Source organism: Pseudomonas sp. LH21, assembly GCF_036549575.1.
Taxonomy (GTDB): Bacteria; Pseudomonadota; Gammaproteobacteria; order Pseudomonadales; family Pseudomonadaceae; genus Aquipseudomonas; species Aquipseudomonas peradeniyensis.
In genome coordinates, this window is record NZ_CP144367.1 from 1,442,397 (window position 1) to 1,555,209 (window position 112,813).

104 protein-coding genes (1 of these 104 running past the window's edge) are annotated in these 112,813 nt (G+C 64.5%); 64 read left to right on the plus strand and 40 right to left on the minus strand.

Annotation, left to right across the window (positions count from 1 at the left end; all coding sequences use genetic code 11):
* On the minus strand, window positions 1-860 hold the 5' portion of the coding sequence (locus tag VUG52_RS06810) for an APC family permease (protein ID WP_050704301.1). It extends 757 nt beyond the left edge of the window; the window shows 860 of its 1,617 coding nt (coding positions 1-860); it begins with the start codon at window positions 858-860; its stop codon lies beyond the left edge, outside the window.
* Between the two features lie 323 nt (window positions 861-1,183).
* Between VUG52_RS06810 and VUG52_RS06815 the strand changes: the two genes are divergently transcribed.
* Complete coding sequence (locus VUG52_RS06815; protein ID WP_050704302.1) at window positions 1,184-1,954, plus strand: AraC family transcriptional regulator; 771 nt, start codon at window positions 1,184-1,186, stop codon at window positions 1,952-1,954.
* Between the two features lie 104 nt (window positions 1,955-2,058).
* Window positions 2,059-2,907, plus strand: a complete 849-nt coding sequence (locus tag VUG52_RS27220; protein WP_050704303.1) for a tail fiber protein — start codon at window positions 2,059-2,061, stop codon at window positions 2,905-2,907.
* On the opposite strand, the gene VUG52_RS06825 is transcribed toward VUG52_RS27220, so the two are convergent.
* On the minus strand, window positions 2,908-3,795 hold the full coding sequence (locus VUG52_RS06825) for a LysR family transcriptional regulator (protein ID WP_050704304.1): 888 nt from the start codon (window positions 3,793-3,795) through the stop codon (window positions 2,908-2,910). It abuts the gene before it with no gap.
* Window positions 3,796-3,996: 201 nt separating this feature from the next.
* On the opposite strand from VUG52_RS06825, the gene moaB reads away from it, so the two are divergent.
* Complete coding sequence (gene moaB / locus VUG52_RS06830; RefSeq protein ID WP_050704305.1) at window positions 3,997-4,536, plus strand: molybdenum cofactor biosynthesis protein B; 540 nt, start codon at window positions 3,997-3,999, stop codon at window positions 4,534-4,536.
* Between the two features lie 97 nt (window positions 4,537-4,633).
* On the opposite strand, the gene VUG52_RS06835 is transcribed toward moaB, so the two are convergent.
* Together VUG52_RS06835 and moaA are read right to left on the minus strand one after the other, a co-directional pair.
* Window positions 4,634-5,533, minus strand: coding sequence for a bestrophin family protein (locus VUG52_RS06835; RefSeq protein WP_050704306.1), 900 nt, complete (start codon window positions 5,531-5,533; stop codon window positions 4,634-4,636).
* A 21-nt stretch (window positions 5,534-5,554) separates the two neighbouring features.
* The gene (gene moaA, locus VUG52_RS06840; protein ID WP_050704307.1) at window positions 5,555-6,559 is read right to left on the minus strand and encodes a GTP 3',8-cyclase MoaA; all 1,005 of its coding nucleotides are present in this window, start codon (window positions 6,557-6,559) and stop codon (window positions 5,555-5,557) included.
* 255 nt (window positions 6,560-6,814) lie between these two features.
* On the opposite strand from moaA, the gene VUG52_RS06845 reads away from it, so the two are divergent.
* On the plus strand, window positions 6,815-9,145 hold the full coding sequence (locus VUG52_RS06845) for an FdhF/YdeP family oxidoreductase (RefSeq protein ID WP_050704308.1): 2,331 nt from the start codon (window positions 6,815-6,817) through the stop codon (window positions 9,143-9,145).
* 120 nt (window positions 9,146-9,265) lie between these two features.
* On the opposite strand, the gene VUG52_RS06850 is transcribed toward VUG52_RS06845, so the two are convergent.
* Window positions 9,266-9,724: an Lrp/AsnC family transcriptional regulator gene (locus VUG52_RS06850; RefSeq protein WP_050704309.1), complete on the minus strand. Its 459-nt coding sequence runs from the start codon at window positions 9,722-9,724 to the stop codon at window positions 9,266-9,268.
* Between the two features lie 151 nt (window positions 9,725-9,875).
* Here VUG52_RS06850 and VUG52_RS06855 point away from each other — a divergent pair, with 151 nt between their 5' ends.
* Complete coding sequence (locus VUG52_RS06855) at window positions 9,876-11,051, plus strand: trans-sulfuration enzyme family protein (RefSeq protein ID WP_050704310.1); 1,176 nt, start codon at window positions 9,876-9,878, stop codon at window positions 11,049-11,051.
* Between the two features lie 52 nt (window positions 11,052-11,103).
* Here the strand turns inward: VUG52_RS06855 and VUG52_RS06860 are convergent, their stop codons facing one another.
* The gene (locus VUG52_RS06860) at window positions 11,104-11,340 is read right to left on the minus strand and encodes a DUF465 domain-containing protein (RefSeq protein WP_050704311.1); all 237 of its coding nucleotides are present in this window, start codon (window positions 11,338-11,340) and stop codon (window positions 11,104-11,106) included.
* 116 nt (window positions 11,341-11,456) lie between these two features.
* Here VUG52_RS06860 and VUG52_RS06865 point away from each other — a divergent pair, with 116 nt between their 5' ends.
* From VUG52_RS06865 to VUG52_RS06885, 5 genes are all read left to right on the plus strand, one after another.
* Window positions 11,457-11,822, plus strand: a complete 366-nt coding sequence (locus tag VUG52_RS06865; RefSeq protein ID WP_050704312.1) for a 5-carboxymethyl-2-hydroxymuconate Delta-isomerase — start codon at window positions 11,457-11,459, stop codon at window positions 11,820-11,822.
* 164 nt (window positions 11,823-11,986) lie between these two features.
* A complete protein-coding gene (locus VUG52_RS06870) occupies window positions 11,987-13,624 on the plus strand; it encodes a phosphoethanolamine transferase (protein ID WP_050704313.1) in 1,638 nt (545 codons plus the stop codon).
* A 93-nt stretch (window positions 13,625-13,717) separates the two neighbouring features.
* Entirely contained in the window at window positions 13,718-14,851 is a 1,134-nt protein-coding gene (gene rnd / locus VUG52_RS06875; RefSeq protein WP_050704314.1) for a ribonuclease D, read from the plus strand.
* Window positions 14,848-15,141 carry a YcgL domain-containing protein gene (locus tag VUG52_RS06880; protein ID WP_028693022.1) on the plus strand — a complete coding sequence of 98 codons (294 nt, stop codon included), beginning with the start codon at window positions 14,848-14,850 and terminating at the stop codon, window positions 15,139-15,141. Before rnd ends, VUG52_RS06880 begins: the two co-directional genes overlap by 4 nt.
* Before the next feature lie 75 nt (window positions 15,142-15,216).
* Window positions 15,217-16,149, plus strand: a complete 933-nt coding sequence (locus tag VUG52_RS06885; protein WP_050704315.1) for a D-2-hydroxyacid dehydrogenase — start codon at window positions 15,217-15,219, stop codon at window positions 16,147-16,149.
* Between the two features lie 125 nt (window positions 16,150-16,274).
* Here the strand turns inward: VUG52_RS06885 and VUG52_RS06890 are convergent, their stop codons facing one another.
* Window positions 16,275-16,868: a nitroreductase family protein gene (locus VUG52_RS06890; RefSeq protein WP_050704316.1), complete on the minus strand. Its 594-nt coding sequence runs from the start codon at window positions 16,866-16,868 to the stop codon at window positions 16,275-16,277.
* A gap of 145 nt (window positions 16,869-17,013) precedes the next feature.
* Here VUG52_RS06890 and VUG52_RS06895 point away from each other — a divergent pair, with 145 nt between their 5' ends.
* Window positions 17,014-17,463 carry a YcgN family cysteine cluster protein gene (locus tag VUG52_RS06895; RefSeq protein ID WP_050704317.1) on the plus strand — a complete coding sequence of 150 codons (450 nt, stop codon included), beginning with the start codon at window positions 17,014-17,016 and terminating at the stop codon, window positions 17,461-17,463.
* Window positions 17,464-17,488: 25 nt separating this feature from the next.
* Window positions 17,489-18,697 carry a hypothetical protein gene (locus VUG52_RS06900; RefSeq protein ID WP_050704318.1) on the plus strand — a complete coding sequence of 403 codons (1,209 nt, stop codon included), beginning with the start codon at window positions 17,489-17,491 and terminating at the stop codon, window positions 18,695-18,697.
* A gap of 94 nt (window positions 18,698-18,791) precedes the next feature.
* Here the strand turns inward: VUG52_RS06900 and VUG52_RS06905 are convergent, their stop codons facing one another.
* From VUG52_RS06905 to VUG52_RS06920, 4 genes are all read right to left on the minus strand, one after another.
* Window positions 18,792-19,115 (minus strand): YgaP-like transmembrane domain, encoded by a 324-nt coding sequence (locus VUG52_RS06905; protein ID WP_050704319.1) that lies wholly within the window; start codon window positions 19,113-19,115, stop codon window positions 18,792-18,794.
* Between the two features lie 190 nt (window positions 19,116-19,305).
* Window positions 19,306-19,536, minus strand: coding sequence for a hypothetical protein (locus VUG52_RS06910; protein WP_331832610.1), 231 nt, complete (start codon window positions 19,534-19,536; stop codon window positions 19,306-19,308).
* 681 nt (window positions 19,537-20,217) lie between these two features.
* On the minus strand, window positions 20,218-20,688 hold the full coding sequence (locus tag VUG52_RS06915; protein WP_016711941.1) for an RNA methyltransferase: 471 nt from the start codon (window positions 20,686-20,688) through the stop codon (window positions 20,218-20,220).
* 73 nt (window positions 20,689-20,761) lie between these two features.
* Window positions 20,762-21,127 carry a YajD family HNH nuclease gene (locus tag VUG52_RS06920; protein ID WP_050704320.1) on the minus strand — a complete coding sequence of 122 codons (366 nt, stop codon included), beginning with the start codon at window positions 21,125-21,127 and terminating at the stop codon, window positions 20,762-20,764.
* Window positions 21,128-21,259: 132 nt separating this feature from the next.
* Between VUG52_RS06920 and VUG52_RS06925 the strand changes: the two genes are divergently transcribed.
* On the plus strand, window positions 21,260-21,535 hold the full coding sequence (locus VUG52_RS06925; protein WP_050704321.1) for a hypothetical protein: 276 nt from the start codon (window positions 21,260-21,262) through the stop codon (window positions 21,533-21,535).
* Here VUG52_RS06925 and VUG52_RS06930 read toward each other — a convergent pair.
* On the minus strand, window positions 21,532-22,005 hold the full coding sequence (locus VUG52_RS06930) for a cyclic nucleotide-binding domain-containing protein (protein ID WP_050704322.1): 474 nt from the start codon (window positions 22,003-22,005) through the stop codon (window positions 21,532-21,534). The genes VUG52_RS06925 and VUG52_RS06930 overlap by 4 nt on opposite strands.
* A 183-nt stretch (window positions 22,006-22,188) precedes the next feature.
* Window positions 22,189-24,231, minus strand: coding sequence for a S9 family peptidase (locus tag VUG52_RS06935; protein ID WP_331832614.1), 2,043 nt, complete (start codon window positions 24,229-24,231; stop codon window positions 22,189-22,191).
* A 185-nt stretch (window positions 24,232-24,416) separates the two neighbouring features.
* Here VUG52_RS06935 and VUG52_RS06940 point away from each other — a divergent pair, with 185 nt between their 5' ends.
* The 3 genes from VUG52_RS06940 to VUG52_RS06950 are packed head-to-tail and all read left to right on the plus strand — an operon-like array spanning window position 24,417 to window position 26,246.
* The gene (locus VUG52_RS06940; protein WP_050706839.1) at window positions 24,417-24,926 is read left to right on the plus strand and encodes a hypothetical protein; all 510 of its coding nucleotides are present in this window, start codon (window positions 24,417-24,419) and stop codon (window positions 24,924-24,926) included.
* A gap of 15 nt (window positions 24,927-24,941) precedes the next feature.
* On the plus strand, window positions 24,942-25,715 hold the full coding sequence (locus VUG52_RS06945) for a class II glutamine amidotransferase (protein WP_262953013.1): 774 nt from the start codon (window positions 24,942-24,944) through the stop codon (window positions 25,713-25,715).
* Between the two features lie 9 nt (window positions 25,716-25,724).
* Complete coding sequence (locus tag VUG52_RS06950) at window positions 25,725-26,246, plus strand: DUF2937 family protein (RefSeq protein ID WP_050706837.1); 522 nt, start codon at window positions 25,725-25,727, stop codon at window positions 26,244-26,246.
* A gap of 26 nt (window positions 26,247-26,272) precedes the next feature.
* On the opposite strand, the gene VUG52_RS06955 is transcribed toward VUG52_RS06950, so the two are convergent.
* Window positions 26,273-27,184 (minus strand): LysR family transcriptional regulator, encoded by a 912-nt coding sequence (locus VUG52_RS06955; RefSeq protein WP_050706836.1) that lies wholly within the window; start codon window positions 27,182-27,184, stop codon window positions 26,273-26,275.
* Window positions 27,185-27,313: 129 nt separating this feature from the next.
* On the opposite strand from VUG52_RS06955, the gene VUG52_RS06960 reads away from it, so the two are divergent.
* Genes VUG52_RS06960 through VUG52_RS06975 form a run of 4 tightly spaced genes read left to right on the plus strand, consistent with a single transcriptional unit; the run spans window position 27,314 to window position 31,002 of the window.
* Entirely contained in the window at window positions 27,314-28,600 is a 1,287-nt protein-coding gene (locus VUG52_RS06960) for an MFS transporter (protein ID WP_331832618.1), read from the plus strand.
* Between the two features lie 10 nt (window positions 28,601-28,610).
* The gene (locus VUG52_RS06965; protein ID WP_198745408.1) at window positions 28,611-29,390 is read left to right on the plus strand and encodes a 5-oxoprolinase subunit PxpA; all 780 of its coding nucleotides are present in this window, start codon (window positions 28,611-28,613) and stop codon (window positions 29,388-29,390) included.
* Window positions 29,387-30,082, plus strand: a complete 696-nt coding sequence (gene pxpB, locus VUG52_RS06970; RefSeq protein WP_331832619.1) for a 5-oxoprolinase subunit PxpB — start codon at window positions 29,387-29,389, stop codon at window positions 30,080-30,082. The genes VUG52_RS06965 and pxpB overlap by 4 nt, the downstream gene beginning before the upstream one ends.
* Window positions 30,079-31,002: a biotin-dependent carboxyltransferase family protein gene (locus VUG52_RS06975; protein ID WP_331832620.1), complete on the plus strand. Its 924-nt coding sequence runs from the start codon at window positions 30,079-30,081 to the stop codon at window positions 31,000-31,002. The genes pxpB and VUG52_RS06975 overlap by 4 nt, the downstream gene beginning before the upstream one ends.
* 100 nt (window positions 31,003-31,102) lie before the next feature.
* On the opposite strand, the gene VUG52_RS06980 is transcribed toward VUG52_RS06975, so the two are convergent.
* From VUG52_RS06980 to VUG52_RS06990, 3 genes are all read right to left on the minus strand, one after another.
* Window positions 31,103-32,281: a vWA domain-containing protein gene (locus tag VUG52_RS06980; protein WP_050706827.1), complete on the minus strand. Its 1,179-nt coding sequence runs from the start codon at window positions 32,279-32,281 to the stop codon at window positions 31,103-31,105.
* Window positions 32,282-32,294: 13 nt separating this feature from the next.
* Complete coding sequence (locus tag VUG52_RS06985; RefSeq protein ID WP_011535085.1) at window positions 32,295-33,140, minus strand: AAA family ATPase; 846 nt, start codon at window positions 33,138-33,140, stop codon at window positions 32,295-32,297.
* Window positions 33,141-33,352: 212 nt separating this feature from the next.
* The gene (locus VUG52_RS06990) at window positions 33,353-34,426 is read right to left on the minus strand and encodes a DUF748 domain-containing protein (RefSeq protein WP_050706826.1); all 1,074 of its coding nucleotides are present in this window, start codon (window positions 34,424-34,426) and stop codon (window positions 33,353-33,355) included.
* A 131-nt stretch (window positions 34,427-34,557) separates the two neighbouring features.
* Here VUG52_RS06990 and cysK point away from each other — a divergent pair, with 131 nt between their 5' ends.
* The 3 genes from cysK to VUG52_RS07005 all read left to right on the plus strand — a co-directional run bounded on the left by cysK (window position 34,558) and on the right by VUG52_RS07005 (window position 37,993).
* Window positions 34,558-35,532: a cysteine synthase A gene (gene cysK / locus VUG52_RS06995; RefSeq protein ID WP_050706825.1), complete on the plus strand. Its 975-nt coding sequence runs from the start codon at window positions 34,558-34,560 to the stop codon at window positions 35,530-35,532.
* Between the two features lie 261 nt (window positions 35,533-35,793).
* Complete coding sequence (locus VUG52_RS07000; protein ID WP_028693043.1) at window positions 35,794-36,729, plus strand: aspartyl/asparaginyl beta-hydroxylase domain-containing protein; 936 nt, start codon at window positions 35,794-35,796, stop codon at window positions 36,727-36,729.
* 382 nt (window positions 36,730-37,111) lie between these two features.
* Entirely contained in the window at window positions 37,112-37,993 is an 882-nt protein-coding gene (locus tag VUG52_RS07005; RefSeq protein ID WP_050706824.1) for a DMT family transporter, read from the plus strand.
* A 95-nt stretch (window positions 37,994-38,088) separates the two neighbouring features.
* Here VUG52_RS07005 and VUG52_RS07010 read toward each other — a convergent pair whose 3' ends face one another.
* A complete protein-coding gene (locus VUG52_RS07010) occupies window positions 38,089-38,964 on the minus strand; it encodes a DMT family transporter (RefSeq protein ID WP_050706823.1) in 876 nt (291 codons plus the stop codon).
* Window positions 38,965-39,187: 223 nt separating this feature from the next.
* Here VUG52_RS07010 and aceK point away from each other — a divergent pair, with 223 nt between their 5' ends.
* Window positions 39,188-40,903 (plus strand): bifunctional isocitrate dehydrogenase kinase/phosphatase, encoded by a 1,716-nt coding sequence (aceK, locus tag VUG52_RS07015; RefSeq protein WP_050706822.1) that lies wholly within the window; start codon window positions 39,188-39,190, stop codon window positions 40,901-40,903.
* 201 nt (window positions 40,904-41,104) lie between these two features.
* Here the strand turns inward: aceK and VUG52_RS07020 are convergent, their stop codons facing one another.
* Window positions 41,105-41,965, minus strand: coding sequence for a DUF6279 family lipoprotein (locus VUG52_RS07020; RefSeq protein ID WP_331832621.1), 861 nt, complete (start codon window positions 41,963-41,965; stop codon window positions 41,105-41,107).
* Between the two features lie 130 nt (window positions 41,966-42,095).
* Between VUG52_RS07020 and VUG52_RS07025 the strand changes: the two genes are divergently transcribed.
* On the plus strand, window positions 42,096-42,932 hold the full coding sequence (locus VUG52_RS07025) for a CvfB family protein (protein WP_028693048.1): 837 nt from the start codon (window positions 42,096-42,098) through the stop codon (window positions 42,930-42,932).
* Here VUG52_RS07025 and VUG52_RS07030 read toward each other — a convergent pair whose 3' ends face one another.
* Window positions 42,933-43,313, minus strand: coding sequence for a hypothetical protein (locus VUG52_RS07030; protein ID WP_050706820.1), 381 nt, complete (start codon window positions 43,311-43,313; stop codon window positions 42,933-42,935). It abuts the gene before it with no gap.
* Between the two features lie 212 nt (window positions 43,314-43,525).
* Between VUG52_RS07030 and VUG52_RS07035 the strand changes: the two genes are divergently transcribed.
* From VUG52_RS07035 to def, 3 genes are all read left to right on the plus strand, one after another.
* A complete protein-coding gene (locus VUG52_RS07035) occupies window positions 43,526-43,705 on the plus strand; it encodes a CsbD family protein (protein ID WP_050706819.1) in 180 nt (59 codons plus the stop codon).
* A 165-nt stretch (window positions 43,706-43,870) separates the two neighbouring features.
* Window positions 43,871-44,827 carry a YihY/virulence factor BrkB family protein gene (locus VUG52_RS07040; protein ID WP_050706818.1) on the plus strand — a complete coding sequence of 319 codons (957 nt, stop codon included), beginning with the start codon at window positions 43,871-43,873 and terminating at the stop codon, window positions 44,825-44,827.
* Complete coding sequence (def, locus tag VUG52_RS07045) at window positions 44,827-45,363, plus strand: peptide deformylase (RefSeq protein ID WP_331832623.1); 537 nt, start codon at window positions 44,827-44,829, stop codon at window positions 45,361-45,363. Before VUG52_RS07040 ends, def begins: the two co-directional genes overlap by 1 nt.
* Here def and VUG52_RS07050 read toward each other — a convergent pair.
* On the minus strand, window positions 45,318-45,767 hold the full coding sequence (locus VUG52_RS07050; protein ID WP_082337819.1) for a GNAT family N-acetyltransferase: 450 nt from the start codon (window positions 45,765-45,767) through the stop codon (window positions 45,318-45,320). The genes def and VUG52_RS07050 overlap by 46 nt on opposite strands.
* Before the next feature lie 332 nt (window positions 45,768-46,099).
* On the opposite strand from VUG52_RS07050, the gene VUG52_RS07055 reads away from it, so the two are divergent.
* A complete protein-coding gene (locus VUG52_RS07055) occupies window positions 46,100-46,357 on the plus strand; it encodes a DUF2790 domain-containing protein (protein WP_028693053.1) in 258 nt (85 codons plus the stop codon).
* Window positions 46,358-46,479: 122 nt separating this feature from the next.
* On the opposite strand, the gene VUG52_RS07060 is transcribed toward VUG52_RS07055, so the two are convergent.
* Window positions 46,480-47,841 (minus strand): aminotransferase-like domain-containing protein, encoded by a 1,362-nt coding sequence (locus VUG52_RS07060; RefSeq protein ID WP_156329666.1) that lies wholly within the window; start codon window positions 47,839-47,841, stop codon window positions 46,480-46,482.
* Between the two features lie 75 nt (window positions 47,842-47,916).
* Here VUG52_RS07060 and VUG52_RS07065 point away from each other — a divergent pair, with 75 nt between their 5' ends.
* The 8 genes from VUG52_RS07065 (at window position 47,917) to VUG52_RS07100 (ending at window position 52,900) form a co-directional block, all read left to right on the plus strand.
* Complete coding sequence (locus tag VUG52_RS07065; RefSeq protein ID WP_050706816.1) at window positions 47,917-48,882, plus strand: threonine dehydratase; 966 nt, start codon at window positions 47,917-47,919, stop codon at window positions 48,880-48,882.
* A gap of 48 nt (window positions 48,883-48,930) precedes the next feature.
* Complete coding sequence (locus VUG52_RS07070) at window positions 48,931-49,185, plus strand: type II toxin-antitoxin system HicA family toxin (RefSeq protein WP_082337818.1); 255 nt, start codon at window positions 48,931-48,933, stop codon at window positions 49,183-49,185.
* Window positions 49,182-49,514: a type II toxin-antitoxin system HicB family antitoxin gene (locus tag VUG52_RS07075; protein WP_050706815.1), complete on the plus strand. Its 333-nt coding sequence runs from the start codon at window positions 49,182-49,184 to the stop codon at window positions 49,512-49,514. The genes VUG52_RS07070 and VUG52_RS07075 overlap by 4 nt, the downstream gene beginning before the upstream one ends.
* A 79-nt stretch (window positions 49,515-49,593) precedes the next feature.
* Window positions 49,594-50,235: a LysE family translocator gene (locus VUG52_RS07080; RefSeq protein ID WP_050706814.1), complete on the plus strand. Its 642-nt coding sequence runs from the start codon at window positions 49,594-49,596 to the stop codon at window positions 50,233-50,235.
* Window positions 50,236-50,260: 25 nt separating this feature from the next.
* On the plus strand, window positions 50,261-50,713 hold the full coding sequence (gene aac(6') / locus VUG52_RS07085; protein WP_050706829.1) for an aminoglycoside 6'-N-acetyltransferase: 453 nt from the start codon (window positions 50,261-50,263) through the stop codon (window positions 50,711-50,713).
* A 94-nt stretch (window positions 50,714-50,807) separates the two neighbouring features.
* Window positions 50,808-51,233 (plus strand): YybH family protein, encoded by a 426-nt coding sequence (locus VUG52_RS07090; protein ID WP_331832624.1) that lies wholly within the window; start codon window positions 50,808-50,810, stop codon window positions 51,231-51,233.
* 42 nt (window positions 51,234-51,275) lie between these two features.
* Complete coding sequence (locus VUG52_RS07095; RefSeq protein ID WP_028693059.1) at window positions 51,276-51,620, plus strand: YciI family protein; 345 nt, start codon at window positions 51,276-51,278, stop codon at window positions 51,618-51,620.
* Window positions 51,621-51,661: 41 nt separating this feature from the next.
* Entirely contained in the window at window positions 51,662-52,900 is a 1,239-nt protein-coding gene (locus VUG52_RS07100; RefSeq protein WP_050706828.1) for an RNA polymerase sigma factor, read from the plus strand.
* Window positions 52,901-53,032: 132 nt separating this feature from the next.
* Here the strand turns inward: VUG52_RS07100 and VUG52_RS07105 are convergent, their stop codons facing one another.
* Both VUG52_RS07105 and VUG52_RS07110 read right to left on the minus strand, forming a co-directional pair.
* Complete coding sequence (locus VUG52_RS07105) at window positions 53,033-53,503, minus strand: MaoC family dehydratase (RefSeq protein WP_028693061.1); 471 nt, start codon at window positions 53,501-53,503, stop codon at window positions 53,033-53,035.
* A gap of 35 nt (window positions 53,504-53,538) precedes the next feature.
* On the minus strand, window positions 53,539-54,483 hold the full coding sequence (locus VUG52_RS07110; RefSeq protein WP_050706812.1) for an alpha/beta hydrolase: 945 nt from the start codon (window positions 54,481-54,483) through the stop codon (window positions 53,539-53,541).
* Between the two features lie 201 nt (window positions 54,484-54,684).
* Here VUG52_RS07110 and fadD2 point away from each other — a divergent pair, with 201 nt between their 5' ends.
* Together fadD2 and fadD1 are read left to right on the plus strand one after the other, a co-directional pair.
* Window positions 54,685-56,373, plus strand: a complete 1,689-nt coding sequence (fadD2, locus tag VUG52_RS07115) for a long-chain-fatty-acid--CoA ligase FadD2 (RefSeq protein ID WP_050706811.1) — start codon at window positions 54,685-54,687, stop codon at window positions 56,371-56,373.
* Window positions 56,374-56,671: 298 nt separating this feature from the next.
* On the plus strand, window positions 56,672-58,369 hold the full coding sequence (gene fadD1, locus VUG52_RS07120; RefSeq protein WP_028693064.1) for a long-chain-fatty-acid--CoA ligase FadD1: 1,698 nt from the start codon (window positions 56,672-56,674) through the stop codon (window positions 58,367-58,369).
* A 162-nt stretch (window positions 58,370-58,531) separates the two neighbouring features.
* On the opposite strand, the gene VUG52_RS07125 is transcribed toward fadD1, so the two are convergent.
* Together VUG52_RS07125 and VUG52_RS07130 are read right to left on the minus strand one after the other, a co-directional pair.
* Window positions 58,532-59,839: an NAD(P)/FAD-dependent oxidoreductase gene (locus VUG52_RS07125; RefSeq protein ID WP_050706810.1), complete on the minus strand. Its 1,308-nt coding sequence runs from the start codon at window positions 59,837-59,839 to the stop codon at window positions 58,532-58,534.
* Window positions 59,840-59,868: 29 nt separating this feature from the next.
* Complete coding sequence (locus VUG52_RS07130; RefSeq protein ID WP_050706809.1) at window positions 59,869-61,233, minus strand: glutamine synthetase family protein; 1,365 nt, start codon at window positions 61,231-61,233, stop codon at window positions 59,869-59,871.
* A gap of 456 nt (window positions 61,234-61,689) precedes the next feature.
* Here VUG52_RS07130 and VUG52_RS07135 point away from each other — a divergent pair, with 456 nt between their 5' ends.
* From VUG52_RS07135 to VUG52_RS07155, 5 genes are all read left to right on the plus strand, one after another.
* Window positions 61,690-62,187 (plus strand): hypothetical protein, encoded by a 498-nt coding sequence (locus tag VUG52_RS07135; protein WP_050706808.1) that lies wholly within the window; start codon window positions 61,690-61,692, stop codon window positions 62,185-62,187.
* A gap of 13 nt (window positions 62,188-62,200) precedes the next feature.
* On the plus strand, window positions 62,201-62,452 hold the full coding sequence (locus VUG52_RS07140) for a hypothetical protein (RefSeq protein ID WP_050706807.1): 252 nt from the start codon (window positions 62,201-62,203) through the stop codon (window positions 62,450-62,452).
* 81 nt (window positions 62,453-62,533) lie between these two features.
* Window positions 62,534-62,782, plus strand: a complete 249-nt coding sequence (locus tag VUG52_RS07145; protein WP_050706806.1) for a hypothetical protein — start codon at window positions 62,534-62,536, stop codon at window positions 62,780-62,782.
* 105 nt (window positions 62,783-62,887) lie between these two features.
* Window positions 62,888-66,793, plus strand: a complete 3,906-nt coding sequence (gene hrpA / locus VUG52_RS07150; protein WP_050706805.1) for an ATP-dependent RNA helicase HrpA — start codon at window positions 62,888-62,890, stop codon at window positions 66,791-66,793.
* A 233-nt stretch (window positions 66,794-67,026) separates the two neighbouring features.
* On the plus strand, window positions 67,027-68,148 hold the full coding sequence (locus VUG52_RS07155) for a beta-ketoacyl-ACP synthase III (protein ID WP_050706804.1): 1,122 nt from the start codon (window positions 67,027-67,029) through the stop codon (window positions 68,146-68,148).
* A 192-nt stretch (window positions 68,149-68,340) separates the two neighbouring features.
* On the opposite strand, the gene VUG52_RS07160 is transcribed toward VUG52_RS07155, so the two are convergent.
* Entirely contained in the window at window positions 68,341-69,585 is a 1,245-nt protein-coding gene (locus tag VUG52_RS07160) for a putative porin (protein ID WP_050706803.1), read from the minus strand.
* Between the two features lie 238 nt (window positions 69,586-69,823).
* On the opposite strand from VUG52_RS07160, the gene VUG52_RS07165 reads away from it, so the two are divergent.
* Entirely contained in the window at window positions 69,824-70,951 is a 1,128-nt protein-coding gene (locus VUG52_RS07165) for a GNAT family N-acetyltransferase (RefSeq protein ID WP_050706802.1), read from the plus strand.
* 199 nt (window positions 70,952-71,150) lie between these two features.
* Here VUG52_RS07165 and VUG52_RS07170 read toward each other — a convergent pair whose 3' ends face one another.
* Genes VUG52_RS07170 through VUG52_RS07185 form a run of 4 tightly spaced genes read right to left on the minus strand, consistent with a single transcriptional unit; the run spans window position 71,151 to window position 75,335 of the window.
* Window positions 71,151-72,983, minus strand: coding sequence for an ABC transporter ATP-binding protein (locus VUG52_RS07170; RefSeq protein WP_050706801.1), 1,833 nt, complete (start codon window positions 72,981-72,983; stop codon window positions 71,151-71,153).
* 51 nt (window positions 72,984-73,034) lie between these two features.
* Window positions 73,035-73,592, minus strand: coding sequence for a peptidylprolyl isomerase (locus VUG52_RS07175; protein WP_050706800.1), 558 nt, complete (start codon window positions 73,590-73,592; stop codon window positions 73,035-73,037).
* Window positions 73,586-74,398, minus strand: a complete 813-nt coding sequence (locus VUG52_RS07180) for an alpha/beta fold hydrolase (RefSeq protein ID WP_050706799.1) — start codon at window positions 74,396-74,398, stop codon at window positions 73,586-73,588. The genes VUG52_RS07175 and VUG52_RS07180 overlap by 7 nt, the downstream gene beginning before the upstream one ends.
* Window positions 74,399-74,411: 13 nt before the next feature.
* A complete protein-coding gene (locus tag VUG52_RS07185; RefSeq protein WP_028693074.1) occupies window positions 74,412-75,335 on the minus strand; it encodes a LysR family transcriptional regulator in 924 nt (307 codons plus the stop codon).
* A gap of 50 nt (window positions 75,336-75,385) precedes the next feature.
* Here VUG52_RS07185 and VUG52_RS07190 point away from each other — a divergent pair, with 50 nt between their 5' ends.
* The 4 genes from VUG52_RS07190 to VUG52_RS07205 all read left to right on the plus strand — a co-directional run bounded on the left by VUG52_RS07190 (window position 75,386) and on the right by VUG52_RS07205 (window position 78,666).
* Window positions 75,386-75,700 (plus strand): hypothetical protein, encoded by a 315-nt coding sequence (locus VUG52_RS07190; protein ID WP_050706798.1) that lies wholly within the window; start codon window positions 75,386-75,388, stop codon window positions 75,698-75,700.
* A 111-nt stretch (window positions 75,701-75,811) separates the two neighbouring features.
* Window positions 75,812-76,411, plus strand: coding sequence for an FMN-dependent NADH-azoreductase (locus VUG52_RS07195; RefSeq protein ID WP_050706797.1), 600 nt, complete (start codon window positions 75,812-75,814; stop codon window positions 76,409-76,411).
* Window positions 76,412-76,733: 322 nt separating this feature from the next.
* A complete protein-coding gene (locus tag VUG52_RS07200) occupies window positions 76,734-77,615 on the plus strand; it encodes a carboxylate/amino acid/amine transporter (protein ID WP_331832627.1) in 882 nt (293 codons plus the stop codon).
* A gap of 166 nt (window positions 77,616-77,781) precedes the next feature.
* A complete protein-coding gene (locus tag VUG52_RS07205; RefSeq protein WP_050706795.1) occupies window positions 77,782-78,666 on the plus strand; it encodes a LysR family transcriptional regulator in 885 nt (294 codons plus the stop codon).
* A 43-nt stretch (window positions 78,667-78,709) separates the two neighbouring features.
* Here VUG52_RS07205 and aepX read toward each other — a convergent pair whose 3' ends face one another.
* From aepX to VUG52_RS07230, 5 genes are all read right to left on the minus strand, one after another.
* On the minus strand, window positions 78,710-79,600 hold the full coding sequence (aepX, locus tag VUG52_RS07210) for a phosphoenolpyruvate mutase (RefSeq protein ID WP_155952737.1): 891 nt from the start codon (window positions 79,598-79,600) through the stop codon (window positions 78,710-78,712).
* 28 nt (window positions 79,601-79,628) lie between these two features.
* On the minus strand, window positions 79,629-80,456 hold the full coding sequence (locus VUG52_RS07215) for a hypothetical protein (RefSeq protein ID WP_050706793.1): 828 nt from the start codon (window positions 80,454-80,456) through the stop codon (window positions 79,629-79,631).
* A gap of 33 nt (window positions 80,457-80,489) precedes the next feature.
* On the minus strand, window positions 80,490-81,692 hold the full coding sequence (locus tag VUG52_RS07220) for a pyridoxal phosphate-dependent aminotransferase (protein ID WP_050706792.1): 1,203 nt from the start codon (window positions 81,690-81,692) through the stop codon (window positions 80,490-80,492).
* 43 nt (window positions 81,693-81,735) lie between these two features.
* Window positions 81,736-82,956: an MFS transporter gene (locus VUG52_RS07225; RefSeq protein ID WP_050706791.1), complete on the minus strand. Its 1,221-nt coding sequence runs from the start codon at window positions 82,954-82,956 to the stop codon at window positions 81,736-81,738.
* Window positions 82,957-83,250: 294 nt separating this feature from the next.
* On the minus strand, window positions 83,251-84,543 hold the full coding sequence (locus VUG52_RS07230; protein WP_050706790.1) for a mechanosensitive ion channel family protein: 1,293 nt from the start codon (window positions 84,541-84,543) through the stop codon (window positions 83,251-83,253).
* A gap of 142 nt (window positions 84,544-84,685) precedes the next feature.
* Between VUG52_RS07230 and VUG52_RS07235 the strand changes: the two genes are divergently transcribed.
* From VUG52_RS07235 to VUG52_RS07245, 3 genes are all read left to right on the plus strand, one after another.
* Complete coding sequence (locus tag VUG52_RS07235) at window positions 84,686-86,011, plus strand: DEAD/DEAH box helicase (RefSeq protein ID WP_050706789.1); 1,326 nt, start codon at window positions 84,686-84,688, stop codon at window positions 86,009-86,011.
* A gap of 158 nt (window positions 86,012-86,169) precedes the next feature.
* On the plus strand, window positions 86,170-86,478 hold the full coding sequence (locus VUG52_RS07240) for a BrnT family toxin (RefSeq protein ID WP_050706788.1): 309 nt from the start codon (window positions 86,170-86,172) through the stop codon (window positions 86,476-86,478).
* A complete protein-coding gene (locus tag VUG52_RS07245; protein ID WP_023631177.1) occupies window positions 86,453-86,689 on the plus strand; it encodes a BrnA antitoxin family protein in 237 nt (78 codons plus the stop codon). The genes VUG52_RS07240 and VUG52_RS07245 overlap by 26 nt, the downstream gene beginning before the upstream one ends.
* 11 nt (window positions 86,690-86,700) lie before the next feature.
* On the opposite strand, the gene VUG52_RS07250 is transcribed toward VUG52_RS07245, so the two are convergent.
* Window positions 86,701-86,970 carry a hypothetical protein gene (locus VUG52_RS07250; RefSeq protein WP_050706787.1) on the minus strand — a complete coding sequence of 90 codons (270 nt, stop codon included), beginning with the start codon at window positions 86,968-86,970 and terminating at the stop codon, window positions 86,701-86,703.
* A 250-nt stretch (window positions 86,971-87,220) separates the two neighbouring features.
* Here VUG52_RS07250 and VUG52_RS07255 point away from each other — a divergent pair, with 250 nt between their 5' ends.
* The 9 genes from VUG52_RS07255 to VUG52_RS07295 all read left to right on the plus strand — a co-directional run bounded on the left by VUG52_RS07255 (window position 87,221) and on the right by VUG52_RS07295 (window position 106,453).
* Entirely contained in the window at window positions 87,221-88,867 is a 1,647-nt protein-coding gene (locus tag VUG52_RS07255; RefSeq protein WP_259470169.1) for a ShlB/FhaC/HecB family hemolysin secretion/activation protein, read from the plus strand.
* A gap of 23 nt (window positions 88,868-88,890) precedes the next feature.
* On the plus strand, window positions 88,891-102,429 hold the full coding sequence (locus tag VUG52_RS07260) for a hemagglutinin repeat-containing protein (RefSeq protein WP_331832630.1): 13,539 nt from the start codon (window positions 88,891-88,893) through the stop codon (window positions 102,427-102,429).
* Entirely contained in the window at window positions 102,429-102,884 is a 456-nt protein-coding gene (locus VUG52_RS07265) for a hypothetical protein (protein WP_050706783.1), read from the plus strand. The genes VUG52_RS07260 and VUG52_RS07265 overlap by 1 nt, the downstream gene beginning before the upstream one ends.
* 126 nt (window positions 102,885-103,010) lie before the next feature.
* Window positions 103,011-103,445, plus strand: a complete 435-nt coding sequence (locus VUG52_RS07270) for a hypothetical protein (RefSeq protein WP_050706782.1) — start codon at window positions 103,011-103,013, stop codon at window positions 103,443-103,445.
* Between the two features lie 405 nt (window positions 103,446-103,850).
* A complete protein-coding gene (locus tag VUG52_RS07275) occupies window positions 103,851-104,048 on the plus strand; it encodes a hypothetical protein (RefSeq protein ID WP_050706781.1) in 198 nt (65 codons plus the stop codon).
* A 90-nt stretch (window positions 104,049-104,138) separates the two neighbouring features.
* A complete protein-coding gene (locus tag VUG52_RS07280) occupies window positions 104,139-104,444 on the plus strand; it encodes a hypothetical protein (protein WP_218188899.1) in 306 nt (101 codons plus the stop codon).
* An 81-nt stretch (window positions 104,445-104,525) separates the two neighbouring features.
* Window positions 104,526-104,924, plus strand: coding sequence for an SMI1/KNR4 family protein (locus VUG52_RS07285; protein WP_050706780.1), 399 nt, complete (start codon window positions 104,526-104,528; stop codon window positions 104,922-104,924).
* Window positions 104,925-105,030: 106 nt separating this feature from the next.
* Window positions 105,031-105,435 (plus strand): hypothetical protein, encoded by a 405-nt coding sequence (locus VUG52_RS07290; protein ID WP_050706779.1) that lies wholly within the window; start codon window positions 105,031-105,033, stop codon window positions 105,433-105,435.
* A 91-nt stretch (window positions 105,436-105,526) separates the two neighbouring features.
* On the plus strand, window positions 105,527-106,453 hold the full coding sequence (locus VUG52_RS07295) for a DMT family transporter (protein ID WP_050706778.1): 927 nt from the start codon (window positions 105,527-105,529) through the stop codon (window positions 106,451-106,453).
* A gap of 87 nt (window positions 106,454-106,540) precedes the next feature.
* Here VUG52_RS07295 and VUG52_RS07300 read toward each other — a convergent pair whose 3' ends face one another.
* Entirely contained in the window at window positions 106,541-107,704 is a 1,164-nt protein-coding gene (locus VUG52_RS07300) for an MFS transporter (RefSeq protein WP_050706777.1), read from the minus strand.
* Window positions 107,705-107,810: 106 nt separating this feature from the next.
* Between VUG52_RS07300 and ptrR the strand changes: the two genes are divergently transcribed.
* Window positions 107,811-108,704, plus strand: a complete 894-nt coding sequence (gene ptrR, locus VUG52_RS07305; protein ID WP_050706776.1) for a putrescine utilization regulator PtrR — start codon at window positions 107,811-107,813, stop codon at window positions 108,702-108,704.
* 124 nt (window positions 108,705-108,828) lie between these two features.
* Complete coding sequence (locus VUG52_RS07310; RefSeq protein ID WP_256206021.1) at window positions 108,829-108,957, plus strand: PA1414 family protein; 129 nt, start codon at window positions 108,829-108,831, stop codon at window positions 108,955-108,957.
* 70 nt (window positions 108,958-109,027) lie between these two features.
* Here the strand turns inward: VUG52_RS07310 and VUG52_RS07315 are convergent, their stop codons facing one another.
* On the minus strand, window positions 109,028-110,407 hold the full coding sequence (locus tag VUG52_RS07315; protein ID WP_331832631.1) for a sodium:solute symporter: 1,380 nt from the start codon (window positions 110,405-110,407) through the stop codon (window positions 109,028-109,030).
* A gap of 285 nt (window positions 110,408-110,692) precedes the next feature.
* Window positions 110,693-111,643, minus strand: coding sequence for an agmatinase (gene speB / locus VUG52_RS07320; RefSeq protein ID WP_050706774.1), 951 nt, complete (start codon window positions 111,641-111,643; stop codon window positions 110,693-110,695).
* A gap of 226 nt (window positions 111,644-111,869) precedes the next feature.
* Here speB and VUG52_RS07325 point away from each other — a divergent pair, with 226 nt between their 5' ends.
* Window positions 111,870-112,763: a LysR family transcriptional regulator gene (locus VUG52_RS07325; RefSeq protein ID WP_028691117.1), complete on the plus strand. Its 894-nt coding sequence runs from the start codon at window positions 111,870-111,872 to the stop codon at window positions 112,761-112,763.
* Window positions 112,764-112,813 lie beyond the last annotated feature (50 nt).

Genomic DNA, 112,813 nt, shown 5'->3' on the forward strand with positions numbered 1-112,813 from the left:
CAGCCGACGCCCAGGGCCAGGGCGATGTCACGGTAGGGCAGGGCCAGTTCCTTGGTCACCCCGGCCCAGCCGTTGGCAATCATTTCGTTCGGCACACTGCCGAGAAACGCCAGTTGCAGCAGGGCATAGATCGCGGTGGACAGCAGCACCGAGAGAATCAGCGCGATGGGGATGGTGCGCTGCGGGTTCTTCACCTCGCTGGCCACCGAGATGATCGGCGTGAGCCCCAGGTAGGCGAAGATGATGCCGCCGGCCGACACTGCCATTTCCACGCCGGACAGGCCGAACGGCGCGAAGCCCTGGACCTCGAAGTTCTCCGGCTTGAAGAAGGTGAACAGCACGCCGATCACCAGCAGCGGCACGATGAACTTGAACACGCTGACCAGGTTGTTGGCCTTGGCGAAGGTCTTCACGCTGCGGTAGTTGAGCAGGAAGAACAGCCCGAGCAGCGCGAACTGCACCAGCCAGCCAAGCACCGTCGGGTCGCTGGAGCCGGTCTTGGTCAAGGCCGGGAACCAGGCCGCGGCGTACTGGCGCGAGGCGACCACTTCGATGGCGATCAGGCTGGAGAAGGCGATCAGGGTAATGAAGCCCATCAGGTAGCCCAGCAGCGGGCCGTGGGAGTACACCGGGTAGCGCACCACGCCCCCGGCCCGCGGCAGGGCGGCGCCGAGCTCGCAGTAGACGATGCCCAGCAGCAGCACGGCGAAGCCTCCGAGGAACCAGGAGAGGATGCCGGCCGGGCCGGCGATGGCCGAGACGTGGCTGGCGGCGAACAGCCAGCCGGAGCCGAAGATCGCGCCGAGGCCGATGAAGGTGAGGTCGAGCAATGACAGCTGTTTCTTGAATTTGCCTGACATGGGTGCGCCTTTTTGTAGGTTTTGGATAGGCAGGTCTGATGTCACGATGCGGCTTGGTCGGCCGCGCTCTTGTAGGTCGTGGGGCGGCTTGCGTGGGGCATAGAGTGGACCGATCGAGGCGTCGGTTCTTGATGGTTTTCTGCAAGGTGAGTGACGAAATCGGCACAGTCAGGCAGAAAGGCTGGTGCGGCGGGCTTGGGGTGATTTAGGTTGGCGTTGCCGGCCTATCGCGGGGCAAGCCCGCTCCCACGCGTGCCGTGCAGCTGGCGTGGGAGCGGGCTTGCCCCGCGATAGGGCTGGTAAATCCCAAAGAGAAATCCCGCATGTTCAAGACCCCACTGACAGCGCTGTACCAGCACCTCGACCAGCACCGCCCCGAATCCCTCGAGGCCCTGCTCACCGGTGTGGTCTGGCTGCTGCCCATGCTCGACGTGATCGCCAATGCGGCGATCTTCATCAAGGATGACCAGGCCCGCTACGTGCTGGCCAATCGCACGCTGGTCCAGCGCTGCGGCCTCAAGCGCCTGCAGCCGCTGCTGGGCAAGACCAGCGCCGAAGTGTTCCCGGCGCGCCTGGGCCCCGGCTACACCGAGCAGGACCGCCGGGTGCTGGAGCAGGGCCTGGTGCTGGAAGACCAGCTGGAGCTGCACCTGTACGGCAGCCGCGAACCGGGCTGGTGCCTGACCCACAAGCGTCCGCTGTACGATCCGGCGGGGAGGATCATCGGCCTGGTGGGCATTTCCGTCGACCTGCAGTCAGCCGCCGACACCCACCCCGCCTATCAGCGGCTGGCGGCGGTGGATGCGCATATCCGCGCGCATTTCCACCAGCCGATCAGCATGGGCGAGCTGACCCGCATCGCCGGGATCTCGGTGGCGCAGTTGGAGCGCTACTGCAAGCGGATATTCCACCTCACGCCCCGGCAGATGATCCACAAGGCCCGCCTGGAGCATGCGCACCAGTTGCTGCACAGCGACCTGCCGATCATCGAGGTGGCCCTGCGCTGTGGCTACACCGATCACAGCGCCTTCAGCCGGCAGTTCAGGCAACTGACCGGTTTCACGCCGCGGCAGTACCGGATGGCAACGAATTAAGGAATGATGCATAAATGCATTGATTTGTTATGCTTTAATGCATAGAATGAGTTTCAGCGCTACTCAGTAGCATGCATAAACTCAATCGATACAGGATGTTCACGATGACAACTGCTTACACCGCCAAGAATTCCCTGCCTTTTGCAGCGCTACCTACTACCGATGGTGTCGTTCAGTACTTTCGTGCGACCAGCACCAACGTAGCGGATGCGTCCTATGCTCCCGATGGTCTGGCAGCTGCGCCGATCTACGGCCTCGGTGGCCAGCTGTTGCAAGGCAACGAGATTGTCGCTGGCGGCAACGTGACGCTGGTTTCCTATCTCGGTCCACTGCTCAACCAGGGGGCCCTGTGCTGGATCCTGCTGAACTGCGAGGGTGGTGCCCAGCAGGTGGCCAATGCCACGCATAGCCAGCATGCCGTGACGCTTGGCCAGATCATCGGTTTCTCCGGAGCCGCGCCTGGTGACATCAAGTTCTCCGCAGCCAACGAGGCGCCGGTGGGCTGGCTGAAGGCCGATGGGGCATTGGTGTCTCGCGCCGAGCATGGCGCATTGTTCGCCGCCATCGGCACCACCTATGGCGCTGGCGATGGTGTCACGACCTTTGGTCTGCCTGACCTGCGCGGTGAGTTCATCCGTGGTTTCGATGACGGCCGTGGAGTAGACCAAGGCCGGGCGTTCGGCTCCTGGCAGAAAGGCAGCCTCTACCCTTACGACACCACCGAGAACATAGCCAACGGCGTCTGGAGTGCATCCACCACGCAGAACACAGGTCCCGCTTCGCAAGTCGCGATGGGCGTGGATGCCTACTCCACCGACGAGTATTCGACCATTTCGCTGGGTGGGGTCGATGCGCGGGTCAACTATGCATTGCCAGGTCTGTTCGGTGACCGTGGTTACTCCGGGATCACCCGCCCACGCAATATGGCCATGCTCGCATTGATCAAATGCTGATCACTCGCTGCTGAACAGGGCGCGGGCCTCGTCGAAGCACTGCTCGGCGATGGCCGAGCGCGGCTCGCTGCGGCGCAGCAGCAGGCCGACCGGGCTGTGGATGCTGGCTTCCTGTACCGGGATGATGCGCATGTGCTGGTTGAGGTCTTCCAGGCCGCAATCGAGCGGCATGACCGCGCAGCATACGCCGGTGTTGATCGCCTGGATCAGCTGGAAAGTCGAGTCGCTCTCGAGCACGGCATTGGGCGCAAGGCCACGGCTGCGCAAGCTCAGGTCGAGGGACTGTCGGTAGTGCATGCCTTTGCTCAGCAGGCCCAGCGGCAGCTCGCCGAGGTCTTCCCAGCGCAGGCTGTCGGCCTCGAACTGGAAGTGCCGGGTGTCGTGCAGCAGGCCCATGGTGGTGGTGCTCAGCTCGATCACTTCGAAGAAGCTGGTGTTGACCTGGTCGAGGTAGCAGATGCCCAGATCGAGCTGGTTGCGGCTCAGGCCGTCGATCACCTGCTCGGAGCTCAGCGACGACAGCTGGAAGTGCAGCTCGGGGTACTTCTCGCGCAGGGGCATCAGCAGTTGCATGGGGTTGAAGCTGGCCAGCGGCACGGTGCCCAGGCGCAGGCTGCCAACCACTTGGCCCCGGCAGCTGGCGGCCTCGGCCTGCAGGCCGTCATGGGCGGCGAGCAGCGTGCGGGCCCAGGCCAGGATGCGCTCGCCGGCTTCGGTGAAGCCTTCGAAGCGCTGGCCGCGCTTGACCAGCACCAGGTCCAGTTCGTCCTCGAGGTTGCGCAGGCGCATGGACAGGGTCGGCTGGGTGATGTGGCACAGCGCCGCGGCCTGGCCGAAGTGGCGGGTCTGGTCGAGGGCGATGAGGAACTTGAGCTGTTTGATGTCCATGGTGCGGCCTGGGGTTGCGGGGTGGGTAGACCTTAACCAAGAGTGAAGCACCTGGCTAATCCTTGATGAACATTTCACCGACCCGGTCGCGGGGCCGATAGCGGCGATAGAAATCGTCGATCACCCGGTACGCCCTATCGATTGGACGCTGCCGGGGCTTGTCTCTAACGTGGCCGCGAAGCCAATCCTGGAGCAAAGGCCATGAGCGTGAAACCGGACGCGGTGTTCGTACCGCTGAACATTGCGGTGCTGACCGTCAGCGACACCCGCACCTACGACACCGACACCTCTGGCGAGCTGCTGGCCAGCCGCGCCGTCGGCGTGGGCCACCGCCTGGTGGCGCGGGAGCTGCTCAAGGACGACCTGTACAAGATCCGCGCCCAGGTCGCCACCTGGATCGCCGACGAGCAGGTGCAGGTGGTGCTGATCACCGGCGGCACCGGTTTCACCGGGCGCGACAGCACGCCGGAGGCGGTGGACTGCCTGCTGGACAAGCGCGTCGACGGGTTTGGCGAGCTGTTCCGCGCCCTGTCGATCCTCGATATTGGCACCTCGACCGTGCAGAGCCGGGCCCTGGCCGGCATGGCCAACGGCACCCTGGTGTGCTGCCTGCCGGGCTCGACCGGCGCCTGCCGCACGGCCTGGGAAGGCATCCTGGCCGAGCAGCTGGATGCGCGGCATCGGCCTTGCAACTTTGTCGCGCACCTCAAACCAATCGGGGTCTGCGAAAGCCGCGGTTGACCTCAAGGGGCCCATCGCGGGGCAAGCCCGCTCCCACGCCAAATGCGAGATCAGTGTCTTTTGGGCGTGGGAGCGGGCTTGCCCCGCGATGAGGCCATCAGCTCAATACATGATCCACCGGCACTAACGCCGGTGGCAGCGGCTCATGCCCCAACGCCGCCAGGACATCGCGCTCGACGGTGCGCACCAGCGCATCGGTCGGCAGATCGTTCTCGTCCCGGCCGAACGGATCCTCCAGCTCGTTGCCGATCGCATCCAGGCCAAAGAACGTGTAGCTGACGATGGTGGTGAACAACGGTGCCAGCCAGCCCAGCGGTTCTGCCAGGGCGAACGGCAGCAGCAGGCAGAAGATGTAGATGGTGCGGTGCAGCAGCAGGGTGTAGGGGAACGGCAGCGGCGTGCCCTTGATCCGCTCGCAGGTGGCTTGCACGTCCGACAGGCCGGCCAGGCGCTGCTCCAGGAGGGTGTAGCGGAATTCGCTGATCGCGCCGTCCTTCGCCAACCGTGAGCATTGGGCACCGATATCGCGCAGGATGCCATCGCAGACGTTGTGCGCGGTGATCGGCGCGCCCTCGGCCAGCCAGGTGCGTGCCAAGGGCAGTTCGTCTTCGTTGCGCAGCCGGGCATTGAGGGCATGGGCGAAGCCGCACAGGCCACGCAGCATCTGCGCGCGCAACTGCTGGTCCTCGATCGCCACGCTTTCGCGCACGAACGAGCGCACCTCGATGATCATCCGCCCCCAGGCCTTGCGCCCCTCCCACCAGCGGTCGTAGCAGGCGTTGTTGCGAAAGCTCATGAAGATCGACAGCGACAGCCCCAACAGGGTGAAGGGCGTGGCGCTGACCGGGTAGAACAGCGCCGGGTAGTGCCGCTCGATCAGCACGATCAGCGCCGCCAGCAAGGTCACCGCCAGGCAGCGCAAGGCGATGCGCTGGACGATCGAGCCCTTGAGGGTGAACAGCACGCGCAGCATGTCGGGGCGTGAGTGGACGATCAAGACGGTTCCAGAGGCGGCCGATCAGCCGCCGGTCATGTTCATGAAGCGCAGGATCTGCACCTCGCCGCCCACTTCGAAGTGGTGGCGGTAGGGCTTGAGCTGCATGGCGTCGCGCAGGGTCTTTTCCAGGCGGGCGCTGTCGCCGGGGTGCTGGCGCAGGACCTGCTTGAGGTCCACCGAGTGCTCGTTGCCCAGGCACAGCAGCAGGCGGCCTTCGACGGTCAGGCGCACGCGGTTGCAGGTGGCGCAGAAGTTGTGGCTGTGCGGCGAGATGAAGCCGACCCGGGTGTCGGGCGCTTCGGCCAGGCGCCAGTAGCGCGCCGGGCCCTGGGAGGATTCGGCCGACTCGACCAGGGTGAAGTGCTCGGCCAGGCGGGCGCGCACGTCATCGCTGGAGCAGAAGGACTCGCCGCGCTCGTGCTCGCTGATGACGCCCAGGGGCATTTCTTCGATGAAGGAGATGTCCAGCTCGCGGTCGATGGCGAAGCGCACCAGGTCGACGATTTCGTGGTCGTTGCGGCCCTTGAGCACCACCGCGTTGAGCTTGGTACGGCGAAAGCCTGCGGCGCGCGCGGCGTCGATGCCCGCGATCACCTGCTTGAGGTCGCCGGTACGGGTCAGGGCGCGAAAACGCTCGGGGTCGAGGCTGTCGAGGCTGATGTTCAGGCGCGAGACGCCGGCATCGAACAGCGGCTGGGCCAGGCGGCCGAGCTGCGAGCCATTGCTGGTCAGGCACAGTTCGCGCAGGCCGGGCAGGGCGGCGATACGCTCGCACAGCCCGACGATGCCCTGGCGCACCAGGGGCTCGCCACCGGTCAGGCGGATCTTGCGGGTGCCCAGGGCGACGAAGCGCTCGGCGACCAGGTACAGCTCCTCGAGGCTGAGAATCTGCTGGCGCGGCAGGAACTGCATGTCTTCGGCCATGCAATAGACGCAGCGAAAATCGCAGCGGTCGGTGACCGACATCCGCAGGTAATCGACTTTGCGGTTGAAACCGTCGATCAGGGCCTGGGGGTTCTTTTCCACGTTCGCGCTCGACCTGTGCAGTGGCTGGGGGCGGCGAAAGGCCGCAGACAAGGTTCAAGCTATAACCTGCGCCCAGTGACGTCAAATTGCTTTCCCCGACTGTTCGATCAGTCTCCTCTATCACGGCTGCAGGCCATGGATTACAAGGGCTATACCGGGTGATCGAGACGGTTTATCACGCTGTCATTTATTTCGATTGGACGCACTGGGAGCCGCTTCTTAGGCTGGAAAAAACACCGTGCGGAGAAGCGCAGCATGAGCCAGGACGAACACATCAGGGACTACAAGGGGCCGGCCGCCGGCTGGGGCGCGCTCAAGAGCGTGACCAAGAGCTGGCTGGGCAGCGAGAACGCCTTCAAGAACCTGCGGGCCATGCTCAAGACCAACCAGAACGGCGGTTTCGACTGCCCGGGCTGTGCCTGGGGCGAGTCGCCGGAAAGCGACATGGTCAAGTTCTGCGAGAACGGCGCCAAGGCGGTCAACTGGGAGGCCACCGGCCGCTCGGTGGATCCGGCGTTCTTCGCCCGCTACAGCGTCAGCGCCCTGCTCGAGCAGACCGACTACTGGCTCGAATACCAGGGCCGCATCACCCACCCGATGCGTTACGACGCGGCCACCGATCATTACGTCGAAACCAGCTGGGACGAGGCGTTCGCCCTGATCGCCCGGCACCTAAACGGCCTTGTGTCGCCGGACCAGGCCGAGTTCTACACCTCGGGCCGGGCCAGCAACGAGGCGGCGTTCCTCTACCAGTTGTTCGTGCGTGCCTATGGCACCAACAACTTCCCCGACTGCTCGAACATGTGCCACGAGGCCAGCGGCGTCGGCATGGCCGAAACCCTCGGCGTGGGCAAGGGCACCGTGGTGTTCCATGACCTGGAGCTGGCCGATGCGATCTTCGTCATCGGCCAGAACCCCGGCACTAACCACCCGCGCATGCTCGAACCGCTGCGCGAGGCGGTCAAGCGCGGCGCCCAGGTGGTCTGCTTCAACCCGCTCAAGGAGCGGGGCCTGGAGCGCTTCCAGCACCCGCAGCACCCGTTCGAGATGCTCAGCAACGGCTCCGAGCCGACCAACACCGCCTACTTCCGCCCGGCCCTGGGCGGCGACATGGCGGCCATGCGCGGGATCGCCAAGTTCCTCCTGCAGTGGGAGCGCGAGGCGCAGCTCAATGATGAGCCGCCGGTGTTCGACCATGCCTTCATCGCCGAGCACACCAGCGGCGTCGAAGCCTACCTGGCCGTGGTGGACGCCACGCCCTGGGAGCATATCGTCGAGCAGTCGGGCCTGAGCAAGGCCGAGATCGAGCTGGCAGCGCGCATGTACCGCAAGGCCGAGCGGGTGATCATGTGCTGGGCCATGGGCGTGACCCAGCACCGCCATTCGGTGCCGACCGTGCAGGAGATCGTCAACCTGCAGCTGCTGCGCGGCAACGTCGGCAAGCCCGGCGCCGGCCTGTCGCCGGTGCGCGGCCACAGCAACGTGCAGGGCGACCGCACCATGGGCATCGACGAGAAGCCCAAGGCCGCGCTGCTCGATGCCATCGAGAAACGCTTCCAGTTCACGGTGCCGCGCGAACATGGTCATAACGCCGTGCTGGCGATCCAGGCCATGGAAGAGGGGCGGGCCAAGGTGTTCGTCGCCCTGGGCGGCAACTTCGCCCAGGCGACGCCGGACACCCCGCGTACCCACGCGGCACTGCGCAACTGCGAACTGACCGTGCAGATTTCCACCAAGCTCAACCGCTCGCACTTGGTCACCGGGCGCGATGCGTTGATCCTGCCGTGCCTGGGCCGCACCGAGATCGACATCCAGGCCGAAGGGCCGCAGGGCGTCACCGTGGAAGACACCTTCAGCATGGTGCACATCTCCCATGGTCAGCTGAAGCCGCGCTCGCCGCTGCTGCGCTCGGAACCGGCCATCGTCGCCGGCATGGCCAAGGCCACCCTGGGCAACAAGCCGATCGACTGGGACTATGCGATTGCCGACTACGGCCGCATCCGCGGCATGATCGCCGACGTCATCCCGGGCTTCAGCGAGTTCAACGAGCGCTTGCAGCATCCCGGTGGCTTCCACCTGGGCAACAACGCCGCCGAGCGCAACTTCCGCACGGCCACCGGCAAGGCGCGTTTCACCCCCAGCCCGCTGCCGGAGCAACTGGTCAACGCCCAGGTGCTGGCCCGTGGCGACAAGCCCGACCTGATCCTGCAGACCCTGCGTTCCCACGACCAGTACAACACCACGCTGTACGGGCTGGATGACCGCTACCGTGGCGTGTTCGGCCTGCGCGAGGTGGTGTTCGTCAATGAGGCGGACATCCGCCGACTGGGCTTCGAGCCGGGCGAGCAGGTGGACCTGGTGTCGCTCTGGGAGGATGGCCGCGAGCGGCGGGTCTCGGGGTTCCGCCTGGTGGCCTATGACGTGCCGCAAGGGCAGGCGGCGGCCTACTATCCGGAGACCAACCCGCTGGTGCCGCTGGAGAGCTACGGCGAGGGGACCTACACGCCGACCTCGAAGTTCGTGGCGATCAAGCTGGAGAAGGCCAAACCTGGTAACCGGATCGAGGCGACAATCACAACCGACTGATGTTGGTGCCAGCGTGGGAGCGGGCTTGCCCCGCGATATCCCAGTCCATGCCTACTCAAGCGGACCTGCCGACGCCATCGCGGGGCAAGCCCGCTCCCACGCCATCGTCCACGCCCGTTCTTAGCGCCTCACCGGATACGCCGTGGTGTACTTCATCTGCTCCATCGCAAAGCTCGAGGTGATGTTCGACAGCCCGTCGGTGCTGGTAATCAGCTTCTTGTAGAAGCGGTCGTAGGCGGCGATGTCGCCCACCACCACCCGCAGCATGTAGTCCCAGTCGCCGGACATGCGGTAAACCTCCATCACCTCCTCGAATGCCGTCACCGTGGCGGCGAACTGCGCCAGCCAGGCGCTGTCGTGGCGCTGGGTCTTGAGCTGGACGAACACCGTCAGGCCCAGGCCCAGGCGCTCGGGGTCGAGCAGCGCCACGCGGCCGCGGATGTAGCCTTCCTCCTCCAGGCGCTTGACCCGCTTCCAGCACGGCGTGGTGGACAGGTTGACCGCCTCGGCCAGGTCCTTGAGGGATAGCGACGCGTCGCGCTGGAGCAGGGTGAGGATGTGCTGGTCGAAACTGTCCATGGTGTCGTCTGGCGGGGTGGAGGAAAGTTTTCCAAGATTAGCCGCATGCAGAGAACGTTGAAACCCTTTCAGGCGCGTCGTCGACAGCAACGTTCTGTTGGCGCCTGGGCCCGGCGGATATGAGATAGTGGCGGTTTTCCATCCTCAGTCAATGGACCCGACCATGTCCGACAAACCGCGCAATTTCGCCACCCGCACCATCCACGCCGGCGAGCAGTCCAGCGTCGCCGACAACGCCATCTTCCCGGCCATCGTCACTTCCAGTTCGTTCATCAAGCGCGGCCTGGACGACAACCCTGAGTACGCCTACAGCCGGGTCAGCAACCCGACCCGGCACGCCTATGAAACCTGCGTGGCCGCACTGGAGGAGGGCGTCGGCGCGGTCGCCTGCGCCTCGGGCGTCAGTGCCACCGCCACGGTGCTCGAGCTGCTGTCCAAGGATGCCCATGTGGTGGTGATGAACGGTGTCTACGGCGGCACCTTCCGCCTGCTGGAAGACTACCGTGGACGCACCTCGGGCCTGACCACCACCTATGTCGACCTCAACGACGTCGAGGCCGTGGCTGCGGCGATCCGCCCGGACACGCAACTGATCTGGATCGAGTCGCCGACCAACCCGCTGCTGCACCTGGTGGACATCAAGGCGGTCTGCGACCTGGCCCGCGCCCGTGGGGTGATGACCTGCATCGACAACACCTTCTGCTCGCCCTGGAACCAGCAGCCGATCACCCTCGGCGTGGACCTGGTGATGCATTCGGCGAGCAAGTACATCGGCGGCCACTCCGACCTGACCGGCGGCGTGGTGGTGGCGGCCAATCACGACCTGCTGGGGCGCTTGCGCAAGATCAGCATGGCGGTCGGCGCGATTCAGGGGCCGTTCGACTGCTACCTGGCGCTGCGCGGGCTGAAGACCCTCGACGTGCGCATGGAGCGCCAGAGCGCCAACGCCCTGCGCGTGGCGCAGTTCCTCGAACAGCATCCGCAGGTCGAGCAGGTCTACTACCCGGGGCTGGAAAGCCATCCGCAGCATGAACTGAGCAAGCGCCAGATGCGCACCGGCGGTGCGGTGGTGGCGTTGCGCATCAAGGGAGATCGGGCCGCGGTCAACCGCCTGGTCGAGGCGCTGTCGATCTTTGTCCTGGCCGATTCGCTGGGCGGGGTGGAGAGCATGATCAACCACTCCTGGAGCATGTCGCACAACTCCCTGAGCCCGGAGCAGAAGGGCGTGATGGGGATCAGCGAGAACCTGGTGCGGTTGTCGATCGGGATCGAGGACTACCGGGATCTGATCGAGGACCTGGATGCGGCGTTGAAGGCGTCCGCGTAACGGCCGCCGACGCTATCGCGGGCTTGCCCCGCGATGGCGTCAGTGAGGGGAATCAGGATTTGGGCGGATGGACGATCCGTTCGATCTTGTCCTTGAGCAGCAGGCGTTCCCTGCGCAGCAGGTTGACGGTGTCATCGTTGGTGGCGTTGCCCTCGGCGGTCACCACTTCCTTGTCCTTGGCGTTGTACTCCTTGTGCAACTTGTGCAGGTCCTGGTTCTTGTCGATGAGGGCCTGGAACTGGTCGGCGGTCACGTGCAGGTCTGCGAGCAAATCATGCGGAACTGGCATTTCTTCACCTCTCTCAGGGTTGGTAAGCGAGCCTGAACCAAGAGGATAGTCGCCTTTGCCGCATTGCGGGACTGGGTTAGGCTGTCGCCCATCCCTGCGTAACCGGAACCTGCGCCATGCCTCACCTGAACCTGGAATACAGCGACAACCTGCGCGAGCTCAACGTCGACGTGCTGCTGCTGCGCCTGAACCACGCCCTGGTCGGCAGCGGCCAGTTCGCCGAAGAGCTGGACATCAAGAGCCGTGCCCAGGCCTTCGCCCAGTACCGGGTCGGTACCGCGCCGGGTGAGCGAGCCTTCGCCCATGTGCGCCTGGCGATCCTCAGCGGGCGCACGCCGCAAGTGAAGCAGCAGCTGTCCAACAGCTTGCTCGAGGTGTTGCGCGAGGCGATCCCCGGCCAACCTGGCCTGGACATCCAGCTGTGCGTGGAGGTCCTGGACATCGATCGCGAGCCGTACGCCAAGCTTCGCCTGCCTGGCTGAATGGCAGCTGAATGAAAGTTGTTTAACCGATGAAAGACGTCGACAGACTAATTGTTGGCGTCTTTTTCACGAAAAATTGATGCTAGGCTTTCTAGAGTTCGGCCAACTTTCCAACCTGCCCGCCCGGGCGCGTTGGCCGCTGATGAACTCTTGTTGCGAACGCCATGCTGAAACTCAAATCCCTGCGGACCGAATGGGTCACGCTGCTGGCCAGCCTGTATTTGTTGATCGGCTTCAACACCCTGCTTTGGCAACACCTGGAGTCCATCGTGCCGCCGGGCATGGTGGGGCTGTGGCTGAGCCTGGCGTTCGCCGTGCTGATGCTGTTCGCCTTCAATCTCATACTTACCTTGCTAGCGTTTCGTTATGTACTGAAGCCGGTATTGATCGTGTTGTTCCTCAGTGGCGCAAGTGTCGCTTACTTCATGAATCAATATGGCGTGCTTATTGATGCCGGCATGTTCCGCAATGTCGCTGAAACCAATGTCGCGGAAGTGCGTGATCTGCTCTCGCTGAAGTTTGCCCTGTATATCCTGCTGCTCGGTGTGCTGCCGTCGCTGCTGGTGTGGAAGGCCAGGATCGCCTATCGCCCGTGGCACCGCGAACTGCTGGGCAAGCTGGTGGTGAGTGGGGCCTGCGTCGCGGCCCTGGGTTCGGTGGCGCTGGTCAACTACCAGGGGTTGGCGTCGCTGTTTCGCAATCACCATGAACTGCGCCTGATGCTCACGCCGAGCAATATCGTCGGGGCTTCCATCGGTTATGTCAGCGAGCAAGTGGGCAGCGCCACCCGGCCGTTCCAGCGCTATGGCGAAGATGCCCGTCGCGATGGCGCCTGGCAGCAGCATGCGCGCAAGTCGCTGACCGTGCTGGTGGTCGGCGAGAGTGCCCGGGCGGACAACTTCGGCCTGCTCGGCTATGCCCGCGACACCACGCCACGGCTGGCCAAGGAGCAGGGCCTGCTGAGTTTCACCGATGTCCACTCCTGCGGCACCGAGACCGCCGTGTCGGTGCCCTGCATGTTCTCCGGCATGCCGCGCAAGGACTACGACGCCCGCGTGGCCAAGAACCGCGAGGGCCTGCTCGACATCCTCCAGCGCGCGGGCCTGACGGTGCAGTGGCGTGACAACCAGTCCGGCTGCAAGGGTACCTGCGACCGGGTGCAGTTCATCGATGTGAGCAACCTCAAGGACCCGGCGCTGTGCGCCAGTGGCGAATGCCATGACGAGATCCTGCTGCAGGGCCTGGCCGAGTTGCTGGACAACCTCGACCAGGACACCGTGCTGGTGCTGCACCAGATGGGCAGCCATGGCCCCGAATACTTCAAGCGCTACCCTGCGGGCACCGAACCCTTCACCCCGGTGTGCCGCAGCAACGCCCTGAACCAGTGCAGCCAGCAGGAGATCGTCAACGGCTACGACAACACCCTGGCCTACACCGACAAGGTGCTGGCCACCCTGATCGATACCTTGCGCAGCCGGCAGGACAAGGTCGACACCGCGATGATCTATCTTTCAGACCACGGCGAGTCGCTGGGCGAGTACAACCTGTTCCTGCACGGCACGCCCTACATGATCGCGCCGGACCAGCAGAAGCATGTGCCGCTGCTGGCCTGGTTCTCTGACAGCTACCGCCAGGACTTCGGCCTGGACACCGATTGCCTGGGCAAGCTGCGTGATGCGCCGTTGTCCCAGGACAACCTGTTCCACTCGATGCTCGGCCTGCTGCAGGTACGCACCGAGGTCTACCAGCGATCGCTGGACATGTTCGCCAGCTGCCGGCCGTGGCTGGCGGCCAAACGCTGAGCGGTCGACCGCCCGGCACCATGGAAGGCGCGAGGTTTCACCCCCAGGGGCCGCGCCGTATATACTGCGCGCCAATGTTAGTGGGAGAGCCTCGTGGCCATCGAAATACACTGGATCCGTGACGACCAGACCCTGGCCGAACACTGCCGAAGCTGGCGCGAACAGCCCTTCGTGGCCCTCGACACCGAATTCATGCGGGTCGATACCTTCTACCCCAAGGCCGGCCTGATCCAGATCGGCGTCGGCCAGTGCGCCTACCTCATCGACCCCCTGCTGATCCGCGACTGGCAGCCGCTGGCCGGACTGCTCGAGGACAGCGGCGTGGTCAAGGTGCTGCATGCCTGCAGCGAAGACCTGGAAGTGCTGCTGCGCCTGACCGGCAAGCTGCCCCAGCCGCTGTTCGACACCCAGTTGGCCGCCGGCTACCTGAACATCGGTTTCTCCATGGGCTATTCGCGCCTGGTGCAAGAGGTGCTGGGGCTCGAGCTGCCCAAGGGCGAGACCCGCTCCGACTGGCTGCAGCGCCCGCTGTCCGACACGCAGGTGAGCTACGCCGCCGAGGATGCCGTGCACCTGGCCGAGCTGTTCGACGCCCTGCGCCCGCGCCTGTCGGATGACAAGTACGCCTGGGTGCTGGAAGACGGCGCCGAGCTGGTCGCCGCGCTGCGCCGCGAAGTCGAGCCCGAAACCCTGTACCGCGACGTCAAGCTGGCCTGGAAACTCGGTCGCCAGCAACTGGCCGTGCTGCGCGAACTGTGCGCCTGGCGCGAGCGCGAGGCCCGCAGCCGTGACGTGCCGCGCAACCGCATCCTCAAGGAACACTCGCTGTGGCCCATGGCCAGGAGCCAACCCGACAGCCCGTCGGCACTTGCGAAAATCGACGAGATGCACCCGCGCACCATCCGCCAGGACGGTGAGCAGCTGATCCAGCTGATCAAGCGTGCCGCCAGCCAGCCCCAGGAGCAATGGCCCGAGCCGCTGCCCGAGCCGCTGCCGATCGAAGCCGCCGGCATCCTCAAGCGCCTGCGCGCCATCGGCCAGGCCGAGGGTGAGCGGCTGGGCATCGCCCCGGAACTGATGCTGCGCAAGAAAGCCCTCGAAGCCCTGCTCAAGAGCGGCTACCCCGACGGTCCCTATCAACTGCCCGATTCGCTGCGCGGCTGGCGTCGCGAACGCATGGGCCAGGCCCTGCTGGACGACCTGGCGGGCGCCGGAGATTCCCGATGAAACGTATCTGCTCGATCTACAAGAGCCCACGCAAGAACGAAATGTACCTCTACGTGCTCAAGGCCGAGGGCCTGGAGCGTGTGCCGGAGGCGCTGCTGCCATTCTTCGGCAAGCCGGTGCATGCTTTCGACCTGGTGCTTACGCCTGAGCGCACACTGGCCCGCGAGGACATCGCCAAGGTGCTGGAGAACCTCGACAAGCAGGGCTACCACCTGCAGATGCCACCGCCGGAAGACGACTACATCGAGCACCTGCCCGAAGAGCTGCTGCGTCGCAACGACCCGGCCTGACCCAGGCGCGGTTCCCTTTCTACCTGCGGCCCGCCTGGCGGGCCGCTTCCGTTGTTTGCCAAGGTTGTGTGTCACATGCGCGTTCTGATCGCTGAACAGGATCATGCCAACTATGCTCGCCTGCTGGGCGAAGCGGCACCGGACCTGGAAGTCCTGACCAGCGGCGACTCCGCCGAACTGGCACGCCTGGCCCCCGACTGCCCGGTGTGGCTGGGCCAGCCGGACCTGCTGGCCAGCCTGCTGCGCCAGGGCCACAAGCCTCACTGGATGCAGTCGACCTGGGCCGGTATCACCCCGTTGCTGGCCGACGGCCTGCCACGCGACTACCGCCTGACCCGGGCGGTGGGCATCTTCGGCCAGGTGATGGCCGAGTACATGCTGACCTACATGCTCGGTCATGAGCGCGATGTGCTGTCGCGTCTGGTCAGCCAGGTCGAGCGGCGCTGGGATGACCGCCCGGGGCGGACCCTGGAAGGACGGCGGGTGTTGATCGTCGGTACCGGCGACATCGGCCAGCGGGTGGCCGAGTTCCTCGCGCCGTTCGGCGTCGTCCTGCTAGGCGTGGCCAGCAGCGCCCGCGAGCAGGTGCCCTTTGTCGAAGTGGCGGGTCTCGATCAGCTGCCGCGCCTGGTCGGCGAGGCCGACTACGTACTCAACCTGCTGCCCGATACCCCGGCCACCCACGACCTGTACGATGCGGCGCTGTTCAAGTGCTTCCGGCCCAGCGCCTTGTTCATCAATGCCGGACGTGGCGTGGCGGTGGTCGATGCCGATCTGGTCGAGGCGCTCAAGCAGGGCCATCTGGCTGGCGCGGTGATCGATGTCTGCCGCCAGGAACCGTTGCCCCAGCGCCATCCGTTCTGGACCGCCTGGGGGCTGCTGCTGACCGGGCACAGCTCGGCGCCGACCTCGCCGGCGGCGATGGTGCGGTTGTTCGTCGAGAATGCGCGGGCGTATGCGGCGGAGCAGGAGCTGCGGGGCGAGGTGGATTTCACTCGCGGCTATTGAGTCGGCCTGTACCGGCCTCTTCGCGGGTAAACCCGCTCCCACAGGGATGTCACCGTTCTCAAGATCAGTGGCACACCTGTGGGAGCGGGTTTACCCGCGAAGAGGCCGGCCCAGGCGACAGAGAATTACAGGCTGAACTCACCCTCGGCCGCCAGCTCGCTCAGCGGTCGGCGCGGGCTCGGCACTTCGCGGGCCTGCAGGCCTTCGGCCAGGGTCGCCTTGTCGCCCAGCTTGCCGATCGCCACCATTGCATGCAGCGCGTAACCCTCGGGGATCTTCAGCTCGCTGCGCGCCAGGTCCTGGTCGAAACCGGCCATGCCGTGGCTGTGCCAGCCGCTGATGCTCGCCTGCAGCGCCAGGTGGCCCCAGGCTGAACCGGTATCGAAGGTGTGCCACAGTGCCGGTTTCTCCTCATCGGAGCCAGGCGCTGCGAAGGTGGTCTTGGAGATGACCAGCACCAGCGCCGAAGCGTGCTGCGCCCAGCTGCGGTTGAACTCGTTGAGGATGCCCAGGTAGCGCTCCCAGCTCGGCGTGTCGCGACGGGCGTAGAGGAAGCGCCACGGCTGCGAGTTGTAGGCCGACGGCGCCCAGCGCGCGGCCTCGAGGAAGCTCAGCAGGGTTTCCTGGCTGATCGGCTCGGCGGTGAAGGCGCGGGGCGACCAGCGATTGATGAACTGCTCGTTGATGGCATAGTCGGCGATACGTGGGGTGGCGCTCATGGGTGCTCCTGCAAGGGCGGGGGAAAATACCGCACGCTACTGCGTCCGGTGAGCACTGACAAGCGGTCTGGCGTTGCCGCCGGACTGCCTCTAGACTGGCGCCGCCGCGCGCCGCGGCTTGACGTTGACTGCAGGAAACCGTGTGATGATCGCCGATACCGCGCCCTTCTGGCGGCGCAAGACCCTCGACCAGCTCGATGACAAGGAGTGGGAGTCGCTCTGCGACGGTTGCGGCCTTTGTTGCCTGCAGAAACTCGAGGACGAGGAAGACAACAGCGTCTATTACACGAGCATCGCCTGCAAGCTGCTGGACCTGCAGACCTGCCAGTGCAGCGACTACCCCAATCGCTTCGAGCACGTCCCTGACTGCATCCAGCTCACCCCCGGCAAGGCCGACCAGTTCAAGTGGCTGCCGCCCACCTGCGGCTATCGCCTGGTCAGCGAAGGGCAGGACCTGCCGGCCTGGCACCACCTGGTCAGCGGTGATCGCCAGCAGGTGCACGAGCAGCGCATTTCCCGGTCGGGGCGCATGCTCAGCGAAAACGACGTGGATGAAGACGACTGGGAAGACCATCTGATCTTCCGCGCAGGTTGAGTATCCGGGGAACAAGGAGCTTTTTATGCGTCGCCCGTTGTTGTTGGTTGTCGGCCTGCTGGCCAGTTCGCAGGTCCTGGCGAAGAAAGTCGACCTCGATTACCAGGTGCGCCTGCTGCCGCAGAGCGGCCAGGCCGAGGTGCGCCTGACCCTGGCCGACGGCAGCGCGGTGCGCAGCCTGGACTTCGACCTGGGCAAGTCTGGTGCCTACAGCGACTTTCTCGCCGATGGCCAGTGGCAGGTGCTGAACGGGCGTGGCGTCTGGCACCCGGCGGCGGGCAAGACCAGCCTCAGCTACCGCGTGTTGCTCGACCAGCAACCCCGCGGCGGCGCCCATGAGGCGCGTATCACACCGCACTGGGCGCTGTTTCGTGGCGACCAGCTGGTGCCGCCGGCGCGCCTCGACCAGCAGGATGGCACCGAACTGGTCTCGCGGCTGACCTTCGACCTGCCGACGGGCTGGAAAAGTGTCGAAACCGCCTGGCCACGTATCGGCCGGCAGAAATTTCGCATCGACGATGTATCGCGGCTGTTCGATCGGCCTACCGGCTGGATGCTCGCCGGCAACCTGGGTAGCCGTCGGGCGCGCCTGGGCGACACCGAGGTGACCGTGGCCGCACCGCAAGGCCAGGGCATGCGGCGCATGGACACGTTGACCCTGTTGACCTTCGTCTGGCCGCAGTTGCAGGCGGTGTTCCCGCGCAACCCACCGAAGCTGTTGCTGGTCGGTGCCCGTGACGAGATGTGGCGGGGCGTGCTGGCTGGCAACAACTCGCTGTACCTGCACAGCACGCGCCCGTTGGTCAGTGAGAACGGTGCCAGCCCGGTGCTGCGCGAGCTGGTGCAGCTGTTCGCCCAGATCAATGATCGCGACGGCAGCGATTGGCTGGGCGAGAGCCTGGCCGACTATTACGCCACCGAGCTGCTGCGCCGCGCCGGCGGCATGAGTGATGATCGCTACGAGGCGCTGCAGGCCCGTCAGCACAAGCTGGCGGCCAAGGTGACCCACCTCAAGGGCGCCAAGGCCGATGCCGCGCAGGTGGCCCGTGGCGTGCTGCTGCTCCAGGCGCTGGATCGCGAGATCCGCCTGCACCACCACGACAAGCGCTCGCTGGACGACGTCGCCCGTGCGCTGATGCGCCTGTCGAGCGTAAGCACCGAGGAGTTCGTGCAGATCAGCGAGAACGTGCTCGGGCGCCAGTCCGAGGTGCTGCAGAGCAAGGTATTGCGCTAGGCGCAGGATCTATCGCGGGGCAAGCCCGTTCCCACGACCCCGGACATCATTTTGAACGTGGGCTCGTGGGAGCGGGCTTGCCCCGCGATGCTTTTCAACCGCCGGTCACCGTCGCGGTACGGGTCGCCGCCTCGGCGCTGGCCTTCAGCGCCTTGAGCTCGGCAGCGCCTCGTTCTATGTCGCGATGCAGGCGCAGGTATTCGGCGCGATGGCGCAACCACCACGCCTTGGTCGAGCAATGCCCGCTCACGCCACGGGCCAGCGCCAAGCCGCCGACGGCAACCTGCAACATCCCCAGCAGGCCACCGTGGCGCAGTCCCTTGCTGATCATCAACGCGCCCCCAGCCAGGGAGCTGACGCGCTCCAGGCCGTGGACATTGTGTTTCGGTGCGTCCGTTGTCCAATGGGTATCGTGCATTGCCAGATCTCCTCAGGTTGGTGATATCCAGCAGACTTTGACCAGCGTGCAAGCGTTCAGTGTAATTTGCCGCGTGGTTGTCCCGGTCAACTTCGAGGCTATCCTGAGCAAGGTTGGTTTATAACACTTGGCTGTGGGTGCCGTTGGCGAGCATGTTGGTTGTAATGAAAATTTTGATCAGCGTATTTAATCAGTCGTGACATGGTTTGGCTGCCGTGGCTGAACGACTGTGGAGAATTTCTAAGTCTCGATGTTGCTGTTGCTGTTGCTGTTGCTGTTGCTGTTGCTGTTGCTGTTGCTGTTGCTGTTGCTGTTGTTCTTTTGCTTTTGCTTTTGCTTTTAAGCGCGCGATATTCCAGGCGACACAAATTGCGACTTCAGGAGGCCGAACGCAGGGCTTGCGGAGGGAGGTGACGGGCATGGATGCCCGTCAAGCGCTGCGCCCCAGGATGGGGCGTTCAGCGCGGTCCTCCCGGGAGCAAGCCCGGAGTGAGGGGACCCCGGAGCGAAGCGTAGGGGCCGGATGAATGGAGCGAGGATTTTTTGGTTCCTTTTTGATCCTTCAAAAAGGGACCCGCCGGAAGGGCGGAAAGGTGACTATGCGTCACCATCGCAAATGAATGCGCATATAACTTTCAAAACACATGCTCTAAAAGTCAAAGTCAAAGTCAAAGCTAAATGCAGTCGGCGTCGGTTTTAATAGTTGTAAGTGCATTCATTTGCGATGTCGACACATAGTCACCTTTTCGCCCTTACGGCGAGTTCCTTTTTGAAGGATCAAAAAGGAACCAAAAAATCCTCGCTCCATTCATCCGGCCCTGCGCTTCGCTCCGGGTCCCCTCACTCCGGCCTTGCTCCCGGGAGGACCGCGCTGCAGGGCCCATCCTGGGCCCCAGCGCTTGACGGGCATCCATGCCCGTCACCTCCCTCCGCAAGGCCTGCGTTCGGCCTCCTGAAGTCGCAATTTGTGTCGCCTGGCATATCGCGCGCTTAGAAGCAAAAGCACAACGGCAACGGCAACGGCAACGGCAACGGCCTACGGTAGCGTTTATATCGCCGCGTAGACGCCAGGCTTGCACGTGGAAGGCGCAAAGCGTGAGGGCTACTTGAACTTCGGCCCCGAGCGGGTGTTCAAGCCTTTGGCCATGCGGTCGTACAGCACCACATTCACCGTCGCCGCCAGGTTCATGCAGCCCTCTGTCGGGATGTAGATCGTCTCTTCGCACCAGCCCCGCACGTCTTCGCTCAACGAGCCATCCTCAGGTCCGAAGATGTAGATCGCCCGGTCCGGGTGGGTGTACTCAGGCAATGGCCGTGCGCCTTCCACCAGCTCCACGGCCACCGGGGTGCAGCCCAGCGGAATGATGCGCTGCAGGTCGTCGATGCCGATCAGCGGGATGTCGTAGTGCACGCGCTTGGTGTCGGTGACGAAGTCGCGGGCGCGCTCATAGCGCTTGCCGGTGTAGAACACCGAGTTGACGCCATAGCAGCCTGCGGCACGCATCACCGAGCCTACGTTTTCCGGGGATTTGGGGTTGAACAGGCCGATGCAGCTGTACCGTTTGTTCGCCACGTGTCGGGGCCCTTCGCAAAAAAAGAGCGCGATTATACGGGCTTGCCGGCACGCCGGGGGCGCGAATCGACGTTCAGTCCTTCTTCATCAGCGCGGCCAGGTTGGCGAACGGGTTGTGGGTGGCCACGGCGACTTTCGGCGTGCTCAGCGAACCTTCGCTGAAATACTGCTGGTCGGTGTAGCGGGCGTGCTCGTTGTCGTGGCAGTACAGGCACAGCAGCTCCCAGTTGGAGCCGTCCTGGGGGTTGTTGTCGTGGTTGTGGTCGCGGTGGTGCACGGTCAGTTCCGACAGGCGCTTGCCGGAGAACTCGCGGGTGCAACGGCCACAGACGTGGGGGTACATCTTCAGCGCCTTGTCGCGGTAGCCCATTTCCTTGTCGCGCTTGGCGTCGGCGAGGATGCGGTCGAGACGGGCGGTGGCGTCGGAGGTGGAGCTCATGGTGTTACCTTTTTTCTGATCAGGGCAATGACGGTTATGCCTTTGAGTCTAGCGCGCCTGTGGGGCGGGCGGACAGGCAAAATCGCGCCATTGGGCGTAGCCTGTAGGGAGGTTTCTGACAGGAGGCTGCCGATGTTGCATGCGATCCTCGCCGCGCTGTTGCTTGGCGCTGTATCCACGGCCGACGCCGCGGGCCAGCAGCGGCCGCTCACGACGGTCCCCGGTGCGCCCGGCACCGCGACGCCGACACCTTACCCGCAGATCACCCCGAGCACGCCGCCCAAGGCCGGCGCCAACCGGCCGGGCGCGCCGCTGTTGCCGCCGATGCCGCTGCCGGGGCCGCCCAAGGACCAGCCGTTGCCCGGGCTGACTCAGGATCCACCAAAACCGCCTGACAAGGGTCGCTAGACCTGCTGCGCCAGGCGCTGGCCATCCTGCATGCGCAAGCGTTTTGACAAGGCCACGGCGAGGGCGCGGATGATCCGTGCGGCGATGCGCGGCGCTTCGTTGAGCATCTTTTCCAGCGCGTCCTTGCCCAGGGTCAGCAGCTGGCAGTCGCTGGCGGCCACGCAGGTGGCCGAGCGGCGTTCGCCGTCGAGCACGGCCATCTCGCCGAAGGCCCGGCCCTTGCGCAGGGTGGCGATCTCCACTTGGGCGCCGTTGCCGTCGGTCTTGCGCACCGAGACCACGCCACGATGGAGGATGCACATGAAGGTGCCGGCGTCGCCTTCGCTGAACAGGGTCTGGCCCTGGGCGACGGCGGTGAGGCTGAAGTAGCCAGCGGCGGCGAGGAAGTCCCCGGGCTGCAGGGTGTCGAACAGGCCGCAGTCCATGAGCATGTCGCGGATCTCGGCGTTCAGGTGCTGGGTGTCGGGCATGTGTTGTTCTTCTTCGAATGTCTGGAAAGCGCCACAAACTGCTGGGTAAGTAGTGAGGCATCGTGGGAGCGGGCTTGCCCCGCGATCAGGTTCGACCAGGCGATGGCGCTGCCTGGCCTGTCCGCATCGCGGGGCTAGCCCGCTCCCACGTCAGCTTGACGCTATGACAACGAAAATCGCGTTTTACGCCACGCCCAGCTCATTGAAGACGAACGCATACTCCAGCGCCACGTCGCGCAGCCCCTGGTAGCGCCCGCTCATGCCGCCGTGGCCCGCGCCCATCTCGGTCTTGAGCAGCAGCAGGTTGTCGTCGGTCTTGCGCGTGCGCAGGCGCGCCACCCACTTGGCCGCCTCCCAGTACTGCACGCGGCTGTCGTTGTAGCCGGCGACCACCAGCAGCGCCGGGTAGGCCTGCGCCTTGACGTTCTCGTAGGGGGCGTAGGCCTTGATCCGTTCGTACACCTCGGGCTCCTCGGGGTTGCCCCATTCGTCGTACTCGGTGACGGTCAGCGGCAGCTCGGGGTCGAGCATGGTGTTGAGCACATCGACGAACGGCACTTCGGCGATGGCGCAGCGGAACAGCTCGGGGCGCAGGTTGAGCACCGCGCCCATCAGCAGGCCACCGGCGCTGCCGCCGCTGATGGCCAGGCGTTCGCGGGTGGTCACGCCTTCGGTGATCAGGTGTTCGGCGCAAGCGATGAAGTCGTCGAAGCTGTTGTGCTTGTGCTCCTGCTTGCCGGCCCGGTACCAGGCCTCGCCCAGCTCGCCGCCGCCGCGCACATGGGCGATGGCGAAGGCCACGCCGCGCTCCAGCAGGCTCAGGCGGGCGTGGGAGAACCACGGGTCTAGGCTCTCGCCGTAGGCGCCATAGCCGTAGAGGTAGAGCGGCACGCACTTGCCCTCGTCGACGCGGCGGCGCACCAGGCTGATAGGCACCCGCGTGCCATCCTTGGCCACCGCCCACAGGCGCTGGCTGACGTAGTCGTCGGCGTCGAACACGCCGAGCACCGGGGTCTGCTTGAGCACCTGCTGGTCACCCGTGGCCAGCTCCAGCTGGCGCACCTGGGCCGGGCGGTTGAGGGCTTCGTAGCGCAGGCGAATGCGCGTGCTGGCGAATTCCAGGCTGTCCTGCACGTAGAGGCTGTAGGCGGCGTCCGGCAGCTCGACGCGGTAGGCCGGCAGGCCTTGCGGGTGTACTTCGATGATCGGCAGGCCGCCTTCGCGCAGGCTCAGGGACAGCGCCGTGGCATTGAGGCTGAGCCCTTCGAGCATGACGTCGTCGCGGTGCGCTACCAGCACCTGCCACTGATCGCGGGTCGGCACGCTGTCGGCCGGCGCGTGATACAGGGCGAAGTTGATACCGTCCTGGTTGCTGCGCACGAACCAGCGCCACTGACCGTCGAGCTGGCCGTGGTCGGGGAAGTATTCATGGCCTTCGACCCGCGGCGCCAGGCAGGTGAAATCAGCCTGTGGCGTGGCGGCATCGAGCACCCAGGCCTCGCTGGTGGTCTTGCTGTTGAGCAGCAGCACCAGCTGGCGCTCGGAGCTGGCGCGGTAGCAGTGCAGGAAGAAGCGCCCGTCGGGCTCCTCGAACACCGTGGCGGCATCGGTCTCACCCAAGGTGTGGCGGCGCAGGCGCCAGGGGCGGTGGGTGTCGTCCAGTTCGGCGAAGAACAGTGTCTGGCTGTCGTTGGCCCAGGTCATGCTGCCGTCGCAGTCGTCGAAGGGCAGGGCGCTCAGCGCGCCGCTGGCCAGGTCCTTGACGTACAGGGTGTAGATCTCGTCGCCGCTGGTGTCCAGGCTGTAGGCCAGCAGGCCGTGGTCGGGGCTGACGCTGAAGGCGCCGAGGGAAAGAAAGCCGCCATTGGCCAGGGCGTTGGGATCGAGCAGCAGCTCCTCGCGGCTTTCATCGACGGTGTTGCTGTCGTCGGCCGGGCGCGGGCAGCGGTAATGGCGCGGGTATTCGTCGCCCGCGGTGGTGCGGGTGTAGTACAGGTACGGGCCCCAGGGCGAGGGGAGCGACAGGTCGGTCTCGAGGATGCGGCCCTTGATCTCTTCGAACAGCTGTTCACGCAGCGGCGCCTGGTCGGCGAGGACGGCTTGCTGGTAGGCGTTTTCCGCTTCCAGGTAGGCCAGGACCTCGGGGGTGTCGCGCTGCTGCAGCCAGGCGTAGGGGTCTTGGCCTTCGGCTTGATGGGCGATCGGGGCGGGAAGGGGTAGGGGCATGGGTGATCTCATCGATTGTGGACCCCATCGCGGGCAAGCCCGCTCCCACGCCTGATCGAGGTCTGGAGGTGGGGGTGGGCTTGCCCCGCGAAGGGCCGCTGCAGGTCCCTTGCGGGGCGGGGGGCAGCCTGCGCCGGGAAAAGTGTTTATCATAGGCATCTCTTTGCCTGGCTTGCACCCACACCATGACCGAACACGACTATACCCTCGCCTGGGGCCTCTACGCCGTTGCCGCCCTGGGCTGCCTGCTGGTGGGCTTCAAGCTGACCGGCTGGATGTGGCGCTGGTTGCGCGAGCCGCTGCGGGTGATCATCGCCGTATTGCTGTTCTCGCCGACCATCGTCGACCCGGTCAAGGAAAGCTTCGCCCCGGCCATCGCCATCACCGCGCTGGACGTCGCCTTCAAGGTCGGCAACAACGCCTGGCGCGCCGCTTCCGACCTGGCCATGTACGGCATGCTCGCCTTTGCCCTGTACATCGTCTTCGTGCTGATCCGTTGGCCGCTGGAAAAGCGTGCCCGCGAGCGCCGCGCCCAGCGTGAGGCCGCCGCCCAGCGTGAGGCCAAGGAAGAGCAGGAGGTCGTGGCCGAAGCGTCCCTGGCCGCCAATCGTCAAGACCGCTACCGTGACGATCCTCCGCCTGCCCCTGTACGCCGCTCCGGCCCCGGGCAGGGCCGCGTCGAACCCCGTCTTTAAGCCAGGAGCCGCAACATGTGCGAACTGCTGGGCATGAGCGCCAACGTCCCCACCGACATCGTCTTCAGCTTCACTGGCCTGATGCAACGCGGCGGGCGCACCGGCCCGCACCGCGATGGCTGGGGCATCGGTTTCTACGAAGGGCGCGGCCTGCGCCTGTTCCAGGACCCGGCGGCGAGCAGCGAGTCGGAAGTGGCCAACCTGGTGCAGCGTTACCCGATCAAGAGCGAAGTGGTCATCGGCCATATCCGCCAGGCCAACGTCGGCAAGGTCTGCCTGTCCAACACCCACCCGTTCGTGCGTGAGCTGTGGGGCCGCAACTGGTGCTTCGCGCACAACGGCCAGCTGGGCGATTTCACCGGCCAGTGCACGTTCTACCGGCCGATCGGCGATACCGACAGCGAAGCGGCCTTCTGCGACCTGCTCAACCGCGTGCGCGAAGCCTTCCCCGAGCCGGTCGAGGTCGAGCAACTGCTGCCGGTGCTGGTCGAAGCCTGCGCCGGGTACCGTAGCCAGGGCGTGTTCAACTGCCTGCTCAGCGACGGCGACTGGCTGTTCTGCTTCTGCTCGACCAAACTGGTGCACATCACCCGCCGCGCACCCTTCGGCGCGGCGCGGCTGAAGGATGTCGACCTGATCGTCGACTTCCACACGCAAACCACCCCCAACGACGTGGTCACGGTGATCGCCACCGAGCCTCTGACCGAGAATGAGACCTGGAACCGCTACGAGCCGGGTCAGTGGGGCTTGTGGCGGCATGGCGAGTGCATTGCCCACGGCCAGAGTTAAGGACACTGCATGTTCAGAAGTTACCTGCGTTTGCTGTTGTTCACCTTCGGCCTGTTGGCCGGTCTCCAGGTGCCGGGGCTGGTGAAGGACTACAGCCAGCGCGTCGAGGCGCACCTGCTCGAATCGCGCCAGGCGCTCGACGGCTTCCGCCAGACCGCGCAGCGCTTCTTCAACGGTGACCTGCAGGCGCTGGTGCGACATTACCGGGGCAGCGACGATCCGGTGTTCACCAGCGATGCCAACAGCATCGAGAGCCTGCTGATCCGCAACCAGTTGCTCGAGCATGAATGGCAGGCCCTGCAAGGCTCGTGGGTGAGCCGCACCTGGCATGTGCTGGTGCAGCCGGAGCCGGCGCTGCGTGAGGAGACGCTCAAGGGCTACAGCTATCAGATCCTGCTGGTGCCCGAGGCGATCGGCTGGGGGATCGGCAGCGGGTTCGTGCTGGCGTTTGTGGTCGAGAGCCTGTTGCTGGTGATGGGTTGGGTGATTCTTGGCGGGCGGCGCAAGGTGGTGAAGGAAAGCTGGCGCTAGTTTTTCCGGCCCTGCGGCAGCGTTGCTCAGACCAGCACGATCCGCTGTCCGCCCACATCCCGCGCATAGCGCTCCAGCACCTGCCGGCACACGCCCACCACCTCGTCCACCAGCGCCACGCCGGTCTGCCAGGCCACCACCAGCTCCAGGCTCGGCGGTGGCTGCAAGCCTTCCAGCAACACCAGCTCGCCGCGGCTCAGTTCGCCATCCACCAATGCCGGCGGCAGTGCGCCAATGCCGAAGCCGTCGCGCAGCAGGCGGGTGATGGCCGCCACCGAGTTCACGCAGTTCAGGCGCGGCGCCTCGGCCCCGGCGGCCTGCAGCAGGCCGAGCACCTCCTGGTGCGGGCGCGAGTTCTTCGAGAAGGTGACGATGCGCTCGCGGGCCAGCTCCGCCAGCGAGGCGTAGGTGCGGTGGTGCGGGGAGCCGGCGGCGACGATCCAGCCCATCGGGTAGCGCGCCAGGTCATGGCTGCGGATCGACTGCTCGCGCAGCAGGTCGGTCTGCAGGATCACGTCGAGAAAGCCCTTCTGCAACTGCTCGCGCAGGTTCAGCGCGGTATCGGCCACCAGCTCGATCTCCACCTGCGGGTAGCGCTCGCCCAGCTCCGCCACCAGCGCGCTCATCCAGGTGTGGATGACCGTGTCCATCACCCCCAGGCGGATGCGTCCGGTCTTGGCCCGGTCGCTGTCCAGCGACTGCTTCATGGCCTTGGCGGTGTCGAGCATGCGCTCGGCGTATTCCAGCACCTTGGCGCCCTCGGGCGTCAGGCTGACCCCGCGGGAGTCGCGCAGCAGCAGTTTCACGCCCAGGTCGGCTTCCAGCGCGGCGATGCGGCTGGACACCGAGGCCTGGGTGGTGAACAGCTTCTCGGCGGTGAGGCGGAAGCTCCTGAGCCGGGCGACCCAGACGAAGGTTTCGAGGAAACGAAGGTTCATGATCAGTTTTTCTTGTTCCAGACCGGCGGTTTTTCTCGTTGGACGCAGGCGGCGCGGCCTCTGAACATGAAGCCCAGGCCGCGACGCCCGACGTCGCCCATAGAACAATACCAACAAGCCGAGGCAACCATGAACCCGACCGGCGTGCAGCAGCAGGCCCCCGCCCGAACCTCGAGCGGCCCCTTCGCCTGGTACCGCGACATCGACTCCCAGCAACGACGCACCTTCTGGAGCTGCAAGATCGGCTACGGCCTGGACGGCATGGACACCCAGATGCTGAGTTTCGTCATCCCCACCCTGATCATGGTGTGGGGTATCAGCACCGCCGAGGCCGGGTTGATCCACACCAGTACCCTGATCGCCTCGGCCCTGGGCGGCTGGATCGCCGGCATTCTTTCCGACCGCATCGGGCGGGTGCGCACCCTGCAGCTGACGGTATTGTGGTTCGCCTTTTTCACCTTCCTCTGCGGCTTCGCCCAGAGCTACGAGCAACTGCTGATCGCCCGCACCCTGATGGGCTTCGGCTTTGGCGGTGAATGGACTGCCGGCGCGGTGCTGATCGGCGAGGTGATCCGTGCCCAGGACCGCGGCAAGGCGGTGGGCATGGTGCAGTCGGGCTGGGCCATCGGCTGGGGCCTGACGGCGATCCTCTATGCCCTGCTGTTCTCCTGGCTGCCGGCCGAGCAGGCCTGGCGCGCGCTGTTCCTGCTGGGCCTGCTGCCGGCGATCTTCGTGATCTTCGTCCGGCGCCTGGTCAAGGACCCGGAGATCTACCGCCAGGCCAAGGCCGAGGAGCAGGCCGAGGCGCCTGCGCAGTTCTACGAGATCTTCGCCTCCGGCATGCTCTGGACCACGATCCGCGCCTCGCTGCTGACCACCGGCGCCCTGGGCGGCTATTACGCCATCACCTCGTGGCTGCCGACCTTCCTCAAGAACGAGCGCGGCCTGAGCGTGCTGGGCACCGGCGGCTACCTGGCGATGGTCATCGTCGGCTCCTACATCGGCTACGTGGTCAGCGCCTACCTGTGCGACCTGCTGGGGCGCAGGAAGAACTTCATCCTGTTCGCCGTGGGCTCGTTCGTCATCGTCCTGCTCTACACGCAGATGCCGGTCAGCGACGGGGTGATGCTGTGGCTGGGCTTCCCCCTGGGCTTCTTTGCTTCGGGCATCTTCAGCGGCATGGGCTCGTTTCTCACCGAACTGTTCCCGACCCGGATCCGCGGATCGGGGCAGGGCTTCTGCTACAACATCGGCAAGGTGGTCGCGGCGATGTTCCCGTTGCTGATCGGCCTGCTCGGCGAGAAAGTGCCGTTGGGCCTGGGGATTGGTGCCTTCGCCGCGGTGTCCTACGGTGTGGTGATCCTGGCGGCCCTGAGCTTGCCGGAAACCCGCGGCAAAGCGCTCCAGGCGCGCTAAGGTAGGCATCATGAACATTGATACGGAGGTCCGCCAGGTGAAACGCCTGCTACTCAATTGCGACATGGGCGAGAGCTTCGGCAACTGGCGCATGGGCCAGGACGCCAAGGTCATGCCATTCATCGACTGCGCCAACATCGCCTGCGGCTACCACGCCGGCGACCCGGGTACCATGCGCCGCACCGTGGCCCTGGCCCTGGAGCACCGGGTGGCCATCGGCGCGCACCCAGCCTATCCGGACCTGATGGGTTTCGGTCGCCGCTCCATGGCCTGCAGCAGCGACGAGATCCGCGACCTGCTGCATTACCAGATCGGCGCCCTGGACGGCATCTGCCGGGTGCTCGGCGGCCGGGTGGCCTACGTCAAGCCCCACGGCGCGCTGTACAACGACATGATGGCCAACCCGGACATCCTGCGCACCGTGCTCGAAGCGGTGGCGGCGTTCGACAGCGGCCTGCCGCTGATGCTCATGGCCACCGCCGACGACAGCGCCGCCCAGGCCCTGGGCGATGAAGTCGGCGTGCCGCTGTGGTTCGAGGCCTTCGCCGACCGTGGCTACACCGCCAGCGGGCACCTGATGTCGCGGCGCTTGCCGAACGCTGTGCACCACGATCCGGCGCTGGTGGTCGAGCAGGCCTTGCGCCTGGCCAAGGGCGAGGCCCTGGTGGCTGACGACGGCAGCGATGTGCGCTTGAACGCCAGCACCCTGTGCGTGCACGGCGACAACGACGGCTCGGTGGCCGCCGTGCGCCAGATCCGCCAGGCCCTGGATGCACTGGAGCAAGCATGACGCCACGTATCGAGGTGGTGGCCATCGACAGCCTGATGGTGCGGCTGTTCGATGCCATCGATGAAGGCAACATGCCTTGGATCCTCGCCGCCAGCCAGCGTTTGCGGGACGCTTTCGGCCAACAGCTGATCGACTTGGTGCCGTCCTACACCACGCTGATGGTGCAGTTCGACCTGGCGCCGGGCGAGGCGCGCCAGCGTATCCTGCATGCGCTGGAGGGCCTGCGGCCGGATGCCGGCCAGGCCGGGCGTCGGCACGAGATCCCGGTGTGGTACCACGCCAGCGTCGGCCCCGAGCTGCCGGTGCTGGCCGCGCGCGGCGGGATGAGCGAGGCCGAGGTGATCCGCCTGCATTGTGCTCGCGACTACCCGGTGTTCGCCCTGGGTTTCGCGCCGGGCTTCGGCTTCATGGGCCTGGTCGACGAACGCCTGGCCACGCCGCGCCTGAGCACCCCGCGCAAGCGCGTGGCGGCGGGCAGCGTCGGCATCGCCGAGCGCCAGACCGCCGCCTATCCGGCCGTGTCGCCGGGCGGCTGGAACCTGATCGGTCGCACGCCGGTGCGCCTGTTCGACCGCGAGCGCGAGGGCTACAGCCTGCTGCAGCCTGGCGATCGGGTGCGTTTCGTGGCCGTCGAGCGGGCCGAATTCATCAACCTGGGCGGTGACGACAGCCCGCTGGAGGCCCAGGCATGAGCCAGTTGAGAGTCGAGGCCAGCACCGCGCTGTGCCTGTTGCAGGATGCCGGGCGTTTCGGTGTGCGGCACCTGGGCGTGACCCAGGGCGGCGCGCTGGACTGGGTAGCGATGCGCTGGGCCAACTGGCTGCTGGGCAATGCCCTGGGCAGCGCCGTGGTGGAGATTGCGCTTGGCGGCTTCAGCGTGGTGGCCGAGCAGGACTGCGTGCTGGCGCTGGCCGGGGCTGACCTGGATGCGCAGATCGACGGGCAGGCCGTGGCGCCCTGGACCAGTTTCAATCTGGGCAAGGGCCAGCGCCTGACGCTGCGTCAGCCTCGCCAGGGGGTACGTGCTTACCTGGCGGTGCCGGGCGGGTTCGTGGGCGAGTCGGTGCTGGGGAGTTGCTCCACAGTGGTGCGGGAAGAGCTGGGTGGAGTAGACGGTCAGGGTAGGGCGTTGGTGAAAGGGCAGGTACTGCATGCTGCTGGAGCCATCGCGGAAGTAGCCCACTCCCTCGTGCCCGAAGCGCTGCGGCCGGTGTATGCCGAGAATCCGGTATTGGACCTGGTGATGGGCGCGCAGATCGGCGACTTCGGCGGCACCAGCCTGTTCGAGGCGTTCAACCGTGACTGGACGCTGGACAGCCGTGCCGACCGCATGGGCATTCGCCTGCTCGGGCCACAACTGGTCTACCAGGGCGCGCCGATGATCTCCGAGGGGATCCCCCTCGGCGCCGTGCAGGTGCCGCCGGACGGGCAGCCGATCGTGTTGCTCAATGACCGGCAGACCATCGGTGGGTATCCACGGCTGGGGGCGTTGACGCCGTTGGCGTTGGCGCAGCTGGCACAGTGCATGCCGGGGGCAGTGGTGCGGTTTCGGGCGGTGGTGCAGGATGAAGCATGGCGGGAGCAGCAGGCTTATCTGAGCCGTTGGGGATGAAGCTATCGGCCCTATCGCGGGGCAAGCCCGCTCCCACGCCTGATCGAGGTCTGGACGTGGGAGCGGGCTTGCCCCGCGATAGGGGCGGCCCTGGAAAACACTACTTGGACAGGTAACGCATCCCGTCTTCCAACCCCTGCAAGGTCAGCGGAAACATCCTGTCCTCGATCAGGTCCCGCACCAGATGGGTTGAAGCGGTGTACTCCCAGGCCTGCTTCGGATACGGGTTGATCCAGATGATCTTCCTGAATTTCTCCATGAAGCGCTGCATCCACACATACCCGGCTTCTTCGTTCCAGTGCTCGACGCTGCCGCCCGGCTGGGTGATCTCGTAGGGCGCCATGGCCGCGTCGCCGACGAACACCACCTTGTAGTCGTCGCCGTACTTGTGCAGCAGGTCGAAGGTGGAGAAGCGCTCCGAGGTGCGGCGCAGGTTGTTCTTCCACACCGACTCGTAGATAAAGTTGTGGAAGTAGTAGTACTCCAGGTGCTTGAACTCGGTCTTGCAGGCCGAGAACAATTCCTCGCACACCTTCACGTGGGCGTCCATCGAACCGCCGATGTCGAACAGCAACAGCAGCTTGACCGTGTTGCGCCGCTCGGGGCGCATCTGGATGTTCAAGAGGCCTGCGTCACGGGCGGTGTGGTCGATGGTGCCGTCGATGTCCAGCTCTTCGGCGGCGCCTTCGCGGGCGAATTTGCGCAGGCGGCGCAGGGCCAGCTTGATGTTGCGCGTGCCCAGCTCGACCTGATCGTCGAGGTTCTTGTACTCGCGCTGGTCCCACACCTTCACCGCCTTGCCCTGGCGCTTGCCGGCCTCGCCGACGCGGATGCCCTCGGGGTTGAAGCCGCCTGAGCCGAACGGGCTGGTGCCGCCGGTGCCGATCCACTTGTTGCCGCCGGCGTGGCGCTCCTTCTGCTCTTCGAGGCGTTTCTTGAACTCCTCGATCAGCTTGTCCAGGCCACCCAGGGACTGGATCTGCGCCCGTTCCTCGTCGGTCAGCGAACGCTCGAACTCCTTGCGCAGCCAGTCGTCGGGGATCAGGGCCTCGATATGCCGGTCGAGGTTTTCCAGGCCCTTGAAGTAGGCGGCGAATGCCCGGTCGAACTTGTCGAAATGACGCTCGTCCTTCACCAGGATGGCCCGGGCCAGGTAGTAGAAGGCGTCCATGTCGGCGAATACCACGCCCTTTTGCAGGGCGTGATGCAGGTCGAGCAGCTCGCGCACCGACACCGGTACCTTGGCCGCGCGCATTTCATTGAACAGGTTGAGCAGCATGGCCCGGCTCCTGTCAGCGGTTGCCGCGCCGGCTCATGAAGGCCAGGCGCTCGAGCAGTTGCACGTCCTGCTCATTCTTGACCAGGGCCCCGGCCAGCGGCGGGATGGCCTTGGTCGGGTCGCGTTCGCGCAGCACGGCTTCGCCGATGTTGTCGGCCATCAGCAGCTTGAGCCAGTCGACCAGTTCGGAGGTGGAGGGTTTTTTCTTCAGGCCCGGGACCTTGCGCACGTCGAAGAACACATCCAGCGCCTCGCTGACCAGCGACTGGCTGATATTCGGGTAGTGCACGTCGACGATCTGCTGCAGGGTGGCGCGGTCGGGGAAGGCGATGTAGTGGAAGAAGCAGCGGCGCAGGAAGGCGTCGGGCAATTCCTTCTCGTTGTTGGAGGTGATGATGATGATCGGGCGCTGCTTGGCCTTGATGGTCTCGTCGATCTCGTAGACGTAGAATTCCATCTTGTCGAGTTCCTGCAACAGGTCGTTGGGGAACTCGATGTCAGCCTTGTCGATCTCGTCGATCAGCAGGATCACCCGCTCGTCGGCCTCGAAGGCTTCCCACAGCTTGCCCTTCTTCAGGTAGTTGCGCACGTCGTGGACCTTGTCCACGCCCAGCTGCGAGTCGCGCAGGCGGCTGACCGCGTCGTACTCGTACAGGCCCTGGTGGGCTTTGGTGGTGGACTTGATGTGCCAGGTGATCAGGCGGGCGCCGAAGGAGGCGGCGAGCTGCTCGGCGAGCATGGTCTTGCCGGTGCCCGGCTCGCCCTTGACCAGCAGCGGGCGCTCCAGGGTGATGGCCGCGTTGACCGCCAGCTTCAGGTCGTCTGTGGCGACGTAGTCGCGGGTGCCTTCGAACTTCATGAACCGATCCTCTGGGTGGCTGGGCCTGACTCATCGTGGGGCAAGCCCGCTCCCACAGGATTTGAGCGCAACCTGTGGGAGCGGGCTTGTCCCGCGATGAGGGCAGTGCAGCCAACGCATGTTTATTGATGTGTCAGCGACTATAACCCCGCACCCGCCGCCTGCAAACGCAGACCGGGTATTCAGTCCCTGAATGGTCCGTCACTGTCGACTCAGTCGGATTTGGGTTCGGGTTGTTCGTAACGTGCATTGAACGCCTGGATGAACCCGTTGCGCAGGATCTGCAGGAACGCCTCGAACGCGCTGATCTCTTGCTTGTGCACACTGCCGCTGAGTTCTACGCGGGTGGCAAACTGGTTTTTCGGCTGATTCTTCAGCACGGTCTCGGTGGCGCCCACCAGCGCCTCCCAGATCGAACGCAGGAATCCTTTGTCCTGTTCTTGCACATCCTGTTGCCAGTTGAACACATCGACATTGCGTAGCAGCGGTTTGATATAGCCTTTTAGCCAGCCGTTTTCTGCTTCGGCCTCGATCACCACATCGCCGTGTCCAGCATTGAAGTCGAACTTGCCATAGGCGCTGGCAAAGTCATTGAGTCGGCGCAGTTCGATGCCCTTGGCGCGCAGGCGAAACTGGAAGTCGTCGAAGTCGCTGAACGGATCGAAGGTCGCCTTGCTCTCGACCTCGGCATCGCCCAGGAGCAAGGCCGTCCCTTCGAAGCTGGCGTCGCGCCGACCTTTTTCATCGCGCACGTTGGTCAGATTGCGGATGTTGGCCTCCAGCCGTGTGGCCTTTAGATCGACCGGCGGTTTGGAGTTGAAGTTGCGAAAGGTCACGGTGCCTTGTTCGATGCGCACGTCGTTGAGGGTGATGGGCAGCAATTTCTCCAGCTGCTGGCGCCAGTCGGTACCCTGGCCAGTCTGCGAGTTCTGCTTGTTGCCGCCATCGACGAAGTTCAGTTCGGGGCGCACGAAGGTCACTTCGGCGACCACGGCGCGGTCGTACCATAGCGCATGCCAGCTCACCGACAGGTCGATCAGCGGTGCATCGAGCAGGGGAACCGGGACCTTGCCGCTGACCTTGACGATGTTCAGGCCGTTGATCTGGTAGGCGCCGCGCCACCAGGCCAGGTCTACGTCGGTTATTTGACCACGGTAGTCGCCCATGTCGGCCAGCCTGTCGTTCAGGTAGTCGCGAACCAGGTAGGGGAGGGCCAGGTGCAACGTCACAAGCAGCGCGACCAGGCTGGCAAGGCCGATCAATGGCCAGCGATAACGTGCTTTCATGATGATTCTCCGCACCGGGATGTGTGGTTGACCACGGGCCTCTTCATCGAGTTCGAACGGGCTTTACGCTCCCCCGTTGCAGGCTTACCCTCATGGTTTTCCCTGCTCTTTCATGTTCAAGGACCCCTGCCATGAGCCGTATCTACGCCGACAACGCACATTCCATCGGCAACACGCCGCTGGTGCAGATCAACCGCATCGCCCCGCGCGGAGTGACCATCCTGGCCAAGATCGAGGGGCGCAACCCGGGTTATTCGGTGAAGTGCCGGATCGGCGCGAGCATGATCTGGGACGCCGAGAGCAGCGGCAAGCTGAAGCCGGGCATGACCATCGTCGAACCCACCTCGGGCAACACCGGCATCGGCCTGGCCTTCGTCGCCGCCGCCCGTGGCTACCGATTGGTGCTGACCATGCCGGACTCGATGAGCCTGGAGCGACGCAAGGTATTGAAGGCACTGGGCGCCGAACTGGTGCTGACGGACAAGGCCAAGGGCATGAAGGGCGCCATCGAGAAGGCCAACGAGATCGTCGCCTCGGATCCTGCCCAGCACTTCCTGCCGGGCCAGTTCGACAACCCGGCCAACCCGGCCATCCACGAGAAGACCACCGGCCCCGAGATCTGGAACGACACCGACGGCGCGGTCGATGTACTGGTGGCGGGCGTCGGCACCGGTGGCACCATCACCGGCGTGTCACGCTACATCAAGCACACCCAGGGCAAGTCGATCCTGTCGGTGGCGGTGGAACCGGTGAACTCGCCGTTGATCAGCCAGACCCTGGCCGGCGAGGAACTCAAGCCCAGCCCGCACAAGATCCAGGGCATCGGCGCCGGTTTCGTGCCGAAGAACCTCGACCTGTCGATCGTCGACCAGGTCGAGACCGTCACCGAGGACGAGTCCAAGGCCATGGCCATCCGCCTGATGCAGGAAGAGGGCATCCTCTGCGGCATCTCCTGCGGCGCGGCGATGGCGGCGGCGGTGCGCCTTGCCGAGAAACCCGAGATGCAGGGCAAGACCATCGTGGTGATCCTGCCGGACTCGGGCGAGCGCTACCTGTCGAGCATGTTGTTCAGCGACATGTTCACCGAGCAGGAAACCCAGCAGTAAGCCTGGGGCTGCTGCGCAGCCCATCGCGGCGCAAGGCCGCTCCTACAAGGAGGTTGCGCTCGCCTGTAGGAGCGGCCTTGTGCCGCGAACGGGGCCCGGGATATCCGGGCCACCGCTGATCCGGCGCAATGTCGGCCTCATTCCTTTATTGCACAATCCTTGACACTGCGATCCGGCACCGGTTGTTTTTACCCGGCCCGGATGGGTTTATGATGTCCGGCTATCTGGGGATGGCCAGATTTCCCCTCCAAGGAGTGTTGCATGACCTTTTCCTTCGTCGCCAAGGCAGGTGTCCTGCTGGTGTTCTTCGGCAGCGTGCTGTTCGTGCACCTGCGCGGCAAGGCGCGCCTGCCGGTGCTGCGCCAGTTCGTCAACCATTCGGCGCTGTTCGCCCCCTACAACAGCCTGATGTACCTGTTCTCCGGCGTGCCTTCCAAGCCCTACCTGGACCGCCAGCGTTTTCCCGAGCTGGACGTGCTCAAGGACAACTGGGAGGTGATCCGCGAAGAGGCCATGCGCCTGTTCGACGAGGGCTACATCCGCGCGGCGGAGAAAGACAACGACGCCGGCTTCGGGTCGTTCTTCAAGAAGGGCTGGAAGCGTTTCTACCTGAAGTGGTACGACAAGCCGCTGCCCTCGGCCGAGGCGCTGTGCCCGAAGACCGTCGAGCTGGTCAGCGGCATCCCCAACGTCAAGGGTGCGATGTTCGCCCTGTTGCCCGGCGGCAGCCACCTGAACCCGCACCGTGACCCGTTCGCCGGCTCCCTGCGCTACCACCTGGGCCTGTCCACGCCGAACTCGGACAACTGCCGCATCTACGTCGACGGCCAGCCCTACGCCTGGCGTGACGGCGAGGACGTGATGTTCGACGAGACCTTCGTGCACTGGGTCAAGAACGAGACCGATGTCACTCGCGTGATCCTGTTCTGCGACGTCGAGCGCCCGCTCAACAGCCCGCTGATGACCCGCATCAACCGCAAGGTCAGCGCCTTCCTCGGTCGCGCCACCGCGCCGCAGAACACCGATGACGAGCGCGTCGGCGGGATCAACCAGGCCTACGCCTGGAGCAAGCGCTTCAGCAACGTCATCAGCACCCGGGTCAAGCAGTTCAAACGCGCCAACCCCAAGGCCTACCGCGTGCTGCGGCCGGTGCTGGCGGTTGTCGTCGCCTACGCGCTGTACCGCTGGCTGTTCTGATCCGGTTGTGCAAGCGCGTTCCCGCTCCTGGTGGGAGCGGGCTTGCCCCGCGATGATTCCCCCGCTATATTCCGAAACACCCTCTTCCCAGAAGACCTGTTCATGCCTGCCATCCCTTCCACCACTGCTTACGTTCTCGCGCCTGTCGCGGGCGTGGTCGTGCGTGGCAGCCAGCAGCCGGCCATGATCAGTCACTACCCACCACCTGTCAGTGGCGTCGTAGGCGGCGTAGCTCCGCCTCCTTGCGCAGTCGTGGTGTTGGGCTGATCGGCCGCTGGCCGCTCCCCACCGCACTCGCAACCTACTGAACACGGTCGGCTATCCCCGCAAGTCGCGATAGGCCCTCCGTACGGCTCATTTGCCCGTATACAGGTGGCAATACATGTCTTTTTTCAACAAAGCATCCGTGGCCTCGGCGGCCACTACCAGTCTGTTCGTCCTGCTGTGGAGCAGCGGGGCGATCGTTTCCAAGCTCGGCCTGACCCAGGCCAGTCCTTTCGCCTTCCTGCTGCTGCGTTCGGCCCTGGCGCTTTTCGGTCTGTTGCTGATCGGTCCGTTACTTGGCCTGCGCTGGCCCCGTACCCGGGGCGGCATTGTTCGCGCCCTGGGGACCGGCTGCGTGCTGCTGGGCGCCTACCAGATCTTCTACCTGCTGGCGCTCAATACCCATGTGACCCCCGGCGTCATGGCCACGGTCATGGGCGTGCAGCCGATCCTTACCGTGGTGCTGATGGAGCGCCAGCGTTCCTGGAGCCGGCTGTTCGGCCTGGGCCTGGGGCTTGGCGGCCTGGTGATGGTGGTCTACCAGGGCATCAACCTTGGCGGGGTGTCCCTGGCGGGCATGCTGTTCGCCCTGCTGGCGCTGGCCAGCATGACCTTCGGCTCGATTCTGCAGAAGCGCATCAGCGACAACCCGATGGGCACCTTGCCGCTGCAGTACCTGGCCGGGTTTGCCCTGTGCGCGCTGTTCGCGCCGTTCCAGCCGTTGCATGTCGAGTGGAACGCCAGCTTCATCGGCGCGCTGCTGTGGATGGGGCTGGTGGTTTCGCTGCTGGCCACGCTGCTGCTGTACCGGCTGATCGCCCGTGGCAACCTGGTCAATGTCACCAGCCTGTTCTATCTGGTGCCGGCGGTGACGGCGGTGATGGACTTCGCCATCTTCGGTAATCGCCTGGCGCCGCTCAGCTTGCTGGGAATGGGGTTGATCGTGGTCGGGTTGCTGTTCGTGTTCCGCAAGCCGGCGTTGCGCACCGCCGAAGCTTGAGATGATCCGGTGGGAGCGGGCTTGCCCCGCGATGCGTTCGCCAGGTTGTTTTGTTGCCTGGCCTGACGCAATCGCGGGGCAAGCCCGCTCCCACGTCATGACCGTGCCGGGCGCAGCACCAGCCAGAGCGCCGCGGCGATCAGCAGGCCGCCATACAAGTGCGCCATCGACAGCGGTTCATCCAGCAGCCATGCGCCCCACAGCACGCCGAACACCGGGATCAGGAAGGTCACGGTACTGGCCTTGACCGGCCCGATCTCGTTCAGCAGGCGGAAGTACAGGATGTAGGCGAAGGCGGTGCACAGCAGCCCCAGGCCCAGCAGCGACAGCCACACCTGCCAGCCGCCCCAGCTCGCTGGTGGCTGGGTCAGCGCGCTCCAGGCGAACAGCGGGCTCAATAGCAGGGTGGCGCCGAGCATGCTGCCCAGGGCCGACAGGCGGCTGTCCAGCGTTCCCACCCAGCGCCGCGCCAGGAAACCCGCGAAACCGTAGCAGGTGGTCGCCGCCAGGCACGCCAGGGCGCCTTGCACCAGGGCCATATCCAGCGCCACCGGGCCGGCGCCGCTGAGGATGCCGACGCCGAACAGGCCGAGGAAGATCCCGCAGAGCTTGGGCAGGGTCATCGCCTCGCGGAAGAACAAGGTGCCGATCAGCACGCCCATCAGTGGCGTGGTGGCGTTGAAAATGGCCGAATAGCCCGCCGGCAGCACCTGCGCCGCCACGGAATAGAACGTGGCCGGAATGCCCGAGTTGATCATGCCCAGCACCAGGCAGGCGCCCAGCTTGCCCTCGAAACTCCAGCGCACGCGGGCGGCGGCGAGGATGGCGATCAGCCCCAGACAGGCGATCGATACGCGGAAAAAGGCGGTCGGCACGGTGCCAAGTTCCGGGGCGATGATGCGCATGAACAGGAAGCTGGCGCCCCAGACGGCGGCAAGGGTCAGCAGGCGGGCAAGGGCGATGGGGCTCACGGGTGGTCTCCGGCGGTGGGGCAGGGGCGCGAGTGTACGTCAGTGGGCAAGCGGGATTCTTGTGCTTTCTTGCTGTGTAAGCCTTATCGCCTGCGAGCCCACTCCCACGTGTGGAACACTGGCGGCGTGGGAGCGGGCTTGCCCCGCGATAAGGCTTACACAGCCTGCGAGCCGCTTACGGACGACTAAGCTATCTAACTCAACTTGCCATGAGATCCCGCGCATGACCCAACCCTGGCCCGCCGCCGACATCGCCCGGATGATCCTCGATGGCTTCGACGACTACCGCGAGCATTTTCGCCGCATCACCCTCGGTGCCCGCGAGCGCTTCGAGCAGGCCCGCTGGCAGGACATCCAGCACGCCGCGGCGGCGCGGATCAACCTCTACGAAGAGAAGGTCGCCGAGGTCAACGGTTGGCTGCGCCAGGGCTTCGAACCCTCCCAGCTGCTGGACGTCGAGCAGTGGCCGTTGGTGAAGAACGCCTACATCCGCCTGATCGACCCGCGGCTGGATGATGAGCTGTCCGAGACCTGGTACAACTCGCTGTTCTGCAGCCTGTTCAGCCATGACCAGATCAGCGACGGCTGCATGTTCATCCACACCACCCGCCCGTCAATGCGTGGCCACGAACGCGCGGCGCAGACGCGTACCTATGCACTGGATGGCGGACTGAAGGGATTGCTGCGGGCGATCTTCGCCGATTACCGCTTCGATGTGCCCTACGGGGACCTGGAGGGCGATCTGTCGCGGTTGCAGGACCAACTGCGTGAATGCCTGCCCGACTGGGTGTGCAAGGACCCGGCGCTGGCGGTGGAGCTGTTCACTCCGGTGCTCTACCGCAACAAGGGCGCCTACCTGGTCGGGCGCCTGTACACCCAGGACGAGCAGTGGCCGTTGGTGATCCCGCTGTTGCACCGCGAAGGCCATGGCATCGAGGCCGATGCGCTGATCACCGACGAGGCGGAGGTGTCGATCATCTTCTCCTTCACCCGTTCGTACTTCATGGTCGATGTGCCGGTGCCGGCGGAGTTCGTCAACTTCCTCAAGCGCATCCTGCCGGGCAAGCACATCGCCGAGCTGTACACCTCGATCGGCTTCTACAAGCACGGCAAGTCGGAGTTCTACCGCGCGCTGATCAACCACCTGGCCAACAGCGACGACCGCTTCTTCATGGCGCCGGGGGTGCGCGGGATGGTGATGAGCGTGTTCACCCTGCCGGGCTTCAACACCGTGTTCAAGATCATCAAGGACCGTTTCTCGCCATCCAAGACCGTTGATCGTGCCACGGTGATCGAGAAATATCGCCTGGTGAAGAGCGTGGATCGTGTCGGGCGCATGGCCGACACCCAGGAGTTCGCCGATTTTCGCTTCCCCCGCGCCAAGTTCGATCCCGACTGCCTCGCCGAGCTGCTGGAGGTGGCGCCCTCCACCGTGGCGCTGGAGGGTGACACGGTACTCATCCGTCACTGCTGGACCGAGCGGCGCATGACCCCGCTCAACCTCTACCTCGAACAGGCCAGCGAAGCCCAGGTGCTGGAGGCGCTGGAGGACTACGGGCTGGCGATCAAGCAGCTGGCGGCGGCCAACATCTTCCCCGGCGACATGCTGCTGAAGAATTTCGGCGTAACCCGCCATGGCCGGGTGGTGTTCTATGACTACGACGAGATCAGCTTCCTCACCGAGGTCAACTTCCGCCATATCCCGCCACCGCGCTACCCGGAGGACGAGATGTCGGGCGAGCCGTGGTACTCGATCGGGCCGCACGATGTGTTCCCCGAGGAGTTTCCACCGTTCCTGTTCGCTGATATCGGCCAGCGCCGCTTGTTCAGCCGCCTGCATGGCGAGCTGTATGACGCTGATTACTGGAAAAGCTTGCAGGAGGCGATCCGGGCAGGGAAGGTGATCGATGTGTTTCCGTATCGGCGCAAGGGGCGCTAGATCATCACGCAAAGCCTGTAGGAGATCGCCCAACCCGTCGCGCAGGGAACAAAGCTGCAAGCATCGTCAGCGTGGGAGCGGGCTTGCCCCGCGATGCGGCGTATGGCACCGGCTATGCCGGTGATCGCGGGGCAAGCCCGCTCCCACGCTGTCCCGGCTAAATCAAGGAAATACGTTTTGTTCCATGAGAGCAGGATGGCTTCAACCTTTCAGGCACTTGAGCTCACTGAAATCCGCCCGCACCTTGCTCAGGCGCTGTTGCAGGAACTGCTTCTGCGCAGGGCTGCTCTGCTTCATCAGATCGACCAGCAGGCTGCGCGCCTGCTGTTCACTGTTCTCATAGGCCTGGCGGTACTCCGCCGTCCACAGGCTTTCCTTGCGCTGCAGCAGTTGCGCAAGGCGCGGTTCGAAGCCGGGCGTGGCGCGCTGGTCCATTGCCAGCACCAGCTGTTGCTGCCAGTGCGCGCGATTGGCGATCGACTGGCGGTTCTGGTCGCCCAGGGCCTGGGACCAGCTCATCACCCGCAAGCGTTGCTGCGCGCTGAGTTCACCCAGCCAGGGTTCCAGGCGTTTCTGCATGCGCACGGCGCGCTGTTCGATCTGTTTGGGCAGCGGGGTTTCGTCATAGGTTTTGCGGCGCTTGTCGATGTCGGCGCGAAACGCCTGGCGCATCTCGGCGACCTGGGAGTCGCTCATCCCGCGCAGCAGTTCGGTGGCCGAGGGGGTGATCGCCGTGGCCACCCGGCCGATGGCCTGGCGGGCTTCGAGGGTGCGTTGCTCCAGGGCCTGGTCGGTGACCGCGTCATCGGCCACCATCAGCCGCACCCGGTCGAGCCAGTCGAGGTAGCCGGGCAGTTGCGTCTTGCAGTGCCAGGCCAGTTGTTGCCTGAGCCGTTCGTCGAGCAGCTGTTTCTGCTCGCGGTTCATGTCCAGGTAATCGTCCAGCGACCAGGGCACGAGGCGGTCGAGGTTGCGGTAGGCCAGGTCGATGCGGCTGCAGGCCGCAAGCGCCAGGGCGAAGCCGATGAGGAGCAGCAGGGCGTGGGTCAGGCGTCGGGGCATGAGCGAATCCTTGCACAGGCTGGCCAGGCAGTGGACGCAAGGTGGGCCCGAGGGTTCCGGCGCATGCGCGCTCGGGCGGACGGGCGGGTCAAGTGTTAGAATAGCCGCCTTGTCTTGAGGATCTTCGGAAATGGCTCTGCTTGGGCGTTACAACAGTTTGCAAATCGTGAAACACGTGGAATTCGGCCTGTACCTGGACGGCGGCGCCGACGGCGAGATCCTCCTGCCACGGCGCTACTTCCCCAAGGATGCCGAACTCGAGCTGGACGACTGGCTCAACGTGTTCATCTACCTCGACAGCGAGGACCAGCTGATCGCCACCACCGAAAAGCCGAAGATGCAGGTGGGCGAGTTCGCCAGCCTCAAGGTCAAGGACATCAACGGCGCGGGCATCTTCCTCGACTGGGGCCTGTCCAAGGACCTGCTGATGCCTTACTCGGAAGAGTCCCGGCCACTGAAGATCGGTGACTACTGCGTGGTCCACGCCTACCTGGACAAACGCACCCGGCGCATCACCGCCACCGCCAAGCTGGACCGCTACCTCGACCGCACCCCGGTGGACTACCAGGTCGGCCAGCCGGTCGAGCTGCTGGTGGCCGGCGAGACGCCGATGGGCTTCAAGGCGATCATCAACAACCGCCACTGGGGCCTGATCCACAAGAACGAAGTGTTCAAGTTCCTGCGTTCGGGCATGCACGAGAAGGGCTTCATCAAGGAGGTGCGCGCCGACGGCAAGATCGCCCTGAGCCTGCAGCCGGTGGGCCAGGCCCTGGCCGACGGTTTGCCCGAGCAGATCATGCAGCGCCTGGAGGCCAATGGCGGCGTGCTGGCGGTGTGCGACAAGAGCGATCCGGCGCTGATCAGCCAGATGTTCAATGTCAGCAAGGGCAACTTCAAGAAAGCCATCGGCGCTCTGTTCAAGCAGGGCCGGATCGTCATCCATGACGATCGCATCGAGCGGGCCTGATCAGGCCTGCACGAAAGTGCTGAAGTCCAGCTGCTCGCCACCCGGGCGGCTGTCGCGCAGCAGCGAGTCGCGGTCGGCGCTCAGGGCCAGGCTGATGGTCGAGCGGCGTTTGCCGGCGTTGCGCACTTCCATCTGCTCCTGGTGAGCGCGCAGGAAATTGGTCGGTACCTTCAGGTGTTGCAGTTCGTCGGTTTCCGGGGTGTGCAGCAGCAGGTTGACCCAGTCGGGCTGGCCTTTGCGCAGCAGCGCCACCGGCACCTCGAACCACCACAGGTTGCGCTTCTTGTCGAGGATGGCGAACAGGGTGTTGTCGCGGTTGAGCACCGGCCGGGTCAGCGCTTCGTTACGGCGAGCGATGGCGGTGGGTTTGTCGAGTTTCATGCAGGTTCCTGCGGGTTGACGCTAGATTGGCCTGATATTGTGCGGGTGGGCTCATCGCGGGGCAAGTCGCATCGGCGCGCCGCCGCTCCCACACGGAAAGCGCGAAGCCGTTGGGCTGGGTCCAGGCAAACTAATTGAAACTCCTGCCGATGGCCGTGGGTCGATCAGGTGTCGACACGATTTCCCGTGTCTTTCCGGCAAGGAGACATCCCATGAGCGGCACCAAGGATAAAGCGAAAGGCCTGGCCAACGAGGCCGTGGGCAACATCAAGCAAGGCGTCGGCAAGGTGACCGACAACGACAGGCTGCGCGCCGAGGGCAAGGCCCAGGAATTGAAGGGCGAGGCGCAGCAGGCCGTGGGCAAGGTCAAGGATGCCGTGAAGAAGCCTTGATCGCAGTGGCATTGTCGCGGGGCAGTGCGTTCTCACTCGGTGGGAGCGGGCTTGCCCCGCGATTGCGTTGTGCGTTCGGCAACACGCCCGCGAACAGCACGCTCGCCGCCTGGTCTATTAGACTTGTTGCATTGCCACCCCGATCAAGCGGCGAAAGGAGACGCTATGATTTTCCCCGACCTGCGCGGCCTGCCCCTGCACCGCGTGCTGGTGCGCACCGTCAAGGAGTTCCTCGACGACGAGATGTCCACCTATGCCTCCGCGCTGGCCTACCAGATGCTGTTCTCGCTGTTCCCGTTCCTGCTGTTCCTGATTGCCCTGATCGGTTTCCTGCACCTGCCGGACTTCTTCTCCTGGCTGCGCCTGCAGTCCGAGCTGGTGCTGCCGCCCCAGGCTCTGGAGCAGGTCAACCCGGTGATCGACCAGTTGCAGCAGTCCAAGGGCGGATTGCTGTCGGTGGGTATCGTGATCGCCCTGTGGACCGCCTCGGCGGGTGTGCGCCTGATGATGAGCGCGATGAATGCCGCCTACGACGTGCCAGAAGGGCGGCCGGTGTGGAAGCGTATCCCGCTGTCGATCATCTACACCGTCGGCGTCGCCGGCATGCTCCTGGCGGCTGCCGCGCTGATGGTGCTGGGGCCGCAGGTCATGGGGTGGATCGCCTCCCAGGTGGGCCTGGAAGAGGCGGTGGTGGTCGTCTGGACCATCCTGCGCTGGCCGGCGATCATCATCCTGATGATGGTGGCGGTGGCGCTGATCTACTACGTCATGCCCGATGTGAAGCAGAAATTCCGCTTCATCACCCCAGGCTCGGTGCTGGCGGTGGTGGTGTGGATCATCGCGTCACTGGGCTTTGCCTACTACGTGAAGACCTTTGCCGACTACAACGCCATGTATGGCAGTATCGGGGCGATCATCGTGCTGCTGCTGTACTTCTATATCTCTGCCGCCGTGCTGCTGCTGGGGGCCGAGATGAACGCGGTGATCGAGCACATGTCCGCCGAGGGCAAGAACCCCGGCGAGAAGGAGTTCGCCGAGGACAATCCACAACAGAGCATCACCGTGCTCGGCCATGAGCACCCGGTTACTCCCGAACCCCAGACCCGCGAGCCGAATACCTGATGATCCGCGAAATTCTCAAGATGGGCGACGAACGGCTGCTGCGCATCGCCCCGCCCGTGCCCGAGCACATGCTCGGCAGCCTCGAGCTCAAGCAACTGATCGACGACATGTTCGAAACCATGGCCCATGTCGGTGGCGTCGGCCTGGCCGCCCCGCAGATCGGCATCGACCTGCAGCTGGTGATCTTCGGCTTCCAGCGCAGCGAGCGCTACCCGGACGCCGAGCCGGTGCCGCGGACCATCCTGCTCAACCCAGTGATCACGCCGCTGGCCACGGAGGTCGAGGACGGCTGGGAAGGCTGCCTGTCGGTGCCGGGCCTGCGCGGCGTGGTGCCGCGCTACAAGCACATCAGCTATTCGGGCATCGACCCGCAGGGCAACCCGATCAACCGCTTTGCCGATGGTTTTCATGCGCGGGTGGTGCAGCATGAGTGCGACCACCTGATCGGCCGGTTGTACCCCTCGCGTATCCAGGACTTCAGCAAGTTCGGCTATACCGACGTGCTGTTCCCCGGGCTCGATGTGGCCGACGACTGATCCCGCACCAGCGCCACCAGGACCTTGCTGCGCTGGTAACGGGCAAGGCGCGAGGCAAGGGCTTCGGGCAGCGTGGTGGCCGGGGTGAAGGCCAGGCGCTGGTAGAAGGGCGTCAGGTCCGGATGGCAGAACAGCCAGGTCGGGGAGGTGGCAGCGCCCAACGCGGCTTCCAGCAACTGTGAAGCGATCTGCTGGCCACGCCATTGCGGAGCGACGAACAGGCCGGTCAGCCAGTGGCCGCCCTCGACTTGTGACAAGCTCATCCCTCCGACGATTTCAACGCTGCGCGCCACCCACTGCTCGCCGTCACCGGCGGCGCGCATGCGCGAGCCATGCTGGCGATAGAACTGCTCCAGCAGGCGGCGCTGGATTGGGGGCAGGCGGGTGCAGGTCAGGGGCGGCATGTGTGGCTCACGCTGTGTGGCTGATCGCGGGGCAAGCCCGCTCCCACAAGGTCGCATAAACCCTGTAGGAGCGGGCTTGTCCCGCGACAGGGCCTGTGCAGGAAAAATGGCGGTGCTTTGTCGCAGATTGTTGCAAATCCGGCAAGGGTGAATATCCGACTCCGGGGTTCAACTATTCCGGCTGCGGAGTAGACTTTCACTCATCCCCCCGGCAGTACGATAAAGCGGGATCGGTACTTCGTGTCATCTTCGCAGTCGATGACAACTTCTCCGCGCCATTGACGGCATCAGAAGTCACGCGATCAGCTTGATAGCCATCAAGGTCGTTATCCATGAAAGCCTTACTGATTCTTGCATTGGTCGGTATGTCCTCGCTCGCCTTCGCGGACCAGGTCAAGACCGCAGATACCCAACCCGTGGTCGAGCAGTACGACTATTCCACCAACCTCGACATCAAGCGCGTGATCAGCCTGTCGACGATCCCCAACGTCTGTGAAGTGGTGCCCGCCACCATGACCTACGAGGACCATCAGGGACAGGTGCACACTCTTCAGTACCGCGCCTTGGGTGAGGGTTGCCGGCTGAATTGAGCCGTGCACAATCCCTGTAGGAGCGGCCTTGTGCCGCGAAAGGGCTGCGTAGCAGCCCCAGCAGTGTTGGCGCAAAAGATCGCGGGGCCGCTTTGCGGCCCTTTCGCGGCACAAGGCCGCTCCTACAGGGGCAGGTGTAGATCCCGGACGAGTTCCAGCCCCCGCTTCAACTGCGCCCGGCTGTGCGCCGCCGACAGGCTGACCCGCACCGCCCGCACACGCTCCGTGCCCACCGCGAACACGCTGGCCGGCACGATCTCCACCCCTTGCGCCCGACACCGGGCAACCAGCGCCTCGGCCTCCCCAGGCGTGGCCAGCCAGGCATGGGGCGAAGGCACGCCGTCCACCGGCAGTGCATTGCCCAGCAACGCCCGCGCCAGGCGCCAACGCTCGGCCAGTTCCTCCCGCTGCCAGGCCAGTCGCCGTGCGGCGGTCCCGTCCGCAATCCATTGGCAAGCGATGTACAGGTTCAACGGCGACACCGACCAATGGGTGGCCTGGGCATAAGGATCGATCTGCTCCAGCAACGCTGGCCGCGCCACGATCCAGCCCAGGCGCAGGCCGGCGGCCACGGTCTTGGACAAGCTGCTGATCAGCACGCCGCGGCCTTCGAGCAAAGGGTAGAGAGGTGGTCGATCAGTCAAGGCGCCGTACACGTCATCCTCGATCACCAGCAAGTCGTGGCGTTTGGCGACTTCCGCCAGTGCCTGGCGCCGGGCCTCGCCCATGCAGGCCCCGGTCGGATTGTGCAGGGTTGGGGTGGTCACCAGTACTCGCGCGCCACTGGCCCGCACGACGCGGTCCAGGTCGTCCGGGCGCAAACCCTGTTCATCCAGGGCCACCCCCTGCACCGGCAGGCGCAGCTGTCGACAGGCCGCCTTGATGCCCGGGGCGGTCAGCGCTTCGACCATCACCGGCTCGCCTGCCTGGCACAGCGACTGCAGTACCAGGAGCAAGGCCTGTTGGGCGCCACCGCAGAGCAGCACCTCCTCGGGCCTCAGGGCCAGGCCACGATTGGCCAACCAGCGAGTGCCCTGGATTCGCCCCAGCAGCAGTTGCTCCGGCCCCAGGTAATGGTCGAGCAGGGCGGTTTCACCCTGTTCGAGCAACCGACGCAGGCTGTGCTCGAGGTCAAGATTGTGCGGGTCGGCCACCGGCACGTTGGTCGACAGGTCAATCACCTGATGCTGACGGTCTGGCAGCTTGAGGCGAAACAGCGTTGCCTCCTTGCTGCTGGCCAGCACATAGGTGCCGCGTCCCACCTCTCCGGACACCAAGTGTCGCGCGGCAGCTTCGCGGTAAGCCTGTTGCGTGGTGCTCGGGTTCAGGCCCAGCGCCCAGGCCAGGCGACGCTGGGGTGGCAGGCGCTCACCGGCTTTCAGCTCACCCTGTTCGATGGCGCCGGCGATGGCCTCGACCAGCGCCAGGTAGCGCGGCTGGTTGTTGTCTGGCAGGGAGGGAATCCACACGAAATTGCTACCCATGCAATATATCTTTGGACCCATACAATGGCCGGCGCTTAGGATCGGATCAAGCCCTACCGATGAAGGAAGATCGCCATGTTCGACTTGCCCGCCCTGCGTGAAGCCGCCGCCTTTGTTCACCAGCACGTCCCGCCGACCCCGCAGCATGCCTGGCCGCTGCTGGCCGAGCGGCTGGGTTGCCAGCTCTGGGTCAAGCACGAGAACCATGCCCCCACCGGTGCCTTCAAGGTGCGTGGTGGGCTGGTCTATGTGCGTTCCCTGCTGGCCAGTGGCGAGGTCCCCCGCGGGCTGGTCACCGCCACCCGCGGCAATCATGGCCAGAGCATGGCCCTGGCGGCGCGCCAGGCGGGCTTGCCGCTGGTGATCGTGGTGCCTGAAGGCAACTCGCGAGAGAAGAACGCCGCTATGCGCGCCCTGGGCGCGGAACTGGTGGAGCATGGCGTGGACTTCGACGTTGCCCGTGAAGAGGCCGCGCGCCTGGCCGAGGAACGCGGCTACCAGATGGTCCCATCGTTCCACCCGGAACTGGTGCGCGGCGTGGCCACCTATGCGCTGGAGCTGTTCGAGGCGGTGGCCGACCTGGATTGCGTGTATGTGCCGATCGGCATGGGCTCGGGCATCTGCGGGCTGATCCAGGCGCGCAACCTGCTGGGGCTGGACACCGAGATCGTCGGCGTGGTCTCCAGTGCGGCGGACGCCTATGCCCAGAGCTTCGAGCGGGGGCGCATCGTCACCACCGCCAGCGCCGACACTTTCGCCGACGGCATGGCTTGCCGCGTGCCGCACCCCGATGCCTTCGCCCTGGTGCGCGAACATGCCGCACGCATCGTGCGGGTGAGCGACGACGAGATCGCCGAGGCCATGCGCCTCTATCACGAAACCACCCACAACACCGCCGAGGGTGCCGGTGCCGCTGCCCTGGCCGCGCTGATGCAGGAGCGTGGGCGTCAGGCCGGCAAGCGTGTCGCGGTGGTGCTCAGTGGCGCCAATGTGGATCGTGGGCGTTATGCGCAAGTGCTGATGGGGAATGAAAAATCCTGAATGAATGTTGACAGTGGAGGTGCTATCTTTATTTGATAGCATTTTCCAATGAACACTCGATATCGCAAGATTCTGGAGTGCATCTTCAGAACACCGACCACGCCTACATTGCCGTTTGCCGAGATCGAGGCCCTGGTGCTGCACCTTGGCGGCCAGGTGCACGAACGCCAGGGATCCAGGGTCAAGATCCTGCTGGCTGGGCAGTGCTGGCGGTGTCATCGCCCACATCCTGGCAAGGAGGCCAGGCGATATCAGATAGAAGAAGCCCGCGAATTCCTGCTGCGGGCGGGAGTCCGACCATGAGCTGCATGCGATACAAAGGGTACGCCGCCCGTATCGAGTACGACGCGCGTGATGACATTTTCGTCGGCCGCGTACTCGGCCTGCGCGATATCATCAGCTTCCACGCCCGCTCTGTGCCCGCGTTGCACGAGGCGTTCCGCGAGGCACTCGACGACTACCTGGCCGACTGTGCCGAACAAGGTATCGCCCCGGAGAAGCCGGCCTCCGGCAAGGTCATGTTGCGCATCCGGCCCGAGGTCCACGCCGCCGCGAGCATCGCCGCTAGGGCTGCCGGCAAGAGTCTCAACCAATGGGCCGACGAGGTCTTCGAGCAGGCGGCAATGGCCTGAGCGGGCGCAAATTTTTCCTATACGCCTGTGGCCTGGCCACGGTTGAATGGCGTTTCCTTTTCCCTGCTCCGAGTGCTGCATGCCTTTTTCCAACGGTTTTCTCCTCAGCCTTTCCCTGTGCCTGGACATTGGCATGGCCAATATCGCGATGATCACCCTGGCCATGCAGCGCGGCTTTCTCCAGGGCTTCTGGCTGGGCCTGGGGACCTGTGTTGGCGACCTAATCTACGCTATCGCTGCACTGGCCGGGATGGCTGTGTTACTGCAGTTCGAGGCCGTGCGCTGGACCCTGTGGCTGGGCGGTTCGGCACTGCTGGTGTGGTTTGCCGTGAAGATGCTGCTGGCGGCTTGGCGCGGTGGGCATCTGGAGTCGCGGGGCGAGGTGGTGGTGGAGTCGGGCTGGCGCGAGTTCCTGCGCGGGATCTTCCTGGCCATGTCATCGCCCAGCGCAATCCTCTGGTTCGCGGCGGTGGGTGGGGTGCTGATCTCCAGGTCCGGTGGCGGTAGCCTGCTGGACGCGGGTCTGTTCCTCGGCGGTTTCTTCGCCGCCGGGTTGGCCTGGTGCGTGTCGCTCTGCGGCATCGCCAGCCATGGTGGGCGCTTGCTTGGGGACCGGCTGCTGACGTGGTCCTACCTGCTGTCGGCGGCCATTTTCTGTTACTTCGCGGTGTATGTGATTCTCTCCGGTTATCGTGAGTTCATCTTGTCTACACCCGTTTGAGTCTGGGGAGTTCCCTGAAGTGGCAATTATCCATCCCTGCACCGACCCGAGCAGCCCGGTTTGGCTGCACTTGCGCAGTGCCTTGTGGCCCGACAGTACGGCAACTGACCACCTGGCGGAAATGGCCGATATCGCCGGCAGCCCCGCAACCTTCGTGGCCCTGCTGGCGTATGACGAGCAGGGCAGGGTGCATGGGCTGGCCGAGGCGTCGGTGCGCCATGACTATGTAAATGGCAGCAACACATCGGCGGTGGCGTATCTCGAAGGCATCTTCGTCGAACAGGCCTCGCGCGGCCAGGGCGTGGCCCGCCAGCTGATCGCGGCTGTCGAGCGGTGGGCCGCCGGCAAAGGTTGCCGAGAACTGGCCTCGGACGCGGCCCTGGACAACCTAGGCAGCCAACGGATGCATGCGGCCCTGGGCTTTGCCGAGACCGAGCGTGTCGTGTACTTCCTCAAACAGGTCGCGCCCCTCAACTGAAAATTTCCGGGCAGTTGTCGATTTGCCGTTTTCCCGTTCGACCAGTGTTGAAAGCGTCACCACCAACCCTGATGAATCTTCGGAGGAAACACCGATGAACACTGCAGCCGAGCGTGAACTGAAGCAACTGATCGAGCAGTGGATGCAAGCCGTGCGCGAGCGTGACGTGGACCGTATCGTCGCCCCTTACGCCGACGACATTCTTGCCTTCGACGCCATCCAGGCCCTGCAATTCAAGGGCAAGGCCGCTTACCGCGCCCATTGGGAAATGTGCATGGGCATGTGCACCGGGCCGATGGTGTTCGAGTTGGCGCAACTGACCGTGCACGCCGACGGCGACCTTGGCCTGGCCCACTGGCTCAACCGCTGTGGCCCGTCCGACGATGAGAGCCAGTGCGGTTTCATGCGCGCCACTGTCGGCTACCGGCGCAGCGGCGGCCATTGGCAGGTCATCCATGAACACTGGTCGGCACCGTTCGACATGGAAACGCAAAAAGCGCTGTTCGATCTCAAACCCTGAACGCTCTCGACCGCCTATCGCCACCTTGCCCCGGAGACGATCATGAAATACCTGTGCCTGGTCTATTGTGATGAAGCGCTGTTGCACAGCCTGCCCGACAGCCCCGAGGACGCCGAATGCATGGCCTACGCCGAGTCCATCCAGGGCTCCGGGCGGATGATCGCCGCCGAGGCGCTCAAGCCCGTGCAGACGGCCACCACGGTGCGCGTACGCGCCGGGCGCATGAGCCTGACCGATGGCCCATTCGCCGAAACCAAGGAGCAGTTGGCCGGTTTCTACCTGGTCGATGCACGCGACCTCAATGAAGCGTTGAACATCGCCAAGGGGATTCCTGCGGCGCGGGTTGGCAGCGTCGAGGTGCGCCCAGTGCGAGAGTTGCAACCCTGACGTGAATGGAGAGCCATGATGACCCAGGTATCGCCTGGCTGATGAACAGCGAAGGGCAAATCCGTGATGAAGTTGCGGCGGTCTACCGCCGCGACTCCCGGCGCATCCTGGCCACCCTGATCCGCCTGCTGGGAGACTTCGACCTGGCCGAGGAGGCCCTGCATGACGCCTTCTTCATTGCCGTCGAGCGCTGGCAGCGCGATGGCATCCCGGACAATCCGCGGGCCTGGCTGGTCTCCGCTGGCCGTTTCAAGGCCATCGACGCCTTGCGTCGGCGTGCCCGTTTCGACCGCTCCCAGGCGGACCTGATCATGCTGCTGGAGGGCGAGGCCCAGGACCCGGGCGAGCAGGAGCTGCTGGTCGACGATCGGCTGCGCCTGATTTTCACCTGCTGCCACCCGGCCCTGGCCTTCGATGCCCAGGTGCCGCTGACGCTGCGCGAGGTCTGCGACCTGACCACCGAGCAGATCGCCCGCGCCTTCCTGCAGAGCCCGGCGACCATCGCCCAGCGCATCGTGCGCGCCAAGGCCAAGATCCGCGACGCGCAGATTCCCTACCAGGTACCGGAGCTGGGCGAGTTGCCGGAGCGGCTGGAGAGCGTGCTGCGGGTGATCTACCTGGTGTTCAACGAGGGCTATTCGGCGTCGTCGGGCGAGGATGTGACTACGCGTGCGCTGACCGATGAAGCAATCCGCCTGGGCCGGTTGCTGGCGCAGTTGTTGCCGGATGCCGAAGTGCTGGGGCTGTTGGCGCTGATGCTGTTGCAGGCCTCGCGGCAGAACGCGCGCAGCGATACCGACGGTGAGCTGGTGCTGCTCGACGAACAGGACCGGAGCCTGTGGGACCGGGCACAGATAGAGGAGGGCAGCCAGTTGGTGCGCCAGGCACTGAGCGGCCGGGAGTTCGGCCCCTACAGCGTGCAGGCGGCGATTGCCGCGCTGCATGCCGAAGCACCCAGCGCCGAGGCCACCGATTGGGACGAGATCGTCGGCCTGTACGATGTGCTGCAGCGTCACTGGCCGTCACCGGTGGTGGAGCTGAACCGGGCGGCGGCACTGGCCCGGCGCGATGGCGCGCAGGTCGGGTTGCGGGCGGTCGAGGCGATACTCGAACGGGGCGAGCTGGGCGATTATCACCTGGCCCATGCCGCGCGTGCCGAACTGCATCGGCAACTGGGCAATACCGCGCAGGCCCGCGAGGCCTGGCAGCAGGCGCTGACGTTGACCCGGCAGGGGCCGGAACGCCGGCATATCGAGCGGCGTTTGCGCGAGCTGGGCTAAGCGCCTCACTGTAGGAGCGGCCTCGTGCCGCGAAAGGGCTGCGTAGCAGCCCCGGCGATCTATGCGTAATCCAGGGACTGCTGGGCAGTCCTTTCGCGGCACAAGGCCGCTCCTACAGTGACCGTGCGCATCTCAGCTGGCAACGAACTCCGGCGGGCTCACCAGCTCGACGGTCTGCTGCTTGCGCGGCGCGAGGATCTCGGCTTCGCCGGCGACCACCAGTTCGTCGTTCTGGTTGTACACGTTGGTAGCGATGCGCACCTTGAACTTGGGCAGCTTCTCGAGGATTTCCAGGCGCACGGTCAGCTCGTCGCCGATCTTCACCGGTTTCTGGAAGCTCATCTGCTGGCCCAGGTAGATGGTGCCCGGGCCGGGCAGGGTGCAGGCCACCGCAGCGCTGATCAGCGCGCCGCTGAACATGCCGTGGGCGATGCGCTCCTTGAACATGCTCTTGGCGGCGAACTCGGCATCCAGGTGCACCGGGTTGTGGTCACCGGACATGGCGGCGAACAGCTGGATGTCGCGTTCTGCCACGGACTTCTTGTATTCAGCTTTCTGGCCGACTTCGAGGGCTTCGTAAGGCGTGTTGGTGACCTGGGTCATCAGGGGCTTCCTTGTGGGGCGGGCGAGGCTGCCGATCATTCACTGCGGGCGGGTCGGCCAAGGGCCAGCGCCTGCTCCAGCCAGCCGATGATCTCGGCGGTGACCTCGTCGCGATGGGTTTCGTTGAGCACTTCGTGGCGTGCGCCGGGGTAGATGCGCAACTGTACATGACGGTTGCCGGTCGCGCGCAGGGCGTCGGCCAGATGGGTGAGACGCTTGCCGGCACTCACCGGATCACATTCGCCGCCCAGCACCAAGATCGGCAGGTTCGGATCGATCTGCGCCAGGTTCTTCTTCTGACTGATCTGCGCCAGCCCTTGCAGCAGGTCGAGCCACAGCTGGTTGCTGCAGCGAAAGCCGCACAGCGGATCGGCGATGTACTTGTCCACCTCCGCGGCATCGCGGCTGAGCCAGTCGAAGGCGGTGCGGTTGGGCTTGAACGCCTTGTTGAACGAGCCGAACGACAGCCAGTCGATCAGCGCGCTCTTGCCCAGCGGGCCCTGGCGCCAGGCCTCGAGACGGGCGATCTGGCGCGCCGCGCGGTACAGCGCCACCGGCTGGAAGTTCGAGCCGCTGAGGATCGCGCCCTGCAGGCTGGCGCTGTGGTGCAGCAGGTAGGCCTGGGCGATGTAGCTGCCCATGCTGTGGCCGAACAGAAACAGCGGGGTCCCCGGAAACTGCTGGCCGATGTGCTGGGCCAGCAGGCCCAGGTCGTTGAGCACGGCATTCCAGCCATTTTGCCGGGCGAACAGGCCCAGGCTGCCCAGCTCGGCGGTGCGGCCGTGGCCGCGCAGGTCGGGGGCGAGCAGCCCGTAGCCGGCCGCGTTGAGCGCATGGCCCAGGCGCTGGTAGCGCCCGGCATGCTCGGCCATGCCATGGGCCAGCAGCACCACGGCCTTGACCGGTGTGGCCGGCAGCCATTGGTGGACATAAAGGCTGCAATGCTCGCTGGCGGGGAGCCAGAAGGCGTCGTGGGGCATGGCGGGTCCTTGCGCGCGAAGGTTGCCCAACAGTGTATGCGCAAAGCCATCGATTGCAGGAAGGACAGAAAAGAGATTCACAATGTTAATGGCGGCACTTGGCGTATTTGCCACCCTCGACAGAGCTGCTAACGTCGGCTGAACACCTTTTTGCCAGCCGGCGATCAGGTCAGGGATGTCCCGGCAGAGGAACAACAATAAATGCAAGCCGATTTCTGGAACGACAAGCGCCCGGCGGGCGTACCTTCCACCATTGACATGAATGCCTACACATCCGTCGTCGACGTCTTCGAGCGCTGCTGCAAGCGTTTCGCCGACCGTCCGGCGTACAGCAACCTCGGCGTCACCCTGAGCTATGCCGATCTCGAACGCCATTCCGCGGCCTTTGCCGCCTGGCTGCAGCAGCACACCGAACTGGTGCCGGGCGACCGCATCGCGGTGCAGATGCCCAATGTCCTGCAATACCCCATCGCGGTGTTTGGCGCCATGCGTGCCGGCCTGATCGTGGTCAACACCAACCCGCTGTACACCGAGCGCGAGATGCGTCATCAGTTCAAGGACTCCGGCGCCCGTGCCCTGGTGTACCTGAACATGTTCGGCAAGCGCGTGCAGGAGGTGCTGCCGGACACCGGCATCGAATACCTGATCGAGGCGAAGATGGGCGACCTGCTGCCGACGGCCAAGGGCTGGCTGGTCAATACCGTGGTCGACAAGCTGAAGAAGATGGTGCCGGCCTACCAGTTGCCCCAGGCCGTGTCGTTCAAGCAGGTGCTGCGCCAGGGGCGCGGGCTTACCCACAAACCGGTGGCGCAGACCCTGGAAAACATTGCGGTGCTGCAGTACACCGGTGGCACCACCGGGCTGGCCAAGGGCGCCATGCTCACCCACGGCAACCTGGTGGCCAACATGCTCCAGGTGCTGGCCTGCTTCGGCCAGCACGGCCCCGATGGCCAGCCACTGATCAAGGAAGGGCAGGAGGTGATGATCGCGCCGCTGCCGCTGTACCACATCTATGCCTTCACCGCGAACTGCATGTGCATGATGGTGACCGGCAACCACAACGTGCTGATCACCAACCCCCGCGATATCCCCGGCTTCATCAAGGAGCTGGGCAAGTGGCGGTTCTCGGCGCTGGTGGGCTTGAACACGCTGTTCGTCGCGCTGATGGACAACCCGGGCTTCAAGTCGCTGGATTTCTCCGCGCTGAAGATCACCAATTCCGGCGGCACCGCGTTGGTCAAGGCCACCGCCGAACGCTGGGAGGCCCTCACCGGTTGCCGCATTGTCGAAGGCTACGGCCTGACCGAAACCTCGCCGGCGGCCAGCACCAACCCCTATGGCCAGCTGGCGCGCCTGGGGACCGTGGGGCTCCCGGTGCCCGGCACCGCGTTCAAGGTGATCGACGATGAGGGCCACGAGCAGCCGCTGGGCGAGCGTGGCGAGCTGTGCATCAAGGGGCCGCAGGTGATGAAGGGCTACTGGCAGCAGGTAGAGGCCACCACCCAGGTGCTGGATGCCGAAGGCTGGCTGAAGACTGGCGACATCGCTGTCATCGATCCGGACGGTTTCACCCGCATCGTCGACCGCAAGAAGGACATGATCATCGTCTCGGGCTTCAACGTGTATCCCAACGAGATCGAGGACGTGGTGATGGGCCATCCGCAGGTGGCCAGCTGCGCGGTGATCGGCGTGCCGGACGAGCGCACCGGCGAGGCGGTGAAGCTGTTCGTGGTGCCGCGCGCGGGTGGGGTGAGCGTCGATGAGCTCAAGGCGTTCTGCAAGACCAACTTCACTGGCTACAAGGTGCCCAAGCACATCGTGTTGCGCGAATCGCTGCCGATGACCCCGGTGGGCAAGATCCTGCGCCGGGAGTTGCGCGACATCGCCTGACGGTGGCTAATCCAATCCTGTGGGATCGACGCAACGCCGTTCCCGCAGGCCCTCTCTAGGGCAGGGCTTTCAGGCGGATTCGCGACATTTTGTATAATTACTCTAAAAATGACCTGCATTGTTCATTGAGTCATTTTCGTGACCTGTCGGCCCATTTCGGCCTCTAGGCGACCCCTTGCAAAGCTGTTACTCTCGGCGCGCTTTCAGAGGATCCGGTTTGCAATGAGCCGGCCTCTCATATCAATAATAAGCGCATCGACGCGTACCGAATTCGCTGTTGCTGAAGGAGCGGGCTTCCATGATCGAACATTTTTGGAAGGATAAGTACCCAGCCGGGGTCACGGCGGACATCAATCCTGACGAATTCCCCAATATCCAGGCGGTACTCAAGCAATCCTGCCAACGCTTTGCCGACAAACCTGCCTTTAGCAACCTGGGCAAGACCATCACCTACGGCGAGCTGTACACCCTGTCCGGCGCCTTCGCCGCCTGGCTGCAACAGCACACCGACCTGAAGCCGGGTGATCGCATCGCGGTCCAGCTGCCCAACGTCCTGCAGTATCCCGTTGCCGTGTTCGGCGCCATGCGTGCCGGCCTGATCGTGGTCAACACCAACCCGCTGTACACCGCGCGGGAGCTGGAGCACCAGTTCAACGACTCCGGGGCCAAGGCCCTGGTATGCCTGGCCAACATGGCGCACCTGGCGGAAAAGGTGGTGCCCAAGACCCAGGTCAAACACGTCATTGTGACCGAAGTGGCCGACCTGTTGCCACCTCTCAAGCGCCTGTTGATCAACAGCGTCATCAAGTACGTGAAGAAAATGGTGCCGGCCTACCACCTGCCGGGCGCCGTGCGCTTCAACGACGCCCTGGCGCTGGGCAAGGGCGGCGCGGTGACCGAGGCCAACCCGCAGTCCGGCGATGTCGCCGTGCTGCAGTACACCGGCGGTACCACCGGCGTTGCCAAGGGCGCGATGCTCACCCACCGCAACCTGGTCGCCAACATGCTGCAGTGCCGCGCGCTGATGGGCTCGAACCTGCACGAAGGTTGCGAGATCCTCATCACCCCGCTGCCGCTGTACCACATCTACGCCTTCACCTTCCATTGCATGGCCATGATGCTCATCGGCAACCACAACGTGCTGATCAGCAACCCGCGCGACCTGCCGGCCATGGTCAAGGAACTGGGCAAGTGGAAGTTCAGCGGTTTCGTCGGCCTCAACACGCTGTTCGTTGCCCTGTGCAACAACGAGACGTTCCGCAACCTCGACTTCTCGGCGCTGAAGATCACCCTGTCCGGCGGCATGGCCTTGCAACAGAGCGTGGCCGAGCGCTGGAAGACGGTGACCGGCTGCGCCATCTGCGAAGGCTACGGCATGACCGAGACCAGCCCGGTGGCGGCGGTCAACCCGACTTCGGCCAACCAGCTGGGGACCATTGGCATCCCGGTGCCGTCCACCCTGTGCAAGATCATCGACGACAACGGCCAGGAGCTGCCCCTGGGCGAGGTGGGCGAGCTGTGCATCAAGGGGCCGCAGGTGATGAAGGGCTACTGGCAGCGTGAAGACGCCACCGCCGAAATCATCGACAGCAACGGCTGGCTGAAGACCGGCGACATCGCCCTGATCCAGCCGGACGGCTACATGCGCATCGTCGACCGCAAGAAGGACATGATCCTGGTGTCCGGCTTCAACGTGTACCCCAACGAGCTCGAAGATGTGCTCGCCGCGCTGCCGGGCGTGCTGCAATGCGCGGCCATCGGCATCCCGGACGAGAAGTCCGGCGAGGTGATCAAGGTGTTCATCGTGGTCAAGCCGGGCATGACCCTGACCAAGGAGCAGGTGATGGAGCACATGCGCGCCAACGTCACCGGCTACAAGGTGCCCAAGGCCATCGAGTTCCGCGACGCGCTGCCGACCACCAACGTCGGCAAGATCCTGCGCCGCGAGCTGCGCGACGAAGAGCTGAAGAAGCAAGGTCTGAAGAAGATCGCCTGATCCCCAGCGTGCGCGATCGATGTAGGAGCGGCCTTGTGCCGCGAAAGGGGTGCGAAGCACCCCCATCGATTGATGCATTGTCGCTGAAATCCCGGGGCTGCTTTGCCGCCCTTTCGCGGCACAAGGCCGCTCCTACACAGGGAGGTTGCGCAGACTTAAGGCTCAGCGCAGCTTTTCCAGCATCTGGTAATACCACATCCCCGCCGCCAGCAGCGGATTGCCCAGCAGGTCGCCCATCGGTACCTTGATGTGCCGGCACCCGGCAAAGGTATCGAACTTCTCCAGCGTCCCGGTCAGCGCCTCGGCCATGATCTCGCCCATGATGTGGCTGGTGGCGATGCCATGCCCGGAATACCCCTGGCAGTACCAGACGTTGTCCGACAGCTTGCCCAGCTGCGGGATGCGGTTGACCACGATGCCCATGGCGCAGCTCCACTGGAACTCGATCGGCACGCCCTTGAGCGCCGGGAAGGTGCGCTCGATGCACGGGCGCAGCTCGCCTTCGATGTCCCGCGAGTCGCGCCCGGAGTAGTTGGCGCCGCCGCCGAACAGCAGGCGCTTGTCGGCGGTCAGGCGGTAGTAGTCGAGGACGAAACGGCAGTCGTACACCGCCAGGTCCTGCGGGTTGATCTGCTCGGCCAGCTCGCCCAGCGGCGCGGTGGTGACGATGCCACCCATGGCCGGGAAGATCTTGCCCTTGAGCTGGCGTTTTTCCAGCTTGTGATACACATCGCCCGCCAGCATCACCTGGCGTGCCTCGATCCGTCCCCGGGCGGTGACCACCGCCGGGCGCGGGCCGTGGACGATCTCCAGCACCTCGGAGTTTTCGAACACCAGCGCACCCAGCCCGTGGGCGGCGCGGGCCTCGCCCAGGCACAGGTTGAGCGGGTGCAGGTGCAGGTTGCGGCGGTTCTTCAGCGCGCCGAGGTACAGCGGGCTCTGCAGGTGGCGTTGCATGGCGCTGCGATCGAGCAGTTGCACCTGGTCGCCCATGCCGCGGCGCTGGGCCTCGGCCTCGAAGGCGCGCAGTTCGTTCATGTGCGACGGTTTCATCGCCGCGTGCAGGTGGCCGTGCTTGAGGTCGCACTGGATGCCGTAGCGTTCGACGCGCTGCTCGATGATCTGGTGGCCGCGCCAGCGCAGCTGCCAGATGAAGTCGTCCACCTCGGCGCCCAGCCGGTCGCGCATCTGCGTGCGCATGGCCTCGTCGCCCGACAGGCTGCCGGTGACCTGGCCGCCGTTGCGCCCGCTGGCGCCCCAGCCGATGCGGTTGGTCTCGACGATGGCCACTTTCAGGCCGCGCTCGGCCAGTTCCACGGCGGTGGCCACGCCGGTGAAGCCGCCGCCGATGATCGCCACGTCGACCTGCACCGTGCCCTTGAGCGTGGGGTACTCGGTCGTGTCGTTGAGGGTGGCGCTGTAATAGGACGGCGCGCGCTGGGCCGGGCCGTTGTTCACTGCTGCGTTCATGCTTGTTCCTTCTTGTAATCTTGTGGGCATCAGGCCTGGTGCAGGTACCAGCGCCAGTCCTGCTCGCCGACCTCGGCCATGAACTGGCGGTACTCGGCGCGCTTGACCTTGAGGTAGACGCCGAGGAAGGCCTCGCCCAGCGCCTCCCGGGCCCAGCTCGAATTTTCCAAGGCCTCGAGGACGGTTAGCCAGTCGGTGGGCAGGTGTTCGCCGGCCTGGGCATAGCCGTTGCCCTCGACCGGGGCGCCGGGATCGAGTTGTTCACGGATGCCCTGGTGGGTGGCGGCGAGGATCGCGGCGGCGGCCAGGTAGGGGTTGGCGTCGGCGCCGCAGATGCGGTGCTCGATATGCCGGCTGTTGGCCGGGCCACCGGGTACGCGCAGGCTGACGGTGCGGTTGTCCACGCCCCAGGTCGGTGCCAGCGGCGCATAGCTGTTGGCCTGGAAGCGGCGGAACGAGTTGGCGTTGGGGCAGAACAACAGCAGCGATTCACGCAGGTGACGCAGCATGCCGGCCACCGCCTGGCGCAGCAGCGGGGTGCCGGCCTTGTCTTCGCTGGCGAACAGGTTGTTGCCGGCGGCGTCGGCCAGGCTCAGGTGCATGTGCATGCCGGTGCCGGCCAGCTGGGCGAACGGCTTGGCCATGAAGCAGGCCTGCATGCCGTGGGCGTTGGCGATACCCTTGACCAGACGCTTGTAGCGCACGGCCTGGTCCATCGCCTGGAGCGCGTCACCGTGCTCCAGGGTGATCTCCACCTGGCCGGGGGCGTATTCGGAGATCGCCGTGCGGGCCGGGATGCCCTGGGCCTTGCAGGCGGCATAGAGGTCGGCAAGGAAGGGTTCGATCTGCTCCAGCTCGCGCAGGCCATACACCTGGGTCCCGCGTGGGCGTCCGCCGTCGCTATCCAGCGCCGGTTGCGGTCGGCCGTGGGCGTCGCGCTGCTGGTCGAGCAGGTAGAACTCCAGCTCGCAGGCCATCACCGGGTGGAAACCATCGGCCTTGAGCGCGTCGATCACCCGCAGCAGCACATGGCGCGGATCGGCCACGCTGGCCGGCAGGCCTTCGCTGGGGTGCATGCTGACCTGCACGGCGGCGGTCGGCACCCGGCGCCAGGGCAGGCGCACCAGGCTGCCGTCCAGCGGGTATGCGCGGCAGTCGATGTCGCCGACGTCCCAGACCAGGCCGGAGTCTTCGACATCATCGCCGTTGAGGGTCAGGCCGAGGATGGTGCTGGGCAGCGGGCGGCCGCTTTCGAACACCGCCAGCAGCTCCTCGCGGTGCAGCAGCTTGCCGCGGGGCACGCCGTTGGCGTCGAGGAGGAACAGCTCGATCAGGTCGATATCGGGGTTGTCGGCCAGGAAACGCCTGGCTTGCTCTGCGGGGGCAAAGTGCATGGTGGATTCGCTCTGGGGCACACGTGACCGCCGCGCAGGCGAGCGGTCAGGCTGAGTCAATCGGCCAGAAGGCGGCCGGGTCGGGTCAGGAGTGCGTGAGCGACGTGTCCGGTGGGCGCGCGTGGCGGCAGTGCCACAGCGCCCAGAACGCCAGGATGATATGGACCAGCGGATTTTCACCGGCACGGGCCCGGGCCTTCGGCAGCGAAGGGTAGGGCAGCGGGCGGGCGATCATCGGGTCGGGAAGCATCCCTGGATACTCACATGGCCTGTAAGGTTGATTAAAGCAGTGAATGGCGACGTTCATTCCGGTGGCAGCTAAACATTGGCAAGGTTTGTTCGCCGCGTCGCAGCAGCTTAGGAAGCTTCCCACAGTTTTCTCGGACCTAGGCTAATTGGCAGGTGGCGCGCCAGCGGTGAAAGTCCCTTTCTTTGTAGGAATGGTCAGGGATCGCCATGCAAGCGCAAAGGACTTATCAGGTAATCGCCCATCACGCGATCATCTTCGATGTCAGCGAGTTCATCATCCAGCCAGGGGAATGTTGTCAGATCCGGCAGGCGGGGCTGCCATTCGTGCATGCCGGGCACTATCAGGTCGTTGAAAAGATGGCAGAGCTTTATGACCGAATGCAGGCGGGGGAGCGGCCTTGCCATATGACGGTTGCAGTATCTCGGCCGATTTCACGACAGCAAGGGGACATCCTAAATCAGCAAAGGCAGAGGGTTTCGACTGTAGTCGGCTGGCTTGCAGGTAAAGCAGGCGCAAGTGTTGCAGGCCCGCTGGCGGGTACGCCCGTGGGGGCGATCACTGGAGGGGCGGTCAGTGTTGTTGCTGGCTGGGCAATGCTGCGCTCAATACCGACCTTTCACGTGGGCGATGTTCTGGTGTCGCTGTCAGCCAAGGTTCACGGCGGCATAGGTCCTCAGACGTCCAGCCTGATGTTCATCATGTGATTGAAGGGTAGCCATGACTGAGATCTTTCTTCTTACCCTTTATGGGCTGGTCGCCGGCCTATTGCTTGACTGGGCATGTCGCTCAGCAACGCTCAGATGCTGCGTCTGCGTGGCGCTGATGGCAACTGGCATAACGGCGTGCACACAACTTGGCGAGCGTGAATTCTTGCGGCTGGATGGGATGTACTGGTGGATTCTTTGTGATGCAGTTGCAACGCTGCTGCTTTTCAAGCGCTCCCGCTATTTCGAGCGTGATCGCGACTGAACGGCGGGCACAGCAACCGTGAAAGGCGGTATTGGTCCCCAATCCAGCAGCCTGATGTTGATTATCTGAAGGGGAGCGGATATGTGGGTGCTTTATGGTATTTGCTATGCCCTCGTGGTCGGCACGTTGGTCGACTGGGCATGCCGGTCAAGGTGCATCAGGTTTCTTCTCTATATCGTCTTCAACGTCACGGGGATTACCGCCTGTAATCAACTGGGTGAAGAGCAGTTCCTGCAACTTGATGGTATTGGCTGGTCAGCTTTTTTCGTGGCAATTGCTACCCCGTTGTTTTTCAAGCGCTCCCGCTATTTCGAGCGTGATCGCGACTGAACGGCGGGCACAGGCAGCATCGATTTCGCAAATCTGCGACAATCCCGCCTCTTACGCCTGCCGATCATGAAAAAGCAGCACTCGCCTGCATCATTAAAAAGCCCCATGACAGACCACGCCATCGACCAACTGCTGAAGAACCTCGACCACGCCATGATCGCCGACCGCCATCGGTTGCGCCGGCAATTGCACGAGCTGCGCAAGCGCCCCGACGAGGGCAAGCTCGCGCAGTGGGTGGAAAAGGTCCAGGCCTCCTGCGCCCAGGTCACCGCGCGCCAGCAGAGCGTGCCGAGCATTCGCTACGACGACAGCCTGCCGATCGCCGCCAAGCGCGACGAGATCAAGAAGGCCCTGGCCGAGCACCAGGTGCTGGTGATCGCCGGCGAGACCGGTTCCGGCAAGACCACCCAGCTGCCGAAGATCTGCCTGGAGCTGGGCCGCGGCAGCCATGGCCTGATCGCCCACACCCAGCCCCGGCGGATCGCCGCGCGCAGTGTCGCGGCGCGGGTTGCGGAAGAGCTGGGCACGCCGTTGGGGGCGCTGGTCGGCTACCAGGTGCGCTTCGAGGACCAGAGCGATTCGAACACCCTGGTCAAGCTGATGACCGACGGCATCCTGCTGGCCGAGACCCAGCACGACCGCTTCCTCGAGCGCTACGACACGATCATCGTCGACGAGGCCCATGAGCGCAGCCTGAACATCGACTTCCTGCTCGGCTATCTCAAGACCCTGCTGCACCGCCGCCCGGACCTGAAGCTGATCATCACCTCGGCGACCATCGACCTGGAGCGCTTCTCCAAGCACTTCGATGGCGCGCCGATCATCGAGGTGTCCGGGCGCACCTACCCGGTGGAAACCTGGTACCGGCCGCTGACCAGCGAGCACGACGAGGAGGGCAACCAGGTCGAGGAGGACCTTTCCGTCGACCAGGCGATCCTCGCCAGCCTCGACGAGATCGCCCAGCACGAACGCAGCCAGGGCAAGGGCCCGGGCGATGTGTTGGTGTTCCTGCCCGGCGAACGCGAGATTCGCGACGCCGCCGAGATCCTGCGCAAGGCGCAGCTGCGCCACACCGAGATCCTGCCGCTGTATGCGCGGCTGTCGCCGGCCGAGCAGCAGCGGATCTTCCAGTCCCACAGCGGCCGGCGCGTGGTGCTGGCGACCAACGTCGCCGAAACCTCGCTGACCGTGCCGGGCATCCGCTACGTGATCGACAGCGGCACCGCGCGCATCAGCCGCTACAGCTACCGCGCCAAGGTCCAGCGCCTGCCCATCGAGGCGGTGTCCCAGGCCAGCGCCAACCAGCGTAAAGGCCGCTGCGGCCGGGTCGAGCCGGGCATCTGCATCCGCCTCTACAGCGAGGACGATTTCAACGGCCGGCCGGCGTTCACCGACCCGGAGATCCTGCGCACCAACCTGGCCGCGGTGATCCTGCAGATGCTGCACCTGCGCCTGGGCGCGATCGACGCCTTCCCGTTCATCGAGCCGCCGGATGGCAAGGCCATCAGCGACGGCTTCAACCTGTTGCAGGAGCTATCGGCGGTCAACCGCGAGAACCAGCTGACGCCGCTGGGCCGCCAGCTGGCGCGCCTGCCGATCGATCCTCGTTTGGGCCGCATGCTGCTCGAAGGAGCCCGTCAGGGCAGCCTGCAGGAAGTGCTGATCGTCGCCAGCGCGCTGTCGGTGCAGGACCCGCGCGAGCGCCCGCCGGAGCGCCAGCAGGCCGCCGACCAGGCGCACGCGCAGTGGAAGGATGTCGATTCCGACTTCGCCGCGCTGGTCAACCTGTGGCGCGGTTTCGAGGAGCAGCGCCAGGCGCTGACCGCTAGCCCGCTGCGTAACTGGTGCCGCAAGAACTTCCTCAACTACCTGCGCCTGCGCGAGTGGCGCGACGCCCACCGCCAGCTGGCGCTGATCTGCCGCGACCTGCAGTTGACGGTCAACAAGGACGCCTGCGACTACCAGCCCCTGCACAAGGCGATTCTCAGCGGCCTGCTCAGCCAGATCGGCCAGAAGACCGAGGAGGGCGACTATCAGGGCGCGCGTCAGCGGCGTTTCTGGGTTCACCCGTCGTCTGGCATCGGTCGCAAGCGACCGCAGTGGGTGATGGCCGCGGAACTGGTGGAGACCACCAAGCTGTATGCGCGCATGGTGGCCAAGATCGAGCCGGACTGGATCGAGCCGCTGGCCACCCACCTGATCAAGAAGAACCACTTCGAACCGCACTGGGAGAAGAAGCGCGGCCAGGTGGTGGCCTACGAGCAGATCACCCTTTACGGGCTGATCCTGGTCGGTCGCAGGCCGGTGCATTTCGGCCCCATCGACCCGATCACTTCCCGCGAGCTGTTCATCCGCGACGGCCTGGTCGGTGGCGAGATCCAGTCGCGGGCCAAGTGCCTGGCGACCAACAAGCGCCTGCTCGAGCAGCTCGACGAGCTGGAAGCCAAGGCCCGTCGGCGCGATATTCTGGCCGACGAGGAGACGCTGTACGCCTTCTACGAGGCGCGCCTGCCCGAAGAGATCCACCAGACCGCGACCTTCGACAGCTGGTACCGGATGAACAGCCAGAAGGATCCGAACCTGCTGATCATGCGCGAAGAGGACGTGCTCGCCCGCGAGGCCAGCGAGGTCACCGCCGCGCAGTATCCGGACCACCTGCAGGTGGGCGAGCTGCGCCTGTCGCTGAGCTATCACTTCGAGCCGAACCATCCGCGTGACGGCGTGACCGTGCGGGTGCCGGCGCCGTTGTTGCCGAACCTGCCGGGCGAGCGCCTGGAATGGTTGGTGCCCGGCCTGCTGGAGGCCAAGTGCATCGCCCTGGTGCGCAACTTGCCCAAGGCCCTGCGCAAGAACTTCGTGCCGGTGCCCGACTTCGTCAAGGCGGCCCTGTCGCGCCTGGCGTTCGGCCAGGGGGCATTGCCGCAGGCCCTGGGCCAGGAGTTGCTGCGCATGACCGGGGCGCGGGTGTCGGACGAGGCCTGGGCGGAGGCGGCCGGGCTGGTGGAAGGCCATCTGCGCATGAACATCGAAGTGGTTGACGCCCAGGGCAAGTTCCTCGGCGAAGGCCGCGACCTCGCCGAGCTGACCGCCCGCTTCGCCGCCGCCAGCCAGGCGGCGCTGGCCCTGCCGCGTAGCGAGAAGGCCGAGCAGCCGGTACAGGCCAAGGCCTTCGCGCAGGTGGCGCAGACCGCCCAGCAGAAGATCGCCGGGCTGTCGATGACGGTCTACCCGGCGCTGGTCGAGGACAACGGCACGGTGCGCGAGGGACGCTTCTCGACCCAGGCCGAAGCCGAGTTCCAGCACCGTCGCGCCTTGCAGCGCCTGTTGCTGCAACAGCTGGCGGAACCGGCCAAGTTCCTGCGCGGCAAGCTGCCGGGGCTGACCGAGCTGGGGCTGCTGTACCGTGAACTGGGCCGGGTCGAGGCACTGGTCGAGGATATCCTCCTGGCCAGCCTCGACAGTTGTGTGCTGGAAGGCGAAGACCCACTGCCGCGCGATGGCGCGGGCCTGGCCTCGCTGGCCGAACGCAAGCGCGGCAACTGGACCGAGCACGCCGAACGCCTGGCCCGCCTGACCCTGGAGGTGCTGAAGCTGTGGCATGGCTTGCAGAAGCGCTTCAAGGGCAAGATCGACCTGAGCCAGGCGGTGGCGCTCAACGACATCAAGCAGCAGCTGGCCAACCTGGTGTACCCGGGCTTCGTGCGGGAAACGCCGGGGGCCTGGTTCAAGGAGTTGCCGCGTTATCTCAAGGCGATTGAACTGCGCCTGGAGAAGCTGGGTTCGCAGGTGCAGAAGGACCGGGTGTGGAGCGCCGAGCTGGCCAATTGCTGGGCGCAGTACCAGGCCCGCGCCGACAAGCATGCCCAGGAAGGCAAGCGCGATGAGCAGTTGACCCTGTACCGCTGGCTGCTGGAGGAATACCGGGTGTCGTTGTTTGCCCAGCAACTGGGGACGAAGGTGCCGGTTTCCGACAAGCGACTGAGCAAACAGTGGAGTCAGGTGGAAGCCTAAGCCCCCCGAGTTGTGGCAAACTTGGTGGAATTTGGGCCGCTTTGCGGCCCATTCGCGGGCGAGCCCGCTCCCACAGGATTATCGCCGGTTCTGAACATGGCGATGCCCTGTGGGAGCGGGTTTACCCGCGAACGAGGGCAAAGCCCTCGCCTACAAACTGGTACCAAGGTGCCAGTATCGACCTTTTTTCGGCCAGCGCCCGTTTGGCGATGGCCTCTGACAGAGGAACGACCGTGCACAACGTCGTGATCAGCGGCACCGGCCTGTACACCCCGGCCCAAAGCATTTCCAACGAAGAACTGGTGGAATCCTTCAACGCCTGGGCACAACGATTCAACCGTGACAACGCCGCCGCCATCGAGCGTGGCGAGGTCGAGGCGGCGCCGCTGTCCGACGCCGCCTTCATCGAGAAGGCTTCGGGCATCAAGAGCCGCTTCGTCATGGACAAGGCCGGTATTCTCGATCCGCAGCGCATGAAGCCGCGCCTGCCCGAGCGCGGCAACGACGAACAGTCGATCCTCTGCGAAATGGGCGTGGCTGCCGCCCGCCAGGCCCTGGAGCGTGCCGGTCGCAGCGCCGCCGATGTCGACGGCGTGATCGTCGCCTGTTCCAACCTGCAGCGCCCGTACCCGGCCATCGCCATCGAAGTGCAGCAGGCACTGGGCATCCAGGGCTTCGCCTTCGACATGAACGTGGCCTGCTCGTCGGCCACCTTCGGTATCCAGACCGCCGCCAACAGCGTGCAGCTGGGTCAGTCGCGCGCCGTGCTGGTAGTCAACCCGGAGATCTGCACCGGCCACCTGAACTTCCGTGACCGCGACAGCCACTTCATCTTCGGCGACGCCGCCACCGCGGTGCTGGTCGAGCGTGCCGACCTGGCCACCTCCGAACACCAGTTCGACATCGTCAGCACCAAGCTGCTGACGGCGTTCTCCAACAACATCCGCAACAACTTCGGCTTCCTCAACCGCGCCGCGGAAGAGGGCATCGGTGCCCGCGACAAGCTGTTCGTGCAGGAAGGCCGCAAGGTGTTCAAGGAAGTCTGCCCGATGGTCGCCGAGCTGATCGGCCAGCACCTGGCCGAGAACGATCTGCAGCCGTCGGACGTCAAGCGCTTCTGGCTGCACCAGGCCAACCTGAGCATGAACCACCTGATCGTCAAGAAGCTGCTGGGGCGTGAAGTGGCCGAGGAAGATGCGCCGGTGATTCTGGATCGCTATGCCAACACCAGTTCGGCGGGGTCGGTGATTGCCTTCCACCTGTATCAGGATGACCTGGCCAAGGGTTCGCTGGGGGTGCTGAGTTCGTTTGGTGCGGGGTATTCGATTGGTAGTGTGGTGCTGCGCAAGCGCTGATTTCCGGTTCGAGAATGCTGGGGCCGCTTTGCGACCCTTTCGCGGCACAAGGCCGCTCCTACAGGGGATCGCATTTCCCTGTAGGAGCGGCCTTGTGCCGCGAAAGGGCTGCAAAGCAGCCCCAGTTTTCTGACAGGCAAAAAAAGCGGGAAATGCCGGATGGGGTCAGCAATTCCCGCTTCAGCATAGCGCTTAGAACTTGGCTTCCAGGTCGACCTGCAGGGTGTCGACGTCGGCGTTGTTGTTCGGCAACTGCGACAGGTCGGTCTTGGCCATCAGGTAGGCCGCGCCCAGGGAGAAGTTCTTGTCGATCTCGTAGCCGACCTTGAACTTGTGACCACGCGAACCTGTGAAGCCTGCGCCGAAGTCGGAGTCGGTGAACAGGCTGACCACGGCGTTGCGCTGCACGTCGCGGTAGTTGTAGTCCAGGCTCCAGGCGCCCAGCTTGGTCTTGAGACCCGCCAGCCAGGCCTTGTCCTCGCCGTCGGTGCTGTCGGTGTTCTTGACGAACTGGCCATAGGCCGACAGCGGGATGGCGAAGCCGGTGAAGTCCACCTGGCCGAAGCCTTCGGCCAGGTTGAACTCGGTGGTGGTGTTGCCGAAGCTGCGCAGCACGGCCGACTTCTTGTCGTTGTCGAAGCCGTAGAGGCTGCCGCCGACGGTGACCTTGACGCTGTCAGCCAGGTTGAACTTGGTGCCCAATTGGCCGTGGTACAGCTGCGCGTCGTGCTTGAACTGCACGCCGTCGCCGTCGACGTTGTCCTTGAGGGTGTAGTGGCCGGCGCTGCCGAACACTTCGGCGCCGCCCAGGTTGGTCTTGTAGGTAACGGCCACGCCTTCCGGGTTGATGTCGCTGTCCCAGATGATGTCGCCCATGCTCACCCACGGCTGCAGCATCTTGCCGCCGATCAGGTGCAGGTTCGGCACGGCGGTCGGGTGCCAGTCGAGGTAAGCGAGGTCCACCCACAGCGATTTCTTGTCGAAGTAGTTGTCCAGGCTCTGGTTGGTCGAGCGGGCGTCCGAGCTGCTGCCGGTGGCCACGCGAATGCCGGCGTCGACCTGCGGGTTGATCTCGCTGTAGAAACCGACACGGGCGCGCACGCGCTCGCGGTCCTGGTTGCCGCTGCGGCTGTTGGGGTTGTCGACGTTGACGTCTTCGTAGCGCAGGCGCACGTCACCCTTGATCTGGGTCTTGGCGGCCCAAGCCACTTTTTGTTCGAAGGAGCTCAGGCGCTCGGACTGGGCTTTCTGGTCGGCCTTTTCCTTGGTTTCCTTTGCCAGGTCGCCCTGCAGTTCGGTGTACTGCGCCTGGTTGATCGAGCCGTTGGCGCGGAGTATTTCGAGCAGCTTGGCGTCGACAGCAGCACTGGCCGGAGTACTCAGAGCCAGCATCATGCCGGTGAGGCTCACCCCGGTAAGTGTAGAAACAAGACGCATAAGGTTCTCCCTGTTGGAAAAGTGGGGAGGCTCAAGCGCCCGCCCCCGAGTTGGCATGTCTTCGGAAAGGGCCTGACTAGACAGGTTCTGGGGTTCCGGAAAACAGGCGCAAGTATTGCGGGGGCGAATGACAGAATAATGTCTAAACAGTGGCACTGTTGTTAAGTAAAGCGGCCGTCATTTGAGTGTCACGGTCGACTTGGCAATACTGGCACTCTCTTTTCAGCGAGTTGGAAACGTGATCAGCCTTCACAGCCTTGCCCATCTGCGCGACCTGCCGGCGACCACCTGGGACGCGCTGGTGCCCGACGGTCAGCCGTTCCTGCGCCACGCCTTTCTCAGTGCCATGGAAGACAGTGGCAGCGTGGTACCCGACACCGGCTGGGCCGCCGAACACCTGGTGCTGGAGCGCGATGGCGAAGTGCGGGCGCTGCTGCCGGCGTACCGCAAGTGGCATTCGTTCGGCGAGTACGTGTTCGACCATGGCTGGGCCGATGCCTGCGAGCGCGCCGGCATCGCGTATTACCCCAAGCTGCTCGGCGCGGTGCCGTTCAGCCCGGTCACCGGGCCCCGCCTGCTGGCGTCCGCCCCTGCTGATGGCCTGCTGCTGTTGCAGGCGATTCCCGAGTACCTGGGCAAGGGTGGGCTGTCGGGGGCGCACATCAATTTCACCGACAGCGTGCTGGACGACGCCATTGCCGGCCAACCGGGCTGGCTGGAACGCCTGGGTTGCCAGTTCCACTGGCGCAACCGGGGTTACCGGGACTTCCAGGATTTTCTCGACACCCTCAGCTCACGCAAGCGCAAGCAGATGCGCAAGGAGCGCGAGCAGGTGGCGGGGCAGGGGATCGATTTCGCCTGGTACCGCGGTGATGAACTGAGGGAGGAGCAGTGGGACTTCGTCTACCGCTGCTATGCCAACACCTATGCCGTGCGCCGACGTGCGCCGTACCTGACTCGCGAGTTCTTCAGCCTGGTGGCCGAGCGCATGCCCGAGGCGATTCGCGTGGTGATTGCCCGGCAGCAAGGGCGCGAGGTGGCCATGGCCTTCAGCCTGGTGGGAGGCGACAGCCTGTATGGCCGCTACTGGGGTTGCCTGGACGAATTCGACCGCCTGCATTTCGAGACCTGTTTCTACCAGGGCATGGACTTCGCGATCGGCGAAGGCCTGCAGCGCTTCGATGCCGGTGCCCAGGGCGAGCACAAGCTGATTCGCGGGTTCGAGCCGGTGATCACGCGGTCGTGGCATTACCTGCTGCACCCGGGGTTGCGCCGGGCGGTCGCGGACTTCCTGAGCCAGGAGCGCGAAGGGGTGATGGCCTACGCCGAGGAGGCGCGGGGGATGTTGCCGTATCGTCAGGTTTGAAGTGCCTGGCCACACGCTATCCCTGTAGGAGCGGCCTTGTGCCGCGAAAGGGCCGCAAAGCGGCCCCAGGATTTCATCGTTGATGCAAAGATCGCCGGGGCCGCGTTGCGGCCCTTTCGCGGCACAAGGCCGCTCCTACAGGGGCCGCGTTGCGGCCCTTTCGCGGCACAAGGCCGCTCCTACAGGGGCCGCGCCTAACTCAATCGACGCCGACGAACCCCCCGGTCTGGTGATGCCACAACCGTGCATACAACCCGCGCTGTGCCAGCAGCTCGGCATGGCTGCCGCTTTCGACGATATGCCCCTTGTCCAGCACGATCAGCCGGTCCATGCGGGCGATGGTCGACAGGCGGTGGGCGATGGCGATCACCGTCTTGCCCTGCATCAACGTCTCCAGGCTCTCCTGGATCGCCGCCTCGACCTCCGAATCCAGCGCCGAGGTCGCTTCGTCCATGATCAGGATCGGCGCGTTCTTCAGCAGCACCCGGGCGATGGCGATGCGCTGGCGCTGGCCGCCGGAGAGCTTGACGCCGCGCTCGCCGACATGGGCGTCGAAGCCGGTGCGGCCCTGGGCATCGGACAGCTGCGGGATGAACTCGTCGGCGCGGGCCCGGCGCACTGCTTCCCAGACTTCCTCGTCACTGGCATCCGGCCGGCCGTACAGCAGGTTGTCGCGGATCGAGCGGTGCAGCAGCGAGGTGTCCTGGGTGATCATGCCGATCTGCGCGCGCAAGCTGGCCTGGTTGACCTCGGCGATGTCCTGGCCGTCGATGAGGATGCGCCCGCTGTCGATGTCGTACAGGCGCAGCAGCAGGTTGACCACAGTCGACTTGCCGGCGCCGGACGGGCCGATCAGGCCGATCTTCTCGCCGGGGCGGATGTCCAGGTTCAGGGCATCGATTACCTTGCCGCCCTTGCCATAGTGGAAGTCGACATGGTCGAAGCGCACCGCGCCGCGGCTGACCTTGAGCGCCGGGGCGTCGGGCCTGTCGCTGACGGTGACCGGCTGGGCGATGGTCTGCAGGCCGTCCTGGACCATGCCGATGTTCTCGAAGATGCCATTGACCACCCACATGATCCAGCCGGACATGTTGACGATGCGGATCACCAGGCCTGTGGCCAGGGCGATGGCACCGACGCTGATCAGCGACTGGCTCCACAGCCACAGGGCAAGGCCAGTGGTGGTGACCACCAGCAGCCCGTTCAGCGAGGTGATGACCACGTCCATGCTGGTGATCACCCGCGAGGCCAGCTGGGTCTTCTCGGTCTGCTCGCTGATCGCCTCGCGGGCGTACTGCTGCTCGTAGTCGGTGTGGGCGAACAGCTTGAGCGTGGCGATGTTGGTGTAGCCATCGACGATGCGTCCCATCAGCTTGGAGCGGGCGTCGGAGGAGATCACCGAGCGCTCCTTCACCCGTGGCACGAAGTAGTACAGCGCACCGATGTAGCAGACGATCCATACCAGCAGCGGCAGCATCAGCCGCCAGTCGGCCTCGGCGAACAGCACCAGCGCACTGATGGCGTAGATCAGTACGTGCCACAGCGCGTCCACCGCCTGCACCGCCGAATCGCGCAGGGAGTTGCCGGTCTGCATGATGCGCTGGGCGATGCGCCCGGCGAAGTCGCTCTGGAAGAAGTTCAGGCTCTGCTTGAGCACGTAGGTGTGGTTCTGCCAGCGGATCAGGCTGGTCATGCCCGGGCTGATGGTCTGGTGCACCAGCAGGTCGTGCAGGCCGAAGAACACCGGCCGCAGCACCAGCACCACCACCAGCATCCAGATCAGCTCGCCGCTGTGCTCGCTGAAGAAGTTGGCGTTGGGCGTGCCCTGGGCCAGGTCGATGATCCGGCTCAGGTAGCTGAACAGCGCCACCTCGATCAGCGAGGCGACCAGGCCGACGATCAGCAGGGCGAGGAAACTCGGCCACACCTGGCGCAGGTAATAGAGATAGAAGGGCCAGACCTTGCCGGGAGGCGCCTCGCTGGGCGCCTCGCGGAAGATATCGATCAACTGCTCGAAACGACGGTACAGCATGGGTGACGACACTCCTGTTCGACCCGACTCACGTCCCTGTGTGGCGCGGGATCAATCGATGCGTTTGGCCGACTTGATGTAGACCGGATCCGCCGGCACATCACGCATGCCTTTCTTGACGGTGGTCGGCGAGTTGACGATCTGGTCGACCACCTCCATGCCCTTGGTGACCTTGCCGAACACCGCGTAGCCACGGTCGCGGCCCGGATTGAGGAAGTCGTTGTCGGCGACATTGATGAAGAACTGGCTGGTGGCCGAGTTCGGGTCGGAGGTGCGGGCCATGGACAGGGTGCCGCGGGTATTCTGCAGGCCGTTGCTCGCTTCGTTGCGGATCGGGTCCTGGGTGCTCTTCTGCACCATCTGGTCGGTGAAACCGCCGCCCTGGACCATGAAGCCCGGGATCACGCGGTGGAAGATGGTGTTGTTGTAGAAGCCGCTGTCCACGTACTGGAGGAAATTCTTGGTACTGATCGGCGCTTTTTCTGCGTTCAGCTCGATCTCGATCTTGCCGAAGCTGGTGACCAGCTCAACGTGCGGGGTCTTGTCGGAGGCCATGACGCTGGTGGCGAAGGCGACCGAGCAGGCGGTGAGCAGAAGTTTTTTCAGCATGGGCTCAAAGATCCTTGAGAGGTGGAAGCGGCTGCGAGGAACTGCAGCACGGTACGGTTGAAGACTTCAGGTTGATCCAGGGGCGTAGCGTGCCGCGAATCGTCGATGACCGCCAGCCTGGCGTTGGGCATCAGGGCGACGTAACGCTCCTTCAGTTGTATCGGTGTGTAATCGTGGTCGGCGGCGATCACCAGGGTGGGACAGCGAATCTGGCCAATGCGTTCCTGCACGCCCCAGTCGACGATGGCGTCGAAGCTTTTCAAATAGGCACGTTTGTCATTGCGCGCCCAGCGCTCGGCCATCTTGCGCCGCAGTTCGGCCTGCTCCGGCTTGGGGAACAGCCGCGCGGCCAGGCCCTTGCCGACGGTCTCGACGCTGAGCAGGCGTGCCAGGCCCCAGCGCTTGAGCCACCAGATCCAGTCGCTGCGGGTGCGGCGCTTGACCTCGGGGGCGCTGTTGACGATGCACAGGCTGCGCAGCCAGTCGGGGTGGTCGACGGCAAACTGGAAACCGAGCATGCCGCCCATGGACAGGCCGACGAAGTGCACCGGGCCGGTGTCCAGATGGCGCAGCAGGGCCAATAGATCCTCGCTGAAGGTCTTTATCTGGTAGCCCTTGCGTGGCTTGGACGATTGCCCGTGGCCGCGGATGTCCATGAGGATCACCCGGTACTGGCGGCTGAGTTCGGGCACCTGCAGTTCCCAGTCCTGGCTGCTCGAACCCAGCCCGTGCAGCAGCACCAGGGGCTCGCCCTGGCCGTGTTCCTGGTAATGCAGCAGGCATCCGTCATGTTCGAAACAGGCCATGGGCGCGGTCCTCTCAGGCTTGCGGGGGGGCTGCGAAGGGCACGTCCAGCGGCGCGGTGTCGAAATTGCGCAGCAGTTCGATGAGGATCTGCGTGGCCGGGCCCAGGGTCTTTTCCTTGCTGGAGTAAAGGTAGAACAGTGGATGGCGGCTGCCACCCTGATCCAGCGGCAGGGGCTTGAGCACGCCTTCGCGCAGCTCGCGCTCGATCATGTGCCGGGGCAGCCAGGCGAAGCCCAGGCCGCTGCCGACGAAGGTCGCCGCGGTGCCCAGGCTGCCGACCGTCCAGCGCTGCTCGGCGCCGAGCCAGCCGACATCGCGCGGCTGGGCCCGGCCGGAGTCGCGGATCACCACCTGCAACTGGCTTTCCAGGTCCTGGAAGGTGATCTCGCGGCCCATGCGGTGCAGGGCGTGCTCGGGGTGGGCGACGGCGATGAACTCCACCGGGCTCAGCTCGGTGCCCAGGTAGCCGCCGATGTTGAAGCTGCTGATGGCAAGGTCGGCGATGCCTTCGTGCAGCACCTCCTCTACCCCGGACAGCACTTCTTCACGCAGGCGTACCCGGCAGCCGCGGCTCTGCGGCATGAAGGCGGCCAGGGCGCGCACCAGGCGGGCGCTGGGGTAGGCGGCGTCGACCACCAGGCGCACCTCGGCCTCCCAGCCTTGCTCCATGTGGTGAGCCAGGTCTTCCAGCTGGCTGGCCTGCTTGACCAGTTGCCGCGAACGGCGCAGCAGCACGCTGCCGGCCTCGGTCAGCACCGCCTTGCGCCCATCGATGCGCAGCAGCGGCACGCCCAGTTGCTCCTGCATCCGCGCCACGGTGTAGCTCACCGACGACTGCGAACGGTGCAGGGCCTCGGCGGCCTGGGCGAACCCGCCGTGGTCGACCACCGCCTGCAGGGTCCGCCACTGATCCAGGGTAACGCGCGGTGCTTTCATCCAGGGCTCCTGTTGTCCTAAGCTGCGCTCTTCCCAAGGAGAGCGCCCGTATGAAGAAATGTTGTGCGGCTTTGCTGTTGTGCCTGCCCCTCGGGGCCATGGCATACCCGATCGACGTGGAAAAGGACCTGACCGGGGTCAAGGTCGACTACACCGCCTACGACACGGCCTACGACATCGGCTCGATCAGCCTCAACAACTATGGGCAGGTGCCGGCGGCGTGCAAGGTCACCTTCCGCAACGGCCCCGAGGCGCCACGGGTGCGCCGGGTCAATGTGCCCGCCGGCAGGAGCGTGGATGTCACCGCCAAGTTCAACCGGCAGATCATCAAGCTGCGCATCGTGCTCGACTGCAAAGCGGAATAAAACAGATTAATCGATAGGTTGATCCCACTTTTTACGCTTTTTTATCGATAGGTCAACCATTAATCTCACCTCCATCGAATCGCCACCCTTTACCGCCGATGGAGGCACCCCATGTCCCGCGTACTGATCATCGAAAGCAGCGCCCGCCAGCAGGATTCCGTTTCCCGTCAACTGACCCTGGACTTCATCCAGCAATGGCAAGCGGCGCATCCGGCCGACGAGATCAAGGTGCGCGACCTGGCGGTGAACCCCGTGCCGCACCTGGACGCCAACCTGCTTGGCGGCTGGATGAAGCCCGAGGAACAGCGCAGCGCCGCCGAGCGTGAGGCGCTGGAGCGTTCCAACGCACTGACCGACGAACTGCTGGCCGCCGACGTGCTGGTGATGGCCGCGCCGATGTACAACTTCACCATCCCCAGCACATTGAAATCCTGGCTGGACCACGTGCTGCGCGCCGGCATCACCTTCAAGTACACCCCGACCGGGCCGCAGGGCCTGCTCAACGGCAAGCGCGCCATCGTCCTGACCGCCCGCGGCGGCATTCATGCCGGCGCCAGCAGCGACCACCAGGAGCCCTACTTGCGCCAGGTGATGGCCTTCATCGGCATCCACGATGTGGACTTCATCCATGCCGAAGGCCTGAACATGAGCGGCGAGTTCCACGAAAAGGGCCTGAACCAGGCCAAGGCCAGGCTGGCCGCGGTGGCCTGAACCGCGACGAATTCCCAACCCTGACACCTTGTTGCTCCTTTGGGTGTGCCTGCCCGGCCAGTTCATGGCCGGGCTTTTTTATGTTCGTAACAACGACCTGGGAGAACGGCGTGGGAGCGGGCTTGCCCCGCGATAGCGCCAGATCGGTCGATGATGTTTGCCGAGCCTGTGCCATCGCGGGGCAAGCCCGCTCCCACGCATATCCGCCAGGCGAGCGTGCAACAAAGGAGGGCGATGACCCCAAGCACCCCCACAATCCCCATGGTTGAACTGCCCAGGCCCAACCCGCTAAGGTCCCCGCCTTGATCCACGAGGGCCAACCATGGGCTACCTGATAATCGTCGCGCTGATCCAGGCGTACTCCTTCAACCTGATCGGCGAATACCTGGCCGGTCATGTCGACAGCTACTTCGCCGTGCTGGCCCGCGTTGTCCTGGCCGGCCTGGTGTTCCTGCCGCTGACCCGCTGGCGCCAGGTCGAGCCGCGTTTCATGCGCTCGATGCTGCTGATCGGCGCGCTGCAATACGGCATCACCTATGTCTGCCTGTACCTCAGCTTCCGCGTGCTGACGGTGCCGGAGGTGCTGCTGTTCACCATCCTCACCCCGCTGCATGTCACCTTGATCGAGGATGCCCTGAACCGGCGCTTCAACCCCTGGGCGCTGCTCGCTGCCCTGGTGGCGGTGGCCGGCGCGGCGGTGATCCGCTTCGACACGGTCACTGGTGAGTTCTTCATTGGCTTCCTGCTGCTGCAACTGGCCAACTTCACCTACGCCGCCGGCCAGGTGCTGTACCGCCACCTGGTGGCCCGTCACCCCAGCGACCTGCCGCACTACCGCCGTTTCGGCTATTTCTACCTGGGCGCGTTGCTCGTGGTGTTGCCGGCCTTCCTGCTGTTCGGCAATACCCAGCACCTGCCGAGCACCGACACCCAGTGGCTGGTGCTGCTGTTCCTGGGCCTGTGCCCGACGGCGCTGGGGCTGTACTGGTGGAACAAGGGCGCCTGCCTGGTCTCCGGCGGCACCCTGGCGGTGATGAACAACCTGCATGTGCCGGTGGGTTTGCTGCTCAACCTGCTGATCTGGAACCAGGACGAACCGCTCGGACGCCTGGCCATTGGCGGTACGGTGATCCTGGCGTCGGTGTGGTTGAGCCGCTTGGGCGGTCCGCGTGCAGGGCTGCCGGGGACTGCCTCGTCGCGCTAGAGGTATCTGCGCAAGACGAAGGCGCCCGCATGGGCGCCTTCATCATTCACGGCGGCAATACCAAGGCAGGCTTTGCCCGGCCGACGGTGGCAGGCAAGATGGACGCAGGCGGCTCAAGATCGCCCGTTCCGACAATGGATTTGCCCGACACTACAAGGAAGAGACCGTGAACCTTGACCTGACCGACCTGAAACTGTTCATCAAGATCGCCGAGTCCCCCAGCCTGACCCAGGGCGCCAAGCGTGCATGCCTCTCGCCAGGGGCCGCCAGCATGCGCATCAAGTCGATGGAAACCGAGCTTGGCGAGGGGCTTTTTCATCGCCAGCACAAAGGGCTGGTGCTGACCCTGGCAGGTCAGCGGTTGTTGATCCATGCCCGCAAGATCCTGCGCCAGCTGGAAGTGCTCAAGGCCGAATTCGACCACCGCGAAGAGCCTGACGGAGCAAGCATGCGCATGTATGTCGCAGGCTTCAGCGCATTCGAGTCGACCCAGCGCCGGCTGGTGCGCTATCTCGCCGATCACGCCAATGTCGCCATCGACCTGCAGCAACGCACGACCGGGGATATCGTTCGCGGCATTCGCGAGGGCGCCGTCGACATGGGCGTGGTGCTCGGCAGCGACCCTGTGGAGGGTTGTGCCTCGATCGCCCTGCCGGTGCTCAACTATGTGGCGGTGCTGCCCAGGCATCACGCATTGGCCGCCAGCGCCTCATTGCGCCTGGGCGACGTGCTGCGCCACCCCCAGGTCGGGTTGGCGAGTGACAGTGCACTGTGCCGACTGATCGAGCAGCAGGCCGATATCGATGGCCTCGCGGCCCAGTTCAGGATCAAGGTGTCCGGCGCCGAGTCGCTATGCCGGATGATTGCCGAAGGAGTCGGTATCGGTATCGCATCGGATGCGGCGGTGCAGCCTTATCTCGATGGCTGTGGCCTGGTGGCCCGACGCCTCGACGAAACCTGGGCGCGCCAGCAGCACATGATGCTGGTCAGGCATTTCGAGCGCATGCCACGGCATGTCACCGAGCTGGTTTCCTACCTGAGTGCCGCCTGAGCAAGCTTGGCAAAGGGGCCGCGCTGCGGCCCCGATGGGGTGGTCATCGTGTGCCGGGCACCAGGCTGAGGATTTCATCGATGGGCATGCAGGCCGGCTCGATCTCATAGGCCCGGTCGTGCTCGAGGATGCTGGTGGCGACCTGGCGCATGGCCGAGTAGGCGCCGCGCAGCATGTGGTTGGCGTAGATCACCGCATTGAAACCGGCATCAGCCAGGCACGAGAAGGTCAGTTGCGGGTAGCTGGTCGGCACGCAGACCAGGGGTGTGTGCGGGTGGGTCTGCTTGAAGCGGCGGGCGAATTCGAGGATTTCCTCGCCCGTGCTCTTGCGGCTGTGGATCATGATGCCGTCGGCGCCGGCCTCGGTGTAGGCGCGACAGCGTGCGAGGGCGTCATCCAGGCCTTTTTCCAGGATCAGGCTCTCGCAGCGGGCGAAGATCATCATCGAACCCTCCAGGCGATGCTGGGTGCCGACCCTGATCTTGTCGCAGAAGAGTTCGACGGTTTCCTGCTCCTGATGCACGCTCAGGCCCAGCAGCGAGTTTTTCTTCAGCCCGCATTTGTCTTCGATGACGATCGCCGACACCCCGGCGCGGGCCAGCCACTGCACATGGATGGCGAAATGCTCGATCTTGCCGCCGGTGTCGGCGTCGTAGATCAGCGGCAGGTCGCAGACCGCGAGAATTTCGTTCAGCCGTTCCAGGCGGTCGCTGGGCGAGAGGATCTCGATGTCCGGCAGGCAGCGCTGGGTCGAGTCGGTCAGCGAGCTGGACCAGATGGCATCGTAGCCCAGGCTGGTGTCGCCGGCGCCGAGGCGCACGCTCTTGGCCAGCATGGCCGAGATCGGGCTGTGTGCCTCGAGTACCCGCAGGCAGGCTTTTTCACTGAACAACTGGCGCAGGTCGATGCGTGCGTCACGCTTGATCACGTTCATATGCCTCATCCCTGTTGTGAGGTGTTCGTCAGGCGGCGAGCACCGACTCCATCTTGTTCAGGTGCTCGCAGGCTCTTTTCACGTATTCGCAGGACAGTGCCTCGATGCGTGCGTGGTCCAGTGCCTGGCGGGTGGCGCGGCAGTAGAGTTCGAGGGCGCTGGTGGCATGGAAGAAATGCTGCGCCTCGACCGCGCCGCAATGCACGCTGAGGAACGAAGCGATGCGATGCGCCTCGCCCGGCGTCTTACCTTGCGCCTCCTTGAGCCAGTCCTTCCACAGGGGCGTCATCACGTTGTACTCCCCGGTATTGAACAACTCGGTCATCGCCATCATCTCGATGGCCTCGACCAGTTGCGGGGCGAGCGGACGCTTGCTGCCCACCCAGGTGGAGAATTCCTTGGTCACCGGGTTCAGGTAGCGGTCCTGCAGGCGCCAGTCCTCCGAGCCGCAGATGGCGGTGGCCATGCGCGCATACAGCTTGGAATGGTGCGGGTGGCCGTGCATTTCGCCCAGGCCGATGTCCTCGACGATGATCTCGCCGCAGTGACGGGCGGCGTCCAGCAATAGCAGCCGGGCCTGGGGATCGTCGATGGCCTCGGACTCCTGCAGCAAGCGCACGATGATGCTTGATACCGCATGGGCGGCACCGTCCGGACTGCGCCAGCCACAGAAGAAGGTGCACAGGCTTTCCCGTGACCAGGGTTTGGCGGTGATGCGCTGGTAGGTATCGAGGTAGTCCTCCAGCAGGTCGGCGTGCACCTCGAAGCCTTTTTTCAGGGCGCTGGCCAGCCGTTTGTCCTGCACATCGGTCAGGGCCTGGTCGACGAATGACAGCATGAAATCCGTTTTCTTCATGTCATGTTCTCGCGGGTGGTGGAAAGTCCGGGGTCAGGCAAGCGTTGCGATAAAGTCGGTGAAGCGGCCCAGGCCCTCCTCGAGGTCCTGCGGGCTTACCGAATAGGACAGCCGCACGGCGCACGGGTCGCCATTGCTGCAGCCGGGCACCAGGGCGATGCGCGCCTCGGTCAGCAACAGCTCGCAGAGGTGGCTGGCGTCGCGGATCGCCTCGCCCTGGTAGCGCATGCCGAGCAGGCGGGTGATATCCAGGTAGAGGTAGAACGCGCCCTGGGGTGGCGAAAAACGGATGGACTCAAGCTTGCCGAGCAGCGCCGTGGCGACAGCCAGCTGCCGATCGAGCTGGGCATTGACTTCGGCACCGAACTGCCGCGCGCCGTCGCCATCCAGGGCGTTGAGCGCCGCGTACTGGGCCAGGCTGCTGGGATTGGAGGTGGTGTGGGCCTGCAGGTTGTGCATGGCCGTGACCACTGCCTTCGGCGCACAGGCATAGCCCAGGCGCCAGCCCGTCACTGCCTGGCTCTTGGAGAACGAGTCGATGATGACGGTCGAGGCCTTGAGCTCGGGCAGCAGCGCGACCAGGTTGTGGTGCTGCTGGCCATTGCGCAGCAGGCTGCGATAGCACTCGTCGAAGATCACCCAGAGCTTGTGTTCCAGGGCCAGTTCACCGATGGCGAGCAGTTCCCGCGGGTCATAGACCACCCCTGTGGGGTTGTTGGGGGTGTTGATGATGATCGCCTTGCTGCGCGGCGACAGCGCGGCCTTGACCGCCACGGCGCGCAGGCTGTGGTTGTCGCCCTTGGTGTCGACGAATACCGGACGGGCGCCGGCCAGTTCGACCTGGGTGGGGAAGGTTTCCCAGTAGGGACGCGGGATGATCACTTCATCACCCGGGTCGAGCAGCACCATGGCGCTGTTGAACAGGGCTTGCTTGGCACCGCTGGACACGGCGATCTCATCGGCGCCGTAGTCGACGCCCAGGCGCTGGCTGACGCTGCTGGCCAGGGCCTGGCGCAGCCGCGGGTTGCCCAGGGGCGGGGTGTAGCGGTTCCACTGTTCGTGGACCGCCGCGATGGCGCCGTGGCGCATGTCCGGAGCGGCGTCGCTGGACAGCTCGCCGGCGGCGAAGTTGATGACCTTGATGCCGGCGTCACGCAGGGCGTTGGCCTTGCTGCGCATGCTCGAGGTGCCGGGCGCGCTGATACGCGCGGATCGTTGCGACAGTCCGTTGCTCATGGTTCACGTCCTTGTTGTTCTTGATCTGGACCGATATTGCGGATCAGCGGCGTGGCAGGCCCTTCATGCCGTTGTAGATCACCAGGCACAGCGGCAAGGTCAGCAGCAGCACGCAGGCCAGCACCACCAGGCCCTCGGTGACGCCGGCCTGGTCGGATATCGCGCCGATCAGCACCGGGGCGAGGGCGCCGCCACCCACTGTGCCGGTGTAGAACCAGGCGAATACCCGGTCGCGCCGGTCCCGTGGGGCGAAATCCGGAACCAGGCCGCCAAGTACCGACGAGGTGCCGTTCAGCGCCACGCCGATCAGCGGCATCACCAGCATCAGGGCGCCAAAGGGTAATACCAGTGCCAGCAGGATCAGCAGCGCGGTCAGCACTTCCGTGCAGATCACCGTGCGCACCGGCCCCAGGCGTGCGCCCAGGTAGCCGCAGAACAGCTTGCCGAAGGCGCCGCCGATGAACAGCAGGGCCAGGGCCAGGCCGATGTGCTCGGTGTTGGCGCCCTTGCTCTGCAGCAGGAACGGCAGGAAGGTCAAAAAGCCCATGCGCACGCCGCTGTCGATGCTGCCGGTGGCGATCAGCGCCATCAGGCCGGCTGGCGTGCCGGTCGCGTCGGCGACCTTGGTCTTCTTGCTGGCGGTTTCGTGGGCCTGGTTCTTCGGCATCAGCCACCACAAGGCGAAGGCGGCGGCGATGCCGAGCACGCCGAGCAGGGTGGCGTTGGTCTGCCAGGAGATGTAGACCAGCACCAGCCCGGTCAGGCCAGGGATGATCGCCTTGCCGATATCCCCGGCGAAGTTGTACTGGGCCAGCGCCTGCTTGACCCGCCCGCTGCCCTCGTAGGCGTCGGACACCAGCGCCGAAGCCAGCGGGTGCTGGGTGCTGGCGCCGAGGCCACCGATCATCAGCGCCAGCAACAGCAGATTGATGTCCGTGGCCTGGGCTGCCAGCAGGTAGGCGAAGCCCGCCAGGGCGGTGCCCCTGACAAGCAGGGTTTCGCGCCCCCATTTGCGCGCGCCGCGGCTGGCCAGCAACTGGAAACCGGCCATCATCCCGGCGTAGGCGCCGCGCAGCAGGCCGACCTGGGCATAGCTCAGGCCGAAGGCGGCCTGCCAGATAGGCAGCAGCACATAGATAACGTCGGTGAGGCCATCGTGCACGCCATGGGCCAGGCTGCCGGCGGCCAGTGCCTTGCGGCGGTTGGCCGGATCGCTGCGGTCCGGTTCGTCGAGTGGTTTTTCCAGGGAGATGTCCTGACGCATCGCTTGCTCGCAGTCCTTTGTCCGATACCGTGCCGCCTGTCATTGGAGGCGACCTGTTCGCTGCAGGTTAGGAGAAGCGGGGAGAGGCGGGTATTCGTATTTCTCGAAGGCCGGCGTTTAATAATTCTGAAATAGTTGTAACTAATTGTTTCTTTGCGCTTTGTGAGAACACAAGGCCATTGTGCGCAGCTGAAAAAACTTTCCGTCCGTCAGCGATCCATGGGAGCGGGCTTGCCCCGCGATGGCCGAGCCAGCCTTTTCGCGGGACAAGCCCGCTCCCATGCACACCCAAGATCAGGCTTCGTCGAACTCCCGCATCGAGGTCACCAAAGGCGGCCTGGCCGCCAGCCCCGCGCGCATGTCATTGCCACTCGGCTGTTGATACAGGCTCAGCCCGAACTCCGGCAGCACTGCCAGCAGATAGTCGAAGATATCGCCCTGGATGCGCTCGTACTCGGCCCACACCGTGGTGGTGGTGAAGCAGTAGATCTCCAGCGGCACGCCCTCGGCGGTGGTCTGCATCTGGCGGACCATGCAGGTCATGTTCGGGTGCACGTTGGGGTGGCTCTTCAGGTACGCCAGGGCGAAGGCGCGGAAGGTGCCGATATTGGTCAGCCTGCGGCGGTTGGCCGAAAGCTCCGCCACCGGGCCCAGGGCCTCGTTCCAGTGATGCAGTTCCTGGCGTTTCTGCGCCAGGTAGTCGCCCAGCAGGCGTACCTGGCCCAGGCGCTGCTCTTCGTCCGGGCTGAGGAAGCGCACGCCGGCGGCGTCGATGAACAGGCTGCGCTTGATCCGACGCCCGCCGGACTGCTGCATGCCGCGATAGTTGCGGAACGACTCGCTCATCAGGCGCCAGGTGGGGATCGAGACGATGGTCTTGTCGAAGTTCTGTACCTTGACCGTGTGCAGGGTGATGTCCACCACGTCGCCGTCGGCGCCGGCCTGGGGCATCTCGATCCAGTCGCCGACGTGCAGCATGTCGTTGCTGGTCAGCTGCACGCTGGCGACGAACGACAGCAGGGTGTCCTTGTACACCAACAGCAGCACCGCCGACATGGCGCCCAGACCCGACAGCAGCAACAGCGGCGAGCGGTCGATCAGGGTGGCGACGATGACGATGGCGGCGAAGATCCACAGCATCATCTTGGCCAGCTGCATGTAGCCCTTGATCGAGCGGGTACGGGCGTGCTCGCTGCGGGCATAGATGTCCAGCAGCGCGTCGAGCAGGCAGGACAGGGCGCGGGTCATGAACAGCAGGGTTACCGCCAGGGCGACGTTGCCGAGGAAGTGCTGGGTGGTGGTCGACAGCTCCGGCACCAGCTTCAGGCCGAACTGCACCACCAGCGACGGGGTGGTCTGCGCCAGGCGGTGGAACACCTTGTTGTGGCGCAGGTCGTCCAGCCATCTGAGTGGCTGTTGGCGGCCGAGCAGGCGGGTGGAGTGCAGGATCAGAAAGCGTGCGAGGCGGCCGACCAGCAGCGAGACCAGCAGCAGCACGATCAGGCCGAGGGCGGCGTGCAGCAATGGGTGTTGGTCGAGCGTGCCCCAGAGGTCGAGGGCGTCGCGCCAGAAGCGTTGGATGTCCATGGGCGTGGAAGCGGTCTGTGTTGCGGTATGAAGGGGTATTAGAGCGTGGATCGGCGCAAAGTTGCCAAAAGAAATTCGGTTCTGGCCACGGAAAACGTTACCCTATGCAACTGAATTTTTCGCACTTGCCCGAGGTTACCCCGTGTTTTCCCAATTCGCCCTGCACGAACGCCTGCTCAAAGCCGTGGCCGAGCTGAAATTTGTCGAGCCGACGCCGGTGCAGGCAGCGGCCATTCCCCTGGCCCTGCAAGGGCGTGACCTGCGGGTGACGGCGCAGACCGGCAGCGGCAAGACCGCCGCCTTCGTGCTGCCGCTGCTCAACCGCCTGGTCGATCGCAGCGGCCCGAGCGTGGAGATCCGGGCGCTGATCCTGCTGCCGACCCGCGAGCTGGCCCAGCAGACCCTCAAGCAGGTGAAACTGTTCTCGCAGTTCACCTACATCAAGTCGGGGCTGGTCACCGGCGGTGAAGACTTCAAGGAACAGGCCGCCATGCTGCGCAAGGTGCCGGATGTGCTGATCGGCACCCCCGGCCGTCTGCTCGAGCAGCTCAATGCCGGCAACCTGGACCTGTCGCACGTGGAGGTGCTGATCCTCGACGAAGCCGACCGCATGCTCGACATGGGCTTTGCCGAAGACATGGAGCGCCTGTGCAAGGAGTGCGAGAACCGCAAGCAGACCCTGCTGTTCTCGGCCACCACGGGCGGTGCGGCCCTGCGCGACATCATCGGTAAAGTGCTCAAGGACCCTGAGCACCTGATGCTCAACAGTGTCTCGCAACTGGCCGAAGGCACCCGTCAGCAGATCATCACCGCCGACCATGACCAGCACAAAGAGCAGATCGTGCAGTGGCTGCTGGCCAACGAGACCTACCAGAAGGCAATCATCTTCACCAACACCCGTGCCCTGGCCGACCGTATCTACGGCCATCTGGTGGCCAAGGAGGTCAAGGCTTTCGTCCTGCACGGCGAGAAGGACCAGAAGGACCGCAAGCTGGCCATCGACCGCTTCAAGGATGGCGGCTCCAAGGTCCTGGTGGCCACCGATGTCGCCGCCCGCGGTTTGGACATCGACGGCCTGGACCTGGTGATCAACTTCGACATGCCACGCAGCGGTGACGAGTACGTGCACCGTATCGGCCGCACCGGCCGTGCCGGTGGCGAAGGCCTGGCGATCTCGCTGATCACCCACAACGACTGGAACCTGATGTCGAGCATCGAGCGCTACCTCAAGCAGCAGTTCGAACGTCGCGTCATCAAGGAGGTCAAGGGCACCTACAGCGGGCCGAAGAAGGTCAAGGCCTCGGGCAAGGCTGCCGGCAGCAAGAAGAAAAAGGGTGAGAAGAAGGCCGGTGCCGACAAGAAGGGCGCCGTCAAGAAAAAGCCTACCGCCAAGCCTAGGGCCAATGCGCCTCTGGCCAGCTCCGACGGCCTGGCACCGCTGAAAAAGCGCAAGCCTGCGGCTGAGTAAGCACCTGCGGCAATGAGCCCGCCACTGCAACGGTGGCGGGTTGCTTCACCTCCTTCCCCAGGGCGCGTAGCCCATTTCCCAAACCCTGTTCCAGCCCGGGCATTTTGTCGCCTACCCGCCACACTCCTCTGGCATGAGCCGCCAAGGAGGAGTAGCGTATGTACAGCTGTAAATACGATTGTCCCGTACGATTTGAATGGGACGAGGAAAAGAACCTGCTCAACATCCGCAAGCACGGTATCGACTTCAACGACGTGCCCGAGATGTTCCGCCAGCCGATGCTGGCGTTGCGCGATGAGCGATTCGAGTACCCGGAGGCACGCTGGATCGGCATGGGCTGGATCAACGCCTGGGTCAGCGTGGTCGCCTACACCGAACGGCAGGGTGATGTGATCCGCATCATTTCCGCCAGAAGAGCCACACGACGTGAGGTAACGCGCTATGTCGAAACCGTCCAGAAGCTGTGAGCAAGACCAAGCCCCGGTCGATACCTCGGACATCCCCGAGCTCGACGACGACTTCTTCCGCCGCGCCGAGCTGCGGGTGCCGGCCAAGCAAACGGTGACCATCCGCCTGGACGCCGACGTGCTGGCCTGGTTCAAGGAACAGGGCGCCGGCTACCAGACCCGCATCAACCAGTTACTTCGCCAGTACATGCAGGCCCAGCAGCGACGCTGACACTGGCGCGGTCAGGTTTTCCTTTCCGCTTCTTTAAGTTCCTGGATGCGCTTGTCGATCAACTGGCATTTATCTGGCAGGTCCTTGCTGGCCGTTCCGAGCTCCATGTGCTGGAGCTCGTCGTTGATCTCCTTGGCCTTGCGCGGGTTCTGCTCGGTCAGCTGGCTGACCAGCCCGGCCAGTTCTTCTCTTTTCTGCGTGGCCTCTTCCGGTGTGCAGGCCCAGATGGGTTGTGCGCAGAGCAGGGTGGCCGCGCAGATAAGGCATGGCAACGGTTTCATCCCTCGACTCCTTGTTACCAGTGGATTCAGTCCGGTGGAGGCGCCGGTCTGCCTGGAAGTTCAGTCGAGGTGATTGCTGGAAGGGTTCCTTGAAGATTTCACGGTTTTTTGGCGATATTAATTTGACGTCATGGTAGTGGCTAAATAATATCTCGCGCTCTTTTTTCCGTGGTCCAGGGACTGGATGATGTCTATGCGTTTTAACCGGGGGCGAGCTTGCGTGCTTGCCGCCTTGTTGGCCTGCACGGCCATGAGTACGGCCCGTGCTGCCTCGCCTGGCGACCAAGACCTGATCCGCGACCGCCAGGACCGTCTGCTCGAAGAGCAGCAGCGCCGCCTCGAAGAACTGCGCAACCTCCCCGGCAAGGCCGCCGAACCCGGTGAGTCGCAACCGGCGGCCGACAGCCGCTGCTTCACCATCCACACCATCGAGCTCAAGGGCGCCGACAGCCTGTCCGCCGCCGACCGTGATCGCCTGCTCAAGCCCTTCATCGACCAGTGCCTGGGCGTCACCCAGCTCAATGCCTTGCTCAAGGCCATCACCGACCATTACCTGGGTCGCGGCCTGGTCACCAGCCGCGCCTACCTGCCGCAGCAGGACCTGTCCTCGGGTCATCTGCAGGTACTGGTGGTGGAAGGGCGCTTGGAAGGGCTGCGCCCGGACCCGGCCAGCGGCCTGAGCGACCGTGAGCTGGGCATGGCCTTTCCCGGCGATATCGACCAGCGCCTGAACCTGCGCGAGATCGAGCAGATGGTCGACCAGCTCAACCGCCTGCCGTCGAACAAGGCGCAGATGGAGCTGACCCCGGGCAAGGCCGTCGGCGGCAGCGAAGTGCTGGTGCGCAACACCCAGCAGAAACCCTGGCGCGCCTCGCTGTCGCGCAACAACGAAGGCCAGCGCAGCACTGGCGAGCAGATGCTCAACCTCGGCCTGGAATGGGACAGCCCGCTGGGCCTGGCCGACCAGCTGATGCTGCGCGGCGGCCACGACGTGGTCAGCGACCACTCCCAGGGCTCGAAGAACGGCGTGCTGTTCTACAACCTGCCGTGGGGCTGGTGGAACTTCACCTACAGCTACAGCGAGAGCGAATACCGCTCCCTGGCCCAGGCCAACGGCTTTGCCTTCAAGCAGACCGGCGACAGCCAGAACCACCAGCTGCGCGCCGAGCGCGTGGTGCACCGCGATGCCACCAGCAAGACCTCGCTCAATGCCGGCATGGCCCACCTGCGCACCAACAACTACATCGAGGACAGCCGCCTGGCCGGCAGCAGCAACCGCCTGAGCGAGGCGCAGTTCGGCATCAACCATGGCCGGCGCCTGGGCAATGCCTTCGTCAACCTCGACCTGGGCACCCAGGAGGGCATCGGCGCCTTCGACGCCCAGGACAACGGCCATCCACGCCCGGGCCAGCCGGTGGCGCGCTACCGCAAGTACAGCGCCACGCTCAGCTACGTGCAGGGTTTCCAGCTCTTCGGCGAGCGCCTGAGCTTCAGCAGCCTGGCCACCGGCCAGCGCAGCGAGGACGTGCTGTTCAGCCCGCAACGCATCAGCCTTGGCGGCCTGTCGTCGGTGCGCGGGCTGAAGGACCAGTCGTTGTCGGGCGACAGCGGTGGCTACTGGCGCAACGACCTGCGCTGGATCCGCCCAGTGAACTGGCCGCTGCTGCAACCGCTGGTGGCCGAGTACGGCCTGGGCCTGGGCTACGACCTCGGGGTGATCCGCAACGATCGCTACAACGGTGAGTACCACGGCCGTGCCAGCAGCCATTCGCTGGAGCTGTTCGCCCGCGGCCAGCACATGGCCGCCAGCGTGACCTTCGCCCACAGCCTGGAACGCCCCGACGTGCTGACCGAGAAGGAACGCCCGGTGTATTTCCGCCTGGACCTCTTCATTTGACCGCCTGATTCACGAGACCTGACATGGACGTTCGCCTGTTTGCCTTCCTGGCCCGCCAACGCTCGGCCGCAATTCAGCCCCGTGAGCATTTCTGCGGGTTGCCCAAGCGTGGCCTGGCCTTCCTGCTGGCCAACGCCATGTTCTGGCAGCCGCTGTGGGCGCAAGCCGCCGAAGGTGTGGTGGTCAGCGGGCCAGGGACCAGCCTCGGCCAGGCGGGCAACGGCGTGCCGATCGTCAACATCGCCGCGCCCAACGGCAGCGGGCTGTCGCACAACCAGTTCAGTGACTACAACGTCGGCCAGCAGGGGCTGATCCTCAACAACGCCACCGAGCGCACCCAGGCTACCCAGCTGGGCGGGATCATCCTTGGCAACCAGAATCTGCAGGGCCAGGCGGCCAGCACCATCCTCAACGAGGTCAACGGCGCCAACGCCAGCCAGCTGCGCGGCTATACCGAAGTGGCCGGGCATGCGGCGCATGTCATCGTCGCCAACCCCCACGGCATCACCTGCGATGGCTGCGGCTTCATCAACACGCCGCAGGCCACGCTGACTACCGGCAAGCCGGTGATCGAGAACGGCCAGCTGACCCGTTACCAGGTCGACCAGGGCCACATCGCCATCGAAGGTGCGGGGATCAATGCCAGCAACGTCGACAGCTTCGAGCTGATTGCCCGCAGTACCAAGATCAACGCCGAGATCCAGGCCCGCAACCTGGCCATCGTCGCCGGACGCAACGATGTCGATGCCCGCACCCTGGCGGCCACAGCGCGTGCTGACGACGGCAGCGCCAAGCCGAGCCTGGCGATCGACTCCAGCGCGCTGGGCGGCATGTATGCCGGCGCGGTCAGGCTGGTCGGGACCGAGGCCGGTGTCGGTGTGCGCCTCGACGGGCGGATGATTGCCAGCGGTGGCGATATCCAGCTCGATGCCAATGGCCAGCTGAGCATGGTTCAGGCCAGCGCCGGGGGCGATGTGCGCATCCGGGCGACCGGTATCGAAACCCAGGGGCCGGTGCATGCCGGCAAGCAACTGCAGGTGGAAAGCCGCGGTGACCTGGTCAACCACCAGGGGCTGACTGCGGCGGGTTCGGTGCAACTGGACGCAGCTGGCCAGCTGAGCAACCTCGCGGGCATCCAGGCCGGTATCCAGGCCGATGGCAGCCGCGCGGCCGACGCCGACCTGAAGATCAGCGCCGGTGCCGTGGACAACCGCAACCAGCGCTTGATCGCCAGCGGTGACCTGACGCTGTCCACGGGCGGCCGCCTGGATAACCAGGGCGGTAGCCTCAGCGCCGGGCGCCATGTCGGCATCAACGCCGCAACGCTGGACAACCGCCAGCAGGGCAAGGTTGTCGGTGACGGGCGCATGACCCTCACCGGCGGGCAACTGCTCAATAGCGAGCGTGGCCAGATCACCAGCCAAGGCGCGTTGAACGCCACTTGGGCGCATCTCGACAACCAGGCCGGTGAATTGTCCAGCCTCGATGCCTTGGCCCTGAACCTTGGCAGCCTGGACAACCGCAATGGCAAGGTCCTGGCCAACCGGGGCATTACCGTCACCAGCCAGGGACTGGTCGACAATCGGACCGGCCGGATCGCCAGCCAGACTTCCCTTGACCTTACCGCCCAGGCCCTGAACAACGGTCAGGGCGGCCATATCAGCGGCAACCAGGCGGTCATGGTCAACGTCGGTCTGCTCGACCAGCAAGGTGGCCACCTGAGCAGCGTCACCGAGCTGACCCTCGACCTGAACCATGGCCGGCTGGACAACCGCGACGGCGAGATCACCGCCAACCAGCTGCGTCTGCGGCAGATGGCCGATATCGACAACCAGCGTGGCGAGATCTCCAGCAAGGGGGCCTTCACCCTGACGGGCCGCAGCCTCGACAACACCGGTGGCAAGTTCTACAGCGAGCAGGCCCTGACCGTGCGCCTCGACCAGTTGCTCGACAACCTGGATGGCCTGGTCTCGGCCGACGGCGTGGATATCCAGGCCCTGGCGTTGCACAACCAGGGCGGCGTGGTCACCAGCAAGTCCGGCCTGGAGTTGACCACCCGCGCAGCCATCGACAACCAGCACGGCGAGATATCCAGCACCGGCCACGGCCAGGTAAAGGCCGGCAGCCTCGACAACCGCGAGGGTACGGTAACGGGTGGGGCGTTGGAGCTGGTAGTCGCCCAGGCGCTGGACAATCGCCAAGGTGTGCTGGCTGCCGGCAAGGCCCTGACGCTGAACGCTGCCAGCCTCGACAACCGCGAGCAGGGCAAGCTGCTTAGCGATGGCACGCTGACCGCCAAGGTCACCGGCCTGCTCGACAACCAGGCCAAGGGCCTGGTGAATGGCCAGGGTGCTACTGATATCGACGCGGGGCAGTTGGACAACCGTGGCGGCCGGTTGCAGGGCAAGGACCTGCTGACCCTGCAAGGCCAGCGCTGGGACAATCGCGGCGGCAAGATCGAGGGCGATGGCGCGATGACGCTGACCATTGACCACCTCGACAACCGCGACCAGGGCCTGGTCAGCGGCCAGGCCGGGGTGCGTTTCAATGGCACCGAACTGCTTAACCAGCTCGGCATCTTCGGTGCGAAGGGCAACCTCGATCTGGTCGCTGCCCACCTGGACAACAGCGGTGGCAGCCTGACCAGCGGTGGCGATCTCGATGGGCAGGTCACGCGCCTGGAACAGCTCGGCGGCAAACTGTCCGCCGATGGCAAGCTGACCCTCAAGGGCGATTCGCTGGTCAACCGCCAGGGCGCCGTGCTGGGTGCCGGCCAGGGTATGCACCTGACCGTGGGCAGCGTCGACAACCGTGGCGGTGAGCTGTCCGCGGCCAAGGCGCTGAGCCTGACCGGGCAGCGCCTGGACAACACCGGCGGCCAGGTCCTGGCCGACACCGACCTGACGCTGACGGTAGCCGAGGTCATCAACCAGGCCCAGGGCCTGCTGCGCGGCAAGGGCCAACTGATCCTCGGCGGGCAGACCCTGGACAACCGCGACGGGCGCGTATCCGGCGAGCAGGGCGCACGCCTGCGCCTGGGCCAGGCGCTCGACAACGGCAAGGGGCTGCTGACCAGCGAAGGTGACCTCGATATCGGCGCCGCCAGCCTCGACAACACCGACGCCGAGCTGAGCAGCGCCGGCAAGCTCACCCTGGCCACCACTGGCAAGGTAAACAACCAGCGCGGCTCGATCACCGCCGACGGCACCCTCGACCTGCGCAGCGCCAGCCTGGACAACCGTGCCGGCGAGATCGGCGCGCAGGGAGCCGTGGACATCGCCACCGGGACCCTCGACAACCGTGACAGTGGCCATGTGGTCGGCAACGACCGCCTGACCATCGAGGCTGGCCAGGTCAACAATGCAGGCAGCGATAGCCGCATCGACAGCGATGGCGCAATGAGCCTGACCGCCACGGGCTTCGACCAGCAGGCCGGGCGCCTGCTGAGCAAGGCCTCGATCACCCTCGATCTGGGCCAGGGCGCATTGGTCAACCATGGCCTGATCAAGGCTCCGCTGCTGGTGCTGAACAACCTCGGCAGCGTCGACAACCAGCGCGGCGAGATCGTCAGCCCGCAAGGTTTCACCCTCGCCGCCACGACGCTGGACAACCGCCAGGGCAAACTGATCAGCGACCAGGATCTGACGGTCCGTATCGCCCAGGTACTGGACAATACCAAGGGTCTGGTCTCGGCCAAGGGCCTGGACCTGCGCGCCACCCGCGCGGATAACCGCCAAGGCATTCTTGTGGGCGACACCGCCCTGAACATCGACGCCGGCACTTTGGACAACCGCCAGGGCAAGGTCTCCGGCAAAGGCCGTGGTGAGATCCAGGCTGGCACATTGCTCAACACTGCGGGTTCGCTGGTCAGCCTGGAGCAGTTGCGGGTCAAGGGCGGCGAGCTGGACAACCGCGAGGCGGGCCTGCTCGGCAGCAACGGCGCGCTGACCCTGGACGTTGATCGCATCGACAATCGTGGCGGCGAGATCACCGGCAAGGCCACCGTCGGCGTGACCGGCACCTCGCTGGACAACAGCGACGGCGGCCTGCTGGTCGCCGGCACCGGCATGACCCTCGCCTTGCAGGGCCTGCTCAACCGCAACAAGGCACGTATCGAGGCCCAGACCGGCCTGACCCTGACCGGCCTGACCCTGGACAACGACGGTGGCCGCCTGACCAGCCAGCGGGACATGACCCTGACGTTGACCGGCGCGGCGCTCAACCGCCTCGGCCTGATCAGTGCCGAGGGCCAGCTGGTGATGGCTGCGCAAAGCCTGGACAACAGCACCGGCAAACTGGACAGTGCCGGCAGCCTGAAGCTGACCACGACGGGCGTGCTGCTCAACAAGGCTGGCGAATTGCTCAGCGACAGCGATATCACCCTGGCCAGCGCCAGCCTGGAAAACATCGACAAAGGCGTTATTGCCAGCAAGGGCGCGCTGGCCATTACCACCGGCTACCTGGACAACAGCCGCCAGGGCAGTGTCAGCAGTAACCGCACCCTCACTCTGCACGCCGGCCAGCTGGACAACCGCGACGGCGGTCGCGTGGGCAGCCGCGAAGCACTCAGCGCGACGGTCACCGGCCTCGACCAGCAGGGCGGCAAGCTGTTCAGCGACACTTCGGTGAACCTAGACCTGGGCCATGGTCATCTGGACAACCGTGGCGGCCTGATCAATGCCCCGTCGCTAGTGCTGAACAATCTCAAGACCGTGGTCAACCAGGGTGGCGAGATTTCCAGCGCGCAAGCGTTCACCCTCGCCGCCGAGCAACTGGACAACAGCAACGGTCGTTTGCTCAGTGACCAGAACCTGCTGCTGCGGATCAGCCAGCGCCTGGACAACCTCAAGGGCCTGATCGGTGGCCAGTCGCTGGAGGTTCATGCCGGCGTACTGGACAACAGCGGCGGCACCCTGAGCAGCCAGAGTGGCTTGCAGGTGACCGTAGATGGCTTGCTGAGCAACCGCGACGGCGGTCGCATCGAGGCCAAGGACGCGCTCACACTCACCAGCAAGGGCCTGAACAACCACGGCGGCAAATTGCTCGGCAGCAGCCTTGCGCTGGACCTGCTCGGCGCCGACCTCGACAACGGCGCCGGCCTGATCACCACCGCCGGCTCACTGACCCTCGCCAACCTGGCCAAGCTCACCAACCAGGGCGGCGAGATCTCCACCGCCCAGGCCCTGCGTCTGGATGTCAGCGAGCTGGACAACCGTGACGGCAAGCTGATCAGCGAACAGACCCTGGGTATCACCAGCGGCGCGATCAACAACCGCAACGGCCTGGTTTCGGGCTGGCAGGGGCTGACCGTCACCGGCCAGAGCCTGGACAACCGCCAGCAAGGTACGCTGTCGAGTCGCTCCGGCGCCGTGCAGGCGACCGTGGCCGGCGTCCTGCGCAACAGTGATGGCGGCGCGCTGGTCGCCCAGCAGCGCCTGGATGTCAAGGCCGACAGCCTGGACAACAGTGCCAAGGGCATCCTGTCCAGCGGCAGCGGCCAGCAACTGACGATCAAGGCGGCATTGGACAACCATGAAGGCGGCCTGATCGATGCCGGTGAAAAGCTGGTCATCAGCGCTGGCACCCTCGACAACCACGGCGGCCGCGTGGCCACCCGCCAGGACCTCGGCCTGACCGCCGCGAGCCTGAACAACAACGACGGCAACCTCGCCGCCCAGGGCGCCCTGACCCTCGACCTGCTCGGCGATTTGCTCAACCGCAAGGGCACGCTGTTCGCCGGCAAGGACCTGCTGATCCAGCGCGCCGGGCTGGTCGACAACCGGGCTGGCCAGATCGCCAGCCAGGGCCTGCTCAAGGTGCTGGCCGGCAGCATCGACAACAGCCAGCGCGGCACCCTGGCCGCCAATGGCGCGCTCGTGCTCAACAGCAGCGGGGCGCTCAGCAACACGGGCGATGGCCTGATCTACAGCCAGCAGGGAGACGTAAGCCTGCAGGCGGCAAGCCTGAACAATGCCAAGGGCACCGTGCAGGCCAAGGGCGCGATCAGCGTGCAGGCCAACGGTGTGCTCGACAACCAGGGCGGCAAGCTGATCGCCCAGGATGGCGCGCTCACAGTCACCGCCGATACCCTCGACAACCGCGGCGGTATCCTTGCCAGCCTCAAGCAGTCGCTGGGCGTGCGCACCACCGGTGTGCTGCGCAATGGCAGCGATGCCAATGGCCAGCGTGGCATTCTCCAGGCCCTGGGCCTCGATCTGCAGAGCGCCAGTCTCGACAACCACGGCGGGCGCATCGCGGCGCTGGGCGGTGATGCGCTGATCCGCACCGGGCAGCTGGACAACCGTGACGGCGGCATCTCCGCCGGTGGCCTGCTCAAGGTCACCGGCACCAGCCTGCTCAACGGTGGCGACGCGCGTGGCGAGATGGTCGGCCAGCGTATCGACATCGGGCTGAGCGGCGCCCTGGACAACCGTGGCGGCATCGTCGAAAGCGCGAGTACTTTCGCCATCACGGCCGCCAGCCTGGACAACCAGGCGGGGAAACTGCGTGCCCTGGGCAACGGCGGCACAACGCGATTCCAGATCGGCGGGGTGCTGGATAACCGAAACGGAACCGTGGAAACCGCCAACACCGATCTTGCCCTGGTCATCGGCGATCTGGTGAACACCGGGGGCAGCATCGCACACGTCGGCAATGGCGATTTCGGTGTCAGCAGCCAGCAGGTCATGGCGGCGGGAGGTCGCCTGTTGACGCATGGCACCCTGAATCTCAGTGCCGACAGCTGGGTCAACAGCAGCGTGCTGCAAGCCGGCACGCTCAACCTCAATGTCAACAACTTCAGCCAGACCTCGAGCGGGCAGTTGCTGGCGACCAAGGCGTTGCTGGGCACGGGCGGCAACTGGCTCAATGACGGGTTGATTGCCAGCGATGGCACATTGAGCCTGACCTTGGGTGGTGCCTATTCGGGCAACGGCCGATTGACCAGCCTGGGGAACATGACCCTGACTGCGGCGCAGATGAGCCTGGGCACCGCCACAAGCATCGCCGGTGGCGACAGCATTGTGGTCAACATCGGCGACCAGCTGAGCAACCTCGGGCGCTTGTCGGCGGCCAATGACCTGACGATCAACGCGGGCAGCCTGTCCAACTACGGTGCATTGGCCGCTTCACGCAACCTGAACTTGATCGCCCAGTCCGTCCACAACGACCAGGCTGCCGACGGAAGTCGAGGTTTCCTGTTCAGTGGGCGGGACATGACGATTAGCACCGCCGATTTCAGCAATCGCTACGCGGATGTGTACAGCCTGGGCAATCTGCTGGTTGCCGGCGTCACCGCGGGTAGTTCTGCGGCAACCTTCCTGAACAGCTCCGGCACTGTCGAGGCGGCCGGTGACATCAACCTGCAGGCATCCAGTTTCGTCAACAAACGCGACAAGTTCAGGGCCAGCCACCAGATCACCGATGGCTACATGACCATCTACTGCGTCCAGCATTGCAAGGGATCGCGGTGGGTGAGGGGCCCGGTGCATATCTACAAGACCCTCGAGACCGTGATTCACGAGGACTCGCCCACGGCAACCCTGGTTTCCGGGCGTGACCTGACCATTGGCGCAGGCAGTGTCCTCAATGCTCGAAGCGTCATCTCGGCGGCCAACGATCTCACCATCACTGCCGGCAGCATTGACAACGAGGGCGAGCGTTCCAGGTCGGGAACCGTTGCAAGGGAAGTGGGGCCTGGGGTCAAGGTTTCCACGGGCTATTTCTTCCAGTTGATCAACGAAGTAAACGCCTACAACCAGGCCCACCCACGTTCCGGGCCGTTCGACGAAGCCGCCTTCAACACATTGGTCGCGAAGTTCGACCCCGGGGTATTTTACGGCATCGATGCAGAGCCCGTGGTCCAGCCGGATCAGAAGTTCATCGCCCCGGCGGTCATCCAGGCCGCCGGTACGGCCAAGCTCACTGCCGCAGGCAGCATCAGCAATATCGTTGTGAACAGGGCGGCAGCGGCTACCAGCAATCGCTCGTTCGATACCCAGGTATCCAGCGTGACGCAGCCCACGGTGGTCAACCTGAATGCGCAGTTGCCACCTGATCTGGCCCAGCGACAGGTCGATCCCACCACCCTGCCAGGCTTCAGCCTGCCAGCCGGGCAGAATGGCCTGTTCCGCCTGAGTGGCAAAGGCAGCGATGCAGCCACTGGCACCGCCCAGCGCTGGACATTGGGCAACGCCACTGTCACCTCGCATGAGCGTGAGGTGCTGGCCAGTTCCCGACCGGGCTCGATCCAGGCAATGGATGCGTCCGCGTCCAGAGGAAGTGAGCAGGCAATCGATCGCGTTGCCCACCAGCGTGTCGAGTCGGCTGCCAAGGCCAGTGTCATCGGGGTCAATGCGCCTGCGGGCGAGGCCGTGGATACCTACGTTCCCCCACCGAGCGCAGGTGCGCAGGCCGCCGAGCTGGTAGCGCAGGAGCCGGGTATCGGCGCTCGCCCCTGGATTGCGGGCGTCACTCGCCTGCCGGATAGCCAGTACACGAGCAAGCCGCACAAGTATCTGATCGAAACCAATCCGGTGCTGACCGACCTCAAGCAGTTCATGAGCTCCGATTACTTGCTTGGCAACCTGGGCTTCGATCCGGACAAGAGCTGGAAGCGTCTGGGTGACGGCTTCTACGAGCAACGCCTGATCCAGCAGGCGGTGGTGGCTCGCACCGGCCAGCAGTTCATCGATGGCCAGACCTCCGGCGAGCAGCTGTACAAGCACCTGATGGACAATGCCATCCGCAGCAAGGACCAGCTCAACCTGAGTCTGGGTGTCGGTTTGACCTCCGCCCAGGTCGCGGCGTTGACCCACGACATCGTCTGGCTCGAAGCACGCGAGATCAATGGTGAGCAGGTACTTGCGCCAGTGCTGTACCTGGCCCATGCCAATGGCCGACTGGCGCCTGACGGTGCGCTGATCGCGGGGCAGGACGTCCAGTTGATCGCCGGGGAGAATCTCGACAACGTAGGCACGCTGCGTGCCACGCGCAACCTCAGCGCCACCGCCGGCAAGGACCTGACCAACACCGGCCTGGTCCAGGCCGGCGAGCGCCTGGACCTGCTGGCCGGCAACAGCCTGGTCAACAGTGCTGGCGGCATCGTCTCCGGTCGTGACGTCAGCCTGACCGCCATCAACGGTGACCTGATCAACCGACGCGACCTCACGCGCACGGACATCGTTTACGGCGGCGTGCGTGAGCAGAAGGATTATCTTGAAAGCGCCGCGCGTATCGAGGCCGGCAACAGCCTCAGCCTCAAGGCCGGGCAGGACATCAAGAACGTCGCCAGCGTGATCCAGAGCGGCGGCGACCTGTCGCTCAGTGCCGGTCGTGATGTGAGTCTGCTGTCGGTCGAGGAACGTCAAGGCTTCTACACCGATCGCCAGCGCAGCAGCACGGTGCAGCAGCACGGCGCCACGGTCAGCGCCGGTCGCGACCTGAGCCTCGGCGCCGGCCGCGACCTCACCGCCGTGGCCAGCCAGATCGACGCGGGCCGCAACCTTACCCTGGCCGCGGGCGAGGACCTGAACCTGACCTCCGCTGCCAACGAAGCCCACAGCTTCAGCCGCAGCAAGAAAGTCACCCAGTCCAAGGACCAGATCACCCAGGTCTCGACCACGGTCAAGGCTGGTGGCGATGTCTCGCTGTCCGCGGGCCAGGACATGGCCATCGTCGCCAGCCAGGTCAAGGGCAAGGGCGATGTCGACATCGACGCCGAACGCGACCTGACCATCGCCTCCGAGCAGAACGAAAGCGCTTCGTACTACCTGAAGAAGAGCAAGGGCTCGTTCGGCCGCAGCAGCTCGACGCAGAAAGAGAGCTACCACAGCACCAACGTCGCTTCGGTGATCGAGGCCGGTGGCGACCTGACCGTCAACGTCAGCAAGAAGGACGACGGCGGCATCGCCCTGGACGGTGGCCGCGATGTCTCGGTGATTGGCAGCCAGCTCAAGGCCGGCGGCGATGTCATGCTCGGTGCCACCGGCGATGTGGCGGTGCTGTCCGGCGTCGAGGAGCACGGCGAGTACAGCAAGAAGACCAAGTCCGGCTTCCTGGGCCTGTCGAAGAGCGGCAAGAGCCAGCTGCAGACCCGCGCCACGCAGGTCGGCAGCGAGTTGGATGCGGGTAAAGATATTGTTCTGGCTGCTGGCAGCGACTTGCGTTTGCGGGCCAGCGAGGCGAGCGCCGGCAATGATGTCGAGCTGCGTGCTGGCTTGGTGGACAAGGAGGGTGACATCAACCTCGTGTCGGCCAATGACACTGCATATAGCCGGTCTGAGGAATACAAGAAGAAGTTCAAACTGTCGCTTTCCCCCGAGATCATCCTGAACCCTGCAGCGCTGATGATGCCGATCGCACCGGGCACGGTCCTGCCATCGGTGTCGATCGGTTCGGCCAAGGCTTCCGGGCAGGAGGCTCGGAGCAGCACCAGCGTCGGCAGTCAGGTGAGTGGAGAGCGTGACGCCACCCTGCAGGCGGCCCGCGATATCAACGTGCTGGGTAGCGGCGTCAGCGCCGGACGCAACGTCAGCCTCAACGCCGGGCGCGATGTCAATGTCAGCGCCGCGCAGAACCAGAGCGACAACTCGCACTGGTCGAGTTCGAGCAAGACAGGCCTGCGTTTCGACAGTGACGACAACGGCATGAACTTCTTCGCCGGTGTCGAGAAGGAGAAGGCCAAGGACCGTCTGCGCGAGCAGCTGGCTGCGGGTAGTCGCATCCAGGCCGGGCAGGATCTGGATGTCAAGGCCGGTCGCGACATCAACCAGACTGGCTCCGACCTGGTGGCTGGCCATGACATCAGCCTGGGGGCTGGTCGCGATATCAACATCGACGCGGGACGCGAAACCCGTATCCAGGAACTGGAGCGTGAGTACGAGGGGCATGGTATCAGTGGCTCGGTCAACCATAACCTGGGCAAGACCAAGGACGCGCTGAGCAACACCGGCAAGGGCGAGAATGGGGTGAGCAAGGGCTCCAGCGCCCTGCAGACCCTGGATGCGATCGGTCAATTCCTCGCCGGCCCGACCGGTGACGGCAAGATCGGCAGCAGCAAGCAGACCAGCAGCCAGCAAAGTGTCGAACAGAACAACCGTCCCTCGACGCTGGACGCTGGCAACGATGTGAAGCTGCAGGCGGGCAACGACGTCAATATCAAGGGCAGCCAGGTGCAGGCCGGGCGGGATATCGACGTCAAGGCGCGCGATATCAACATCGATGTGGCCAAGGGCAGCAGCAGCCAGGAAAGCAGCCAGTCGCAGAGCTGGGGGGGCATCCACGGCGGTACCAGCGGTGGCTTCAAAGTTGGTATTGGTGGCAGCCACGGCATTGCCAGCAACGACAGCCAGCAGGGTACTTCGACGCCAGCGCAACTGGAGGCCGGGCGCGATGTCCGGATCGAAGCCAGCAACGATCTGAACATTATCGGTAGCCAGGTGAAGGGCGGGCGTGATGTCCAGTTGAACGCTGGCAACGACCTGAACATCCGCGCCGCACAAAATGACAGTCAGCAGGAGCAGAACCGCCGCAGCGGCGGTGGCGAGGTGGGACTGACCTTCGGCTCAGAAGGTGTTGGGGTGTATGCCAGCGTCAACCTGGGCAAAGGACATCTCGAGCGCGAGGCCCAGCGCCATGAGCAAGCCTATGTCTACGCCGGTGACCAATTGAAGTTCACCAGCGGCAAGGACACCAACATCAAGGGTGCCCAAGTACGCGGCGACGAAGTGATCGGCCGTGTCGGCGGCAACCTCAACGTGGCCTCAGCGATCGACACAGGCGAGGTAAAGGGCAAGGAGTTCGACATCAATGCCACCGTCACCGTGGGCCCGGGTGCCGGTGTCAGTGGCTCGGTCGGCTATGGCAAGACCACTGGCAAGACCGAGTGGGTCGAGGACCAGACGCGCATCACCGGGCGTGACAAGGTCGATATCCGCACCGAGAACCACACCCAGCTCGACGGTGCGCTGATCGCCGCCGACAACGGCAATCTCAAGCTCGACACCGGTACCCTGGGCTTCAGCGATATTGCCGGCAAGGACAAGGAGCACGGTTACTACCTGAATGTGGGTGGCAGCTGGAAGAAGGGGGCGGCCAGTTCCGGGCAGGACCCTTCCAACGGCAAGATCACCGAAAGTGCAGGCAACGGCGAGAAGGGTCCGAAGAGCCAGACCAGCTGGAGCGTCAGTGGCTGGGAGTATGAAAAGGACCGCGAGCAGACCGTCCGCGCCACCGTGGGTGCCGGTGATATCACTGTGCGCAAGGACGCCGAGACCGGCCAGGACTCCACCGTCGGACTGAACCGTGATCTCGACAAAGCCTATGAGATCACGCGGGACAAGGAGTCGCGTACCGATCTCTATGTGACCGACAGTTCGCTGCATGATGCGCTGAATCCGAAAGAGACGCTGCAGAAGTGGAGCGATGGTCTCCTCGACTACGACAAGACGGCGCTGAAGAACTTTGAGCAGGCCAGCACCGGCCTCAATGCTGCACTGAACCGGCTTGAGCGTGTAATGGGGCGGGACATGGCAGTCGGGGTATCAAGTATTACCAGCCGTGATTTCGCTGAGCAGACGCTGGAGCAGTTGATTCTCAGCGGCAAAAGTCGCAGTGAGGCCATGGCGATGATGGCCGACGAGAAGTTCCAACAGAATGTGCTCAAGCAATTGAGTGATTTGTGGAACATCAAGCCAGAGGTCGTGGCAGGGGCCAAGCAGGTATTGGAAGAGGCCAATCTCAATGATCCTGCCGGTGCATTGGTACTGGGCAACTCGGATGTTGTGGCCAGGCGCACTTTGTTGCAGGAAAACCTGCGATCGTTGGCAAGTATTGAACGGTTCATGCAGCAGAATGCGGAAGCGGCACAAGCCGTCGCACTGGTGCTGGCACTGACGCAAGGTCCGAAATCCGTGATCCAGGCCGCAGCCTGGGGCGCCGCCGAGCAAACGCCATTGGGCCAAGAGTTGGCAAGGCGGTTGGACAAATTTCAGGATTATGTCGGTGAGCGCGTCGCCAAATACATGGAAAAAGAGGGTGACGCGGAGGTTCATTTCAATGAGAAGGATGATTACGATCAGTTCTTAATCGGTGGTGGTAAGCTTGCCGCTTCCATCCTTACCGGTGTAGTGACGAACAAAGGCAGTAAGTCACCGAAAAATCCAGTCAAAGAGTTGGAAGTGGATTCTTACAAGGATCTGAAGAGTCGGGAGGTTGTAGGGGATCGATTGGAGCACGACCATATTCCATCAATGGCCGCTTTGCGTAAGGCCAAGGAGAAGGAGCTGGGCCGCCCGCTTACAGATGAAGAGACGAAATTGCTCTACAACAATGCCACTGCGATAGAGCTTCCGCGAGAAATCCACGTCGCTGGTCGCACTCATGGTGGCAAAAACACGGCAGCACAGGTGGAGCAAGATGCAGCTGACCTATGTGGCGCTGTATGTCGAGATACTGATGTACTGCGAAAAAATCTGTTGGAAAAGGGCTATCAAGCCGATATCGTAGAAGAAGCAATCAGAAAGATTTTTGAACGGAACCGCCTGACAGGGGTGATTGACTGATGGACTGGATGAAGCTGTTGAGCCTTGTCGGTAAAGACCAAGGGGACAATGACTTTCAGGAGCTTGCTACGGTGCTTGGTGAGCAGCCGCAGGTGAAGGAGACCCCCTTGTCGTATAACGACCCAGACGGAAGGACTCTTTATCATAAGTACCTCAATAGTGGGTTGGAGCTCGGCTTTCGAGCGCACAGACTCAATCACATCCATATCTACGTGCAGAGCCACGAGGGCTATGCTCCGTACCAAGGGAGCATTCTCGATCAGAATGCACAAGGCTGGCGGCGAGACGCCCTCTTGCAAGCGCTTGGTCCTCCAGATAGTCAGGGGGGGGGCAAGATGGATGGTTTGCTCGGTTTTATACGCCCGTGGGTACGTTATGAGGGGGCAGGCCCAGTATTGCGTGCGGAGTTTTCGCAAGATGGACGGTTGTGGAAGTGTTCACTCACGCTTGAGTAAATGCTATTGAACGGAACAGTCATTAGTCAGGCGTTGAAGACAGTTCTCACGTTGAGTCATCCAGGCCGTCATTGGTAAATAAATCTGTTACCTTTATGTTGAACGACTTCATCAAAAGGTGATTGCATGAATTTCACGTATAGTTCGAAAGATGGGCTTGATGTATTTGCCGAGATGCGCGGGCGCGATGAAGTCAGGGCCAAGTTAAAACTCCCCTACAAGGTGTTTGCCAAGACTGCTTTCTCCGAGAATTCGACGGATGTCTTTGGTGATGCGCTGATGAAGGCATGGTATGACCAGCACGATAGTTTGAGCGGGGTGCAACTTTACTATCCTGAAGCATCTCTGGACTTTCAGGGACAGACACTTCTCGGGGTTTCGGTCGATTTGCTGGAGCGATTTTTCCAGCGGGAACATGTAAATTATGAATTCGAGGACGATGGCTCCGGTATGAAATTGCTGACCGATGGTCTCAAGATCGGGCTCTACGCTCCAGACTTGGAAAGTGGCAAGAGTGCGATAGTAGAAGCTGTCTATGTACCTATCCCGGTACCGGTATGAAAGGGCAAAGTTGCCACTGCTATATGTTATGATGTTTCAAGAAATACACTCCGGATGTAGTAATCGAGTGGTGAGCGCACGGGCTATCTGCACTGAGTTGCCTGTGCTGCTGCCTCGACGTCACATAGCGGCGGAAGTCAGTTGGATGGGCGGCACCGGCGAGATGTCTATGTGACCCCGAGCCATAACCAAGATACCGGCTTGTGACGAAAAGGGGACAGAATTATTTGTCAATCCTCTACCGAAGAGAACGTTGAGCGCTGAATCGAAGGCGTCGAAGTTAGAGTTTATATAATAAATCTGTGCCCTTTTGATCGGGGGCTGGGGACGAGGCGATGTTCCTCCAGGCGCCATCTTAAAAACTTGCGAAAATTGCGCGGTGACATGGCCTAAGGGGAGCCGGTAATGAGCCTTGATGAACAATGGGAACCTGGCTTCGGTACCCTATACACGTGGTTGGCCATGGATAGAGTTGGTCGAATTGCGGTCATGGTGAACAATTGTTTTGGTGATATTCCGAAAGTGCTCCTGGCACTGAGCGGAGCGGAGGAAATGCTGGACACCCTCAGTGAATTCATGTGGGAGGAGGTCTTTCGGTCGTAGCCACCTTTGAAGAAAGGTGGCTTTACGGTGGACTAGTATTCGGCATGGCGCTGGCAAGGAAGAGACAAGGCTTTCGTTCTGGATGAGCTGTTGCGCAATCTCGAAGAGCGAGGAATCTACAGTGAAGCCAGCCTTGCCTTCAACAAAGGTTTCTTTGTCTATCACGCCGTCGAAGGTTTCCGAGAGGAAGAGGATTTTCCCGTTGGGTTTGAAGGCCCTACGAGTATGGGAGACTACTTCAGGTTTCTGGTGCCAGGGGAGTATGCATCGATTGAAGATTTTCCAGAGAGCCTGAGACCAGGAGTTGTCGTCTCTCAAAACTTGGATTTCGATTCGAAACAAGTGTTGAATGGGAAATGTATCAATGAGTATTTTTGCGATTTGTATAAGTGCTAAGCCCGGGGCAAAAAGCATGTTCGCCACCCTGGCGTTGTCGTGATCGAGTTTCGGCTGATTCGTGATATGGAAGGAGCAGTCGTGGACAGGTATGAAGATCTGCAGCCGGACAAGGCATCCGGCCTGCTTGCAAAACTGGAGACAGTCAATGCGCAGGTGCTCGCGGCACTGACTGCCGATCATTCGCAAGTGCCGGCCGATTATGTTGCCTTCATGAAGGAGCTTGGCTGGGGTGAAGTGGGTAAGGCTGCCTACATGTTGTATGAGGGCCTGCTGACGCCAGACCAGATCTACGATGAAGATGATGAACTCCCCCTGGACGGCATCCTCCTGTTCGGGGATGACATGCAGGGGTACTGCTCGGGGTTCGATACGAACAATGGCTGGGTGGTTGTCGATATCGACCCGGTAAGCCGTGAAGCGCATCAAGTGGCGGACAGTTTTTCCGAGTACATACGTGAAATGCTGAACGACTTTTAGCCGTCGAGGAGCAATGGGGTGGCCCTTCGGTTTCTGATTGAACACCTGGCAACCTCTGTCAGTCCCACGCTGTGTACCTACTTGTCCACAGCAGGAGGCTTACCCCATGAGCACATACGACTGGGACCTGATCGAACGCTTGCTGCACGAAGTGCAGAACGGCGCCGGTCACAGTTTCACGCCACGCCCCTATGCCGAGCAGCATGCCGCCGCGCTGGCCGCCGATGGCGAGGCGCCGGACGATCTGAACCAGCTCAAGGCCCAGGCCTGCGAGTACGAAAAGATCCTCTTGGAACGGGGTTTCATCGAGAGCCGGCCTGAAGCGGAAGGCGGCAACGGCGAGAATTTCGTCCTCAGCCCGCGCGGTTCGCGCCTGCTCAGCCTGATCGACAGCAGCATTCCGGGCTTCGAACACCCACGCCAGGTGCTCGATGAACAGGCTGATGCGCTGGACGAAGCTACCTTCGAGCACGTCTCGGCCAAGGCGCAGATCGCCGGAGGGTCAATTTAGGCTGGCATCGCCAAGGCCGGTCACCCGATAATCGGGATCCATTCTCACTGCCGAGCCTTGCCATGTCGTTCAACCCGCTGAGGGGCCGCCCATGACCGCGGTCCGCAAGAACCCCGACGCCTTCGCCTTCCAGGTCATGCTGGGGCTGTGCCTGATCTGGGGCTGCCAGCAGGTGCTGATCAAATCCGCTGCCGTGGACATTGCACCGGTCATGCAGGCGGCGTTTCGCAATGGTATCGCCGCGCTGCTGGTGGGGCTGCTGGTCTGCTGGCGGGGTGGCTGGAGCCAGGTGGGCAGCACCTGGCGCGCCGGATTGCTGGCCGGCGCGCTGTTCGGCCTGGAGTTCCTGTTCATCGCCGAGGGGCTGAAGCTGACCTCGGCGGCGCATATGTCGGTGTTCCTCTACACCGCGCCGATCTTCACCGCCCTGGGGCTGCATTTCATGATGCCCAGCGAACGGCTGCGGCTGTTGCAGTGGCTGGGCATCCTGCTGGCCTTCGGGGGGATCGCCCTGGCCTTCGCCGGCGGCGTTTCCCTCGAACACCTCGATGGACGCATGTTGCTGGGCGATGCCATGGCGATCCTGGCAGGCCTGGCCTGGGGCGCGACCACGGTGGTGGTGCGCGGCTCGCGCCTGTCCGAGGCGCCGGCGACCCTGACCCTGTTCTACCAGCTGGCGGTGGGGTTTGTCGGGCTGGTGCTGATTGCCCTGGTGAGCGGGCAGATCGCCGATTTCTCGCTGACCCCGCTGGCGGTGGGCAGTGTGCTGTTCCAGGGGATCGTGGTGTCGTTCGTCAGCTACCTGACCTGGTTCTGGTTGCTGCGCAAATACCTGGCCTCGAACCTGGCGGTGTTTTCCTTCATCACGCCGTTGTTCGGGGTGACTTTCGGCGTGCTGCTGCTGGATGAGCCGTTGAGCCTGAACTTCGTGATCGGTGCGGTGATGGTGCTGCTCGGGGTGGTCATGGTCAGCGCCGAGGCGTGGGTGCGGCAGCAGTTGCGCAGGGTGGTGGGGTAGGCGTTCGGCGGAGCCGGCCCTATCGCGGGGCAAGCCCGCTCCCACGAGGACTGTAGGTGCTTGCCCCGCCATAGGGCCTGTATTCCTTCAGCCTGCCTGTTGCAGGCTGGCACAGGCTTGTGAGCGCGAGGAGCCCTTGGCCAAGATCCCGGCCAATCCCATCCCTGCCGCCGCCAGCACCAACGCTGGCTGTAATCCACCACTGAAATGGCTGCTCAACGCCGCCAGCAACGGCCCGCTCAACTGCCCCAGGGCAAAGCACGCAGTCAGCAGCCCGGCATTGCGCTGCGTGGCATGCGGCGCCAGCTCCCGTGAGCGCTGCATCACCAGTTGCATGCAGGCCAGGAACGGCCCGCCGCACAGCAGCACGCCCAATGCCAGGCCGATACCGCCACCGAGCAGGCAGGCCAGTACACCCAGCCCTTGCAGCCACAGGGTGGTGGTCAGCCAGGCGGAGGTCCGCCCCGGGCGGCGCAGGCTGACGATGGCCACACCGAGCGCCGATGCCAATCCGAACGCGGGCCAGAACAGGTCGGCTTGCCACTGCCCATGGAACTGCTGGCTGGCCATCTGCGACAGGAAGGTGGCCGGCAGGATGTAGCCGATCCCGTAGAGCGCATAGACCAGGCCCAGGCGTCCGATGCCGGTGCCACGGCCTTGTTCGTTGACGGCCGCAGGTGTGGCGGCGGGTTCCTGCGCCCGTGGCAGCCACGGCAGCACCGCCAGCAGCATGACCAGCGCGGCGATGCCATAGACCAGCCACAGGGCCGCCGAATCCAGCCCCAGCAGGTGCGCGCCCAGGGCCAGCACACCTGTTACGGCGATGCCGACGCCGGGCCCGGCGAACACCAGCGCGCCGAGGCGCTGGCGGCCATGGGCGCTGGCCAGTTGCTGGCTGAGGCTGGCGATCATCACCAACACCCAGGCGCTGGCCACGCCGGTGCCGAAACGCAGCAGCAGGTGGCTCCAGAAACCGTCGGCGGCCCACGAGGCCAGGGTCAGCAGCACGCACAGCCACAGCCCTCCATGCAGACGCAGGCGCACCTGGGCGGGCTGGCGGGCGAACATGGCGTCCACCGCGCCGAGGAAGTAGCCCAGGTAGTTGGCGGCGGCGACCAGGCCGCCGGCGGTGAGGTCGAACTGGCCCTCGGCGATCAGTCGGGGCAGTTGTGGCGTGAGGGCAAAGCGGCCGATGCCCATGGCCATCATCAGCGCCATGGCGCTGGCCAGCAGTTGCACGATGGGTGACATGGAAAGTCTCCTGCACGAAGGGATGCGATGGATGGCAGGGTAGGACTCATTGACTTTCAATAAAATTGAATAATGATGATCAAGTTGTTCTGTTTTGGAGAATCCTATGGAGTTCAGCCAACTGCGCATCTTCCAGGCCGTGGCCGAGGAGGGCTCGGTGACCCGCGCCGCCGAGCGATTGCACCGGGTGCCGTCGAACCTGTCGACGCGCCTGCGCCAGCTCGAGGAGCAACTGGGGGTGGAGCTGTTCCTGCGCGAGCGCCAGCGCTTGCAGCTGTCGCCGGCCGGCAAGGTGCTGCTGGACTATGCACATAGGCTGACCAACCTGCGCGACGAGGCGCTGGCCGCGGTGCAGGGCGGCCAACCGGCGGGGGATTTCGTGCTGGGCACCATGTACAGCACGGCGGCCATTCATTTACCGGCGCTGCTGGCGCGCTACCACCAGGCCTACCCGGCGGTGAACCTGCAGGTGCAGGCGGCGCCCAGTGCCGAGCTGCTGGAGGGGGTGCTCAGCCATCGGCTGGACGCGGCGCTGGTGGACGGCCCGCTCAACTTGGCCGGGCTGGATGGCGTGCCGTTGTGCGAGGAAACCCTGGTGCTGATCACCAGCCCCGAGCACCCGGTGGTACACAGTGCCAGGGATGTCGCCGGCAAGGCGGTGTTCACCTTCCGTCAGGGCTGCTCGTACCGCATGCGCCTGGAAGCCTGGTACGCCCATGCCCACACGCCCATGGGGCGGGTCATGGAGATCGAGTCGTACCAGAGCATGCTGGCCTGCGTGATCGCCGGGGCCGGGGTGGCGTTGATGGCGCAGTCCATGCTCGACAGCCTGCCGGGTCGCGAGCAGGTGCGGGCGCATCGGTTGCAGGCGCCGTTCGACCAGGCGATGACCTGGCTGATGTGGCGCCAGGGCAAACGCGGGGCGAATCTGCAGGCCTGGATCGACTTGCAACAAAGCGAAACGATTGACCGACCGTCGGAAGCTGCCATCAGCGCTTGATCCGGGTCAAAATCGCCCCTATCTGTAGGAACAGAGGCATGCGCAATATAGGACATAGGTCTATGATCTGTATGACGCATCGCAAGTTTGATTGACCGTGAGGCTGACCCGTCAAGGGGGCACTATGAACGAACGCATGTACAACTGGCTCCATGACCTCGCCGTCGCCCTGGGCCTGCTCCCGCCACCGTTGCAGCCGGTGCCGATCCCGACCGACGAAGAACAGCGCAAGCGCCAGCCGCGTCGGCGTTGACCACTGACAAAAAGGCCGCCGCATCTTATCGATGCGGCGGCCTTTTGCGTTGTTGCCCCGTGATCTGGCTTCAGGCCAGGTTCGCCGTCGCCACCGGCTTGCGCGAGGCCAGGCTGACCACCACGAAGCTCACCAGGCCGATGGTCAGGCTGTAGTAGATCGGCGAGTTGGCCTCCAGGCCGTCCTTGAACATGAACAGCAGCGCGGTACCGAAGCCCAGCGTCATGCTGGCGATGGCCCCGGCGGTGGTCGCACGCTTCCAGAAGATCGCGCCGATCAGCGGGATCAGCATGCCGCCCACCAGCAGGTTGTAGGCCAGGGTCAGCGCGCTGATCACATCGTTCACCGCCAGGGCGATACCCAGCACCACCAGGCCGGTGAGCAGGGTGAACAGGCGGTTGATGCCCAGGCTCGACTGCTTGCCGCCGCGCAGCTTGGGCAGCAGGTCTTCGGTCAGGGTGGTCGAGGCGGCCAGCAGGCCCGCGCTGGCGGTGGACATCATCGCGGCCAGGGCGGCGGCCATCAGCAGGCCGCGGATGCCCTCGGGCAGCTGGCCCTTGATCATCTCGGCGAAGGCGTTGTTCGGGTTGGCCAGGTCTGGCATCAGCACATGGGCGGCCATGCCGATCAGGGCGCAGGCCAGGCCGTACAGCACGCAGTAGATACCAGCGGTGGTACCGGCGCGCTGGCAGACCTTCTCGTCACGGGCGGTGAACACCCGCTGCCAGATATCCTGGCCGATCAGGATGCCGAAGAAGTAGATCAGGAAGTAGGTGATGATGGTGTCCCAGCCGATGGTGGTCCAGCTGAAGCTGGCCGCCGGCAGCTTGGCCACCAGGGCGTCCCAGCCGCCGGCCTTGTACAGGCACACCGGCAGCAGGATGAACATCAGGCCCACGGTCTTGATGACAAACTGGACGATGTCGGTCAGGGTCAGCGACCACATGCCGCCGATGGTCGAGTACACCACCACCACGCCGCCGCCGAACAGCAGGGCCATCCAGAACGGCACGTCGAGCAGCACCTGCAGCACGGTGCCCATGGCCAGGGTCGAGGTCACCGCGATCATCAGCGCGTAGGCGAGCATGATCGCCGCGCTGGCCTGGCGGGCTATCGGGTTGTAGCGGCGCTCCAGCACCTGGGTGACGGTGAAGATCTTCAGGCGCAGCAGCGGCTTGGCCAGGAACAGGTTGAGGGCGATGATCCCCAGGCCCAGGGCGGCGCACAGCCAGAAACCGGAAATGCCGTGGACGTAGCCCAGGCGCACGGTGCCGACGGTGGAGGCGCCGCCGAGCACGGTGGTGGCCATGGTGCCCATGTACAGGGTCGGGCCGAGGTTGCGCCCGGCCACCAGGTAGTCTTCGTGGGTCTTCGCGCGCCGCATGCCGTACCAGCCGAGGGCGAGCATGCCGGCGGCATAGATCAGTACAACGATGATGTCCAAGGCCATTGGGGGGCTCCCGATTATCTTTATTATGGCGAGATCGGCCGTCCGGACGCTGCAAGGCGCCCGGCGGTCCTGTCATGTGTTGGCGGGCCTCTATGGCCCTCCCGAATGGCTCCTGCCGGGGTCAAGCAATCGCTTGCAGCGCAACGCCCTGTGTGTAGGAGCGGCCTTGTGCCGCGAAAGGGGGGCGCAGCGCCCCCGGGTTTCGGCGTTTTCACATAAATAGCCGGGGCTGCTTCGCAGCCCTTTCGCGGCACAAGGCCGCTCCTACAAACGGCGGTGCTTCGGCTAGCGGCGTACCACGCCCGGCAGCACGCAGAGCATTTCGAACAGCAGGTTGGCGCCCAGCAGCGAGGTGTTGCCGGTGGTGTCGTACGGTGGGGAGACTTCGACCAGGTCGCAGCCGATCAGGTCCAGGCCGTGGCAGCCGCGGATGATCTCCATCGCCTGGATGGTGGTCAAGCCGCCGATCTCCGGGGTGCCGGTGCCGGGCGCCCAGGCCGGGTCGATGCCGTCGATGTCGAACGACAGGTACACCGGGCCGCCACCGACTTTCTCGCGCACTTCGGCCATCAGCGGCTGCAGCGACTTGTGCCAGCACTCTTCGGCCTGGACTACACGAAAGCCCTGGCGACGGCTCCAGTTGAAGTCGTCCGCCGTGTAGCCCTGGGCGCGCAGGCCGATCTGCACCACGCGCTCGCAATCGAGCAGGCCTTCTTCCACGGCGCGGCGGAAGGTGGTGCCGTGGGCGATCTTCTCGCCGAACATGTGGTCGTTGACGTCGGCGTGGGCGTCGATGTGCACCAGGCCGATCTTGCCGTGCTTCTTGTGCAGGGCGCGCAGGATCGGCAGGGTGATGGTGTGGTCGCCGCCCAGGGTCAGCGGGATGACATTGTGCTCGACGATCTCGTCGTAGGCCTCTTCGATGATGCGTACGGCGTCCAGCAAGTTGAAGGTATTGATCGCTACGTCACCGATGTCGGCCACCGACAGCGAGTCGAACGGGGCGGCGCCGGTGGCCATGTTGTACGGGCGGATCATCACCGACTCGGCGCGGATCTGCCGTGGGCCGAAACGGGTGCCCGAGCGCAGCGAGGTGCCGATGTCCAGGGGCACGCCGATGAACGCGGCGTCGAGCCCTTCGGCGCTTTGCAGGTGGGGGAGACGGAGCATGGTGGCGATGCCGCCGAAACGCGGCATTTCGTTGCCGCCCAGTGGTTGGTGGAGAATCTTGTCCACGGTGGGCCTCATCAGTCGGTCGATTGTTCTGTTTGTTCGAACCTGTGCCGCCGCGCGCCTCGTTAGTCTGGTTATGCCGGCGGGCAGGGACATTTCGCCGCAGTCTGCGCAAGGTAGTGCCCGGGAAGAATCGCTACCGACAAAAACTTACTTCAGGAATTTCTGAACTATCGGTGTGCGGCCGGGTTAGACTCTGGCCATTTCCAGCCCACGGACCCGTTGCCCCATGGCCTCATCGCTGCCCGACCTGAAACTGCTGCGCATCTTCGCCAGCGTGGTGCGTCACCAGGGCTTCGCCAACGCCCAGCGCGACCTCAACCTGTCGACCTCGGCCATCAGCACCTACATGAGCCAGCTGGAAAGCGCCCTGGGCATCGTGCTCTGCCATCGTGGCCGTGGCGGTTTCAGCCTGACCAGCAAAGGCGAGCTGTTCCACCAGGAGACCTTGCGCCTGCTGGGTGAGCTGGACGGCTTCGAGCAGTACGCGGCGGCGCTCAAGGGCGAGTTGCGCGGCACTCTCAACCTGGGTGTGATCGACTCCACCGTGGGCGACCGCGCCCTGCCGCTGGCCGAAGCCATCGGCGCCTACAGCCAGGAACACCCGGCGGTGCACCTGCACCTGTCGGTGTCCAGCCCGTACGAACTGCAACTGGGCGTGCAGGACAACCGCCTGGACCTGGCCATCGGCGCGTTCTCGTCGCGCATGAGCGGCCTGGTCTACCAGCCGTTGTACCGCGAGCAGCACTGGCTGTATTGCAGCAGCCGCCATGCGCTGTTCGGCGAGCGGCGGATCCCGGAACCGGTGATTACCCAGCAGCGCATGGTCGGGCGCGGCTACTGGAGCCAGGCGGAGCTGGCCCGGCACGGTTTCAAGCACAGCGCCGCCACTGTGGAGAGCATGGAAGCGCAGCTGATTCTGATTCTCTCCGGTGCCTACATCGGCTACCTGCCCGAGCACTATGCCCAGGCCTGGGTCGACAAGGGTGATCTGCGCGTGCTGTCGCCGGCGACCTTCGGCTACCAGGCGCCGTTTTCCCTGATCATCCGCCGTGGCCGTAGCCGGGAACCCCTGATCCAGACCTTCCGTGATCTGCTCAAGAGTCAGCTCAACGTGGGTTGAGCTAGTGTCCTGTCTCGGAAATAAGCTGTTCACTTTTGGCGGCGTCTTGG

Excerpts from the sequence above, each read along its gene's own strand:
- VUG52_RS07240 (WP_050706788.1), top strand. The coding sequence starts at position 86,170 with ATGTACAGCTGTAAATACGATTGTCCCGTACGATTTGAATGGGACGAG.
- VUG52_RS06890 (WP_050704316.1), bottom strand. The coding sequence starts at position 16,868 with ATGAGCGCCACCCCACGTATCGCCGACTATGCCATCAACGAGCAGTTC.
- VUG52_RS07125 (WP_050706810.1), bottom strand. The coding sequence starts at position 59,839 with ATGAACGCAGCAGTGAACAACGGCCCGGCCCAGCGCGCGCCGTCCTAT.
- aceK (WP_050706822.1), top strand. The coding sequence starts at position 39,188 with ATGACCCAACCCTGGCCCGCCGCCGACATCGCCCGGATGATCCTCGAT.
- moaB (WP_050704305.1), top strand. The coding sequence starts at position 3,997 with ATGAGCGTGAAACCGGACGCGGTGTTCGTACCGCTGAACATTGCGGTG.
- VUG52_RS06860 (WP_050704311.1), bottom strand. The coding sequence starts at position 11,340 with ATGCCAGTTCCGCATGATTTGCTCGCAGACCTGCACGTGACCGCCGAC.
- VUG52_RS06975 (WP_331832620.1), top strand. The coding sequence starts at position 30,079 with ATGAGCCAGTTGAGAGTCGAGGCCAGCACCGCGCTGTGCCTGTTGCAG.
- VUG52_RS06925 (WP_050704321.1), top strand. The coding sequence starts at position 21,260 with ATGTTGCATGCGATCCTCGCCGCGCTGTTGCTTGGCGCTGTATCCACG.
- VUG52_RS06960 (WP_331832618.1), top strand. The coding sequence starts at position 27,314 with ATGAACCCGACCGGCGTGCAGCAGCAGGCCCCCGCCCGAACCTCGAGC.
- VUG52_RS07200 (WP_331832627.1), top strand. The coding sequence starts at position 76,734 with ATGGGCTACCTGATAATCGTCGCGCTGATCCAGGCGTACTCCTTCAAC.
- VUG52_RS07030 (WP_050706820.1), bottom strand. The coding sequence starts at position 43,313 with ATGAAACTCGACAAACCCACCGCCATCGCTCGCCGTAACGAAGCGCTG.
- VUG52_RS07070 (WP_082337818.1), top strand. The coding sequence starts at position 48,931 with ATGAACACTCGATATCGCAAGATTCTGGAGTGCATCTTCAGAACACCG.
- VUG52_RS07290 (WP_050706779.1), top strand. The coding sequence starts at position 105,031 with ATGAGCACATACGACTGGGACCTGATCGAACGCTTGCTGCACGAAGTG.
- fadD1 (WP_028693064.1), top strand. The coding sequence starts at position 56,672 with ATGATCGAACATTTTTGGAAGGATAAGTACCCAGCCGGGGTCACGGCG.
- VUG52_RS07250 (WP_050706787.1), bottom strand. The coding sequence starts at position 86,970 with ATGAAACCGTTGCCATGCCTTATCTGCGCGGCCACCCTGCTCTGCGCA.
- VUG52_RS07135 (WP_050706808.1), top strand. The coding sequence starts at position 61,690 with ATGCAAGCGCAAAGGACTTATCAGGTAATCGCCCATCACGCGATCATC.
- VUG52_RS07175 (WP_050706800.1), bottom strand. The coding sequence starts at position 73,592 with ATGCTGAAAAAACTTCTGCTCACCGCCTGCTCGGTCGCCTTCGCCACC.
- VUG52_RS06900 (WP_050704318.1), top strand. The coding sequence starts at position 17,489 with ATGCGTCGCCCGTTGTTGTTGGTTGTCGGCCTGCTGGCCAGTTCGCAG.
- VUG52_RS07140 (WP_050706807.1), top strand. The coding sequence starts at position 62,201 with ATGACTGAGATCTTTCTTCTTACCCTTTATGGGCTGGTCGCCGGCCTA.
- VUG52_RS06815 (WP_050704302.1), top strand. The coding sequence starts at position 1,184 with ATGTTCAAGACCCCACTGACAGCGCTGTACCAGCACCTCGACCAGCAC.
- VUG52_RS06950 (WP_050706837.1), top strand. The coding sequence starts at position 25,725 with ATGTTCAGAAGTTACCTGCGTTTGCTGTTGTTCACCTTCGGCCTGTTG.
- VUG52_RS06955 (WP_050706836.1), bottom strand. The coding sequence starts at position 27,184 with ATGAACCTTCGTTTCCTCGAAACCTTCGTCTGGGTCGCCCGGCTCAGG.
- VUG52_RS06885 (WP_050704315.1), top strand. The coding sequence starts at position 15,217 with ATGCGCGTTCTGATCGCTGAACAGGATCATGCCAACTATGCTCGCCTG.
- ptrR (WP_050706776.1), top strand. The coding sequence starts at position 107,811 with ATGGAGTTCAGCCAACTGCGCATCTTCCAGGCCGTGGCCGAGGAGGGC.
- VUG52_RS06945 (WP_262953013.1), top strand. The coding sequence starts at position 24,942 with ATGTGCGAACTGCTGGGCATGAGCGCCAACGTCCCCACCGACATCGTC.
- VUG52_RS07160 (WP_050706803.1), bottom strand. The coding sequence starts at position 69,585 with ATGCGTCTTGTTTCTACACTTACCGGGGTGAGCCTCACCGGCATGATG.
- VUG52_RS06855 (WP_050704310.1), top strand. The coding sequence starts at position 9,876 with ATGGACCCGACCATGTCCGACAAACCGCGCAATTTCGCCACCCGCACC.
- VUG52_RS07020 (WP_331832621.1), bottom strand. The coding sequence starts at position 41,965 with ATGCCCCGACGCCTGACCCACGCCCTGCTGCTCCTCATCGGCTTCGCC.
- VUG52_RS07255 (WP_259470169.1), top strand. The coding sequence starts at position 87,221 with ATGAGTACGGCCCGTGCTGCCTCGCCTGGCGACCAAGACCTGATCCGC.
- VUG52_RS07055 (WP_028693053.1), top strand. The coding sequence starts at position 46,100 with ATGAAAGCCTTACTGATTCTTGCATTGGTCGGTATGTCCTCGCTCGCC.
- VUG52_RS07090 (WP_331832624.1), top strand. The coding sequence starts at position 50,808 with ATGAACACTGCAGCCGAGCGTGAACTGAAGCAACTGATCGAGCAGTGG.
- VUG52_RS07005 (WP_050706824.1), top strand. The coding sequence starts at position 37,112 with ATGTCTTTTTTCAACAAAGCATCCGTGGCCTCGGCGGCCACTACCAGT.
- VUG52_RS07130 (WP_050706809.1), bottom strand. The coding sequence starts at position 61,233 with ATGCACTTTGCCCCCGCAGAGCAAGCCAGGCGTTTCCTGGCCGACAAC.
- VUG52_RS06905 (WP_050704319.1), bottom strand. The coding sequence starts at position 19,115 with ATGCACGATACCCATTGGACAACGGACGCACCGAAACACAATGTCCAC.
- VUG52_RS07275 (WP_050706781.1), top strand. The coding sequence starts at position 103,851 with ATGAGCCTTGATGAACAATGGGAACCTGGCTTCGGTACCCTATACACG.
- VUG52_RS07180 (WP_050706799.1), bottom strand. The coding sequence starts at position 74,398 with ATGGCCTGTTTCGAACATGACGGATGCCTGCTGCATTACCAGGAACAC.
- VUG52_RS07310 (WP_256206021.1), top strand. The coding sequence starts at position 108,829 with ATGAACGAACGCATGTACAACTGGCTCCATGACCTCGCCGTCGCCCTG.
- VUG52_RS07225 (WP_050706791.1), bottom strand. The coding sequence starts at position 82,956 with ATGCGTCAGGACATCTCCCTGGAAAAACCACTCGACGAACCGGACCGC.
- VUG52_RS06965 (WP_198745408.1), top strand. The coding sequence starts at position 28,611 with ATGAACATTGATACGGAGGTCCGCCAGGTGAAACGCCTGCTACTCAAT.
- VUG52_RS06980 (WP_050706827.1), bottom strand. The coding sequence starts at position 32,281 with ATGCTGCTCAACCTGTTCAATGAAATGCGCGCGGCCAAGGTACCGGTG.
- VUG52_RS07040 (WP_050706818.1), top strand. The coding sequence starts at position 43,871 with ATGATTTTCCCCGACCTGCGCGGCCTGCCCCTGCACCGCGTGCTGGTG.
- cysK (WP_050706825.1), top strand. The coding sequence starts at position 34,558 with ATGAGCCGTATCTACGCCGACAACGCACATTCCATCGGCAACACGCCG.
- VUG52_RS07105 (WP_028693061.1), bottom strand. The coding sequence starts at position 53,503 with ATGACCCAGGTCACCAACACGCCTTACGAAGCCCTCGAAGTCGGCCAG.
- VUG52_RS07230 (WP_050706790.1), bottom strand. The coding sequence starts at position 84,543 with ATGGACATCCAACGCTTCTGGCGCGACGCCCTCGACCTCTGGGGCACG.
- hrpA (WP_050706805.1), top strand. The coding sequence starts at position 62,888 with ATGACAGACCACGCCATCGACCAACTGCTGAAGAACCTCGACCACGCC.
- VUG52_RS07145 (WP_050706806.1), top strand. The coding sequence starts at position 62,534 with ATGTGGGTGCTTTATGGTATTTGCTATGCCCTCGTGGTCGGCACGTTG.
- VUG52_RS07220 (WP_050706792.1), bottom strand. The coding sequence starts at position 81,692 with ATGAGCAACGGACTGTCGCAACGATCCGCGCGTATCAGCGCGCCCGGC.
- VUG52_RS07315 (WP_331832631.1), bottom strand. The coding sequence starts at position 110,407 with ATGGCCTTGGACATCATCGTTGTACTGATCTATGCCGCCGGCATGCTC.
- VUG52_RS07295 (WP_050706778.1), top strand. The coding sequence starts at position 105,527 with ATGACCGCGGTCCGCAAGAACCCCGACGCCTTCGCCTTCCAGGTCATG.
- VUG52_RS06990 (WP_050706826.1), bottom strand. The coding sequence starts at position 34,426 with ATGAAAGCACGTTATCGCTGGCCATTGATCGGCCTTGCCAGCCTGGTC.
- VUG52_RS06930 (WP_050704322.1), bottom strand. The coding sequence starts at position 22,005 with ATGCCCGACACCCAGCACCTGAACGCCGAGATCCGCGACATGCTCATG.
- def (WP_331832623.1), top strand. The coding sequence starts at position 44,827 with ATGATCCGCGAAATTCTCAAGATGGGCGACGAACGGCTGCTGCGCATC.
- VUG52_RS07170 (WP_050706801.1), bottom strand. The coding sequence starts at position 72,983 with ATGCTGTACCGTCGTTTCGAGCAGTTGATCGATATCTTCCGCGAGGCG.
- pxpB (WP_331832619.1), top strand. The coding sequence starts at position 29,387 with ATGACGCCACGTATCGAGGTGGTGGCCATCGACAGCCTGATGGTGCGG.
- VUG52_RS06895 (WP_050704317.1), top strand. The coding sequence starts at position 17,014 with ATGATCGCCGATACCGCGCCCTTCTGGCGGCGCAAGACCCTCGACCAG.
- VUG52_RS07190 (WP_050706798.1), top strand. The coding sequence starts at position 75,386 with ATGAAGAAATGTTGTGCGGCTTTGCTGTTGTGCCTGCCCCTCGGGGCC.
- VUG52_RS07080 (WP_050706814.1), top strand. The coding sequence starts at position 49,594 with ATGCCTTTTTCCAACGGTTTTCTCCTCAGCCTTTCCCTGTGCCTGGAC.
- VUG52_RS07065 (WP_050706816.1), top strand. The coding sequence starts at position 47,917 with ATGTTCGACTTGCCCGCCCTGCGTGAAGCCGCCGCCTTTGTTCACCAG.
- VUG52_RS07050 (WP_082337819.1), bottom strand. The coding sequence starts at position 45,767 with ATGCCGCCCCTGACCTGCACCCGCCTGCCCCCAATCCAGCGCCGCCTG.
- VUG52_RS07185 (WP_028693074.1), bottom strand. The coding sequence starts at position 75,335 with ATGAAAGCACCGCGCGTTACCCTGGATCAGTGGCGGACCCTGCAGGCG.
- VUG52_RS07270 (WP_050706782.1), top strand. The coding sequence starts at position 103,011 with ATGAATTTCACGTATAGTTCGAAAGATGGGCTTGATGTATTTGCCGAG.
- VUG52_RS07095 (WP_028693059.1), top strand. The coding sequence starts at position 51,276 with ATGAAATACCTGTGCCTGGTCTATTGTGATGAAGCGCTGTTGCACAGC.
- VUG52_RS06920 (WP_050704320.1), bottom strand. The coding sequence starts at position 21,127 with ATGAGCTCCACCTCCGACGCCACCGCCCGTCTCGACCGCATCCTCGCC.
- VUG52_RS06850 (WP_050704309.1), bottom strand. The coding sequence starts at position 9,724 with ATGGACAGTTTCGACCAGCACATCCTCACCCTGCTCCAGCGCGACGCG.
- VUG52_RS06870 (WP_050704313.1), top strand. The coding sequence starts at position 11,987 with ATGCTGAAACTCAAATCCCTGCGGACCGAATGGGTCACGCTGCTGGCC.
- VUG52_RS07110 (WP_050706812.1), bottom strand. The coding sequence starts at position 54,483 with ATGCCCCACGACGCCTTCTGGCTCCCCGCCAGCGAGCATTGCAGCCTT.
- VUG52_RS07325 (WP_028691117.1), top strand. The coding sequence starts at position 111,870 with ATGGCCTCATCGCTGCCCGACCTGAAACTGCTGCGCATCTTCGCCAGC.
- VUG52_RS07215 (WP_050706793.1), bottom strand. The coding sequence starts at position 80,456 with ATGAAGAAAACGGATTTCATGCTGTCATTCGTCGACCAGGCCCTGACC.
- VUG52_RS06910 (WP_331832610.1), bottom strand. The coding sequence starts at position 19,536 with ATGCCCGTCACCTCCCTCCGCAAGCCCTGCGTTCGGCCTCCTGAAGTC.
- VUG52_RS06865 (WP_050704312.1), top strand. The coding sequence starts at position 11,457 with ATGCCTCACCTGAACCTGGAATACAGCGACAACCTGCGCGAGCTCAAC.
- VUG52_RS06880 (WP_028693022.1), top strand. The coding sequence starts at position 14,848 with ATGAAACGTATCTGCTCGATCTACAAGAGCCCACGCAAGAACGAAATG.
- VUG52_RS07265 (WP_050706783.1), top strand. The coding sequence starts at position 102,429 with ATGGACTGGATGAAGCTGTTGAGCCTTGTCGGTAAAGACCAAGGGGAC.
- aepX (WP_155952737.1), bottom strand. The coding sequence starts at position 79,600 with ATGAACGTGATCAAGCGTGACGCACGCATCGACCTGCGCCAGTTGTTC.
- VUG52_RS06845 (WP_050704308.1), top strand. The coding sequence starts at position 6,815 with ATGAGCCAGGACGAACACATCAGGGACTACAAGGGGCCGGCCGCCGGC.
- VUG52_RS06940 (WP_050706839.1), top strand. The coding sequence starts at position 24,417 with ATGACCGAACACGACTATACCCTCGCCTGGGGCCTCTACGCCGTTGCC.
- VUG52_RS06985 (WP_011535085.1), bottom strand. The coding sequence starts at position 33,140 with ATGAAGTTCGAAGGCACCCGCGACTACGTCGCCACAGACGACCTGAAG.
- VUG52_RS07245 (WP_023631177.1), top strand. The coding sequence starts at position 86,453 with ATGTCGAAACCGTCCAGAAGCTGTGAGCAAGACCAAGCCCCGGTCGAT.
- VUG52_RS07075 (WP_050706815.1), top strand. The coding sequence starts at position 49,182 with ATGAGCTGCATGCGATACAAAGGGTACGCCGCCCGTATCGAGTACGAC.
- VUG52_RS07260 (WP_331832630.1), top strand. The coding sequence starts at position 88,891 with ATGGACGTTCGCCTGTTTGCCTTCCTGGCCCGCCAACGCTCGGCCGCA.
- VUG52_RS07300 (WP_050706777.1), bottom strand. The coding sequence starts at position 107,704 with ATGTCACCCATCGTGCAACTGCTGGCCAGCGCCATGGCGCTGATGATG.
- VUG52_RS06935 (WP_331832614.1), bottom strand. The coding sequence starts at position 24,231 with ATGCCCCTACCCCTTCCCGCCCCGATCGCCCATCAAGCCGAAGGCCAA.
- VUG52_RS07100 (WP_050706828.1), top strand. The coding sequence starts at position 51,662 with ATGAACAGCGAAGGGCAAATCCGTGATGAAGTTGCGGCGGTCTACCGC.
- VUG52_RS07035 (WP_050706819.1), top strand. The coding sequence starts at position 43,526 with ATGAGCGGCACCAAGGATAAAGCGAAAGGCCTGGCCAACGAGGCCGTG.
- VUG52_RS27220 (WP_050704303.1), top strand. The coding sequence starts at position 2,059 with ATGACAACTGCTTACACCGCCAAGAATTCCCTGCCTTTTGCAGCGCTA.
- fadD2 (WP_050706811.1), top strand. The coding sequence starts at position 54,685 with ATGCAAGCCGATTTCTGGAACGACAAGCGCCCGGCGGGCGTACCTTCC.
- VUG52_RS06825 (WP_050704304.1), bottom strand. The coding sequence starts at position 3,795 with ATGGACATCAAACAGCTCAAGTTCCTCATCGCCCTCGACCAGACCCGC.
- VUG52_RS07025 (WP_028693048.1), top strand. The coding sequence starts at position 42,096 with ATGGCTCTGCTTGGGCGTTACAACAGTTTGCAAATCGTGAAACACGTG.
- VUG52_RS07195 (WP_050706797.1), top strand. The coding sequence starts at position 75,812 with ATGTCCCGCGTACTGATCATCGAAAGCAGCGCCCGCCAGCAGGATTCC.
- VUG52_RS07060 (WP_156329666.1), bottom strand. The coding sequence starts at position 47,841 with ATGGGTAGCAATTTCGTGTGGATTCCCTCCCTGCCAGACAACAACCAG.
- VUG52_RS07000 (WP_028693043.1), top strand. The coding sequence starts at position 35,794 with ATGACCTTTTCCTTCGTCGCCAAGGCAGGTGTCCTGCTGGTGTTCTTC.